The 115343-nt window shown below is 39.2% G+C and carries 119 protein-coding genes, 5 tRNA genes and 1 riboswitch (2 of these 125 running past the window's edge); of the genes, 19 read left to right on the plus strand and 105 right to left on the minus strand.

The features are described from left to right. A protein-coding gene (locus NST66_RS21315; RefSeq protein ID WP_028411559.1) for an iron-sulfur cluster biosynthesis family protein crosses the window boundary here: on the minus strand, positions 1-104 show its beginning. 235 nt of this gene lie to the left of the window's left edge; only the first 104 of its 339 coding nucleotides appear in the window; its start codon is at positions 102-104; the stop codon falls past the left edge of the window. A 130-nt stretch (positions 105-234) separates the two neighbouring features. Here NST66_RS21315 and NST66_RS21320 point away from each other — a divergent pair, with 130 nt between their 5' ends. Next, positions 235-450 carry a CDGSH iron-sulfur domain-containing protein gene (locus tag NST66_RS21320; protein ID WP_028410691.1) on the plus strand — a complete coding sequence of 72 codons (216 nt, stop codon included), beginning with the start codon at positions 235-237 and terminating at the stop codon, positions 448-450. A gap of 73 nt (positions 451-523) precedes the next feature. Here the strand turns inward: NST66_RS21320 and NST66_RS21325 are convergent, their stop codons facing one another. Continuing rightward, the gene (locus NST66_RS21325; protein WP_047749858.1) at positions 524-1318 is read right to left on the minus strand and encodes an SDR family NAD(P)-dependent oxidoreductase; all 795 of its coding nucleotides are present in this window, start codon (positions 1316-1318) and stop codon (positions 524-526) included. A 23-nt stretch (positions 1319-1341) separates the two neighbouring features. Continuing rightward, a complete protein-coding gene (locus tag NST66_RS21330; protein WP_028411561.1) occupies positions 1342-2298 on the minus strand; it encodes an MBL fold metallo-hydrolase in 957 nt (318 codons plus the stop codon). 268 nt (positions 2299-2566) lie between these two features. Here NST66_RS21330 and proI point away from each other — a divergent pair, with 268 nt between their 5' ends. Together proI and namA are read left to right on the plus strand one after the other, a co-directional pair. Further along, entirely contained in the window at positions 2567-3415 is an 849-nt protein-coding gene (gene proI / locus NST66_RS21335) for a pyrroline-5-carboxylate reductase ProI (protein WP_340843687.1), read from the plus strand. A 137-nt stretch (positions 3416-3552) separates the two neighbouring features. Continuing rightward, positions 3553-4569, plus strand: a complete 1017-nt coding sequence (gene namA / locus NST66_RS21340) for an NADPH dehydrogenase NamA (protein WP_028411563.1) — start codon at positions 3553-3555, stop codon at positions 4567-4569. A 28-nt stretch (positions 4570-4597) separates the two neighbouring features. On the opposite strand, the gene rnz is transcribed toward namA, so the two are convergent. From rnz to mce, 12 genes are all read right to left on the minus strand, one after another. After that, positions 4598-5527 (minus strand): ribonuclease Z, encoded by a 930-nt coding sequence (rnz, locus tag NST66_RS21345; protein ID WP_165635156.1) that lies wholly within the window; start codon positions 5525-5527, stop codon positions 4598-4600. A gap of 68 nt (positions 5528-5595) precedes the next feature. Then, positions 5596-6954, minus strand: a complete 1359-nt coding sequence (locus NST66_RS21350; RefSeq protein WP_165635155.1) for an aspartate aminotransferase family protein — start codon at positions 6952-6954, stop codon at positions 5596-5598. 93 nt (positions 6955-7047) lie between these two features. After that, on the minus strand, positions 7048-8517 hold the full coding sequence (locus NST66_RS21355) for a CoA-acylating methylmalonate-semialdehyde dehydrogenase (protein ID WP_028411566.1): 1470 nt from the start codon (positions 8515-8517) through the stop codon (positions 7048-7050). A gap of 206 nt (positions 8518-8723) precedes the next feature. Further along, positions 8724-10355 carry a PucR family transcriptional regulator gene (locus NST66_RS21360; protein ID WP_033579724.1) on the minus strand — a complete coding sequence of 544 codons (1632 nt, stop codon included), beginning with the start codon at positions 10353-10355 and terminating at the stop codon, positions 8724-8726. Between the two features lie 139 nt (positions 10356-10494). Beyond that, positions 10495-10686 carry a hypothetical protein gene (locus NST66_RS21365; protein WP_013059103.1) on the minus strand — a complete coding sequence of 64 codons (192 nt, stop codon included), beginning with the start codon at positions 10684-10686 and terminating at the stop codon, positions 10495-10497. Between the two features lie 395 nt (positions 10687-11081). Further along, positions 11082-11294, minus strand: coding sequence for a hypothetical protein (locus NST66_RS21370; RefSeq protein ID WP_049166188.1), 213 nt, complete (start codon positions 11292-11294; stop codon positions 11082-11084). A 33-nt stretch (positions 11295-11327) separates the two neighbouring features. Beyond that, the gene (gene hydA / locus NST66_RS21375) at positions 11328-12746 is read right to left on the minus strand and encodes a dihydropyrimidinase (protein ID WP_033579723.1); all 1419 of its coding nucleotides are present in this window, start codon (positions 12744-12746) and stop codon (positions 11328-11330) included. 19 nt (positions 12747-12765) lie between these two features. Then, positions 12766-14046 carry an NAD-dependent dihydropyrimidine dehydrogenase subunit PreA gene (gene preA / locus NST66_RS21380; RefSeq protein WP_028411570.1) on the minus strand — a complete coding sequence of 427 codons (1281 nt, stop codon included), beginning with the start codon at positions 14044-14046 and terminating at the stop codon, positions 12766-12768. A 21-nt stretch (positions 14047-14067) separates the two neighbouring features. Beyond that, a complete protein-coding gene (locus tag NST66_RS21385; protein ID WP_034270985.1) occupies positions 14068-15429 on the minus strand; it encodes an NAD(P)-dependent oxidoreductase in 1362 nt (453 codons plus the stop codon). 224 nt (positions 15430-15653) lie between these two features. Continuing rightward, positions 15654-16772 (minus strand): tripeptidase T, encoded by a 1119-nt coding sequence (locus NST66_RS21390; protein ID WP_013084962.1) that lies wholly within the window; start codon positions 16770-16772, stop codon positions 15654-15656. Positions 16773-16797: 25 nt separating this feature from the next. Then, the gene (locus tag NST66_RS21395; protein ID WP_033579719.1) at positions 16798-18348 is read right to left on the minus strand and encodes an acyl-CoA carboxylase subunit beta; all 1551 of its coding nucleotides are present in this window, start codon (positions 18346-18348) and stop codon (positions 16798-16800) included. Continuing rightward, complete coding sequence (gene mce / locus NST66_RS21400) at positions 18341-18766, minus strand: methylmalonyl-CoA epimerase (RefSeq protein ID WP_080754463.1); 426 nt, start codon at positions 18764-18766, stop codon at positions 18341-18343. Before mce ends, NST66_RS21395 begins: the two co-directional genes overlap by 8 nt. A 149-nt stretch (positions 18767-18915) precedes the next feature. Between mce and prli42 the strand changes: the two genes are divergently transcribed. Next, entirely contained in the window at positions 18916-19011 is a 96-nt protein-coding gene (prli42, locus tag NST66_RS21405) for a stressosome-associated protein Prli42 (protein WP_149917156.1), read from the plus strand. 75 nt (positions 19012-19086) lie between these two features. On the opposite strand, the gene NST66_RS21410 is transcribed toward prli42, so the two are convergent. From NST66_RS21410 to NST66_RS21490, 17 genes are all read right to left on the minus strand, one after another. After that, complete coding sequence (locus tag NST66_RS21410; RefSeq protein WP_014458269.1) at positions 19087-19611, minus strand: L,D-transpeptidase; 525 nt, start codon at positions 19609-19611, stop codon at positions 19087-19089. A 98-nt stretch (positions 19612-19709) separates the two neighbouring features. Then, on the minus strand, positions 19710-20660 hold the full coding sequence (locus NST66_RS21415; protein ID WP_013059112.1) for an aromatic acid exporter family protein: 951 nt from the start codon (positions 20658-20660) through the stop codon (positions 19710-19712). A 160-nt stretch (positions 20661-20820) separates the two neighbouring features. After that, complete coding sequence (locus tag NST66_RS21420; RefSeq protein ID WP_028411574.1) at positions 20821-21543, minus strand: amino acid ABC transporter ATP-binding protein; 723 nt, start codon at positions 21541-21543, stop codon at positions 20821-20823. Continuing rightward, complete coding sequence (locus NST66_RS21425; protein WP_013059114.1) at positions 21536-22195, minus strand: amino acid ABC transporter permease; 660 nt, start codon at positions 22193-22195, stop codon at positions 21536-21538. Before NST66_RS21425 ends, NST66_RS21420 begins: the two co-directional genes overlap by 8 nt. Before the next feature lie 31 nt (positions 22196-22226). Continuing rightward, positions 22227-23030, minus strand: a complete 804-nt coding sequence (locus NST66_RS21430) for a transporter substrate-binding domain-containing protein (protein ID WP_026106695.1) — start codon at positions 23028-23030, stop codon at positions 22227-22229. Positions 23031-23311: 281 nt separating this feature from the next. Next, positions 23312-23749 (minus strand): BrxA/BrxB family bacilliredoxin, encoded by a 438-nt coding sequence (locus tag NST66_RS21435; RefSeq protein WP_028411575.1) that lies wholly within the window; start codon positions 23747-23749, stop codon positions 23312-23314. 193 nt (positions 23750-23942) lie between these two features. Then, a complete protein-coding gene (gene meaB / locus NST66_RS21440; protein WP_033579718.1) occupies positions 23943-24938 on the minus strand; it encodes a methylmalonyl Co-A mutase-associated GTPase MeaB in 996 nt (331 codons plus the stop codon). 16 nt (positions 24939-24954) lie between these two features. Beyond that, on the minus strand, positions 24955-27105 hold the full coding sequence (gene scpA, locus NST66_RS21445; protein WP_028411577.1) for a methylmalonyl-CoA mutase: 2151 nt from the start codon (positions 27103-27105) through the stop codon (positions 24955-24957). Next, positions 27098-29134 carry a methylmalonyl-CoA mutase family protein gene (locus NST66_RS21450; RefSeq protein WP_033579717.1) on the minus strand — a complete coding sequence of 679 codons (2037 nt, stop codon included), beginning with the start codon at positions 29132-29134 and terminating at the stop codon, positions 27098-27100. The genes scpA and NST66_RS21450 overlap by 8 nt, the downstream gene beginning before the upstream one ends. Before the next feature lie 157 nt (positions 29135-29291). Further along, complete coding sequence (locus NST66_RS21455) at positions 29292-30551, minus strand: dihydrolipoamide acetyltransferase family protein (RefSeq protein ID WP_340843688.1); 1260 nt, start codon at positions 30549-30551, stop codon at positions 29292-29294. 15 nt (positions 30552-30566) lie between these two features. After that, positions 30567-31550: an alpha-ketoacid dehydrogenase subunit beta gene (locus NST66_RS21460; protein ID WP_013084975.1), complete on the minus strand. Its 984-nt coding sequence runs from the start codon at positions 31548-31550 to the stop codon at positions 30567-30569. A 12-nt stretch (positions 31551-31562) separates the two neighbouring features. Beyond that, positions 31563-32555 carry a thiamine pyrophosphate-dependent dehydrogenase E1 component subunit alpha gene (locus NST66_RS21465; protein WP_013084976.1) on the minus strand — a complete coding sequence of 331 codons (993 nt, stop codon included), beginning with the start codon at positions 32553-32555 and terminating at the stop codon, positions 31563-31565. Positions 32556-32575: 20 nt separating this feature from the next. After that, positions 32576-33997, minus strand: a complete 1422-nt coding sequence (lpdA, locus tag NST66_RS21470) for a dihydrolipoyl dehydrogenase (protein WP_028411580.1) — start codon at positions 33995-33997, stop codon at positions 32576-32578. A gap of 28 nt (positions 33998-34025) precedes the next feature. Then, positions 34026-35105, minus strand: a complete 1080-nt coding sequence (gene buk, locus NST66_RS21475; protein WP_372492011.1) for a butyrate kinase — start codon at positions 35103-35105, stop codon at positions 34026-34028. A 96-nt stretch (positions 35106-35201) separates the two neighbouring features. Then, positions 35202-36305, minus strand: coding sequence for a branched-chain amino acid dehydrogenase (gene bcd / locus NST66_RS21480; RefSeq protein ID WP_340843689.1), 1104 nt, complete (start codon positions 36303-36305; stop codon positions 35202-35204). 12 nt (positions 36306-36317) lie between these two features. Beyond that, positions 36318-37229 carry a phosphate butyryltransferase gene (gene yqiS / locus NST66_RS21485; RefSeq protein ID WP_028411582.1) on the minus strand — a complete coding sequence of 304 codons (912 nt, stop codon included), beginning with the start codon at positions 37227-37229 and terminating at the stop codon, positions 36318-36320. 238 nt (positions 37230-37467) lie between these two features. After that, positions 37468-39537 (minus strand): sigma-54 interaction domain-containing protein, encoded by a 2070-nt coding sequence (locus tag NST66_RS21490; RefSeq protein WP_034271001.1) that lies wholly within the window; start codon positions 39535-39537, stop codon positions 37468-37470. A 175-nt stretch (positions 39538-39712) separates the two neighbouring features. Here NST66_RS21490 and NST66_RS21495 point away from each other — a divergent pair, with 175 nt between their 5' ends. Continuing rightward, positions 39713-39964 carry a DUF2627 domain-containing protein gene (locus NST66_RS21495; protein ID WP_028411584.1) on the plus strand — a complete coding sequence of 84 codons (252 nt, stop codon included), beginning with the start codon at positions 39713-39715 and terminating at the stop codon, positions 39962-39964. A gap of 12 nt (positions 39965-39976) precedes the next feature. On the opposite strand, the gene NST66_RS21500 is transcribed toward NST66_RS21495, so the two are convergent. Beyond that, positions 39977-40705 carry a glycerophosphodiester phosphodiesterase gene (locus NST66_RS21500; protein ID WP_014458256.1) on the minus strand — a complete coding sequence of 243 codons (729 nt, stop codon included), beginning with the start codon at positions 40703-40705 and terminating at the stop codon, positions 39977-39979. 124 nt (positions 40706-40829) lie between these two features. Between NST66_RS21500 and NST66_RS21505 the strand changes: the two genes are divergently transcribed. Both NST66_RS21505 and NST66_RS21510 read left to right on the plus strand, forming a co-directional pair. Further along, the gene (locus NST66_RS21505) at positions 40830-40982 is read left to right on the plus strand and encodes a YycC family protein (protein WP_064504589.1); all 153 of its coding nucleotides are present in this window, start codon (positions 40830-40832) and stop codon (positions 40980-40982) included. A gap of 313 nt (positions 40983-41295) precedes the next feature. Next, positions 41296-42627: a peptide MFS transporter gene (locus tag NST66_RS21510; RefSeq protein WP_033579713.1), complete on the plus strand. Its 1332-nt coding sequence runs from the start codon at positions 41296-41298 to the stop codon at positions 42625-42627. Positions 42628-42997: 370 nt separating this feature from the next. On the opposite strand, the gene spo0A is transcribed toward NST66_RS21510, so the two are convergent. The 26 genes from spo0A to NST66_RS21640 form a co-directional block, all read right to left on the minus strand. Further along, entirely contained in the window at positions 42998-43786 is a 789-nt protein-coding gene (spo0A, locus tag NST66_RS21515) for a sporulation transcription factor Spo0A (protein WP_013084985.1), read from the minus strand. Between the two features lie 227 nt (positions 43787-44013). Next, entirely contained in the window at positions 44014-45294 is a 1281-nt protein-coding gene (gene spoIVB / locus NST66_RS21520; RefSeq protein WP_340843690.1) for a SpoIVB peptidase, read from the minus strand. Between the two features lie 182 nt (positions 45295-45476). Next, complete coding sequence (gene recN / locus NST66_RS21525; protein ID WP_028411588.1) at positions 45477-47204, minus strand: DNA repair protein RecN; 1728 nt, start codon at positions 47202-47204, stop codon at positions 45477-45479. Positions 47205-47220: 16 nt separating this feature from the next. Further along, complete coding sequence (gene ahrC / locus NST66_RS21530) at positions 47221-47670, minus strand: transcriptional regulator AhrC/ArgR (protein WP_013059136.1); 450 nt, start codon at positions 47668-47670, stop codon at positions 47221-47223. A 161-nt stretch (positions 47671-47831) separates the two neighbouring features. Continuing rightward, positions 47832-48659, minus strand: coding sequence for a TlyA family RNA methyltransferase (locus tag NST66_RS21535; RefSeq protein ID WP_028411589.1), 828 nt, complete (start codon positions 48657-48659; stop codon positions 47832-47834). After that, positions 48656-50557: a 1-deoxy-D-xylulose-5-phosphate synthase gene (dxs, locus tag NST66_RS21540; RefSeq protein ID WP_033579712.1), complete on the minus strand. Its 1902-nt coding sequence runs from the start codon at positions 50555-50557 to the stop codon at positions 48656-48658. The genes NST66_RS21535 and dxs overlap by 4 nt, the downstream gene beginning before the upstream one ends. A 320-nt stretch (positions 50558-50877) precedes the next feature. After that, positions 50878-51774, minus strand: a complete 897-nt coding sequence (locus NST66_RS21545) for a polyprenyl synthetase family protein (protein ID WP_033579711.1) — start codon at positions 51772-51774, stop codon at positions 50878-50880. Beyond that, positions 51774-52007, minus strand: coding sequence for an exodeoxyribonuclease VII small subunit (locus tag NST66_RS21550; protein ID WP_013059140.1), 234 nt, complete (start codon positions 52005-52007; stop codon positions 51774-51776). The genes NST66_RS21545 and NST66_RS21550 overlap by 1 nt, the downstream gene beginning before the upstream one ends. A 3-nt stretch (positions 52008-52010) precedes the next feature. Then, positions 52011-53351, minus strand: a complete 1341-nt coding sequence (xseA, locus tag NST66_RS21555; protein WP_034271010.1) for an exodeoxyribonuclease VII large subunit — start codon at positions 53349-53351, stop codon at positions 52011-52013. Positions 53352-53435: 84 nt separating this feature from the next. Beyond that, positions 53436-53828, minus strand: coding sequence for a transcription antitermination factor NusB (gene nusB / locus NST66_RS21560; protein WP_013059142.1), 393 nt, complete (start codon positions 53826-53828; stop codon positions 53436-53438). A 221-nt stretch (positions 53829-54049) separates the two neighbouring features. Continuing rightward, positions 54050-54451: an Asp23/Gls24 family envelope stress response protein gene (locus NST66_RS21565; protein ID WP_013059143.1), complete on the minus strand. Its 402-nt coding sequence runs from the start codon at positions 54449-54451 to the stop codon at positions 54050-54052. 29 nt (positions 54452-54480) lie between these two features. After that, positions 54481-55833 (minus strand): acetyl-CoA carboxylase biotin carboxylase subunit, encoded by a 1353-nt coding sequence (accC, locus tag NST66_RS21570; protein ID WP_028411593.1) that lies wholly within the window; start codon positions 55831-55833, stop codon positions 54481-54483. 12 nt (positions 55834-55845) lie between these two features. Next, positions 55846-56352: an acetyl-CoA carboxylase biotin carboxyl carrier protein gene (accB, locus tag NST66_RS21575; RefSeq protein ID WP_013059145.1), complete on the minus strand. Its 507-nt coding sequence runs from the start codon at positions 56350-56352 to the stop codon at positions 55846-55848. 352 nt (positions 56353-56704) lie between these two features. Continuing rightward, complete coding sequence (locus tag NST66_RS21580; RefSeq protein ID WP_223268967.1) at positions 56705-57355, minus strand: SpoIIIAH-like family protein; 651 nt, start codon at positions 57353-57355, stop codon at positions 56705-56707. Between the two features lie 7 nt (positions 57356-57362). Next, positions 57363-58025 (minus strand): stage III sporulation protein AG, encoded by a 663-nt coding sequence (spoIIIAG, locus tag NST66_RS21585; protein ID WP_028411595.1) that lies wholly within the window; start codon positions 58023-58025, stop codon positions 57363-57365. Continuing rightward, on the minus strand, positions 58022-58651 hold the full coding sequence (spoIIIAF, locus tag NST66_RS21590; RefSeq protein WP_224980536.1) for a stage III sporulation protein AF: 630 nt from the start codon (positions 58649-58651) through the stop codon (positions 58022-58024). Before spoIIIAF ends, spoIIIAG begins: the two co-directional genes overlap by 4 nt. Continuing rightward, positions 58648-59832, minus strand: coding sequence for a stage III sporulation protein AE (spoIIIAE, locus tag NST66_RS21595; RefSeq protein ID WP_013059149.1), 1185 nt, complete (start codon positions 59830-59832; stop codon positions 58648-58650). Before spoIIIAE ends, spoIIIAF begins: the two co-directional genes overlap by 4 nt. A gap of 24 nt (positions 59833-59856) precedes the next feature. After that, positions 59857-60240: a stage III sporulation protein AD gene (gene spoIIIAD / locus NST66_RS21600; RefSeq protein WP_013059150.1), complete on the minus strand. Its 384-nt coding sequence runs from the start codon at positions 60238-60240 to the stop codon at positions 59857-59859. 20 nt (positions 60241-60260) lie between these two features. Further along, complete coding sequence (spoIIIAC, locus tag NST66_RS21605) at positions 60261-60467, minus strand: stage III sporulation protein AC (protein WP_013059151.1); 207 nt, start codon at positions 60465-60467, stop codon at positions 60261-60263. Between the two features lie 19 nt (positions 60468-60486). After that, a complete protein-coding gene (gene spoIIIAB, locus NST66_RS21610) occupies positions 60487-60999 on the minus strand; it encodes a stage III sporulation protein SpoIIIAB (protein ID WP_028411597.1) in 513 nt (170 codons plus the stop codon). Positions 61000-61005: 6 nt separating this feature from the next. Then, positions 61006-61953 carry a stage III sporulation protein AA gene (spoIIIAA, locus tag NST66_RS21615; protein ID WP_028411598.1) on the minus strand — a complete coding sequence of 316 codons (948 nt, stop codon included), beginning with the start codon at positions 61951-61953 and terminating at the stop codon, positions 61006-61008. A gap of 65 nt (positions 61954-62018) precedes the next feature. Then, positions 62019-62300: a YqhV family protein gene (locus NST66_RS21620; RefSeq protein ID WP_028411599.1), complete on the minus strand. Its 282-nt coding sequence runs from the start codon at positions 62298-62300 to the stop codon at positions 62019-62021. 138 nt (positions 62301-62438) lie between these two features. Next, a complete protein-coding gene (gene efp / locus NST66_RS21625) occupies positions 62439-62996 on the minus strand; it encodes an elongation factor P (RefSeq protein ID WP_013059155.1) in 558 nt (185 codons plus the stop codon). Positions 62997-63015: 19 nt separating this feature from the next. Next, positions 63016-64074, minus strand: a complete 1059-nt coding sequence (locus tag NST66_RS21630; protein WP_033579709.1) for a M24 family metallopeptidase — start codon at positions 64072-64074, stop codon at positions 63016-63018. A gap of 1 nt (position 64075) precedes the next feature. Beyond that, the gene (gene aroQ, locus NST66_RS21635) at positions 64076-64513 is read right to left on the minus strand and encodes a type II 3-dehydroquinate dehydratase (protein WP_340843691.1); all 438 of its coding nucleotides are present in this window, start codon (positions 64511-64513) and stop codon (positions 64076-64078) included. Positions 64514-64634: 121 nt separating this feature from the next. Next, complete coding sequence (locus tag NST66_RS21640; RefSeq protein WP_033579707.1) at positions 64635-65171, minus strand: YqhR family membrane protein; 537 nt, start codon at positions 65169-65171, stop codon at positions 64635-64637. Positions 65172-65484: 313 nt separating this feature from the next. Between NST66_RS21640 and NST66_RS21645 the strand changes: the two genes are divergently transcribed. Beyond that, positions 65485-66441, plus strand: a complete 957-nt coding sequence (locus NST66_RS21645; RefSeq protein ID WP_014458240.1) for a DUF1385 domain-containing protein — start codon at positions 65485-65487, stop codon at positions 66439-66441. Between the two features lie 48 nt (positions 66442-66489). Further along, a complete protein-coding gene (locus NST66_RS21650) occupies positions 66490-66888 on the plus strand; it encodes an SA1362 family protein (protein WP_013059160.1) in 399 nt (132 codons plus the stop codon). Positions 66889-66918: 30 nt separating this feature from the next. On the opposite strand, the gene NST66_RS21655 is transcribed toward NST66_RS21650, so the two are convergent. The 4 genes from NST66_RS21655 to NST66_RS21670 all read right to left on the minus strand — a co-directional run bounded on the left by NST66_RS21655 (position 66919) and on the right by NST66_RS21670 (position 72324). After that, positions 66919-67800: a patatin-like phospholipase family protein gene (locus NST66_RS21655; protein WP_028411603.1), complete on the minus strand. Its 882-nt coding sequence runs from the start codon at positions 67798-67800 to the stop codon at positions 66919-66921. Positions 67801-67902: 102 nt separating this feature from the next. Continuing rightward, positions 67903-68334 (minus strand): transcriptional regulator MntR, encoded by a 432-nt coding sequence (mntR, locus tag NST66_RS21660; protein ID WP_013085004.1) that lies wholly within the window; start codon positions 68332-68334, stop codon positions 67903-67905. 285 nt (positions 68335-68619) lie between these two features. Beyond that, the gene (locus NST66_RS21665) at positions 68620-71178 is read right to left on the minus strand and encodes a vitamin B12-dependent ribonucleotide reductase (RefSeq protein WP_221778860.1); all 2559 of its coding nucleotides are present in this window, start codon (positions 71176-71178) and stop codon (positions 68620-68622) included. Between the two features lie 312 nt (positions 71179-71490). After that, complete coding sequence (locus NST66_RS21670; RefSeq protein ID WP_013085005.1) at positions 71491-72324, minus strand: lipoate--protein ligase family protein; 834 nt, start codon at positions 72322-72324, stop codon at positions 71491-71493. Positions 72325-72554: 230 nt separating this feature from the next. Between NST66_RS21670 and NST66_RS21675 the strand changes: the two genes are divergently transcribed. Further along, entirely contained in the window at positions 72555-72938 is a 384-nt protein-coding gene (locus NST66_RS21675) for a rhodanese-like domain-containing protein (protein WP_221817805.1), read from the plus strand. A 44-nt stretch (positions 72939-72982) separates the two neighbouring features. Here the strand turns inward: NST66_RS21675 and gcvPB are convergent, their stop codons facing one another. The 3 genes from gcvPB to gcvT are packed head-to-tail and all read right to left on the minus strand — an operon-like array spanning position 72983 to position 76921. After that, a complete protein-coding gene (gcvPB, locus tag NST66_RS21680) occupies positions 72983-74461 on the minus strand; it encodes an aminomethyl-transferring glycine dehydrogenase subunit GcvPB (protein ID WP_028411605.1) in 1479 nt (492 codons plus the stop codon). After that, positions 74454-75800: an aminomethyl-transferring glycine dehydrogenase subunit GcvPA gene (gene gcvPA / locus NST66_RS21685; protein WP_033579704.1), complete on the minus strand. Its 1347-nt coding sequence runs from the start codon at positions 75798-75800 to the stop codon at positions 74454-74456. Before gcvPA ends, gcvPB begins: the two co-directional genes overlap by 8 nt. A 20-nt stretch (positions 75801-75820) precedes the next feature. Continuing rightward, a complete protein-coding gene (gene gcvT, locus NST66_RS21690; protein WP_098626961.1) occupies positions 75821-76921 on the minus strand; it encodes a glycine cleavage system aminomethyltransferase GcvT in 1101 nt (366 codons plus the stop codon). Positions 76922-77133: 212 nt separating this feature from the next. Then, positions 77134-77226, minus strand: a riboswitch (glycine riboswitch). 180 nt (positions 77227-77406) lie between these two features. Here gcvT and NST66_RS21695 point away from each other — a divergent pair. Next, the gene (locus tag NST66_RS21695; protein ID WP_034271042.1) at positions 77407-79080 is read left to right on the plus strand and encodes a DEAD/DEAH box helicase; all 1674 of its coding nucleotides are present in this window, start codon (positions 77407-77409) and stop codon (positions 79078-79080) included. Then, complete coding sequence (locus NST66_RS21700; RefSeq protein WP_034271046.1) at positions 79067-79891, plus strand: YqhG family protein; 825 nt, start codon at positions 79067-79069, stop codon at positions 79889-79891. Before NST66_RS21695 ends, NST66_RS21700 begins: the two co-directional genes overlap by 14 nt. 23 nt (positions 79892-79914) lie before the next feature. Here NST66_RS21700 and NST66_RS21705 read toward each other — a convergent pair whose 3' ends face one another. The 9 genes from NST66_RS21705 to NST66_RS21745 form a co-directional block, all read right to left on the minus strand. After that, on the minus strand, positions 79915-80100 hold the full coding sequence (locus tag NST66_RS21705; protein ID WP_013059170.1) for a YqzE family protein: 186 nt from the start codon (positions 80098-80100) through the stop codon (positions 79915-79917). A 43-nt stretch (positions 80101-80143) separates the two neighbouring features. Beyond that, a complete protein-coding gene (gene comGG / locus NST66_RS21710; protein ID WP_033579700.1) occupies positions 80144-80518 on the minus strand; it encodes a competence type IV pilus minor pilin ComGG in 375 nt (124 codons plus the stop codon). Further along, positions 80508-80945: a competence type IV pilus minor pilin ComGF gene (gene comGF, locus NST66_RS21715; protein WP_033579699.1), complete on the minus strand. Its 438-nt coding sequence runs from the start codon at positions 80943-80945 to the stop codon at positions 80508-80510. Before comGF ends, comGG begins: the two co-directional genes overlap by 11 nt. Beyond that, on the minus strand, positions 80942-81280 hold the full coding sequence (locus NST66_RS21720) for a type II secretion system protein (RefSeq protein WP_033579698.1): 339 nt from the start codon (positions 81278-81280) through the stop codon (positions 80942-80944). The genes comGF and NST66_RS21720 overlap by 4 nt, the downstream gene beginning before the upstream one ends. Next, entirely contained in the window at positions 81264-81701 is a 438-nt protein-coding gene (gene comGD, locus NST66_RS21725; protein ID WP_221817848.1) for a competence type IV pilus minor pilin ComGD, read from the minus strand. The genes NST66_RS21720 and comGD overlap by 17 nt, the downstream gene beginning before the upstream one ends. Next, on the minus strand, positions 81688-81999 hold the full coding sequence (gene comGC / locus NST66_RS21730; RefSeq protein WP_016765560.1) for a competence type IV pilus major pilin ComGC: 312 nt from the start codon (positions 81997-81999) through the stop codon (positions 81688-81690). Before comGC ends, comGD begins: the two co-directional genes overlap by 14 nt. A gap of 14 nt (positions 82000-82013) precedes the next feature. Further along, on the minus strand, positions 82014-83060 hold the full coding sequence (gene comGB, locus NST66_RS21735; RefSeq protein ID WP_033579696.1) for a competence type IV pilus assembly protein ComGB: 1047 nt from the start codon (positions 83058-83060) through the stop codon (positions 82014-82016). Continuing rightward, a complete protein-coding gene (comGA, locus tag NST66_RS21740; RefSeq protein WP_028411611.1) occupies positions 83051-84103 on the minus strand; it encodes a competence type IV pilus ATPase ComGA in 1053 nt (350 codons plus the stop codon). Before comGA ends, comGB begins: the two co-directional genes overlap by 10 nt. A gap of 270 nt (positions 84104-84373) precedes the next feature. Continuing rightward, positions 84374-84757, minus strand: coding sequence for a Spx/MgsR family RNA polymerase-binding regulatory protein (locus NST66_RS21745; protein WP_028411612.1), 384 nt, complete (start codon positions 84755-84757; stop codon positions 84374-84376). Positions 84758-85018: 261 nt separating this feature from the next. Here NST66_RS21745 and NST66_RS21750 point away from each other — a divergent pair, with 261 nt between their 5' ends. Beyond that, positions 85019-85255: a DUF2626 domain-containing protein gene (locus NST66_RS21750; RefSeq protein WP_013059179.1), complete on the plus strand. Its 237-nt coding sequence runs from the start codon at positions 85019-85021 to the stop codon at positions 85253-85255. A gap of 37 nt (positions 85256-85292) precedes the next feature. Here the strand turns inward: NST66_RS21750 and NST66_RS21755 are convergent, their stop codons facing one another. Continuing rightward, positions 85293-85925, minus strand: a complete 633-nt coding sequence (locus NST66_RS21755; RefSeq protein ID WP_028411613.1) for an MBL fold metallo-hydrolase — start codon at positions 85923-85925, stop codon at positions 85293-85295. A gap of 209 nt (positions 85926-86134) precedes the next feature. On the opposite strand from NST66_RS21755, the gene NST66_RS21760 reads away from it, so the two are divergent. Continuing rightward, positions 86135-86311, plus strand: coding sequence for a DUF2759 domain-containing protein (locus tag NST66_RS21760; protein WP_028411614.1), 177 nt, complete (start codon positions 86135-86137; stop codon positions 86309-86311). 35 nt (positions 86312-86346) lie between these two features. Here the strand turns inward: NST66_RS21760 and NST66_RS21765 are convergent, their stop codons facing one another. The 22 genes from NST66_RS21765 to NST66_RS21870 form a co-directional block, all read right to left on the minus strand. Further along, positions 86347-87249, minus strand: a complete 903-nt coding sequence (locus tag NST66_RS21765; RefSeq protein ID WP_028411615.1) for a M14 family metallopeptidase — start codon at positions 87247-87249, stop codon at positions 86347-86349. 111 nt (positions 87250-87360) lie between these two features. Then, positions 87361-88329 carry an ROK family glucokinase gene (locus NST66_RS21770; RefSeq protein WP_013059183.1) on the minus strand — a complete coding sequence of 323 codons (969 nt, stop codon included), beginning with the start codon at positions 88327-88329 and terminating at the stop codon, positions 87361-87363. Between the two features lie 2 nt (positions 88330-88331). Continuing rightward, positions 88332-88538, minus strand: coding sequence for a YqgQ family protein (locus NST66_RS21775; protein ID WP_028411617.1), 207 nt, complete (start codon positions 88536-88538; stop codon positions 88332-88334). Positions 88539-88719: 181 nt separating this feature from the next. Continuing rightward, complete coding sequence (locus tag NST66_RS21780) at positions 88720-90240, minus strand: rhomboid family intramembrane serine protease (RefSeq protein WP_328170671.1); 1521 nt, start codon at positions 90238-90240, stop codon at positions 88720-88722. 134 nt (positions 90241-90374) lie between these two features. Then, the gene (locus tag NST66_RS21785) at positions 90375-90551 is read right to left on the minus strand and encodes a hypothetical protein (RefSeq protein ID WP_013059186.1); all 177 of its coding nucleotides are present in this window, start codon (positions 90549-90551) and stop codon (positions 90375-90377) included. 51 nt (positions 90552-90602) lie between these two features. Continuing rightward, entirely contained in the window at positions 90603-91400 is a 798-nt protein-coding gene (locus NST66_RS21790) for a DUF92 domain-containing protein (protein ID WP_047749836.1), read from the minus strand. Beyond that, a complete protein-coding gene (locus tag NST66_RS21795; RefSeq protein ID WP_328170670.1) occupies positions 91387-91953 on the minus strand; it encodes a 5-formyltetrahydrofolate cyclo-ligase in 567 nt (188 codons plus the stop codon). Before NST66_RS21795 ends, NST66_RS21790 begins: the two co-directional genes overlap by 14 nt. A gap of 48 nt (positions 91954-92001) precedes the next feature. Then, entirely contained in the window at positions 92002-92151 is a 150-nt protein-coding gene (rpmG, locus tag NST66_RS21800) for a 50S ribosomal protein L33 (protein ID WP_013059189.1), read from the minus strand. A gap of 242 nt (positions 92152-92393) precedes the next feature. Then, positions 92394-94673, minus strand: a complete 2280-nt coding sequence (locus tag NST66_RS21805; protein ID WP_049166203.1) for a sugar phosphate nucleotidyltransferase — start codon at positions 94671-94673, stop codon at positions 92394-92396. Then, complete coding sequence (locus tag NST66_RS21810) at positions 94670-96988, minus strand: glycosyltransferase (protein ID WP_049166204.1); 2319 nt, start codon at positions 96986-96988, stop codon at positions 94670-94672. Before NST66_RS21810 ends, NST66_RS21805 begins: the two co-directional genes overlap by 4 nt. Next, positions 96981-97475 carry a DUF4912 domain-containing protein gene (locus NST66_RS21815; RefSeq protein WP_034271122.1) on the minus strand — a complete coding sequence of 165 codons (495 nt, stop codon included), beginning with the start codon at positions 97473-97475 and terminating at the stop codon, positions 96981-96983. The genes NST66_RS21810 and NST66_RS21815 overlap by 8 nt, the downstream gene beginning before the upstream one ends. 393 nt (positions 97476-97868) lie before the next feature. Next, on the minus strand, positions 97869-98528 hold the full coding sequence (gene phoU / locus NST66_RS21820; protein WP_013059193.1) for a phosphate signaling complex protein PhoU: 660 nt from the start codon (positions 98526-98528) through the stop codon (positions 97869-97871). Positions 98529-98550: 22 nt separating this feature from the next. Beyond that, positions 98551-99348 (minus strand): phosphate ABC transporter ATP-binding protein PstB, encoded by a 798-nt coding sequence (gene pstB / locus NST66_RS21825; RefSeq protein WP_370506071.1) that lies wholly within the window; start codon positions 99346-99348, stop codon positions 98551-98553. 646 nt (positions 99349-99994) lie between these two features. Further along, entirely contained in the window at positions 99995-102172 is a 2178-nt protein-coding gene (locus NST66_RS21830) for a peptidoglycan D,D-transpeptidase FtsI family protein (RefSeq protein ID WP_033579690.1), read from the minus strand. Positions 102173-102333: 161 nt separating this feature from the next. Next, complete coding sequence (locus tag NST66_RS21835) at positions 102334-103611, minus strand: MFS transporter (protein ID WP_047749833.1); 1278 nt, start codon at positions 103609-103611, stop codon at positions 102334-102336. Positions 103612-103740: 129 nt separating this feature from the next. Beyond that, the gene (gene sodA, locus NST66_RS21840) at positions 103741-104349 is read right to left on the minus strand and encodes a superoxide dismutase SodA (RefSeq protein WP_013059198.1); all 609 of its coding nucleotides are present in this window, start codon (positions 104347-104349) and stop codon (positions 103741-103743) included. A 197-nt stretch (positions 104350-104546) separates the two neighbouring features. Then, positions 104547-104639, minus strand: a tRNA-Ser gene (locus tag NST66_RS21845). Positions 104640-104650: 11 nt separating this feature from the next. Further along, a tRNA-Ile gene (locus tag NST66_RS21850) sits at positions 104651-104727 on the minus strand. 3 nt (positions 104728-104730) lie between these two features. Beyond that, positions 104731-104805, minus strand: a tRNA-Asn gene (locus NST66_RS21855). Between the two features lie 40 nt (positions 104806-104845). After that, positions 104846-104919, minus strand: a tRNA-Met gene (locus tag NST66_RS21860). A gap of 1 nt (position 104920) precedes the next feature. Continuing rightward, positions 104921-104995, minus strand: a tRNA-Asn gene (locus NST66_RS21865). Positions 104996-105057: 62 nt separating this feature from the next. Further along, positions 105058-105543, minus strand: coding sequence for a DUF456 domain-containing protein (locus NST66_RS21870; RefSeq protein WP_028411626.1), 486 nt, complete (start codon positions 105541-105543; stop codon positions 105058-105060). 343 nt (positions 105544-105886) lie between these two features. Between NST66_RS21870 and NST66_RS21875 the strand changes: the two genes are divergently transcribed. Continuing rightward, the gene (locus NST66_RS21875; RefSeq protein ID WP_328170669.1) at positions 105887-106669 is read left to right on the plus strand and encodes a DUF1189 domain-containing protein; all 783 of its coding nucleotides are present in this window, start codon (positions 105887-105889) and stop codon (positions 106667-106669) included. A 151-nt stretch (positions 106670-106820) separates the two neighbouring features. On the opposite strand, the gene NST66_RS21880 is transcribed toward NST66_RS21875, so the two are convergent. After that, complete coding sequence (locus tag NST66_RS21880) at positions 106821-108032, minus strand: MFS transporter (protein WP_028411629.1); 1212 nt, start codon at positions 108030-108032, stop codon at positions 106821-106823. 76 nt (positions 108033-108108) lie between these two features. On the opposite strand from NST66_RS21880, the gene NST66_RS21885 reads away from it, so the two are divergent. Both NST66_RS21885 and ispG read left to right on the plus strand, forming a co-directional pair. After that, on the plus strand, positions 108109-108441 hold the full coding sequence (locus NST66_RS21885; RefSeq protein ID WP_028411630.1) for a hypothetical protein: 333 nt from the start codon (positions 108109-108111) through the stop codon (positions 108439-108441). Between the two features lie 151 nt (positions 108442-108592). Next, entirely contained in the window at positions 108593-109696 is a 1104-nt protein-coding gene (gene ispG / locus NST66_RS21890) for a flavodoxin-dependent (E)-4-hydroxy-3-methylbut-2-enyl-diphosphate synthase (protein ID WP_201763664.1), read from the plus strand. A gap of 36 nt (positions 109697-109732) precedes the next feature. On the opposite strand, the gene NST66_RS21895 is transcribed toward ispG, so the two are convergent. After that, complete coding sequence (locus tag NST66_RS21895) at positions 109733-110098, minus strand: hypothetical protein (RefSeq protein WP_013059205.1); 366 nt, start codon at positions 110096-110098, stop codon at positions 109733-109735. Between the two features lie 259 nt (positions 110099-110357). Here NST66_RS21895 and NST66_RS21900 point away from each other — a divergent pair, with 259 nt between their 5' ends. Then, a complete protein-coding gene (locus NST66_RS21900) occupies positions 110358-110933 on the plus strand; it encodes a 5' nucleotidase, NT5C type (RefSeq protein ID WP_311264982.1) in 576 nt (191 codons plus the stop codon). A 30-nt stretch (positions 110934-110963) separates the two neighbouring features. Here the strand turns inward: NST66_RS21900 and NST66_RS21905 are convergent, their stop codons facing one another. From NST66_RS21905 to NST66_RS21915, 3 genes are read right to left on the minus strand one after another with little or no spacing between them, the layout of a single operon-like run. Further along, the gene (locus NST66_RS21905; RefSeq protein ID WP_013059207.1) at positions 110964-111377 is read right to left on the minus strand and encodes a Fur family transcriptional regulator; all 414 of its coding nucleotides are present in this window, start codon (positions 111375-111377) and stop codon (positions 110964-110966) included. Continuing rightward, on the minus strand, positions 111374-112216 hold the full coding sequence (locus tag NST66_RS21910) for a metal ABC transporter permease (protein WP_028411633.1): 843 nt from the start codon (positions 112214-112216) through the stop codon (positions 111374-111376). The genes NST66_RS21905 and NST66_RS21910 overlap by 4 nt, the downstream gene beginning before the upstream one ends. Continuing rightward, positions 112213-112992, minus strand: a complete 780-nt coding sequence (locus NST66_RS21915; protein ID WP_028411634.1) for a metal ABC transporter ATP-binding protein — start codon at positions 112990-112992, stop codon at positions 112213-112215. The genes NST66_RS21910 and NST66_RS21915 overlap by 4 nt, the downstream gene beginning before the upstream one ends. Positions 112993-113265: 273 nt before the next feature. On the opposite strand from NST66_RS21915, the gene NST66_RS21920 reads away from it, so the two are divergent. Further along, entirely contained in the window at positions 113266-113517 is a 252-nt protein-coding gene (locus NST66_RS21920; RefSeq protein WP_013059210.1) for a DUF2624 domain-containing protein, read from the plus strand. 49 nt (positions 113518-113566) lie between these two features. On the opposite strand, the gene NST66_RS21925 is transcribed toward NST66_RS21920, so the two are convergent. Both NST66_RS21925 and NST66_RS21930 read right to left on the minus strand, forming a co-directional pair. Further along, a complete protein-coding gene (locus NST66_RS21925; protein WP_340843692.1) occupies positions 113567-114454 on the minus strand; it encodes a deoxyribonuclease IV in 888 nt (295 codons plus the stop codon). 28 nt (positions 114455-114482) lie between these two features. Then, positions 114483-115343 carry the 3' portion of a DEAD/DEAH box helicase gene (locus NST66_RS21930; protein WP_013059212.1) on the minus strand. The gene runs 459 nt beyond the window's last position, so only the last 861 of its 1320 coding nucleotides appear in the window; its start codon lies off the right edge, out of view; it ends in the stop codon at positions 114483-114485.

Below are 115343 nucleotides of genomic sequence, written 5' to 3' on the forward strand. Positions count from 1 at the left end.
CCGCATCCATCCGTATCGTATTTCAATTTTAAATATAGTGAAGAATCTTTTCCGTACTTTTCTTGTATTTTTGTTATCGCTTTATCTGTAAAGGTAATATTCATTTTCCTTTAACTCCTTTTAAACTAATTGTATAAACAAACGAAAATTGCTTATATAATGAGTATAATACACATCTTGCTTTCATTAAACTCTGGCGCTTCATATAGGTGTGTACAAAAAGGAGGTTTTTCTATGTCAAAAGTACAAATTAAAGTAATGGATAACGGTTCTTTCCGTGTCACTGGAGACGTTGAATTAATTGATGCAGACGGCAATAAATTTGAAACAAAGCCGACATTTTCACTATGCCGATGTGGCCAGTCGCAAAAGATGCCCTTTTGCGACGGAAATCATAAAGGAAAATTCGACTCTTGTGTGCGCGCTGCAAAAGTTTTAGACGAGCAGTAGATTCATAGAAATACAGCTTTACTGAACGAAAGCATTAACGAAAAACATTGATAACCTGTGATTAAAGCACAGGTTATTTTCTATTAAACGCATCCCCTGCCAATTTTTCTACGAGCCCCGGGGCAAGCTGATACACCTTCGAACCCATGTTCATCCACTTAGGCAAGTTGACTTCTCGTTTTGGTTTCCCAATAATATTGACCGTTTTTTCAGCTACGTATTGAGGTGTTAACATAAACTTTTCTACACTTTTTTCATAGTTTCCTGACTGATCCGCTATTGAAAAAAAGTTGGTTTGAATAGGACCTGGATTCACTGCGGTTACATAGATATCCGTTTTTGCTAATTCCATTCGCAGGCTGTTGGTAAACCCTAGCACGGCATGTTTAGAAGCTGAATAGCCACTGGATTTAGGCGTTGCCAGTTTGCCTGCTTGAGAAGCAATGTTAATAATATGTCCTTTGTTTTCTTTTAGCATATAAGCTAAAATTTCTTGTGTACATGCAATTAATCCAATAACATTGACTTGAAACATTGATGCAATTGTCGAAATGGATGCTTCTTTCACTTCTTCAAATACACCAAAGCCTGCATTATTAATCAGCACATCAACACGCTTAATTTCACTTATCATTTTCTGAACAACACTTCTGACTTCCTCTACGTTCGCTACGTCAGCTTTATATATGTAAGAGGTAATCCCATACTTTTGATTAATTTGCTCAGCTACTCGCTGCAGCTTTTCTTCTGTACGTGCAAGTAAAACGGGGACGCCCCCTCTTTTGGCCACTTCATAAGCTAAATGTTCTCCAAGACCTCCTGAAGCGCCTGTAATCACGACATGTTGGTTCTTTAACGAGGATTTCAAATATAACACACCTTTTTTGTAAGTTAAGAGCACACAGAATAAATAAGCGTACTTTCCTTTTCATGTGTACTGATTTTATTTGCATCTTCTAAAAAATCGAGCTGACCAATTGTTTCAGAAAGAGTTAGCCCTAGTTCTTTTTCATAAATAGTAGGAAATAGCTGTTTGCAAATATCAAACGCTGTTTGAGGGCGTTCTTTTATCATGCTAAGCACTTTATCCGCTCGGTCGCTTTGCTTTTGTAACCTCTCTTGTACAAGTTCACGGACATGTAATACTTCATCTCCATGACCTGTATAGATACAGCTTATCTCTAAGTCAAGCAGACGTCTTAACGAATGATTATATTGAAGAAGCGTTTTAGGCCGCTCGCCGCTTGGTTTCATAGGAGGTTCAATAAGCGGATTAGATGAAATATGCTTTAACAGCAAATCTCCTCCAATCATAACCGCTGTTTTTTCATTGTATAATGCAATATGGCTTTGAGCATGACCGGGCACTTCAAGCACTTTCCAACTCTCTAGGCCCGGAATGTAATCTCCTTCCTGCACAGAGGTCGTAAGAGAACGGTGACATGAATACTTCATTGATGCTTTTAAACGTTTTAAATAGGGGCGAAATCTTTCATCTACGCCCGCTTTCATAAAGTGATCTTCAAAAAACGCATCGTACCACTCAAAAAAATCCGGATTCTGAGAGATCCAAGGCTGATTTTTCGCATGACCGACTATGGCGATATCTTTATCAAAAAAATCAAGCATTCCTACGTGATCAGGATGGTGATGAGTTAGGACAACTTGTTTAATATCATCTGGTTTTAATCCTATTTCATTAAGCTTTTCTTTAAATACAGACCACGCTGCCTCCGTTTTAATACCAGCATCGATTAGCGTAACGGTCTGACCTTTTATAACAAAAACATTCACATCTCCTACCGCAAAAGGAGTAGGCAGCACAATTTTATACAATTGCTCATTCATCTGTATTTTTGCTCCTTTACCATCGCATTTTCTTTTAAGTTTACACGATTTTTCCCCTTATTTATACAATTGCTTTCGTTTTCTGAAAATTACATTGACATCCCTCTCTTTTTCATTGCATAATGACAGAAATATAGTGAAGTTTTATTCATATCTTTAGATAACTATGCATTTTATAAAGAAGAGATACACAAACACAAACCTTTAACAGATACTGAAATTTCAGTATCTGTTTTCATTGGATAGCAAATGACTGGAGGAAATTTTAATGAAAACGGATTTAAACATCGCCTTTATTGGAGCTGGATCAATGGCTGAAGCCATGATCTCAGGGCTGCTGTCAGATAAAAAGCTTCGCCCCAATCAAATCACCGTAACAAATCATAGCAGCGATAAAAGACTTCACGAACTTCGAAACGCCTATGGAATTAACATTACGCGTAATCATGCCTTGTTAACAGAAAAAAGCGATATCGTCGTGCTTGCTATTAAACCAAAAGACGTAGCCGAAAGCATCAATACGATTAAGTCCTATATTCGTCCCCATCACCTCGTTCTCTCTGTTTTAGCGGGTGTATCGACTGCCACAATTGTAAACTTGTTTGACCAAGAAGTAGCGGTTGTAAGAGCTATGCCAAATACATCTGCTTCTATTGGATTATCGGCTACAGCCATTGCACCCGGGAAGTTTGCTACAGCGGAGCATATGAACGTTACTACTGCTTTATTTGAAACGATTGGTACGGTTACAACTGTAGATGAAGAGCAGCTTCACGCTGTAACAGGACTATCTGGAAGCGGCCCAGCGTATGTCTATTATCTAGTAGAAGCAATGGAAAAAGCAGCTGAAAAACAAGGCTTGGATACGTCAGTGTCAAATGAACTAATTCTTCAAACGCTTATCGGTGCTGCAGAAATGCTGAAACAGTCACCTAAAACACCGGCCGTACTTCGAAAAGAAGTTATGAGTCCTGGCGGTACAACAGAAGCAGGAATCGAACAGCTTATTTCTCATAACTTCCAAGAAGCGATGATGCAGTGTATTGAACAAGCTACCATTCGCTCTAAATATTTAGGAGATACGATTGACGAAAAAATCTCGAGTAAACGTTCGTAAAGGTTCACCTCTTTCTAAAAAAAGAAAGAGGTTTTTTTATGATTAAAAATGGATAAGCAGATTATGTGAAAGATATTTCAATGCGGTGATATAATAACTTTTGTTTAGAGTATCGAAATAATTGGAGGTTAAACCGAATGACAACAAAACTATTTTCACCTTATACAGTGAAAGACGTAACATTAAAAAACCGAATTGTAATGTCACCAATGTGCATGTATTCATGCGAAAAAGAAGACGGAGTAGTAACCGACTTTCATATGGTTCACTACACAACTCGCGCGGTTGGACAAGTAGGTCTCATTATGGTTGAAGCCTCAGCTGTCGTCCCACAAGGTCGTATTTCAGCTCAAGACTTAGGGATTTGGAATGATGAGCAAAGAGATGGATTAACAAAACTTGTGACACAGCTAAAAGAAAACGGTGCAAAAACGGCCATTCAACTTGCACACGCAGGACGTAAAGCAACTGTTGAAGGCGATATTTATGCTCCTTCTGCGATTGCTTTTGATGATAAAAGTAAAAAGCCTGTGGAAATGACCACAGAACAAATTCATGAAACGATTTCTGCCTTTAAAGAAAGCGCTCGACGCTCAAAGGAAGCTGGATTTGATATTATCGAGCTTCACGCGGCACACGGTTATTTAGTACATCAATTCCTATCACCGCTAAGCAATAAACGCAGCGACGAATATGGCGGCAGCGCAGAAAACCGCTATCGTTTCTTAAAGGAAATTATTGACGCTGTGAAAACAGAGTGGGACGGTCCTTTATTTGTCCGTGTTTCTGCTTCTGACTATACAGAAGGCGGATTAACAGTCGATGATCACGTTGTATTTGCAAAATGGATGAAAGAACAAGGCGTCGACTTAATTGACGTTAGTTCTGGTGCTCTTGTACATGCTCCAATTAACGTATACCCTGGCTATCAAGTTCCGTTTGCAGATAAAATTAAGCAGCAGGCAAATATTGATACAGGCGCAGTTGGATTAATTACAACTGGACGACAAGCTGAAGAGGTTTTACAAAGCGAACGCGCTGATTTAATTTTTGTTGCGCGCGAACTTCTGCGCGATCCGTACTTCCCGCGCACGGCGGCAAAAGAATTAAATGAAACACTTTCAGCACCCGTTCAGTACGAACGCGGATGGTAAAAAAAGACGAGGATATCCTCGTCTTTTTTTATGAAATCGTAAACCTTTTTAAGTCTTCTGCTATATCGGTATTCGGAAAAATTTCTTTTGCTCCTTCTGCTAACTGGCTGACTGCGTCTCCTTGGTAACGCGAACTGATATGAGATAAAATAAGACGCTCGGCCGATGCTGTTTTAGCAATTTCAGCGGCTTCTTTTGCAGTAGAATGAAAATAGTTGTAAGCAAGCTCCTCGTCTCCCGCTGCAAACGTAGCTTCATGGATTAACACATTCGCATGCATAGCAAGCTGAACACTTTGCGTGCACCTTCTTGTATCTCCTAAAACCGTGATGACCTTCCCTTTTTTAGGTTCTCCTACAAACTCTTGTCCATTGATTAGACGCCCATCTTTTAATACTACTTCTTTCCCTTCTTTTAACTGCTGATAATGAGGCCCTGGGGGAATATTCATTTCTCTTAAACGCTGAACGTCCAGTGACCCTGGCAAATCTTTTTCGACAACGCGATATCCATAAGATAAAATGCCATGTTCAAGTTTGCCAAACTCCACTGAAAAAGTTTCATCTTCAAAAATCGTTCCACTTTCACTTTCATCTTCTATTTCAACAACCTCTAGAGGATATTGCAGATGAGTTTGACTTACAGCAAGCGTGACTTCAATAAATTCTTTAATTCCTTTTGGCCCGTATACAGTAAGCAGCGATTCTCCGCCTTGAAACGAACGGCTTCCAAGGAGTCCAGGTAAGCCATAAATATGATCACCGTGAAGGTGCGTAATAAAAATTTTCTCAATTCGTCTCGGTTTAACGGTTGTATGTAAAATTTGATGCTGCGTTGCTTCTCCGCAATCAAAAAGCCACACCGCCCCTCTTTCTTGCAAAAGTTCGAGCGCAAGAGATGAAACATTCCGCTGTTTTGCTGGTACTCCTGCACCCGTTCCTAAAAATAACAATTCCATTTTCTACTTCCTCCTTCACACGCACAAAAAGCCTGTAAGTATATTATACAGGCTTTTTGCAAACTTACCTATTTGATGCTGTCAAGCGCATACGTAATAGTAGCTAATAACAGCTCAATATCACTTTCCTCAATGTTGAGCGGCGGCGAGAGCGTGAGAACATTATTATAGCCGGCTACCGTTGCTCCATTTTTCCCAATAATGACTCCTTTGCTTTTACATTTAGCAATCACTTCATTTACAAGATTAACGTCTAGCGGTTCCTTCGTTTGCTTATCAGCTACAAGTTCAATTCCGATTAAAAGCCCTTTACCTCTTACATCTCCAACGTATGGGTGGCTATCAATAAGCGACGTTAGCTCACTTAATACGTAAGCCCCGAGCTGTTTAGAACGATCAAACAGATTTTCTCTTTCCATAATTTCTAAATTCTTTAATGCCAGTGCACACGCAGCCGGGCTTCCTCCAAATGTATTAACGTGGCGAAAATACTCGTACTGATCGCTATCTTTGAACGCTTCATAGATTTCTTTTTTAACAGCAGTTGCCGAGAGCGGAAGATATGCGCTTGTAATTCCTTTTGCCATGGTAATGATATCTGGTTTTACATCATAGTTCATAAAACCAAAGGCTTCTCCTGTACGTCCAAAGCCGCAAATAACTTCATCTACAATTAGAAGTGCACCGTGTTTTTCACACGTTTCTTTTACGCCTTTCATATAATTTTGAGGCGGTAAAAGAATTCCTCCACCTGTAATAATTGGCTCCATAATAACAGCGGCAATCGTTTCGCTTAGCTCCCACGTCATGACATTGTCAATATCTTTTACAGATTGAAGCTCTTCTTTTGGCGCATGGTAGTCATCTTGCCCTCGGTATGAATCAGGCGGAGCAACGTGAATAAAGCCAGGAGCAAGCGGTTCATATTTATATTTACGCTGAGCTTGGCCCGTTGCTGCTAGTGCGCCCATTGAATTCCCGTGATACCCTCGGTAACGCGAAATAAATTTGTAGCGAGAATGCTCTCCTTTTTGCTGATGGTATTGACGCACAATTTTAAAAGCCGTTTCATTTGCTTCAGATCCGCTATTTGAAAAGAAGATAACATAATCATCACCTAGCATTTCATTTAGCTTCTCTGCTAGTTTGATAGCAGGTACGTGAGATTGAGTGAGCGGAAAATAAGCCAGTTCTTTTAGCTGCTCGTAAGCTGCAAGCGCTAACTCATCCCGTCCATACCCGGTATTTACACACCAAAGCCCTGCCATTGCATCTAAATAGCGATTTCCTTGTTCATCTGTAATCCAAGCACCTTTTGCTTTTGTAGCTACCATCGTTGCATCCGGACTGTATGGTTTCATTCCATGCCATACATACTGCTCATCTTTTGCACGCAGATCTTTTTCATTTTGACTGACCTGTACCATCTTATCCACTCCCAAATCGCTAGCGCGGTATTTTTTTCTGTATGAAAAGACTTCGACAAAATGCCGAAGCCACTTGCTATATTCATCTATATGTTAAAAGTCAAAGCGTGATGTAACCATCTTTTTACGTGTAAAGAAGTTCAAACCGTCTTTGCCGTTTACATGCAAATCTCCGTAAAAAGAGTCTTTCCAGCCGGAGAATGGGAAGAAGGCCATCGTAGCAGGTACTCCTACGTTAATGCCGAGCATACCCGCATCTGCTTCTTCTCTAAATTGACGCACCGCTTTTGCATCTTTTGTATAAATCGTTGCTCCATTTCCAAAACGAGATTTTTCCATATAGCGAAGTGCTTCATCTAATGTGTCAGCGCGAAGCAAGCTTAGTACAGGTGCAAAAATCTCTTCTTTAGCAATGGTCATATCAGGAGTTACGCGGTCAAAAATGGTTGCTCCTAAGAAATTTCCTTCTGCATGTTCATCCATTTCTTTACGTCCGTCACGAATGAGTTCCGCCCCTTCTTTCATGCCAAGTTCAATATAATCCAGCACCTTATCACGGTGCTCTTTTCGAATCACAGGCGTTAGAAGCACTTCATCATCAAATCCGCTTCCCATAATTAATTCATCTGCTTTTTGCTTTAATTTTGCGACGAATTCATCTCCTTTTTCACCAACTACGACCACGGCGCTGCAAGCCATGCATCGCTGGCCGGCACTTCCATAAGCCGAGCTGATAATATGGGATACCGCTTTATCCATATCGCAGTCTGGCATCACAACATGATGGTTTTTAGCTCCGGATAAAGCCTGAACTCGTTTCCCTTGAGCTGCAGCTTGTTCATAAACATACTTTGCTACCGGCTGCGATCCGACGAATGAAATCGCTTTAACTTTTTCGTGCTCTATTAATCCATTCACGACATCATGTGCCCCGTGTACAATATTTAATAATCCATCCGGTGCTCCTGCTTCTGTAAAAAGTTCAGCAAGTCGCGTTGCTAAAAGCGGCGTTCGCTCAGACGGTTTTAATACAAACGTATTTCCACATACAATGGCAAGAGGGAACATCCAAAGAGGTACCATCATCGGAAAATTAAAAGGTGTGATGCCTCCGACAACACCAAGTGGGAAACGGAACATTTCAGAATCAATTTCTTCCGCTATGTTATTTAATGATTCTCCCATTAATAAAGTAGGAGCACCCGCAGCAAACTCCACGCATTCAATACCGCGCTGTACCTCACCGTAAGCTTCTTTAAAAGCCTTGCCGTTTTCTTGTACAACTAATTTCGCTAACTCTTCGTGATGCTTAACTAGTAAATGCTGAAACGCAAACATTAATCTTGCTCGTTTTGGAGCAGGAACGTTACGCCATGTTTCAAATGTTTTTTGCGCTGTTTCCACCGCATTGGCTACGTCTTCTTTTGTAGAAAGCGGTACTTTTGCAATTACTTCGCCCGTCGATGGATTAATTACCTCTCCAAATTTTTGCCCTGCCGTATCAACCCATTTTCCGCCCACGTAATTTTTTAAAACTTGCGTATCATTATTCACAACTGACATATCGCTTGGCCTCCTCGAAAAATAAGAAATGACAAATCTACCTTTATTATTGAATAAATAAATGATGGTTGCATTAGACAAAATGTGAAACAACTCCAGATTCTCGTTTCACATTTTGCGCAGTGAACTCGGAGAAAGCATGAACTAAAATGAACATATAGTAAAATCATCCTCAACATAAAAAACAGCTGTTTCCAGCTGCTTACTTATCCGTTTATAAATTCCGCACGCGACTTTTTCATCATAAACAAATATTCATATGCCATAATCATAAATTCAATCGCCAATCGTTTTTCCGGCTCCATAAAATCTTCACCCAGCAGCTTTTCTAGTTTTTCAATGCGGTGATACAGCGTTTGCCGCACAATGTATAAACGCTTAGCCGTCTCTTGTTTAGATCCGTTGCATGCTAAATAAATTTTTAATGTTTCCATGAGTTTTGCATTGTACGTTTCATCATATGTAATAACGGGCTGCAGATATTCAAACACCACTTCCTGTAAGTCTTCATGCTGATGTAAAAGCGAAATAATTCGGTACATATGCAAATCATCATAAAAATGAATAATGGTTTGTTTTTGCAGCATTTCTTGAATCGAAATCGTTTCTTTAGCCGTTTCATAGCTTTTATGCATACAGTCAAGCTGTTCACAGTATTGGCCAATTCCGATAAAGCTAATAGCGTTCCGCTTTGAGTTTTCATCCGATTCGTATTGATTCATCCAGCGGTGAAGGCTGCTTTCTAATCTCTCTCTCCACGTGCTAACCATTCGTTTGTTCAAAAGAATAAATAACACTTCGCGATTTCGCTCGGAGACTAATAAGTGAAAGCCTTCTTGTTCAAAGATGCTTCGTAAGATCAGCTTAAAATACGTTCGATCAAACTTTTCCCGTCTTTGCCACTTACAGCAAACAACGATACCCCCGCGAATAGGAGAATCTGAACACACCTCGTGCATAGAATCTTTTATTTGTTCAAGAGTTAGCTCTCCGTTCATCCATTTCGTCATCCATTCAGTTTCATCTACTCTTTTTTTCTCTTCGACATACAAGTCCTTCAAAAAATGCTGAGCAAGTGCAGTTGCCGTCCGGTCAACGGTGAGCACTTCAAGTTCTGTTAACGCTTCATTTATAGAGGCGACATACAGCTGAGCATAATCTTGTCCTAATAAATGAATAGGCTGCTCAGTAAAATGCGGACTCTCATTTTCCCTGCTTATATAATGAAGTAGAAGCTGCTGTTTGAGTAAGTCCATCTCCGGAGCAAAGGTAAATAATTCATTTGAAACTTTAAGGCCGACAAGAAGCCCCGTAGATTCATATAAACACTGTAAGATAACGGCCGGGTCATTAACTGTTAACAGCAGCTGATTTAGCCGATGAGAATACTGTTCTAAATCGGAAATCATTTGATAATGCTGATTAATTAAAAGTGAGTGAACATCTTGCGTAATTTCAACGAACGGAACTTCTTCGTGAAATAAAATAATCGGAAAATCACATTCGTTCGCTTTATCAATGACAATTTGCGGAATCTTAGAAGTATAAGTGCCAAGTTCAATACACAGTCCTGATGCCTTACAAGAAATTAATTGCTGAAGAAATGATAAACAAGATTGAGGATCTTCTCCCCAGCCTACCCCTGTTGATAAAATGAGCTCGTTTCCTTTTAGCAGCTCATTAATGCGCGTCACTTCCATCACGTGCACCCACTTCACAGAATTAGTAAGCCCTTTCTCTCCAGCTATTACTTCACAGTTTACAAAATGTTTCCTTGTTAAAATCTCTGTTACTGTTAAATATGATTTCAAGTCAACACCGCCCCTAGCGAATTTCACATCATGTCTCCTGGATCATTAACGCGTATTTCGCATATGTGTAGAACAAAAGCTATATCTTCTTACATTATATTAAATATTTAGAAGAAATAAAATATTTAATAAAAGAAACGAAAAAAGCTGTAACGATAATGGATCGTTACAGCTTCTGAGCCGTTTGCTGTAATTTATTAAAAAAACCGTGGCGCTTAACCGCTTGTTCTTTAATTCGGTGAATTTCTTTTTTATAAAAACGCAAATCTTGTAGTGACACTGCATTTAACATTTCCATTTTTAATTTATCAATAATTTTTGTTTCTTCTTGTGTCATACACTGCGTAGCTTGATCCATCCGTGTCACACCCTTTTTATATTTAATAGATTTATTGTGAAAACGTTCTACTATAATATTTACTACAATTTACTAGATAACTAAACCTTTTCTCTTTCGATGTAAACGAAATGTAACAACTGTAATACAGTCAATGGATAATATCTAGTTATTTTGTTTCACATCCAAAACGAAAAAAACACAAAAACGGATCACTTTTGTCAGCCAATATAGTAAAAAACTTATAGGTCTTAGTAAACAAAGAAAGGGATTGAGACATAACTAAATTACTTCCATCAACATCTAGGAGCTCCTGCATACGTGAAACCTACGTTCACCCTACCAATAAAAAAATCCGAACGATTCATCGTTCGGATCTTCCTTCAGCTAAAATAATTTTGTCTCAGCCTTCGTTTTTATACTTGTTGAATCAGTAAGGATGAAAAATACTTTCTAGCATCCGCCGTCAATATATGAAGCGTTTCTTGTTCGGTTTGATTCTTTTCGATGTGTTCAAACGTCACAAACGCCCCGCTTAGATTCTCTGTTACAGCCGTTATTTTAAATCCTTTTTGCAGCAAAAAATCAATCTTTTCCCGCTCTGCCATATATTCATGGTAACTTGACATTCCCCTGCCTCCAATCTATTTTGGCATCTGTTTTTATAACGTTAATTTTTCAGCTTCGTTAGCCGTGTTTAACTCATTAAACTTTGCTCTTTTTGTATACTGTCCATAGCCTTTTTGACCGACAAACTGCTTATCTTTTACGACAAATTCTCCTCGGCAAAGCACTGAAACCGGCTCACCTGTAACTTTCATTCCCTCAAATGCGCTATAATCAACTGCCATATGATGCGTTTTAGCTGAAATCGCACGTTCAACAGAAGGGTCAAATATAAGCAGATCCGCGTCTGCACCAACTGCTATCGTTCCTTTTTTCGGATACAGTCCGAACAGCTTCGCGATTTTTGTTGACGTTATATCCACAAACTGATTGATATTAATTCGGTTTTTCACTACTCCTTCTGAAAATAAAAGGCTCATGCGATCCTCGATAATAGGTCCTCCGTTTGGAATCTTTGTAAAATCTCCTTTTCCTAGGTCTTTTTGACCGTTAAAATCAAACGAGCACTGATCTGATCCAATCGTTTGCAAGTCGCCATTACGCAGGGCATTCCACAAAACATCTTGGTTCCATTTTTCACGTAAAGGCGGCGACCATACGTATTTTGCTCCTTCAAAATCCGGTTTCTCTAAATAGGTTTGGTCAAGCGTCAAATACTGCGGACACGTTTCGCCCCAGATATTTACGCCTTTTTCCCTTGCTTCAGCAATCTTTTTAACTGCTTCAGCGCAAGATACGTGAACAACATAGAGCTGTGAGTCAGCAAGCTCGGTTAGCACTGCGGCTCTTCCCGTAGCTTCTCCTTCTATTTCCGGAGGACGAGTGAGTGCATGATAGATAGGATCAGTTTGTCCTTGCTCCAGCGCTTTTGCCGTTAAATACTCAATAACATCTCCATTTTCAGCATGTACCATCACAAGCGCCCCTAGTTTTTTAGCTTGCACTAGCGTTTGGTAAAGGGTAGCATCGTCTGCTTGAAAAACATTTTTATAGGCCATGAACACTTTAAAAGAAGTAATTCCTTCTTTTTCAATAATCGTAGGAAGCTCATTTAATACATCTTCCGTGATTTCTCCAATCATTAGATGAAAGCTGTAATCGATAGCCGCTTTTCCTTTTGATTTTTCATGCCATGTGCCGATCGCTTTTTGGAGCGGTTCGCCTTTATTGGTTAAGCAAAAATCAATAACAGTTGTCGTACCTCCAAAAGCTGCTGCTCTTGTACCTGTTTCAAAGTCGTCTTTTGTAACGGTCCCTCCAAACGGCATATCCAAATGAGTATGGGGATCGATGCCTCCTGGGAATACATAGTTGCCTTTTGCATCAATCACTTCGCATCCCTGTTCTTCAAAAGCTGAGCCAATTGCCGAAATCACTCCATTTTCAATTAAAATATCGGCTTTATACGTATCTGTTGCTGTGACTATGACACCATTTTTAACGATTTTCTTCATTTCTTCATCCCCTTTGTATTTATACGTCCAATCGCTGTGCAGCCGTCGCTTGTAAAGCAGCTTGGCGTTCATTCCACGTCATTGGCGGTTGTTCATTTGGTAATTCAACCATAGATATAGCTCCGTCCACAGGACATACAATCGAACATAAATTACAGCCTACACAATCTTCTTCTCGTACTTTTAAATAAGGTTTCCCTGAAGGATCTTTCAACATATCAATACATTGGTGAGAAGTATCTTCACAAGAAATATGACACTTATTGCAGTTAATACACGTATCAGGGTCGATGCGAGCCACTACTTTATAATTGAGATCTAAGTTGCCCCAGTCGGAATATTTTGAAACGGCTTTCCCTACAATATCGCTTACTTTTTCGATTCCTCTTTCATCCAAGTAATAGTTGAGACCTTGAATCATATCCTCTACAATGCGGAATCCGTGATGCATAGCAGCTGTACATACTTGCACACCTGTAGCACCCATGAGCATAAATTCCACTGCTTCTTGCCAGTTCGAAACGCCTCCCATACCAGATATTGGAACGTTAATAAACGGACTTCTTGCACATTCAGCAACCATGTTTAATGCAATCGGCTTAACAGCCGGGCCGCAATAGCCTCCGTGAGCGCCTTTTCCCGCTACGTGTGGAATTGTATTCCATGAATGAATGTCTACTCCTGCTAAACTATTAATGGTGTTAATCATACTAACAGCGTCGGCACCACCTCGAACCGCTGCTTCTGCTGTAACGGTAATATCTGTGATATTTGGGGTTAGCTTAACAATGACCGGCGTTTGGGCTACTTCTTTAGCCCAATACGTTTGTTTTTCAACTAAATCAGGGACTTGCCCAGAGGCAGCACCCATCCCTCGTTCTGCCATTCCATGCGGACAGCCAAAGTTCAGCTCTAATCCATCTACTCCTACATCTTCTACTTTTTTGACAATCTCATGCCATTTTTCTTGCTGAGGCTCTACCATAAGAGAGGCAATAATTGCGTGGTTAGGAAACTTCTTTTTCGTTTCATAGATTTCCTTCAAATTAACTTCAAGCGGACGATCGGTGATTAGCTCAATATTGTTAAAGCCGGCTACGCGCTGACCGTTGAAGCCAACGGCAGCAAATCGAGAGGAAACATTTAAAATCGGATCACCAAGCGTTTTCCAAACTGCGCCTCCCCATCCTGCTTCAAATGCACGCTGCACTTGATAACCTGAATTGGTTGGCGGTGCGGATGCCAGCCAAAACGGATTTGGTGATTGAATACCTGCTAAATTTGTTGTTAAATCTGCCATAGATTTCTCCTCCTCCTGATTTTAAGCTGTTTCCATTGTTTCTTTTGTTAACTGCATATGAATATTTAACGCCGTTTGTTTTCCTTGCTGAGCAGCGGTCACAACCATTGCTTCTCCTTGTCCTTTACCAAAAATAACGTCTCCACAAGCAAATACTTTTGGATTTGATGTTTGGAACGTCTCTTGATTGATTAAGACAACTCCGTCTTCATGGTTCAGCTGGAATTGTTGAATCAAAGACAGGTAACGTTCTTGACCAATTGCTTTAACAACAGCATCGACTGGAATCGTAAACGTTGAACCTTCAACAGGAACAGGCTTCCTGCGGCCGTCTGCATCTGGATCTGTTAGGGTCATTTTTACACATTCAATCCCGCTCACCTTACCATTTTCATCTCCAATAATTCGTATAGGAGCCGTTAACCAGCGGAATTCAACACCATCTTGTTTCGCAAATTCAAATTCAAAATCATAAGCCGTCATTTCTTCTCGTGTACGACGGTATAAAATTTGAACATTTTCAGCCCCCAAGCGCACGGAACACGTAGCACCATCAATCGCAGTATTTCCCGCTCCAATGACGGCTACACGCTTACCAACAAATTCTGTTGATAGCGCTTTTGACTTCGTTTTTTTCACAAAATCAATCGCATCATACACACCGTCTAGCTCTTCACCTTCAACATGTAGAGAAGGCACCTTACTCATACCAATAGCTAATACAACCGCGTCATATGACTGCAGTAATTCGCTTGGAAGAATATCTTCTCCAATTCTTACGTTTGTTTTAATTTTTACATCTAAGCTTTTTACTTGTTCAACTTCCCAGAATGAAATCGCTTGAGGAAGACGGAACGACACGATTCCATATGTATTTAACCCTCCTGCTTGTTTTTCCGCTTCAAAAATGGTTACGTCGTACCCGAATCGGGCCAGTTCTCTTGCTGCAGAGAGACCAGCCGGACCTCCCCCAACAATCGCTACCTTTTTGCCGTTGGCTTTTCCTTTCTCAAACAGCACCTGTTCATTTTGAATAGCCCAATCCGTTGCGTAGCGCTGCAAATCTCCAATCATAATTGGTTTGGTTGAATGGTTTAGCACACACGCTCCTTCACATAGTTCATCGGTTGGACAGACTCTCGAACAGCTTGCTCCTACTGGATTCGAAGACATAATCGTTTCGGCAGAGCCCTTTAAATTGCCCGATGCAATTTTTTTAATAAACGTCGGGATGTCAATTCCTGTAGGGCATGCCTGAATACAGGGTGCATCATAACAGTACAAACATCGATTAGATTCTTCGACTGCTTCTCTATTGGACAACCCTTTTTCTACTTCATTAAAGTTTTGAATGATGGACTGCAAACTTTCCGGTGATCGCATTGCATCAACCTCCCAAGAATATCTGTTGATAAAACTTAAATTGAAAGCGCTTACATATTTTTTATATACGTTATTTTCAACTTCTACTTTGTAAAATGTATTACTAACTTTATTGTACAAAACGACCGTCTTTTCTTCATTATACATTATGTTAAAAAATTCAGACTATTTACTATTCACTATGTAAAAAGCCTTGCTTTTATATAAAAGCAAGGCTTCAACTATTATTTTGCTACTTCTTTAATAATCGACACTACTAGTTCAGATGTCTTCACCAGTTCTTCTACCGGAATTTTTTCATTGGTTGTATGAATGTCTTCATAACCAACTGCTAAATTTACTGTTGGGATATCAAAGCCTGCGATTACATTTGCATCGCTTCCGCCTCCGCTTTGAAGCAGGCGTGAAGGACGATCGATATTAGCCACGGCTTTTTTAGCAACTTCGACAACATGATCTCCATCGCCAAATTTAAAGCCTGGATACATCACTTTAATATCAACTTCTGCACGTCCGCCCATTTCTTGTGCAGCTGTTTCAAACGCTTCTTTCATTTTCGCTACTTGTGCTTCCATTTTTTCTGGAATTAATGAACGAGCTTCTGCTAAAATATCGACGCGGTCACACACGATATTCGTTTGCGTTCCACCTTCAAAACGTCCAATATTCGCTGTAGTCTCTTCATCAATACGTCCAAGCGGCATTTTAGAAATGGCTCTTGAAGCAATCGTAATAGCAGAAACGCCTCGTTCAGGAGCTACACCCGCATGAGCTGTTTTTCCATAAATTGTTGCATTTACTTTTGCTTGCGTCGGCGCAGCAACAATAATGTCTCCCACTTTGCCATCGCTATCTAAAGCATAGCCGAATTTTGCCGTTACGAGACTAGAATCAAGAGCTTTAGCACCCACTAAGCCAGATTCTTCTCCTACTGTAATAATAAATTCAATTTTGCCGTGCGCGATGTTTTCTTCTTTTAATACGGTGATTGCTTCTAGCATTGCTGCTAAGCCTGCTTTATCATCCGCTCCAAGAATTGTCGTGCCGTCACTTTTAATATAGCCATCTTCAATAGATGGTTTAATACCATTTCCAGGTACGACTGTATCCATATGAGAAGTAAAGTAGATTGTGTCTACGCCTTCTTTTGTAGCTGGCAGTGTGCAGATTAAGTTGTTGGCTCCGTGGCCTGTTTTTTCTTTGGCATCATCTTCTACTACTTCGACGCCTAATGCGGTAAATTTTTCTTTTAGTACAACAGCGATTTTTTCTTCATGCTTTGTTTCTGAGTCTACTTGTACTAATTCAATAAATAAATCAACGATTCGTTGTTCATTAATCATAATATGTAATCCCTCCAAAAATAACCTACAATGGTATGTTACCATGTTTCTTTGCTGGACGCTCTTCCTTTTTATTGTGCAACATTTCAAGCGCTTGTATTAATTTTATTCGTGTTTCCCGAGGATCAATCACATCATCGACCATTCCAGCGCTTGCCGCTACGTAAGGATTAGCAAATTTCTCGCGATACTGCTCAATTTTTTCGTGTCTTGTTTCATCTGGGTTTTCGCTACCTCGAATGTCGTTTGCAAAGATAATATTTGCAGCACCTTGAGGACCCATAACAGCAATTTCTGCATTCGGCCACGAATACACAAGGTCGGCTCCAATCGATTTACTATTTAAAGCTACATACGCACCTCCGTACGCCTTTCGCAAGATCACCGTGATTTTCGGAACGGTAGCTTCGGAGTATGCATATAAAATTTTAGCACCATGTCGTATAATTCCGCCATGTTCCTGCTTGATACCTGGGAAAAAACCTGTAACATCTTCAAATGTAATAAGTGGGATATTAAATGAATCGCAAAACCGAATAAACCTTGCTGCTTTATCTGAGGAGTTAATATCTAAACTGCCTGCCATTACTTTAGGCTGGTTACACACAAGTCCGACAACTTTTCCATCTATGCGGGCAAAACCAATGACAATATTTCTGGCAAAGTCTTTTTGCACTTCAAAAAAGGAGTGCTCGTCCACTACTTGGTGAATGACTTGACGCACATCGTAAGGACGCACGGCATCAAACGGGACAACGTCTAATAAATCCGGACGGTAATGATCACTCTGTGCCTCTGAAGCTAAAGGAGGCTGCTCTTGACTAGACTGCGGAAGATAGCTTAAGAGCGTTCGTACTTGTTCTAGTACCTCTTGTTCTGTTGAACCTCTGAAATGGGCGTTACCGCTAATTTCGTTATGAACAGCTGCTCCTCCAAGATTTTCAGAGGAAATGCTTTCCCCCGTTACGGTTTCAATTACTTTTGGTCCGGTAATGAACATTTGACTTGTTTCTTCTACCATAAAAACAAAGTCCGTAATCGCCGGTGAGTACACGGCTCCGCCTGCACAAGGACCCATAATAACAGATATTTGAGGCATAACACCTGAATAAATGGCGTTTCGATAAAAAATATGACCGTATCCATCAAGAGACATGACGCCCTCTTGAATACGAGCCCCGCCTGAGTCATTTAAACCAATAAACGGCACGCCTGTTTTAGCCGCTAAATCCATTACGTGCGCAATTTTTTTAGCATGCATCTCACCTAACGCGCCTCCAAATACCGTAAAATCTTGCGAAAACAAATAGACTGAGCGACCGTTTATCTTGCCGTAGCCTGTTACTACCCCGTCTCCTGGTCCTACTTGATTATTCATACTGAAGTCAGCACACCGATGCTCAATAAACGGATTTAACTCGACAAATGTATGTTCATCCAAAAGAATTTCGATTCGTTCACGTGCCGTTAGCTTCCCTTTATGGTGCTGTTTTTCAATTTTTTCGTCTCCACCGCCTAACTCGATTTTCCGGCGCTTATCGTACAATTCATTTAATTTATCATAAATGTCAACCATGCTTCTTCTCCTCCTCTAGTGTTTTTTCACAGAGCTCATAAAGAACACCGTTTGCTGACTTAGGATGCAAAAAAGCAATGGATGCTTCCCCTGCGCCTTTTCGCGGAACATCGTCAATCATTTGTACACCTTTTTCTTTTAACTCGTTAATCCGTTCTTCAATCGTACGTACACCTAAAGCAACATGGTGAAGACCTTCACCTCTCTTTTTGATGAACGCACCGACTGCACTGTCTTCAAAGAGCGGCTCTAATAATTCAATTTTTACGTTGCCGCACTGAATAAAAGCCACTTTTACTCCTTGTTCTTCTACTTTTTCTACTTTTAATAGAGACAGTCCTAATACCTTTTCGTAAAAAGGGAGGCTGCCTTCAATTGATTTTACAGCTACTCCTATGTGATCAATTCCTTTTATCACTTTCTCACCTCTTTAAAAAAGCGTTTTCATTTACACATATTCTTGAAAACAAAAGAAATCTCCTGCTCGCGTATGTACAGAAAGTTGCTTGTCTAAGCAGCGGAAGACATGTAAAATAAGAAAAAAACGTGTAGGAGGACTTTGGTTGTATGTCTAATAAGAAAATCCAAAAAACCATTGTGTTTTTAATGCTTCTTGTCATGTTAATATCTACGCTTCTAGCGGGACTTGCGATGTGGTTTTAATCGAGACTGATGACTAAAAACATAGATGCACTGCTGTTTCTTTGTGCAATGCAAACATATAAAAAAGACTGGTGACTAGTCACCAGTCTTTTGCTGTATATTCACAATGCCTTTTTGAGCGGCTAACTCTTCAAAAGATTGATCTGTAGATACAATCCATACTTTTGTACCTAACGGGACTTGATCGTATAAATGGCTTACTTCACGATTTTCTACGCGAATACAGCCATTCGATACATATTTACCGATGGAATCCGGCTGATTTGTACCGTGAATGCCATAAATACGTCCGTCAGTCTCTCTTGCATCAAACCCAATCCACCTTACACCTAGAGGATTTTGAGGAGCGCCTCCTTCAATGTTACTTCTCCGATAATAAGGATTAACAGCTTTTACTGTTACCGTGAACTCCCCTTCGGGCGTCAGATTAACTGTTTTCCCCGTTGCTACTTTAATAATTTGTTTAATTTCTTTATTTTGAATGTAAGCAAGCTCATTGCTTTGTTTATTAATAATAATATAAGGATCATTTGGCAACGGATTTTCTCCTAATGGCCAAACCGGAGATAGTAGTAAAAGGATAAAAGCAAACACATGCACGTAATCCACCACCTTACGTTAGTCCTAAGTAAAAGACAAGAGAGACATCTCTTGTCTTATTTAGTGTTCGTAAGCAAGATACACAACATGCATGCTGTTTAACTTATTTTTAAGGTTTGTTTAATAACCAAATATTGTTCAATTTCTTTGACTACGTGCAGTAAATCGGCACGCGCTTCAAACTCTTCCCGCGTTTTGGGAAGCGGCATCTCTGCAAACGCTTCTCGTAAATGCTGAAGTTTGGCTAAAAATAATTTTGCTGTATTACCGGGGTGGATGGATAGACTTAATTCTTCAATGAAATCGGCAATCATGTAGCGCTGTTCTACCACCAAATCAATAGCGGTAATGAGAGGAAGCGTACGCTCAATAATTTCAAGCTGTTTTTCACGAATTTTAAAATAGCGGTAATAATAATTTTCCCCACGTACAAAATGATTTTCTACATCACGAAACGCAAGGCTTTTTGCTTTTTCTAAAATTTTTACCGTATCTGCAATTTCCTTACCGTCCCAGCTGCTGTCATTGGTTCTGAGATACAGGGCAATTTCCTTTAACATCGATCGGAAATTTTCTTCAATTTCTTGCTGATACGTGCGAAGCTCTTGATCTAAACTTGGCATATATAAATTCACAAGCAGGGCAACCCCTATCCCAATTACAATTAAGCCAAGTTCATTAAAGACGATTCCCCACGTCATATTGCCTTTGGAGTAAATATGAAGCAAAATAACGGAGCTTGTAACAATGCCTGCATTAACTTTGAATATAACCGTAACCGGAATAAACAAAAGCAGCATCAGTCCTATAACAAGTGGATGATAAGCAATCCCTTCAAAGAATATAAACGAAAACAGAATGGATAAAGAACAAGCAATAAAACGATCGCTTGCGCTTCGCAGCGATTTTTTCTTTGAATTTTGAATGCACAAAATGGTGATAATTCCAGCTGATACAAAAAACTCGAGGTGAAAGAACTGAGCTATAATAATAGCCAGTGATGTACCGACGGCTGTTTTAATTGTCCGGTACCCAATTTTAAATTTCATTTTCTAGACTCCTACATGTTGGTTTCTTTTTAGTGTGATAAAATACTCTATTCTTTATTAACACGAATAGAAAAATAACACAACCTTAAATCTTGCTGTACTTTATAAATTTCAATAAAAAAAGTGCAGAAAAGATCGTACTCTTCCTGCACTTTTTTTATTATAAAATCTTTTCTAAGAAATCTTTAGCACGCTTGCTTTTAGGGGCTGAGAAAAATTCGGCCGGAGGCGCATCTTCAACAAGCACACCGCCGTCTAAAAACAGCACACGATCCGCTACTTCTCGTGCAAATCCCATTTCATGCGTTACAATGACCATCGTCATTCCTGTTTCTGTTAGCGACTTCATTACATCTAGCACTTCTTTTACCATCTCTGGATCCAATGCTGATGTTGGTTCGTCAAACAGCATTACTTTCGGCTCCATTGCCAATGCTCTTGCAATAGCTACACGCTGCTTTTGACCGCCCGATAAGCGACTTGGAAACTCGTTGGCTTTTTGAGCAAGTCCAACTTTTTGGAGTAATTCTTTGCCTTTAGCAACAGCCGTTTCTCTTGACACGCCTTTTACCGTCATCGGAGCATACGTCAAATTTTCAAGCACTGTCATATGTGGAAACAAGTGAAAATGCTGAAATACCATTCCTACATTTTCACGCACACGCATAATGTTTGTTTTTTTATCTGTAATCACTTGACCGTTAATGGAAACTAATCCGCTCGTCGGTTCTTCAAGCAGGTTCATACAGCGTAAAAAAGTAGATTTACCAGAACCAGAAGGGCCAATAACAGCTACGACTTCTTTTTCCTTAATCGTAGTTGAAATACCTTTTAAAACGTCATTCTTACCAAATGATTTGTGTAAATTTTCAACGTTAATCACCTTTTCTCATTCTCCTCTCGACTGCTTTACCAAGGAGCGTTAAGCCCATTACCATTACATAATAAATCAACCCTGCAAAAATTAACGGTTCAAGGTAGGCGAATTTTTCTCCCCCTACAATGTAAGCACGGCGCATAATGTCGAGTGCTCCAATAACTGTAACGATAGCTGATTCCTTTGTTAATGTAATGAACTCATTCATTAAAGCAGGTAAAATATTTTTAAGTGCCTGTGGCAAAATAATTTGTCCCATCATGCGGCGATAAGGAATTCCTAACGCTAATGCCGCTTCACGCTGTCCTTTATCAACAGCTAAAATACCAGCGCGAATAATTTCAGATATATATGCTGCAGAGTTTAGCCCGAACGCAGCAACGGCCGCTGGAAACGGGGCAATATCAAACCCGAGCAGCTGAGGTAATCCAAAGTATATTAATAATAATTGCAGTACAAGCGGTGTTCCGCGAAACACGGACGTATATGCATCCGCAAACCATTGAAGAGGTTTATTGCGGCTGATTTTACATAAAGATAAAATAACTCCCAGCACAAACCCTAAAATTGCTGAAGCTAGGACTATCTGTATCGTTACCCCTATCCCTTTTAAAATATAAGGCATAGAAGGCACGATTTGCGAAAAATCCAAATTCATGCCTAGTTCCATTCCTCTCTAACTATCATTCTTATTTTTGGTCGTCAAACCACTTAACGATTAATTTATCCAATTCACCGTTTTCTTTCATTTTCTTTAATTCACGGTTAAAGTCATTCGTTAGCTTGCTGTCTTTAGGAAATGCGATTGCTGATCCTTTACTTGAATCGGGACGTCCTGTATCAGACATTTGCAAGCTTTTGTCTTTGTTCACATACCCTTTAGCTACTGTATCTTCAATAATCGCTGCATCGATACGATTTGATTTCATTTCTTGAATTAGTTCTGGAATACGGTCACGCGTTGTTACATTTACTCCGTCAACTTCTTTTGCAATTTCTTTTGCTTCGTCTGCTTGAATAGAAGAAGTTTGTACACCGACTGTTTTTCCTTTTAGTTCTTCTGCGTTTTTAATTGGCGCATCTTTCTTCGATACAATCATGTTTTTTGCTTCATAGTATACGTCTGAGAAGTCCACGTTCTTTTTACGCTTTTCAGTTGGCGTCATACCGGCTAAAACTAAATCGACTTTATTAGATTGTAAAGCTGGAATTAATCCGCCAAATTCCATATCCTTTACCTGCACGTCATAGCCTAACTTTTTACCGATTGTTTTTGCTAAATCTACGTCAAATCCGATTGCTTCACTATCACCTTTTGCCGTATCAATATATTCAAAGGGTGGGTAATCTGCTGATGTTCCCATTACAAGTACTTTTTTATCTTTGTCGTCGCTGCTTGCTCCGCCATTAGACGTTCCTTCTCCTGCTCCGCATGCAGCTAAAACGCCTGCTGTTAAAAGACCAATTGCCGTTACCGATAACCACTTTTTCAATTTCATCTTCGTTCCCCCTAGTTTATTCCTTACATTATTTTTTAAAAATTAATAATATTATGAAATAAGTTTTTTACTATTGCAAGTAAATGTCGAAATTTAAATATATATTCATATAAATGTATTTTAACACAACATTATAAATATGCAATATCTTTTTTAAATATAAGTTTCACTATTTGAAAATACCTTTTCTCAACATTTTCCACTCATTAGAAAGCCTGCATACAGACGGATAAAAAAATGCATAAAAAAAGAAGCCGTTCAAAACGGCTTCTCTCTTACACTTCTTCACAGTTCTGTTCGAACGCTTCTTGCAGCTTCATCACAACTGACATTGGCTCATGGCCTTCAATTTCGTGACGCTCTACCATTGTGATAATTTTTCCGTCTTTTAATAAAGCGAAAGATGGAGATGAAGGCGGATAACCTTCAAAGTATTCGCGTGCACGCGCAGTTGCTTCTTTATCTTGCCCAGCAAATACTGTAACCAAGTTTGTTGGACGTTTATCATAATGTACAGCGTGCGCTGCAGCAGGTCTTGCAATACCTCCTGCACAACCGCAAACTGAATTCACCATTACAAGCGTTGTGCCAGGCTGTTTAAACGTTTCATCTACCGCTTCAGCCGTCGTTAATTCTGTATAACCAGCAGCTGTAATTTCTTTACGGGCCTGACGAACAACGTCGTTCATAAACAAGTTAAAATCGATATTCATTTTCATACCTCCCTTTTGCTATCTATCCTTTATCATAGCAAACGAAAACTAAAAAGGCGATTGCTTTGACTCATTTTTTCTTGGTAATCAAGATTAAACAAGAAAAGAAATGGTGATACTGTTTTTACAGCTAGAAAACCATACTCTTAACTCCCTAGTGTAGAAGGATCCGCATAAAATGCAGGATCCTTTTTTACATTTCTTTCATCGCCTGCTGATAGATTTTAATCAAGTGTTGGAGAGCTTCAGCCATTGTGGCATCTCCGGTCATCATTTGTTTTTCAACATCCCCTAATGTTTGCTTAACTAAAGGATGTTCATAAAATGATTCTTGTAAATATTCATTAACACTTGCTTGTAACCATGCCTTCATTTGCTTTTGTCTTACTGCATAAAACAGATCTTTTTTATTCATCCATTCCTTATAGTCACAAATTATCTGCCATAAATGTTGAAACGACGCTTCTTCATAAGCAGAAGTTGTGATGACCTGTGGTTTCCACCCTCCGGAATGACCGTGAAGAAAACCGATGACACTTTTGTATTCTTTTGCAGTCACTTCTGCTTTTAGCCGGTTATCCCCGTCTGCTTTATTTACACAAATTAAATTAACCCATTCAAGCAGCCCTTTTTTAATTCCTTGCAAATCATCTCCTGCTCCGGTTAAAGCAAGCAAAACAAAGAAGTCTACCATCTCTTTTACAATCATTTCACCTTGGCCAACACCCATCGTTTCGACAAATATGATGTTATACCCAGCCGCTTCACAAAGAAAAATGGCTTCTCTCGTTTTAAGATGAACACCTCCAAGCGTTCCTTGAGAAGGTGAAGGACGGACAAAAGCGTTCTCTTGTTTGGCAAGCAGCTCCATTCTGGTTTTATCTCCTAAAATACTTCCTCCAGACAAGGTACTGCTTGGATCGACTGCTAAAACTGCAACGGAATGGCCATTTTTGCATAGATACGATCCAAATTTGTCAATCAGCGTACTTTTTCCTGCTCCTGGTACGCCAGTAAAACCAATGCGCACTGAATGCCCCGTATGGGGATAGATTTCTTTAATCAGCTGTTGTGCTATTGCTTTATGCTTCGGCGCTTTACTTTCAATTAAAGTAATGGCTTGAGCTAACGCTGTTCTTTTCCCTTCAAGCAGCCCTTGTTTATAATCTTGTACCGTTTTTAATTTCACCAATTGTCTTCACCAACTATTCTTCTAACCGTTTCTTTATTTCATGTAAGACGGAAACGGCCGCTTTTGGGATTACTGTTCCAGGTCCAAAGATTGCAGAAGCGCCGTGCTCTAAAAGAAATGAGTAGTCTTGTTTAGGAATAACGCCTCCGACAATAACAACGATATCGTCGCGCTCTAATTTCTTTAACTCATCAACAAGCTGCGGCAGTAACGTTTTATGCCCGGCTGCCAAAGAGCTTATCCCAATCACATGTACGTCGTTTTCTACAGCTTGCCTTGCTGTCTCTTCAGGCGTTTGAAATAAAGGGCCAATATCCACATCAAATCCAAGGTCAGCAAAGGCTGTTGAAATCACTTTTGATCCTCTGTCATGACCGTCTTGCCCCATTTTCGCCACTAAAATCCTTGGGCGTCTTCCTTCTTCCTCTAAAAATTCAGCCGTGAGCTTTCGAACTTCTTCGATTTGATCTCGATGCGCAAACTCCGCACTGTATACCCCGCTGACTGACTTAGAAGTAGCCTGATGTCTTCCAGCCACTTTCTCAATCGCTTCTGAAATTTCACCTAGTGTAGCTCTAGCTCTTGCAGCTTCAACCGCAAAAGCAAGGAGATTCCCTTCGCCTGTTTTGGCACAAGTGGTCAGTCGATTAAGCGCTTCAAGTACCGCTTGTTCGTTACGTTCACTGCGTATTTTCTTTAGCTTTTCCAGCTGCTTCATTCGAACTGCTGTGTTATCAATATCAAGAATATCAAGCGGTTCTTCTTGCTCCGGCTGAAACTGATTCACACCTACAATAATTTCTACCTGCGAGTCTATTCTTGCTTGTCTGCGCGCAGCAGCTTCTTCTATCTTCATTTTAGGTACGCCTGCTTCTATTGCTTTTGTCATTCCGCCGAGCTGTTCTATTTCTTCAAGGTGCTTCCACGCTTTTATCATTAATTCATTCGTTAATGATTCCACATAATAAGAGCCTCCCCAAGGGTCAATGACGGAACAAATCTCCGTTTCATTTTGCAAATAAAGCTGCGTATTTCGAGCAATTCTAGCTGAAAAATCAGTCGGAAGAGCAATCGCTTCATCCAGTGCGTTTGTATGAAGCGATTGCGTATGTCCTGACACTGCAGCCAGAGCTTCGACGCATGTTCTAATAACATTATTAAATGGATCCTGCTCGGTTAAGCTCCATCCGGACGTTTGAGAATGCGTTCTAAGAGCGAGTGATTTAGGGTTGTCCGGCTCAAACTGTTTCATGAGTTTTGCCCACAGCAGCCTCCCCGCTCTCATTTTCGCTACTTCCATAAAGTAGTTCATTCCAATTGCCCAGAAAAAGGATAGTCTCGGTGCAAACGCGTCAATTGAAATTCCTGCTTTCAAGCCGGTTCGTACATATTCAAGTCCATCTGCAAGCGTATAAGCAAGCTCTAAGTCTGCTGGAGCGCCTGCTTCTTGCATATGATAGCCTGATATACTAATACTGTTAAATTTCGGCATATGCTCCGCTGTATATTTAAAAATATCCGCAATGATTCGCATGGACATTTCAGGAGGATAAATATACGTATTGCGCACCATATATTCTTTTAAAATATCGTTTTGAATCGTTCCAGCCAGCTTTTCTTTTTTCACTCCTTGTTCTTCAGCTGTTACGATGTAGAAAGCTAAAATAGGAAGAACCGCCCCGTTCATCGTCATCGACACGGACATTTGATCAAGCGGAATCCCTTCAAACAGCTGCTTCATATCAATCATTGAATCAATTGCCACTCCTGCTTTCCCTACATCTCCAACAACTCTTGGATGATCAGAGTCATAGCCGCGGTGGGTAGCTAGGTCAAAAGCAACAGACAGCCCTTTCTGTCCAGCAGCTAGGTTTCGGCGGTAAAAGGCATTGCTTTCCTCCGCCGTTGAGTATCCTGCATACTGTCTAATCGTCCAAGGCCGATTCACATACATCGTTGCATACGGTCCTCTCACAAACGGTGGAATACCAGGTGCAAAGTGAATAAAGTCGAGGTCATCTCTGTCTTTTTTTGTATATAATGATTTTAATTCAATTTGTTCATTTGTTTGAAAAGCAGTGAATGAACTTTGAGTCACGTCATCTTCCCTTTGCTGCTTTGAAAATGATAATGGAATATTAGAAAAAGAAGGCTTTTTATACATGAACTTCTACCTCCAAAGCACATAATAACTTCTTAACGCATTGAATAACATTTGTCTTAGGATGTATGACGCTCATTACACCTTTTTGCTGCCACTGCGTTTTGCGTGATACGTGTTCTTCCCCTACTACGTACACATAAACGGAATCTTCCTCAAAATAAGTCATCGCTTTTGTTAAGAGCTTTTCCACGAGTTCATCACTTCCACAGATTACATATGCTTCGTGCTTTTGTTCATTCATCCAATCTGCTATCTCGACGTAGGAATCTATGTTTTTAATTGTTTCACACGCAAAGCCTGCGCTTTCAAATAAAGACCGGGCAATCTCAGCTTTTTTATGACTGCTAGGATCGGCGAGCTCCATAATGCCAATGCTCATTCCCTTTGTATAAACCCGTATTTTTTCAAACTTCTCTGCTGCTCTCCACTTAGTGAGCGGCACAACACTGTCTGGCTGTGACTGCTTCGCCATTTGTTTTAGCATCCACCCTGCTGTTACCCCTTTAGATGCTAGCTTTGTATAGTCCTCTAGCGAAAGATTTGATAAAAATTCCGAAGTGTTCTGGTCACTGTATTTATTCATTTTTCTTTCTTCTTTTTTAGACAGAGTGCTTTTTATCTCTTCAGATGCAGCGTGTTGCTTAGGAGCATAGTGTGTGACTCCGATCAAGCGCTCAATTCGGCACTCTATATCTCCTTGTCTTTTTACTCTCATTTGTTCAACTTCATCTTGAATTCGCCCTTGTTTTAAAGCTTCTTCCATTCCGCCGTGGTCTTCAATGTTGCCAAATAACTCCCAAGCTTTTGTCATTAATTCATGTGTGTAAGCTTCAACGTACCAAGAGCCTCCGGCAGGATCCATTACTTTTGATATATGTGTTTCGTGCTGCAAAATTAAGTGAGTATTACGGGAAAGGCGATGAGCGAACTGAGAAGATGAGGATGTAACGGAATCATATGGTTCAATATGCAGACTATCCGCTCCTCCTACAATAGAAGCAAACGCTTGAACCGTGCTCCTTAATGCATTTGTATACATATCTTCTTTAGACTGTGTAAGACGTGACGTTTCCGTATGAATAAACGGCACTGAAACGGCCGTGTCATCAAAAGCACGAACCACATTTGCCCAAAGCATGCGAAAAGCACGAAGTTTTGATATTTCCATAAATAAATGTGAGCTAACTGAAAAAGAAAAGGTCATGTGAGGTAAAACTTGATGTAAGGACAGACCGCGTTTCATGCATTCATCAATATACTGCACTCCTGTAGCAAGCATATAAGCTAGTTCTTGAACAGCGTTTGCACCGCTGTTATGGTAAGGAATGCTTGATACAATGATCGTTTTGAGCTCTGGAACATTACTGTGAGCCAAACGCGTTGCGTAAGCTAAATGATCGTATAAATCTCGAGTGGAAAGTGGAACTCTCCCGTATTCAGCAAGAGTGCCGAGCGGATCCATTCCAACCGTACCTGTTAGCTGTCTCATATCAAAGTTATGATCAACACAGTATGCTTTTAGAAACGAAAGAAGTGGAACGGATGTACATCCCGTATTTAAAAATAAAGGCACAGCTTCAAGAGCTACATGCTGAAACAAATGAGCAACATCCTCTAAAGTAGAAATTGTAGCGCCTGAGGCTACTTCAGCTTCAGTTGCTTCATCAACGTCTTTTCCTTGCCTCATTGCTTCACTGCACGTAAAAGCGGCCGTATTTTGTCCATTTCTCAAACTGTGTAAAAGAAGTTTATTGCTTTCTTTAATAGAAGGTAAGTCGATTTTTTGGGTGATTTCCCATTCCCCTAGTATGTATGATTCTTTACCGGCTCCTCTTAAACAATCTATTCCCGCCGGACTCTGCTGCAAGTAGTCTAAATGTGCCGTATCACTTTCAAAATAAAGCGGTTTCAAAAAGATGTTTTCTAACGTTTCTTTTGAGCGGAGCGCGGTGTTTTTGCTAACTTCCTGTGCCCAATCTTCTTTAGGTGTACGTGTAAATTCATGAAATGATAATGTATTTGTTTTCATTTCCATGCCCCTTTACAGTTAATAGCTGCCTGCTAGACCTAGATGATTACACTTTGAAGTTTGATGATTCTTCTTTTATTTTAATACATCTTTTACAAATTGTTCAATCATTGCTTCAAAATAAAAAAGCAAATGGAGAAAGCTCCATTTGCTTTTTTTAATAGACGGACGTATTCTCTTTAGACGTAGATTCTAAAATCTCTTTAACTCTTGCCAAGAACCTGCCGCACACCAAGCCGTCCAACACGCGGTGATCAAGTGATAAACATAAGTTAACCATATCTCGAACAGCAATCATGTTATCAATAATAACCGGACGTTTTACAATAGATTCTACTTGTAAAATAGCCGCTTGCGGGTAATTAATAATCCCCATTGATTGCACGGAACCAAATGAGCCTGTGTTGTTAACAGTAAACGTTCCGCCCTGCATGTCTTCAGACTTCAATGAACCCGTACGAACTTTTTGCGCAAGCTCTGTAATTTCACGCGCAATGCCTTTGATTGTCTTTTCATCGGCTTGTTTAATAACCGGCACAAATAAAGCATCGTCTGTTGCAACAGCAATAGATACATTAATATCTTTTTTCTGAACAATACGGTCTCCTGCCCACATTGAATTCATTTGAGGGAATTCTTTTAAAGCCTGAGCCACTGCTTTTACGAAGAACGCAAAATAAGTTAAGTTAAAACCTTCTTTTTGTTTGAACTCCGTCTTTAATGCATCACGATAAGAAACTAAGTTCGTTACATCAACTTCAACCATTGTCCATGCATGCGGAATTTCGTTTTTACTGCGAAGCATATTTGCTGCAATAGCTTTACGCACGCCTGAAACAGGGATTTCTTGATCTCCGGCTGCAGACACAACCGGCGCGGGTTGCTTCGTTTTTGGAGCAGCTGCCGCTACGGGTGCTTCTGGCTGAACTGTTGATGCAGGTGTTTCTTTCACTTCAGCAGCTCCGCCTTTTTCGATAACAGCTAAAATATCTTTTCTCGTAATGCGGCCGCCCGCTCCTGTTCCTGTCACGGTATCTAAATTAATATTATGTTCTTGTGACAGACGCATAACAGCTGGAGAGTATCGGCTTTTATTGGATTGACTGTCCGCTGTTTTTGGCGCTGATTCTTCTACAGTCTTATCAGACGTTTTCTGTTCTTTTTGAGATACAGTTCCTTCTACTTCAATTAAACAAATCACTTCTCCCACGGGTAAAGTATCATCTTCACCTGCAATTAACTCTTTAATTGTTCCACTAAAAGAAGAAGGCACTTCAGCATTTACTTTATCCGTCATGACTTCAGCTAACGGGTCGTACTTATTTACGTGATCTCCAACAGAAACGAGCCATTTGCTAATTGTACCTTCTGTTACACTTTCACCGAGCTGCGGCATCGTAATTTTTTCAATAGCCAATTGATACAACTCCTTTTAAAATTGAGCTAATTCTCTCATTGCTTTTTCTACTTTATCTGGATTCACCATAAAATATTTTTCCATTGTTGGTGCATACGGCATAGCTGGAACATCGGGGCCAGCAAGGCGCTGAATTGGCGCATCTAAATCAAATAAGCAGTGTTCAGCAATAATAGCTGCTACTTCGCTCATAATGCTGCCTTCTTTGTTGTCTTCCGTTAAAAGCAGGACCTTACCTGTTTTAGATGCTGCTTCTATAATAGCTTCTTTATCAAGCGGATAGACCGTTCTTAAATCTAAGATGTGTGCTGAAATACCGTCTGCTTCTAGCTTTTCAGCAGCTTGAAGAGCAAAGTGTACACAAAGACCATATGTAATAACCGTGATGTCGTCTCCTTCTCTCTTTACATCTGCTTTGCCAATCGGAAGTACATAATCATCTTCAGGGACTTCTCCTTTAATCAAACGGTACGCACGCTTATGCTCAAAGAAAAGAACTGGATCATCATCACGAATAGCTGCTTTTAATAATCCTTTTACGTCATAAGGCGTAGAAGGCATCACAATCTTTAACCCTGGCGTATTGGCAAACAGTGCTTCAACAGATTGAGAATGATAAAGAGCACCGTGAACTCCACCGCCGTACGGAGCTCGAATTGTAATTGGACAACTCCAATCATTATTAGAACGATAGCGAATTTTCGCTGCTTCTGACACGATTTGATTGACTGCAGGCATAATAAAATCAGCAAATTGCATTTCCGCAATCGGACGCATGCCGTACATTGCCGCTCCGATTCCTACGCCTGCAATAGCAGATTCTGCAAGAGGTGTGTCAATAACTCTTTCTTCCCCGAACTGTTCGTACAGTCCGTTGGTTGCTTTAAATACGCCGCCTTTTTTTCCTACGTCTTCTCCTAATACAAACACGCGGGAATCTCTTTCCATTTCTTCACGAATGGCCATTGTTACTGCATCAATATATGAAATAACCGGCATATGTTCTCCTCCTTACTCACCGTACACGTATTTTAAAGCCGATTCCGCTTCTGCATAAGGAGCGTTTTCAGCATAATCTGTTGCATCATTAACGATGTTCATAATATCATCAAGCATTTGTTTTTCTCGTTCATCGGTTAACACGTTAACCTCTTTTAAATAAGTCGCAAAGTACGCAAGCGGATCACTCTTTTTAGCTTCAGACAATTCTTCTGCGCCGCGATATGCACGATCATCGTCATCACTTGAATGGGCAGTCAAACGCTCTGAAACAGTTTCAATAAGAGTAGGCCCTTCTCCTCTGGATGCACGATCTCTTGCTTCTTTTACCACTCGATATACTTCAAGGACATCGTTTCCATCAATTGTGTAGCCTGGCATACCATATCCAATCGCACGATCAGATACTTTTGCGCACCCTAGCTGCTTTTCAACCGGAACAGAAATCGCATACTTGTTATTTTCACACATAAAGATAACAGGAAGCTTATGAACACCTGCAAAGTTCGCGCCTTCGTGGAAGTCTCCTTGGTTAGAAGATCCTTCTCCAAACGTAACAAACGTGACTAAGTCTTTTTTCTCCAATCGTCCTGCTAAAGCGATTCCTACTGCATGAGGCACCTGTGTTGTAACTGGAGAAGATCCTGTTACAATTCGCTTTTCCTTATGGCCAAAGTGACCTGGCATTTGACGACCTCCTGAGTTTGGATCTTCTGCTTTAGCAAACCCAGAAAGCATTAAATCGCGCGCAGTCATTCCAAATGCCAGCACAACACCCAGATCGCGGTAATAAGGTAATATGTAATCATTCTCTCTGTTTAAGGCAAAAGCTGCGCCAACTTGAGCGGCTTCTTGACCTTGACATGAAATAACAAAAGGCACCTTCCCTGCACGGTTTAATAGCCACATACGCTCATCAATTTTTCGTGCAAGCAGCATAGTGCGGTACATTTCAAGTACTTGTTCATCAGTTAATCCTAATGATTCATGACGGTTTTTTGTCATGTTTAAACCTCCTTTAATCATCAAAAATGAATCGCTTTTCCATCTACAGCTAATGAAGCTTCTCCCATCGCTTCTGAAAGGCTAGGATGAGGATGAATGGTATGAGCAATTTCCCATGGTGTAGCATCCAATACCTTTGCAAGACCCGCTTCAGAAATCATATCCGTCACGTGAGGTCCAATCATATGCACACCAAGAACATCATTTGTGTCGGCATCGGCAATAATTTTAACAAATCCCTCTGCCTCTCCATATACAAGAGCTTTTCCAACGGCCTTAAACGGAAACTTTCCAACCTTCAGCTGAAATCCTTGCTGTTTTGCTTCTTGTTCTGTTAATCCTACACTTGCTGCCTCCGGGCTGCTGTATACGCATTTAGAAATTGTTGTGTAATCAATCTTCAAAGGCTTGTCACCGTGTAAATGCTCAACAGCTACGATTCCTTCGTGAGAAGCTACATGTGCAAGCTGCAGTCCGCCAATCACATCTCCAATTGCGTAGATATGAGATTCTTTCGTTTGATAAAAATCATTTGTGGCAATCACACCGTTTTCTACTACAATATCGGTATTCTCGAGACCAATTCCTTCGACATTCGCTTGACGCCCTACAGATACAAGCAGCTTTTCTGCTTCATATTCTTGCATATCGTCTCCTACTTGAGCAGAAATTTTCACCTGACCACCAACAGACAGTGTATCAGCCATTACTTTAGCAGAAGTAATAATGGTAACTCCTTTTGCTTTTAAAAGCTTCGTCATTTCACGGGAGATATCTTGATCTTCTGTTGGTAAAATTCGATCGCTGTATTCAACAACCGTTACATCAACATCAAAATCTGTGAGCATTGACGCCCATTCAATTCCAATGACGCCGCCTCCCACAATAATAATAGAAGCAGGAAGTGTTTCCATCTTTAATGCTTCATCTGAAGTGATTACTTTCTCTCCATCGATTGTTAAACCAGGTAATGTTCTAGGGCGAGACCCTGTTGCGACAATTACATTCTTTGGAATAAGCATTTCGTTTTCTTCACCGCTTTTTAATTCAACGGAGATGGTTCCTGGCATAGGAGAAAAAATAGAAGGTCCTAAAATACGTCCAATTCCTTCATATACGTCAATTTTACCTTTTTTCATTAGCTGTTTGACACCATTATGTAACTGTGAAACAATTTCTGACTTTCGTTCTTGTACACGAGCATAGTTCAATAGTACATTGGACGTTTCTACGCCAAATTCACTGCTTTTCTTAGCCGTTTGATAGACTTCTGCACTTCTTAGTAAAGCTTTGCTTGGGATACACCCTGCGTGCAGGCATGTGCCGCCTAACTTATTTTTTTCCACAACCGCTACCGATAGACCTAACTGAGAGGCACGAATAGCTGCTACGTACCCTCCGGTTCCACCGCCGAGAATGACCAAATCATATTCTTTTGCCACACTGCTTCACACCTTTCTGCAAACGCTATTAAGCGCCTTTATATTCCTTTACTTCTTCTTCACCTGTAAGCACTCGGAGAGCCCCTTCAGCTAGCGCTTGAAGCTCATTTTCTCCAGGGTAAACAATGACATCTGCAATCCACTTTACATGATTAATAATCAGCTCAACAAACGCTTTTGAATAAGCAATGCCTCCCGTTAGAATAATGGCATCTACTTTTCCATGCAATACCGTACTGGCAGCTCCAATTTCCTTCGAAATTTGATAAGCCATTGCTTCGTAGATAAGCTTAGCTTTTTCGTTTCCATTTTTCACTAGCGCTTCGACTTTCTGCACGTCAGATGTGCCCAAATAACCGACAAGTCCGCCTTTTCCTACAAGCATTTTCATAATCTCCTCGCGGTAATACTGACCTGAAAAGCAAAGACGAACTAATTCACCAACCGGTACACCGCCAGCGCGCTCTGGACTAAAAGGACCGTCGCCGTGCAGGCCATTGTTCACATCAATTACTTTTCCGCACTTGTGAACTCCAACCGTAATGCCCCCGCCCATATGGGTAACAATAACGTTCATTTGTTCGTATGTGCTATTCATTTCTTTGGCCACTTTTCGAGCCACCGATTTTTGATTCAGCGCGTGAAAGATGCTTTTCCTTTCCATAAAAGGAGTTCCTGAGATACGAGCGATGTCACTTAGCTCATCTACCACCACTGGATCAACAATGTATGCTGGAATATTTAATCCAGATGCAATCTCAAACGCTAAAATCCCGCCTAAATTTGAAGCATGATGGCCGGCATAACCGTCTTTTAAATCTTTGAGCATGGCTTGATTTACTTCGTATGTGCCGCCTTCAATCGGGCGTAAAAGCCCTCCTCTTCCACATACTGCACTTAATTTAGATAAATTAATCCCTTCTTCATCAAGTGCCTCTAAAATCGAGTTTTTACGGAACTCATACTGTGCATATATCGTCTCAAACTGATTCATTTGTTGTGAATCGTAGCGGATTGTTCGATCAAAAATTGGTTTATCGTTGTGAAACACGCCAATTTTTGTGGACGTTGAACCCGGATTTATTATCAGCATTCGATATTCGTGCATATCCAACACATGTCCTCCTACCTTATCATTCTCATAAACGAAGGCTAGGTCGAAAGGATTTCATTTATTCCTTTTGCCTAGCCTTCAGCTCAAACATTAGCGCGTATGACGTCTACTTAAAATATGCTGTCCATTTTGTAAAAATTGACTGCGTGAACGACGCAGCTTTTCAATTCTTTCTTCAGCTAAGCGATCTGCTGCTAGATAGGTTGGAATGCCATCTCGCTTTGAGATTTCAACTACCTTTTCAATATTATCATAAATACCTTCAACTTTTTTCAGCGCACGCTCACGGTTATATCCAACTAGCTCATCAGCTACGTTAATAACGCCTCCTGCATTAATAACATAGTCCGGTGCATATACAATGCCTAATTCATGAATTAAATCACCATGACGCGTTTCTTTCAATTGATTATTAGCTGCCCCTGCAATAACTTTTGCTTTTATTTGAGGGATCGTTTCATCGTTAATCGTTGCTCCGAGTGCACAAGGAGCATAGATATCACATTCTACACCATAAATATCATTTGGGTCTACTGCTTGCGCACCAAATTCTTCTACCGCACGCTGAACAGCTTCTTTATTAATATCCGTTACAATAAGTTTTGCCCCTTCTTCGTGAAGGTGGCGGCATAAATTATATGCTACGTTTCCTACACCTTGGACAGCTACTACTTTTCCTTCAAGCATATCTGTTCCAAATGCTTCTTTTGCTGCTGCTTTAATTCCTCGGTATACGCCGTAGGCTGTGACTGGTGATGGATTGCCTGATGAACCGAAGGCAGGAGATACACCCGTTACATAATCCGTTTCCTCATATACAATATCCATATCCTCTACCGTTGTGCCCACATCTTCTGCTGTAATATATCGACCATTTAACCCTTGAATAAAGCGGCCAAATGCACGGAACATCGCTTCATTTTTGTCTTTGCGAGGATCTCCGATAATAACCGTTTTTCCTCCTCCTAAATTCAAGCCTGCTGCTGCATTTTTATAAGTCATTCCGCGTGATAAACGAAGCGCATCTTCAGTTGCAGCCTCTTCTGATTCATATGTCCACATTCTCGTACCGCCTAGAGCTGGTCCAATTGTTGTATCATGAATCGCAATAATGGCTTTTAAGCCTGAATCTTTATCTTGGCAAAATAATAACTGCTCATAATCGTATGTTTCCATATAGTCAAAAATTTTCATTGTTAGTGCCTCCTAAGAATTCTGTTGAGCGACGCTGATAGCAAGCGCCAGTGAGTATAATTTACTTTCTGATGAATCTGCTCTGGATGTTAAGACGACCGGAGCTTTTGCCCCCGCTAGAATAGCTCCAACTTTTGCTTTAGCAAAATAAATAAGGGATTTATATAAGACGTTCCCTGTTTCAATTGCTGGAACGAGTAATATATCTGCTTGACCGGCAACTTCACTTTGAATGCCTTTTTGCTTGGCTGCTTCTATGTTAATGGCATTGTCGAGTGCTAAAGGTCCATCAATAACGCAGCCTTTAATTTGTCCTCTGCGGTTCATCTGTGTAAGAAGTGCAGCCTCTACTGTGGCAGGCATCAAAGGGTTCACAACTTCAACCGCTGCAACAGGAGCTACCTTTGGCACCTCTATCCCAATCGAGTGAGCAACGTTCACCGCGTTTTGAATGATTTGAACTTTCTCTTCCAGAGATGGCGTAATATTCATAGCTGCATCTGTTACAAGAATAGGGCGGTCATAGTGAGGAACATCAAACACAGCTACGTGTGATAAAACATTTCCCGTACGCAAACCATGCTCTTTATTTAACACAGCTTTTAAAATAAGCGATGTGGATAAATTCCCTTTCATTACGATATGAGCTTGACCTTGCTGAACTGAACGCACAGCCAATTGAGCCGCTTCTAAAACGGACTCCGTATGTACGACCGTCACAGCCTTATGAGTGAGTAAGGATGGGCGGTACTGCCTGAATAATTCATTAATTGTTGTTTCGTTGCCAAACAAAATAAATTCAGAAACTTCCCTTGACACAGCTTCATACACTGCCTCAATTGTTTCTAAGTCTTCAGCTGCAGCAACAGCAACAGTCAAAGAAGACTGCTTAGCAACCCGAGATAAGATGGTAGCAAGAGTCATGGAATGTTCGACCTCTCCTTTTTCATTCTTTCTTTTGCCCCTTTTTAAAGAGCATACTGCGCGTTTATGCAGTCACTTAAAATATATGCAAGATTTGTGCCACACTCTGCATATATTACATAATATAGCTGCTTATATCCGTTTCTACGCACAAAAAAATTTTTTTATTGATTCTAACGACAAACAGAAAAAAAGAATACCTCTCTATTTATATGCAATAACTTGCACACCATGCATTTTATTGCATGCTGTTATTTGCAAGATTGTATTTTTCCAACTTATAATACAGAGAACGCAGGGAAATATTGAGCTGTTTTGCTGTTTTCGTTCGGTTATACTTGTTTGCAATCAGCACTTTTTGAATAAGTTCAGCTTCATAATTTTCCATCATGTGCGCTAAAGTCTTCCCTTCGAATACTACCTCTTCATTCGCCTGATTTTTTTCTTTTTTGCCCTTGCCTTCAAGTGAAGGGAGATGAACAGAATCAATCATTGTTTCCGTATAGTGCATATAAATAATAGCTCTTCCTAATATGTTTTCAAGCTCTCTGACGTTTCCTGGCCAGTCGTATGATCTCAATGATTGTAAGGCCCGATCTGTTACCCCTTCAACATGTCGGCCGTAATCTTGATTAATTTTTGTAATTAAGTGTGTAACAAGCGCTCCAATATCCTCTTTTCTCTTCCGAAGAGGAGGTATGTGAATCGGAATTTTGTTTAGCCGATAATACAAGTCCTGTCTAATGCTTCCATCAGCCATTCCTTTTTCTAAATTCACATTCGTAGCTGCAATCACGCGAACATTCACCGGAATGGGGGTCGTGCCTCCAACGCGAATAAGCTCTTTTTCTTGAAGCACTCGAAGCAGCTTAGCCTGCATATGAGCTGAAAGCTCCCCGATTTCATCCAAAAAGATGCTACCGTTATTGGCTTCTTCAAAAACACCTCGTTTTCCGCCTCGTTTTGCCCCGGAAAAAGCTCCTTCTTCATACCCAAAAAGTTCACTTTCAAGCAAAGACTCAGAAAGTGCAGCACAGTTGATCCGAACAAATTTATTAAACTTTCGGCTGCTCGCATTATGAATCGCATGTGCAAACAGCTCCTTACCCGTCCCAGATTCACCTCTAAGCAAAACAGTAGCTGGTGTTTTAGCAGCAAGTCTAGCCTGCTCAATTGCTAACTGAAATTCTTCAGACTGACCAATGATATCAGCAAATGAATATTTCGCTTCAAGCGTTCGGATAATTTGACGCGCTCTTTTGAGTTCATTTGTAAGCTCTTGAATTTCAGACATATCATGAATAACGCCAACGCTGCCTTTTAATTTTCCATCGACAATAACAGGGGCAACATTCACAACTACGTCTCTTTTACTCGGACCAAGCCTCATTCTTACACCTCGAACAGGACGTCTTGTTTGCAGCACCTTCATGTGCATACTGTCTCCTTCAGAGATATCGGCAGTCGCGGGCTGACCAATAATATCCGTCTTTTTTAAACCCGTAATTCTCGTATAAGCAGGATTAATTAAAATCCCTCTTCCTTCTTCATCGACAACCGAAATAGCTTCTTCAGAAGATTGAATAATAGCTTGAAGCATAGTTTGTACTTCTTTTAAGTTCGTAACTTCTTCTGCCAATCCGACAACGTCCGTAATATCTTTAAAAATCGAAAAGGCACCAAACAGCTCTCTATTCTCGTCGAGTATTGGTATTCTAGTCGTAATGACCTTCCGTCCGCTATCTAACACAAATTCACTATTTTGATCAATCGTTTTTGTATGAAGAACATCAACAAGTTTACTATTTGGAATAACTTCATGAAGATGCTTACCAATTACATCTCTGTGTGAAAAGTTCGTCAAACGCTCGGCACTTTGATTAAATAGCGTAATATATCCATTCCTATCAATCACGACCATCGCATCATGAGCCGCGTTAAAAATAAGATCATATTTATACGATTCTTGCTTTAACCGCTGAATTAACTCTTCTTTTTCCTCCATCAGATTGGCCATAATTTCAGCAACCAATCCCGGAACTACCAGTGCATCAGCAGGTTTGCTTCTCTGCAATTGTTGAAAAACACCTTGTTTACCTGTTGTTTCAACAATGACATCGAGCTGCTTTGTCATATAAGGCTCCCAATTCATTCCGGTTGAAATATCTTGTTCTTTCGCATGCAAAACAGCCGGCGCGTCAGCTCGTACGTCTACTACACCAATCACTTTCATAAATTCGGTTTCCAACAAGATTTTCAGAATAGCTAATCCGCCTTTTCCTCCTCCAACGATCAACACATTTTGCATATTTTTTCACCTTTTCTACTTAATATGTACATGTTCCGTGCAAAATATTGCATATACCTATCATATAAAAAAAGAAACGCTCTTGACAATTTATTTAGTTCTTTTATGATTCAAGTATAACGGTTTTATAATGTAAACGCATTCATTTTAAAAAAGAGAAGCGAAAGGAGAAGCTATGGTTCGAATTATTGCCCTGCTAATCTTACTTATTCCTGGTATACTCGCTGGATATGGCATTAAACTTATGAGAGATATGATTTTTGGCATCCTGCAATCCCCGTTTCCTTCTTTATTTTTGCAATTTTCAGTCGGCCTTCTGTTATTTGTAATCGGCCTTGGATTTGTTGCTGGCTTTATTCTGCACAGAGACCGCAAGCGAAACAAAGTTCAAAACAGATTTCAAAAAGATAAAAAAACATCGCATTAATGCGATGTTTTTTTACGAAAAGCGTCCCCCAAATTGCTTCACCATTTTTTCAGGATAATCAGTAATAATGGATTCACATCCATATTTCCGAAGCTGCTCAGCTACTTTTACATCATTTACTGTGTAAGGTCGCACTGGAATTTGACAATCTTTTGAAGCGGCTACATTTACTTCATTCACGGTACGCTGATTAGGGTGAAGAGCTTTTGCGCCAAGATGCTGCGCATATACCCAAGGCTCATACATCGGATAAGAATATAAAATAGCTGTTTCAATCGTAGAATCCAAAGAACCAATTCGGGCTAAGCTGTTATGATTAAAAGATGAAATCATCGTTCGATCCTTCATCTTGTATAAATAAATTAAATCTAAAACTTTCATTTCTAAGTATGGATAGTCAAATATATTGTTTTTCAACTCAATATTTACACTAATTCCTTCACTTGAAGCCCACTCCATTACTTCATTTAACATGGGAATTTTACATACTCCGTACTTTTTTTTGAACTTATAGCTCGCATCTAATTTTTGTAAATCTTGATACGTAAAATCTTTTACATACCCTTTTCCATTCGTCGTTCGATCTACTTTTTCATCATGAATTACAGCAAGTTCTCCATCCTTTGTCATATGCACATCAAGTTCAATTCCGTGTGCTCCGACTCTCGCTGCTTCTTTGAAGGAAATCATCGTATTTTCAGGAAACGTTCCAGCTGCGCCGCGATGACCTATTACAAACATACTTGCTCAACTCCTCTATTATCACTTATTATTAACTTTAGCATTACTTAATAGTGAAAGCACGAATTTACTGTTTATACTTCTTCACTTTCATTACTTTATATGCAAAAGGAGGTCGTTGTGTATGAGACCACTGCAAATTTCTCCGGATACAGCCGTAAAATTAGCAGAACAATTAAATATCCCCCTCGAGCAATTGATGCATATGCCTCAGCATATTTTGCTGCAGAAGCTTGCTGAATTAAATGCGGGCGAAGATAAAAAAGGATCTGAATAACAGATCCTTTTTTCTTTCGAATTTTCGTTTCCAAAAATAGTATTACTTTCTTACTTCATTTTCCATAACATATATTAGAATATTTAATAATATAAATGTATTTTTAAAAATGCTTTTAAATAAGTAATTTAATACTTTTTTGTGTATATTTAATTATTTTTTGATTTTTCCATATAATTTCATTGACGAAATTATTGTTTTTCTACTAAAATAAAAATACATTATGTTTATTCCAGTACTTATATTCTGATTTTTTGATCAATTCAAATAAAAGAATTAAATAGTATGAGAGAAATTTTAGGGGGACTTCATTATGCAAGCAGCTGTACAACACGAAAATCAGCAGCCAAATGAGTCTAGGAAAAAACACCCTCCTGGACTGTACTTATTATTCGCGACTGAGGCATGGGAAAGATTTAGTTATTATGGAATGAGAGCCATTCTTGTTCTTTATTTAACTGCTACCGCTGCTCAAGGTGGACTCGGGGTAGATAAAGCAACTGCACTGAGCTTATATGGAACATTCACTAGTGCTGTTTACATTACGCCGATGATTGGCGGATATTTAACAGACCGCTTCCTCGGAAGAAGGCTAGCCATCACAATCGGTGGTGTGATTATGGCACTCGGGAATTTTTCCATCTTCATTCATCAAAGCGTAGCCGCTTTGTATATCGGACTTGCTTTATTAATTATCGGAAACGGATTTTTCAAACCAAATATCTCCACATTGGTCGGAGATCTTTATGCAGAAAATGATCCTCGCCGTGACGGTGCTTTTACCATTTTTTATATGGGTATTAACTTTGGTGCATTTTTCGCCCCATTAGTTGTTGGATTAATGAGTTATAAATACGGATTTTTAACAGCAGCTATCGGAATGGTTGTTGGACAAATTTTATTTAACCTACTGGCTAATCGCTATTTAGGTGATATTGGGAAAGAGCCTACAGGAAAAGTTCATGCAGCAGCATCTCAAACATCAACTGCTCCGCTGACAGCACGAGAAAAGAAAAGAACGGTTGCTATCGTTATTCTAGCTTTCGTTGTTATTGCTTTCTGGACAGCTTTTGAACAGGCTGGAAGTTCTTTAACGCTATATGCTCAAGATCAAATTGATCGTCAAATCGGTAGTTTTACGGTTCCAACAGAGTGGTTCCAATCATTGAATCCACTGTTTATCATGATTTTAGCACCAATTATGTCACTTGTTTGGTACAAGCTAGGAAATTCAAAACGCGGTGATTTTAAAACACCAACAAAAATGGGTATGGGACTTGTAACAGTCGGATTAGGATTCTTAATTTTAATTCCAGCCGTTATGTATACTGGTAATGACCCAGCTTTAAAAGTAAATATCCTATTTATGATTTTCACTTACTTCCTGCACACGCTGGCTGAGCTTATGATTTCGCCAGTAGGGTTGTCTATGGTAAGTAGACTGGCTCCATTAAAGCTTGCTTCTCTTTTAATGGGCGTATGGATGGCAAGCTCTGCTGTTGCTAATAAGCTAGCGGGTGTTCTTGCATCTTATACACAGTCGTTAGGTTATTTCGACATCTTCAGCTTAATCGGAGCTGTAACAATTGTACTTGGAATTATTGTTTTGTTCCTTTCAAAACCGATTGCTAAATTAATGGATTAAAAAAAGCAGCCTTTTCTGAAGGCTGCTTTTTTTATCATTTACTTATCCATATATGTAGATGAATTTTTTAACACATCTTCTAAATCTTCTTTCAAACACAAAGCCCTCATAACAATTAAATAAATTATTTCAATAAAATACACTACTATGGATCACAAGATGTACATTCCCTTAACCTCCCTATTTCCAACTCTTAAAACAAAATGAAAGGACCCATGAATGATTAAAATTCATCGGCCCTGCAGTAAAAAGTTTATTGGTTTTCAGTTTAATATCTAGTGTAAATTCCAAAAGTTTATCGGCATGTACTCTGTATTACAAAAGGTATCAGCTCACTCAAAACCCCGTAATTCCAGCAGTCCTATCCCTTTCAACTCGCTTTATGTTCAAGGCGTAATTTATCCGCAACCATGGCGATAAATTCACTATTTGTCGGCTTTGCTTTTGACATGCTGACAGTATATCCGAATAATGAAGAAATAGAATCAATGTTCCCTCGGCTCCATGCTACTTCAATGGCATGACGAATGGCGCGCTCAACGCGGCTTGCTGTTGTATTGTATTTTTTTGCAATGTCAGGATACAGCACTTTTGTAATCGACCCAAGCAGCTCAATATCCTTATATACCATTGAAATGGCTTCTCTCAAATATAAATAGCCTTTAATATGAGCAGGTACACCAATTTCGTGAATGATGCTCGTAATGCTTGCATCTAAATTTGCTGGTTTGCTGTCGCGATGCGAACGCATGGAAGAAGATGAACGTTGCATAAATGAAGATGTTTGTCCGCTAACTTGACGAATATGATTCACTAAGTTTTCCATATCAAACGGCTTTAGAATAAAATAAGCAGCTCCTAAATCAACCGCTTTTTTCGTTACGTCTTCTTGCCCAAATGCTGTTAGCATGATGACATTTGGATAATTTTCTTTTTTCATTTCTTTTAACTGACCTAAAACTGCTAATCCATCTAGATGCGGCATAATAATGTCTAATACAAGAACATCCGGATCTTTATCTTTTAAAATGGATAAACACTCTTGTCCATTGTAAGCTACTCCGATTACTTCCATGTCTTCTTGCTCTGAAATATAATCTTCAAGCAAACCAATTAGTTCCCGATTATCATCAACCAAGCATACTTTAATTTTTTTCAATGCAGCTTCCTCCTCAGTCCTTTATGTTATACGTCGTTTCCTACGTGTCTCTATTCTTTATTCTAAAGGACAAATTCGACAATGCAACATTATTTCCTTTATTTTTTTAGAAAAAAGTCTTTTAAATGGAATTTATTCGATTTTCTCTTATTTTCTTTGTTTTTCGACGTTTTTCTCGTACATTTACGACAATAATTTTTATCAAAAAAAGCGAACTAATGACAACATTAGCTCGCTTTTTTTCGATTATTTTTATAAATATCGATTCCTGCTTCGTTAAGCATCCATTCAATATGGACACCGTAACCGGAGGTAGGATCATTTACAAAAACATGGGTAACCGCTCCAACGACTTTACCGTTTTGAATAATCGGACTCCCGCTCATTCCTTGAACAATTCCACCTGTTTTCTTTAACAATTTAGGATCTGTAATTTTAATAACCATTCCTTTAGTAGCCGGAAACTTTTGAGGTATAGTACTCATAATTTCAATATCAAATTCTTCCACTTGATCATCATCTACTACCGTTAGAATTTTAGCAGGTCCTTCTTTTACTTGATGAGATAGAGCAATTGGCATTGCTTTATCCATTATTCCGTTTTCCATCGTTGAAGACAATTTTCCAAAAATACCGAAAGGACTATTTCGTGTAATATTCCCAATGATTTGTCTATCTTCAGAAAACCTCGCTAGCTTTTCGCCGGGAACGCCGTTCGAACCTTTCTCAATTGATGTAACGGTCGAACGGACAATTTGTCCATCTTCTACTACGATTGGCTTTTTTGTATCCATATCCGAAATAACATGGCCTAAAGCGCCGTATTTTTTAGATTTTGGATCATAAAAAGTCATTGTGCCAATTCCTGCAGCTGAATCACGGATGTATAAACCGATTCTGTACGCATAATCTTGCTTATCTTTTAACGGATACAGCTTCGTGTCAAACTGCTTTTTTTCTCTTAAAATATGCAGATTTAATGGTTCACCCGTTTTCCCTGCCTGCTGAATAAACGGTGTAATATCACTCATTTTTTCAATGGTTTTACCATTAATCTTCGTAATCATATCTCCAACTTGAATACCCGCAATTTCGCCAGGAGATTTTTTACCTTGTGCTGTATCTACCTGATGATAGCCTACAACAAGAACACCTTTTGAATTTAATTTCACACCGATTGATTGTCCACCAGGAATGACTTTAAAATCAGATAATACCTGCACGTCTACACGCTTTACAGGAATACCGGCCAAATGAAGCATCAACTCTTCTTTGCCTACCTGTTTGCCTGCTACGGTCAGCTTCGCCTTGTTACTTGTTACATCGTAAACAGGTGATGAAGCTTCTACGCTAAGCGGTAATGTCGTATTAATTTTTTCTTTTTGCTGTTCAAATAAGACGATTTGTTTTGGAATGTGTATATATTGTTGCACAACTGGAATAAATCCTACAAAAATGAACGAAACAAGGAGAATCGCACCAATTATATGTCTGTATCGATTTTGCATGTTTTCACTCTCCTCGCTTCCTCGCCTAAATGGCTACACATTTAATTTAGCCTTCTTAGAGCGCATTTATAACAGAAGTTCAGAGAAAAATGAAAAGAAGTGCAAGGAAACATTTTCAGTTCCTCCATTTTGTATAAAAAAACACCTTTAACACATACTGTTACGTGTTAAAAGGTGTTTTGTTAAATGGTCTGCTTCATCTTATCCGCTAAATCTAAAAGCTCTTTGGCATGCTCCTTCGTTAAGCTTGTAATTTCAGCTCCTGCAATCATTCGACCAATTTCTTTTACTTTTTCATCAAGAGTTAATGGAAGAACAGATGTCGTTGTACGATCACCTTTTATCTCTTTAGCAATAAAGAGATGAGTATCTGCCATAGCTGCTACCTGCGGCAAATGAGATATGCAAAGAACCTGCGAATCAACGGAAATGGCATGTATTTTTTCACCGATCGATTGAGCTACTCTTCCACTTACGCCTGTATCAACTTCATCAAAGATAATGGACGTCACGCCTTGATGCTTAGAGAAGATGCTCTTTAACGCCAGCATGATCCTTGACAGTTCTCCGCCTGATGCTACTTTCGCAAGAGGCTTTAACGGTTCACCAGGGTTGGTAGAAATATAAAACTCTACGTTGTCAATGCCGTCTTTGGTGAATTTTATTCTTTCGCCATTTACTTCAACGTCATTTTTACCTGCATTTACGACAGAGAATTTAATTTGAAATACGGTTTTAGCCATATAGAGTTCTTGAAGCTCATGATGGATGCTGTCCGTTAACTCCTGAGCAAGTTTTTTTCGAATAGCTGAAACGTTGTTAGCTTCTACTAATAAATCCTGTGCTACGCTGTTTAACTGTTCTTTGATCTTGCTCACGTGCGTATCTCGATTTTCAATACGATCAATTTCATCTTCAATTTGCGCTGCATATTCTAGAATTTCATCTACACTTTGACCGTATTTACGCTTTAAATGATTAATTTCATTTAAACGCGCTTCAATAAAGTCTAAGCGTTTCGGATCAAATTCTAATAAATCTAGCTGCTGACGAATTTTATAAGATGCGTCTTCTAACTGATAGAAGCTCGATGAAATAATCTCCGAAATTTCGGCATAGTTTTTTTCCAGTGACGAAATATCCTCCGTATGATTCATTGCTACGCCTACCCAATCCAGACCTTGATGTTCACCGTGCAGCGCATTGTACGCATCGTTTAGCGACGTATAGATCTTTTCAAAGTTGGAAATCTTCAAACGCTCTTCATTTAGTTCCTCGTCTTCATTGAGCTGCAAATTTGCGGCTTTGATTTCATCTAATTGAAATTGAATAAGATCGAGGCGATGTGCCATCTGCTGCTCATTTTCAGTTAATTGATCCAACTGCTTTTTTAGCGACGTATACCTCGAAAATACCTCTCGATACTCCGTCAAAGCCTCTTCTACTTTTTCTCCTCCATATTGATCAAGAAGAGTTAAGTGACGATCTTGATTCATTAAATCTTGGTGCTCGTGCTGTCCATGTATATCAATTAACGTCTGTCCGACTTCACGTAGGATAGCTAACGTTACGAGCTTCCCATTGATACGGCAAATACTTTTCCCATTTGTAGTGATATCTCGGCGAAGCACAATCATTCCATCTTCCACTTCCAAACCGACTTGTTTGGCTTTTTCGTGACTCGGATGCTGTTCTTCATCAAATAAGAAAAGCCCTTCAATTTCGGCTCTGTCTGTTCCATGGCGGACAAACTCCGAAGAGCCTCTTCCACCTACTAACAATGAAATGGCATCAATAATAATCGACTTTCCCGCTCCTGTTTCGCCTGTTAATACCGTTAAGCCTTTTTCAAATGAAACAGAAAGTTCATCAATAATCGCAAAGTTTTTAATGGATAATTCAGCTAACAACCTGCTTCACTCACCTTTATAACATTTCTAAGAATCGGTCTGATATAATTTGCGTATCTTCAGGAGTACGGCAAATAATCAAACATGTATCGTCTCCACAAATTGTTCCTAATATTTCATCCCAGTCCAAATGATCAATTAATGCGCCAATCGCATTTGCGTTTCCCGGCAATGTTTTCATCACCAGCATATGCCCGGCTGAATCAATTTTTACAAATGCGTCCATAAGAGAGCGCTTTAACTTTTGTAAGGGATTAAAACGCTGATCTGCAGGCAAGCTGTATTTGTATCGTCCGTCCATCAAAGGCACTTTGACTAAGTGCAGTTCTTTAATATCACGAGAGATTGTTGCCTGTGTTACATTAAAACCTTGGTTTTTTAAAATATCTACCAATTCATCCTGTGTTTCAATATCATTATTCGTGATAATGTCACGAATTTTAATATGTCTTTGCCCTTTATTCATGTTGGCACCTCACATTAATATGTAATCTTCTTTTTGTTTTGTTGTTTATAAGTCTTTCACTAATTAAGTATCATAATGTGTTCAACTTGATTATGCACCTTTTGTATAAAGAGTCATAATCAAATCGCCAATGCTAAGTTTTTGCTTAACATTGGCCATTATTACTTTTTCTCTTTTAACGTCTTATGTGCTTCTTCGACCACTTCACGCACAGTAAGCGGAGCTTGATTTTCACCAAGTTCACGCTCGCCTTTCCAGCTCAGATGAAGAAGAAATTCGATATTTCCATCTCCTCCTGTTATCGGTGAATACGACATGTTATATACATCGTATCCTTGACGAAGGGAGAAATCCACCATTCCTTGAAGGACTTCTTCATGCACTTTTGAGTCACGCACGATTCCTTTTTTCCCAACTTGCTCTCTTCCAGCCTCAAACTGTGGCTTAACAAGTGCAACAACATCGCTGTATGGAACAAGAAGTGTTTTTAACACAGGGAGAATGAGTCTTAAGGAAATAAACGATACATCAATAGAAGCGAATTCAGGCAAGCCTCTTGATAAATCAGCTGGTGTCACATAACGGAAATTTGTTCGTTCCATTACTTCTACTCGCTCATCTTGACGAAGCTTCCAAGCTAGCTGATTATAGCCTACGTCTAGCGCATAGGACATCTTCGCTCCATTTTGAAGCGCACAATCGGTAAAGCCTCCAGTAGAAGAACCAATATCAATCATGATTTTATCCGCTACATGGACATTAAATTCTTTAATCGCTTTTTCAAGCTTAAAGCCGCCTCTGCTGACGTAAGGCATCACTGCACCTTTAATTGTCAGCGGCGTATCGCGTTCAATTTTCTCTCCCGGCTTATCCAAACGGACTTCATTCGCATAAACAAGTCCTGCCATCACTGTACGCTTTGCTTTTTCTCTTGTTTCAATCAAACCTCGTTCTACTAATAATACATCTACTCGTTCTTTTTTTGTCACTTAACTTCAAGCCTCTTTTGTGTTGGTGTTACGAGTTTTTTAACTCGATTTATAATCTCTTCTTTGGTTAAGCCAATTTCTTCTAAAAGTTTTGTTACGCTGCCGTGCTCGATAAAGCGATCTGGAATACCCATACGTTCAACGCGAGTATCATAATAGCCGTGCTCTGATGCAAACTCTAACACCGCACTTCCAAAACCGCCTTGAAGTACCGCTTCTTCCACCGTAATCACAGGCTTATTCGTTTGGAAAATCTCGTGAAGCATTTTTTCATCCAGCGGTTTAATAAAACGAGCATTGACCACTTTGACGCTGATTCCTTGCTTCTCAAGTTCTGCTGCTGCATCCATCGCCATTGAAATCGTTGTACCAAACGTTAAAATGGTTGTATCCGAACCTTCTTTTAATACGTCCCATGTACCGATCGGAATGTTTTTCAGTTCTGAATCTAGTTCAACACCTAATCCGTTTCCTCTCGCATAGCGCATCGCAATCGGACCTTCTTCATAAGTCAAAGCAGTGTGAACCATGTGCTGACCTTCATTCTCGTCTTTTGGCATCATAATAACAAGGTTAGGCAAATGACGTAAAAACGCAATGTCAAATACACCTTGGTGCGTTTCACCATCAGCACCTACTAGTCCAGCTCGATCAATCCCAATAAATACATTTAGCTTCTGACGGCAAATATCATGAACCACTTGATCGTATGCACGCTGTAAAAACGTCGAATAAATAGCTAAAAAGGGCTTCATATTTTGAGTTGCAAGACCAGCGGCCATTGTTGTTGCATGCTGCTCTGCAATCCCAACATCAAACATGCGATGCGGAAACTCTTTTTGAAACGCTTCAAGTTTTGAACCTACAGGCATTGCTGGCGTTACTGCTACGATACGCTCATCTTCTCTAGCCATTTTCAATACCGTATCACTTACTAATTTACTCCAAGCAATCGGAACATTTTTGTCTTTAATAAAGTCACCGGACTCAATTTTGTAAGGGCCTGTACCATGCCACGCTCCGCTTTTATCGCTTTCCGCTGGCAAGTACCCTTTCCCTTTTTTCGTAATCACATGAATAAGTACCGGTCCTTTTGTTTTCTTTGCATATTGTAACGTTTCCAATAAATCGTCATAGCTATGGCCGTCAACCGGTCCTAAATACGTAAAGCCAAGATCTTCAAAGAACATGCCTGACACAACCATGTACTTTAGGCCATCTTTTACACGTTCTGCCGTTGCCGCGAGCTTACCGCCTACCGCAGGCACTTTTTTCAGTAGAACTTCAAGCTCATCTTTTACCCAGTTGTATTTGCCCGCCGTGCGCAAACGCCCCAGAATGCTGTGTACAGCCCCGACGTTAGGAGCGATAGACATTTCATTGTCATTTAAAATAACGGTCATATCCGTTTGCTCGTGCCCGATGTGGTTAAGCGCTTCAAGAGCCATACCACCTGTTAAAGCTCCGTCACCAATGATAGGAACAATGTGAGCTTTTGTTTTTTGCAAATCTCTTGCAGCAGCCATTCCCATTGCGGCTGAAAGAGATGTAGAACTATGTCCCGTTTCCCATACATCATGCTCACTTTCATCTCGCTTTGGAAAACCGCATAATCCTTTATATTGACGGATTGTATCAAACTCTCCCGCTCGTCCTGTTAAAATTTTATGGACATACGACTGATGCCCGACGTCCCATAAAAATTTATCTTTTGGACTGTCGAACACTTTATGGAGTGCAAGCGTTAACTCAACAACCCCTAAATTTGGCCCTATATGACCACCAGTTGCAGAAAGCTTTGTAATTAAAAAACGACGAATCTCTTCACTTAGTTCTTCTAATTGTGTTACTGACATTTTCTTTAAAAACTCAGGATTTTTTATCGTTGTAAGATCCAAGGTGGATCACTCACTTTCGTACTTGTTATAAAGTTACCTTAATACATTGTCTATTGTTTTATACGTATAGTCAATTTTTAGTATTTCCTTATTACTTACAATACCTTTGATATTCTATCAGTAAACCAGTGATATTCAAAGGAAAATAGTGAAAAAATAGCCGCTAACACAAATGTGATAACGGCCACCAAGATATTGTATATGTCTTTCAAACCTATGCACTACGCTTTTATACAGTAGTAAAATCATTATAGCATAGCCCCTATTGGGACTCAATCTTATTTTACTGTATCACTCAAAAAACCTGACAGAAATCGTCATTAACTATCACGTTTTGCTATATATAAACAAATTTCTTCTAGTAATCCGTGCTTAATTTGAGCTTGACGTAACGAGAGAAGTGCTTGTTCAACATGATACTGTAACTTTTCTTTGGCCGCTTCCATACCTAATAAAGAAGGATATGTCGTTTTTTCATTTTCTGTATCACTGCCAATTGGCTTTCCTAACTTTTCTTCAGACCCTTCCACATCCAAGATATCATCTTGAATTTGAAACGCTAACCCTACATGCTTACTGAATTCTTCTAATAATTCTTGCTGTAGAGGCGTAGCTTTTGCAAGAATTGCTCCTGCTTTTACACAGAATCCTAGCAGCTTCCCCGTTTTATGAAGATGAATATATTCAAGCTCATCTAGCGTGAGCTGCTTTTTTTCACCTTCCATATCTGCAACCTGTCCGCTGATCATACCTTCTGTTCCGCTTGCTTTTACCAGTTCTGTAATGAGCTGAAGTTTCATATGTGATGTAATTTCAGGATGTACCGCTTCAGAAATGAGCTGAAAGCTATTTGTTAAAAGAGCATCTCCAGCTAATATAGCCGTTGCTTCGCCGTACACCTTGTGATTTGTCGGTTTACCTCTTCTTAAGTCGTCATCATCCATACTAGGTAAATCATCATGAATGAGCGAATATGTATGAATCATTTCCACTGCACAGGCTGTTTCTAATCCCATGCTTTCGTCTTTTCCAAATGCATGTAGCGTTGCAAACAACAGCACTGGGCGAAGTCGCTTTCCTCCTGCCGTAAGCGAGTAAAGCATGGATTCCTTTAAGTTAACCGGAGCATGTAATGCCTTTACCACTTCAGGCAAGCGTGTTTCTACTCGATCTTTTGTAAAAGAAATATACTCTTTTAAATTCATTTCATTCACCATCACTCTTCCTCCTGTACCGAGAATGGCTCAAGCGTTCCGTCTTCACGTAAAATAGTTTCCATTTGCTTTTCAATATGCTGAAGACGATCGTGACAGAATTTTGAAAGAGTCATTCCTTCTTGGAATTGTTGAATTGCTTCTTCTAAAGGCACGTCGCCTTCTTCTAGCTTGTTTACGATGGTTTCTAACTGCTCCATCGCCTCTTCAAACGTATACTCTTTATTTGTCGCCATTTTTCATCGCTCCTCTATTTTCGAAACTTCACACTGCAACTGTCCATCGGTCAAACGAACGTTTACCACATCACCTTTGGATACTTGTTTGGTTGATTTAATTAACTCTTTTTCTTTATCGTATACTAAGCTGTAGCCTCTTTCCATTGTTTTTAATGGACTAAGCGTATGTAATTTTGACGTTGCCGTGGCAAATAAAAGCTGTTTTTGCTTTAGCAGCTGCTGCATCTCTTTTGTTAGCATTTTCGTCAGCTGCTGTTGACGGTCTGCCGCTTTCGTTAACTGATGCTCGGGGTGATTGCGCAACAAAGCGGCTGTTAGCTGCTCGTAGTTCGTCCGTTTATGCTCAATGTACCTTCTACCTTCACGATAAAAACGCTCCATCAGCTGATCTAACTGCTGCTCTTTTTGCTCGACCAACTTTTGAGGGTAACGAAAAGCATATGATTTCTGAGATCGTTCAAGCCTGCGGCTACTAGACTGAAGCATCTCTTTCATCGAACGAAGAAGACGGATATTTCGCTGAGTCAATCTTTCTGTAATTTCACTGATATGAGGTACTGCCAGCTCCGCAGCACCCGTTGGAGTAGGGGCTCGCAAATCTGCTACAAAGTCTGCAATTGTAAAATCGGTTTCATGTCCAACCGCTGAAATAACGGGAATAGTAGAAGTGAAAATTGCACGAGCTACGCTTTCTTCGTTAAACGCCCAAAGCTCTTCAATTGACCCGCCGCCGCGGCCGACAATTAATACGTCTGCTTCTTTACGACGGTTTGCTTCTTCAATTGCCTTGATGATAGACGGTGCCGCATTCACTCCTTGAACAAGAGCGGGCATAACAATAATGTTCGCGTTATATCTGCGCTTTAATGTCGTAATAATATCACGTACGGCGGCTCCAGTAGGAGATGTAATCACACCTATTGTTGTTGGATACTTCGGAAGTTTTCGTTTTCTAGCATGATCAAACAAGCCTTCTTTTTCCAGCTTTTTTTTCAGCTGTTCGTAGGCCAAGTATAAGTTTCCAACGCCGTCAGGCTGCATTTCTTTTACGTACATTTGATAATTTCCGCTTGGTTCATAAACCGAAATTTCAGCTCGAATCAGTACATTCATTCCTTCTTCAGGCTGAAAATTAAGCTGACGGTTATGCCCAGCAAACATAACGGCTGCGATACGAGCATTTTGATCTTTTAAGGTGAAATACATATGTCCTCGACTATGACGTTTAAAGTTAGAAATTTCTCCTTTAATCCATACATCTTGCATGTGAGGGTCTACGTCAAACTTGCGCTTGATGTATCGTGTAAGAGCCGTAACGGTTAGATAACGCACTTCACTCATCATTTTGCCTCCTTTGCAGTCACCCTCTCCCCTTTATATAAAGGAGAGAAGCATTTTAGTCACTTGATTTGGCAAGATGAACGTTTATTTAGATAAAGTTGTTAACACTTTAGACAATACGCCGTTGATAAACTTGCTTGATTGATCATCGCCAAATGTTTTTGCTAATTCAATCGCTTCATTTAACGTAACGCTCGTAGGAATTTCTTCTTCATACTTCATTTCGTATACGGCAATACGCAGGATTACGCGGTCTACAGTAGCTACGCGGTCTAACGTCCATTTTTCTAAATGATTGCGTAAAAGTTCATCAATTTCTTGCTGATGCTCAACTACACCTAGCACAAGACTTTCTAAAAATTGATCAGACTTTTCGTTTTGTACAACATTTCCGATTGCCTCCATTGGCTCGGTTTGCCCTAAATCATGCTGAAATAGTGCTTGTAATGCTTTTTGGCGTGCTGTATGTCTTTTCATTATTTTTGCTCCTTTATTTATCTTCTTCAACTAGTATACCTAGATAATAGCATAGTTTATGAAACGATACTTGATTGTTCTTATACGAAGTTTGTAGAACACGAAAAAGACCGTCTTTATGACGAGACAGTCTTTTTCACTTTACCATAGCTTGTGTTGAAAAGGAACAAGTAATCATACGTTATTCCATTTTAGCAACAGCCGTTAGGTAAACGTTTGTTTTATTCAACTTCTTCAATATCAGTTTTTTGCGTATCAAACTGAATCCCTACGATATGAATGTTTACTTCATCGAGATCAATAGCTGTCATATTTTTAAGGGCTTGACGAATGTTATCTTGTACTTGCTGCGCTACGTTTGGAATAGACACACCAAACTTCATCATACAAAACACGTCTACTTTTATCCCGTTTTCTGTTAAGTCCACTTTTACACCTTTACCGTGGTTTTTCTTTCCTAGTTTCTCCACAACGCCAGCTGCAAAATTTCCTCTCATTGCAGAAACGCCTTCTACTTCAGAAGCAGCAATACCCGCAATGACTTCAATAACCTCAGGAGCAATTTCTACTTTGCCAAGAGAATTTGGGTGTTCTTCCATTTCTAATACATGATTTTCATTCATGTACAGCACCTCCTATAGTTTATATTATACTAAGAATTCATTACGTCATATAGCTCAAGAAACTTCGTGTTGAATTCACCGCTAACAAATTTTTCATGATTTAATAGCTTTTGGTGAAAAGGAATAGTGGTCGCAACGCCATCGATAACAAATTCATCTAACGCGCGCTTCATTCGTTCAATAGCTTCCTCACGAGTTGGCGCATGAACAATCAATTTAGCCACCATTGAATCATAGTAAGGTGGGATTGCATAGCCCGGGTATGCAGCAGAGTCTACGCGCACTCCGTAGCCACCTGGCGGCAAGTACATTTGAATCGTACCTGGTGATGGCATAAAGTTTTTCTCTGGGTTTTCTGCGTTGATTCGGCACTCAATTGCCCATCCGTTAAACGTCACTTCTTCTTGCGTAAACGGTAAAGTTTCACCATTTGCCACGTTGATTTGTTCTTTAATTAAGTCAACTCCTGTCACCATCTCTGTAACAGGATGTTCTACTTGGATACGCGTATTCATTTCCATGAAGTAAAATTTGTTTTCACGATAATCATAAATGAATTCCACGGTTCCGGCTCCTGTGTAATTAACGGCTTGAGCGGCTTTAACAGCAGCGTCGCCCATTAATTCACGCGTTTTTTCGTCCAACGCTGGAGAAGGCGTTTCTTCAATTAATTTTTGAAGACGGCGTTGAATCGAGCAATCACGCTCTCCTAAATGTACAGTATTCCCATGAGAATCAGCCAACACTTGGATCTCAACGTGACGGAAATCCTCAATGAACTTTTCAATGTACACACCAGGGTTACCGAAAGCTGTAGCAGCTTCTTGCTGCGTAATTGTAATACCTTTAATAAGCTCTTGTTCATTTTTCGCAACGCGGATTCCTTTTCCTCCGCCTCCTGCCGTTGCTTTAATAATAACAGGATAGCCAATATCATTAGCGATTGACATACCGTCTTCCACTGACTCTACAATTCCAGTGGAACCAGGAACAATTGGGACACCGGCTTCACGCATCGTTTCCCTCGCTACGTCTTTTGTTCCCATTTTGTTAATGGCTTCCGGACTTGGTCCTACAAATGTAACGTTACACTCTCTGCATAGCTCTGCAAAATCAGCGTTTTCAGCTAAAAAGCCGTATCCAGGGTGAATGGCGTCACAGCCCGTTAGCATCGCAACGCTCATAATATTTGTAAAGTTTAAATAGCTGTCTTTAGATGACGTTGGTCCAATACAATACGCTTCGTCTGCTAATTGTACATGCAAAGAGTCGCGATCAGCTTGAGAATGAACAGCTACTGATTCTACACCTAACTCTTTACACGCTCGAATAATTCGAACCGCAATTTCTCCTCGATTCGCAATTAATAGCTTTTTAATCATATTTACCGCTCCTTATTCAGGCTTTACTAAGAAAAGAGGTTGACCGTATTCTACAAGTTGTCCATTTTCAACTAATACGTCAACGATTTCACCTTTAACTTCTGCTTCGATTTCATTAAATAATTTCATTGCTTCTACGATACATACAACCGAATCTTTTTGTACTTTATCTCCAGGCGTTACGTATACATCTGATTCTGGCGATGATGACGCATAGAATGTGCCTACCATCGGAGATGTAATTTTATGTAAGCTTTCATCAACCGCTGGGGCCGCTTGTTCTTCTTTTGGTTGAGCAGACTGTGCTGCTGGGGCTGGCGCTGGAGCCGCTGCTGCCTGCGGTGCAGGTGCTGCTGCTTGTTCAGGTGCCGAAACCACTACTTGCTGCGCTTGTTTGGAAACAATTGCGTCTTTTTTCTTCATCTTGATTTTGGAGCCTTCGTGCTCATAGGTGAACTCCTCGATTGATGATTGATCAACTAGTTTAATGATCTCACGGATCTCTTGAATTTTTAACATATTGAACACTCCTACCTCATGAAAATAGAATTCTCTACAATGTTAATAATACGATAAATGGCTACAGCCATTCAATTCGTTTGGCAAACATTAAAAAGAAGTTCCACTTACTCTATAATAACTTTTTAGCGTTATTGTTTTATAAATGGAAACATAGCTTTACAGATGACAATACTTATGAAAACATTTGTCACCTAGTACTAATATAAGATTATGAAACCTATTATAACCGAAGTAAAAAAAGAAAGCCATGTTAAAATTTTTCCCGTCTCGCTTAGATTTTAGTCATTTCATAAAAAAAGAAGTGTAAACAACCCCAATTTGCGGCTGTTTTACACTTCTTTTATTCCCTTTATTTAGTTGGCTGAAACTCTACCGCTACTTCTTTTGGACCCATTTCTTTTTTGACTAGCTGAATGATTTGATTGGCTTTTGTTTTTGAGTGTTTTTCTGTCTTAACGGTAATTTGCACTTGTTTTCCATCTGCTCTTACTAGCGCGTCGCTGTATCCTTTTGCTTTAATTAATGTTTCCAGCGTTGCTTCTTTTTCCCCGAGCTTTGATAATTCATCGATTTTATCCATCGCTTTGCTTACTTCTGCAGGCGTTACATTTTTTGATGCCGCTACTTCCTGATACTCTTCTTTCAGCTGACTTCTTTCATCATTTAATTCCAAGCGGAGCGCCGTAAATAGCTCGTCGCTATCTGTGCTTGATACAACCGCTGATTCTTTTGCATTTTTAGCCGTTTCCTTTTTTACATCTTCTGCTGAGCCTTCGGTTTTTGAATCTTCTTTTGTTCCTGATTTCTCATCTGCCTGTTGTTTTGTATCTTCTGCAGGAGCCTTGTCATCAGCCTGTTTTTCGCTTTGTTTTTCATTGTCTACTAGCGCAACATTACTCTGAGGATTTTCTGGCGTTGTCATATAGTACACCGATAACACAACAACTAAACTTAACATTGTTAATAACCAAACCGTTTGCTTTTTTAATAACATATTCATTTCCCCCTCATCCTTTTTTCGCTAATACTGCTACTCTATGACTTGGTATATCGAGCGCTCTTGTCACGGCTTCAATAATAGATTTCTTTACCTCGATATTATCAGCTCCTTTAGCGACAACTAACACACCTCTGACTTTTGGCTTTTCGGTTTTGACTACAACAGGCTTTTCTTGTTCTCCACTTCTTACAATGACCAGCTGTTCATCTGTTGAGGAATCTTCAACTTTACGAGTCCCTCCTTCACGGTCCGTCTCGTTGGTCGTTTGCGATTTTGTCACACTGTTTTTTTCATATATTTTGGATTCTGTTGCATCTAGGTTCACAATTACTTTTACCTTACTTACGCCTCTAACTTGATCTAAAATATCTTTCAATTCTTCCTCATACCGCTCTTCATAACCTGTCATCGTTGTTGTCTTTTTGGAGCTAAAAGCGGGAATATCTTGTGATACGGGTGGTGCGCTGGTTTCTTTGCTTGCACTCTTTAATAATCCGCCTGAATTCATAGATGTTGTGAGTGAGTTGCTAAATACCATAAAGATAACGCCTGCAGCTAGTAAAATACCTATATACATTAACTTTGAAGGTTTCTTCGTAGTTGATGACTGTTTAAGTGAAAAGAACCGCTGAAAAAATGATGGGTCACCTTTTTCTGGCTTTTGACTCATTTCGTGTCTCCCTCCTCCATATTCACAACAACTTGGCCTTGTTTTACATCCCATTTTGCTGCTAAATAGTTGGATAATTTCTTGGATTCTGTTGGTTTGTTTGTTTCGATCGGTGTGGAGGTATCAATAGAAATAACTTTCACAGCTGAAACAACCTCGGAATCACCCGATGCTTTTTTACTTACGGCAACTGAAATGGATTTAATATTATCAGCGGTAGGTTCGTCGTTCGGCTTTTTTGTTTCAATGTGAATTCGATCAATTGCTACACCATACTGATCCATCAACTCCTCTTTTACATCTGCCTCCATTTGGACAGCCATTTGTTCTAAAATATATGCACGTTGTGAAGCTTGTATTTCTTTTTTCTGATTTTCTATTGAATTTTCTACCTGTTGATCGGATCGAATAGATGATAAGCTAAGTGATTTCAGCATTTGATTAACATCCACTTTAAAAATTTGAAAAACGGGTGTAATAATAATCAGCATCAAAAGAAGTCCAACCACCAGCTTCGTATACTTTTGAAAACTAGAATTGGGCAACAGTAAATTAATAATGGTAGCTAATAAGATAAAAAGAACGATATTCGTAATCCACGTCGTTAAGGCCTGCAATTTCTTCACCTCACCATCATTGTGACGTTGCTCGCTGTAATGATGACCGTTAAACATAAGAAAAACATAAGCGAGACAACAGCAAGCGCCGCAAAAATATAGATGACGCTTTTGCTGATAATGCTCAAGCAGGAAATAACCGGTCCTCCTCCAATGGGTTGAAGAAGAGCTGCTGCTAGCTTATAGATAAAAGCGAGCGTTAACACTTTAATAGCCGGAAATGCGACGATTAACAGTAAGACTGCTACTCCAGCAATCCCTACTGAATTCTTTAATAGAAGCGAGGCACTGATGACTGTATCAGCCGCATCTGTGAACACACGTCCTACAACAGGTATAAAGTTCCCTGTGACGAACTTTGCCGTTCGAATCGTAATACCGTCAGCAACAGCTGATGTGGCACCTTGGACGGATAGCACACCTAAAAAAACAGTTAGGAATATTCCAAGCACGCCAATGCTTATATTTCTCAACAGCTGAGCAAGCTGTGTAACCTTATGCTCATCTGAAATCGTACTCACAATGCTAAGCAGTGCTGAAAGAAAAAGCAGCGGCATCACTACGTATTGAATAAGCAAACCGCTGGTGTTCATTAAAAACAAAATCATCGGATGAAAAAAGGCTGCCGATACAACTCCTCCTGATGATGCCATTAAGGCAAGCAGCAGCGGCACCAGAGCTAAAATGAATTTGGTCATGGTCTCGATCGCTCCTGTTGCATAAGAAATAGCAATTTGAAAACTATTAAGAGCAATGATGATCAAAACCATATATACAAGCGCATACGCTACTTTACTTACGGTTTGCTGATTAAACGCACTTTGGAGCGTTTGCAAAAACACGCTAAAAACCGTTAGCATAATGAGTGTACCGAGGAGCTTTCCATTCGCTAATACTTCGTGAAATAAAAACTTTACAAGACCTCCTAGCCATTCTTTAAGAGAGAACTCTTTTTCTCCTTTTAAAAAATCGACTAAACTTCCCTTCTGACTCTCGGGTAAAAAGCCGCCGTATTGGGTAATAATATCGTCCCAAAACTGTTTGACTTCATCGATACCGAGCTTATCAATTTGTTCATTGACAAGTTCTTGCTGCTTCGGGGGTTCGGAAGCTTGTACATTTTCTGGAAAGAAAAAAAAGAGGAACAAAAGAAGAGCGAGTATATTCACTTTAAACGTCCACCGCTTCATTTCGTCACCTCATATTAAGTAAAATTAATTGGGCAGCATTGAAATAATCGTTTCAATAATGACCGTCAAAATAGGAATTGCCATGGAGAGAATCAGCACTTTTCCACCTAATTCAATTTTAGAAGCAATGGCACCTTGTCCTGCATCTTTCGTAATTTGAGCACCAAATTCGGCGATATAGGCAATACCAATGATTTTCAAAATGGTTTCCACATAAATCATGTTAACGTGAGCATTGATCGACAGCCGCTCGACCATCTTAATAATCTCGTAGATTTGATCAATTAAAAAAAGAAAGATCACGGATCCCACGAATACGACAAGTAAAAAAGCAATAGGTGATTTATGTTCTTTTAAAATGAGTGCCAAAAATGTCGCTACTAATCCTAAGCCCACAATTTGAAGCATTTCAATGGCAAATCACCCCTCTACCCTTGAAATAAAAAAACCGATTTGATTTTTTGAAATAAGTCCTCCACAATCGAAGCAACCATAAATAAAATATAAATAAAACCGATGAGGGTAACCCAATTCGCGTAATCTTTTTTTCCCATCTGTTCGAGTACGGTGACTAAAAAAGCTACGACGATACCAATCCCAGCAATCTGAAAAATGGTGTTCATATCAATTCCCACATTCAATCCTCCTCCATCGCTACATCAATAGGATGACCAGTAGCAATCCAGATAGAAAGCCTAAACTTTTAACCATTTTTTCATAGCGATTCTGCTTATCAACTGCATCTTGTTCTTCGCGTTCGAGATGGTTCAGCGTCAGCAAAATATGCTTTTGCTGCGAATAACGATCATGCTGACCAAGCGTTTCACCAAATTGTTTTAAGATTTCCAGTTCTCCTGTTTTAAGTGCGGTTTGTTTCCAAAATTGGTCCAACGTCTTTTCCCAAGCTTCCTTGACACTTTCAGTACCTTCTTTTAATTTCATTGAAAACTCACTAAATAAAGAAGCTAAAGGGTTAGGAAGCTGTAGAGATAACAAATGAGCAACTTCTTGAAGAGGCCGGTTGCTATACATAATTTCCGCTTCTAACGACCGAAGAGCCGTTTTTAATTGCCTGAGCTGCCTAGGTCTTTCGCTAAGCTGCTTTGCAAACTCAAATCCAGTGTAAGTGGAAGCAAATAAGATAAAGATGGCACCAAACAGTTTCATACACCATCACCCTTTACTATTTTCAATAAGCGACTTTTCAGCGGTCAATTTCATGGAATTATAATGCTCATCATAGATAGCCTGAAGTGTTCCAGGACCTCGGCTGTTCGATAGCACAACATACTTTTTAAATACGTGAAGTTTCATTAAAGCTTGCAAAGTGGGACGCTTCATTAAATCGTCAATGTCATACCCATGAACAGTCATAATGACACGAACACCAGCATTAACGGCTTCAAGTACGGCCTTACAATCTTCTTCACTTCCAACTTCATCCACGATCAGTACATCGGGACTCATGGAGCGAATCATCATCATCATGCCTTCAGCTTTCGGACAGCTATCTAATAAATCCATTCTAGATCCGAATGTATGCTGAGGAACCCCTTTAACAGCCCCAGCAATTTCTGATCGTTCATCTACAATCCCTACTTTAAACGGAGGAATCTTAGAGCGCTCTATGCCAGTGCTTATTACTCTGGCTAAATCACGAATCATGGTTGTTTTTCCTGTTTGAGGAGGTCCTATAATGACCGTACTTTGCCAATAGCGATTGTATAAAAAAGGAATAAGCTGATTCGAAATGCCAATCTTTTGTTTAGCAATCCGGATATTAAAGGATGATACATCACGAATCACACGAACCTGTCCATTTTCCGTTACAACTTTTCCCGCTAGTCCAACCCGGTGTCCGCCTTCAATGGTGACATATCCTTTTTTTAATTCTTCTTCAATCATATAAATCGAAAACTGGCTTAGTTTATTTAAGATAAATAAAGCATCTTCTGCACTTGGAAGATACGATTCGAAATAAGGCTGATTGTTGATTGTAAATTCGACAGGTCTTCCTATGCGCACTCGAATTTCTTCTAGCACATGAGAATGGTTTGTGACATAAAATTCAACAGTCTTTTTTAAATTAGGCGGAAAAATTGCAAGTATTTCGTTTAACATATTCATCCCCTCATATTTGAACTCACTTCAATGTATTATGAGCTTGACCATTTTATGCCTACCTTTTATTTAAAAACACCGATTAAAATGAAGAGCACTCCTATTACAATCATGATTAATTTTCCAAAAGATAATTGATCTGCTACGGACACTAAACCAATGGTGAAAGAACTCACCATTACAATCGGACCAACAAGCGCTAGCATTCCATTAATCATTAACGCTTTTTTCACATCATTGTTTGTGACAATTAAAATAGCGGCAATAAACTCAATAAATGAAGAAATAAATCGAAGGCACGCCATCGTTAATACCGTACCGTTTAAATGATCCAACCACTGCTTCATAAGCCCCTCCTATATCTCTGCGTTGTTTAGTACAACCTATGCAAAATAAGGAAGGGTTAGCACAAAAAAACACACAAAAAAGGCAGAGAATCATTCTCTGCCTTTTTCGTGTGTTTGCAGCTTGCTTACACGACCGAATTACGCGCGTGATACGTAGCTGCTGTCTGTTGTGTTAATAATTAATACGTCGCCTTCATTTACGAAGAAAGGAACGTTTACTGTTAAACCAGTTTCAACAGTTGCTGGTTTTGTACCGCCAGAAGCTGTGTCACCTTTAATACCAGGTTCAGTTTCTGTTACTTTAAGCTCAACTGTGTTTGGAAGTTCAACACCTAATGTCTCACCTTGATACATCATAATTGCGACTTCCATATTTTCTTTTAAGAATTTTAGCTCATATTCAATTGCACTCGCCGGAAGCTCTAATTGCTCATAAGACTGGTTGTCCATGAATACGTGCTGATCGCCGCTTGCATATAGATATTGCATTTTACGATTATCAATTTGAGCTTTTCCTACCTTTTCACCTGCACGGAACGTTTTTTCTTGCACAGCTCCTGTACGAAGGTTACGTAGTTTTGAGCGAACGAATGCAGCGCCTTTACCAGGCTTTACGTGTTGGAAATCCATTACACGCCAAATACCCCCGTCTACTTCTACTGTCAAACCTGTACGAAAATCATTTACTGAAATCATGAAGAAATCCTCCTACATTTTATAAAATAATGAACTCTTTTGATGAGTGCGATAATGCCTCATTACCTTCTGCTGTGACGACCGTATCATCTTCAATACGAACGCCCCCTAAGTCTGGTATGTAAATACCTGGTTCAACGGTTACAATCATACCTGGCTGCAGTACATCTGTAGATTTCACAGAAAGCGATGGGCCTTCGTGTACTTCTAACCCTACGCCGTGACCGGTCGAATGTCCAAAATACTGGCCGTATCCGTGTTCTGTAATATAATCACGCGTTAGCGCATCTGCTTCTTTACCCGTCATACCTGCTTTGATACCGTTCATTCCGTTAAGCTCTGCTTGCAGTACGACATTATAAATTTCTTTTAGCTTATCACTTACTTCACCGACGGCAAATGTTCGTGTGATATCTGAACAGTAACCATTATAGTATGCGCCAAAATCAAGCGTTACAAGTTCGCCTTTTTCAATTACTTTGTCAGAAGCAACACCATGCGGTAAAGCCCCGCGATGCCCTGAAGCAACAATTGTATCAAAAGATGAAGATGTTGCGCCTTGTTTTCTCATAAAGAACTCCAGTTCATTCGATACTTGAAGCTCTGTTAAACCAGGACGAACAAAGGTTAAAATATGTTCATATGCTGCATCTGCTATTTTTGCAGCTTCCTTTAATATCTTAATCTCTGAGTCACTCTTTATCAAGCGTAAGTTTTCGATTGCGTGCGAGATTGGAACAAGTTCCGCGCCGATATGCTTATCAAATAATTGATGCTGTCCATATGTAACATAATTCTGTTCAAAACCAAGCTTTTTAATTCCAAATTGTTTCACTACATTCGCTACTTCTTCTACAATAGGACCCTTGTGCTGAACGATATCAAAACCTTCTGTTTGACTAGTTGCTTGTTCAACATAACGAAAATCTGTTACAAATGCCGCTTTGTCTTCAGAAATGATAACGACACCAGCAGATCCTGTAAAATTGGTCATATAGCGTCTGTTATATTCACTTGTAACGACAACACCGTCTACATTCAACTTTGAAAACTGTTCGCGTAGTTTTTCGATTTTCATTTTATTTCCCCCTTAATTGTAAAAGTGCCTGCAGAGCAAGCTCGTATCCGTATAAACCTAACCCGACAATTTGACCATGCGTAACAGGTGCCGTCACCGAATGGTGGCGAAACTCTTCACGCTTATGTACGTTCGAAATATGCACTTCAATAACAGGAACAGATATACTGGCAATCGCATCTCGAATGGCATAACTGTAGTGAGTAAAAGCACCAGGATTGATCATAATCCCATCAAACTTCTCATCCGCTTCGTGAATCCAGTCGATAATTACACCTTCGTGATTAGACTGTACGCACTCAACTTCTACCCCATAGTCTCTGCCTGCTCGCTGAAGCTTCTCTTCAAGATTTTGAAGATTATCTGTCCCATATACCGCTGGTTCGCGTACGCCTAAACGGTTTAAATTAGGACCGTTTATTACTAAAATCTTATTCATCTTATTTCAACACTCTCCCCTACTACGCACCCTTTATGCAGCTCACTTGTGTGAATTTACACTTTATTTTTCTTTTTAAATCATTATATAGAATATATTAGCATACGTTGGAACATTCACACTACTTATTCGCCGTTTGAAAATCTGTAGATTCATCTTTTGTTTGAAGCTCTGCCGCTTCAAAAGAAATGGAATATCCGATGAATACACCATATAAAATATAAATACAGAGGGATGAAATAATTGTGTTAGCTGGAAGCTCTCCAATTGTTTTCAAGTTAGGAAAGAGCGGATTCAAAACAACGAATACGATTGCCCACCATAATAAGCCGTAAGCAAAACCTATCCAAATTGTTTTAAACTTCTTTAATAGGACGTAGTATAACAACCCGACAACAATAGATAATACCCCTATGAGAAAAATACTGACGATAACACCTATTCCTTTATCCTTCCAATTACCTAATGCCCATGGATCTAAAAGCATATTTGGATTGATAACACTAAAGCTAAACAGATAATTTAAATAGCCAATAAAGCTCCAGAAAACCCCTCCAAAAAAGGAAATAAAGATGGCTTTAAATAAAAAAGATATTTCCTGTTTATGCGTAGGTTGGTTATCCTGTTTTTTTTCATGCTGTTCTTTAGGTTCTGACATATTAATCACCTCTTGATGTAGTATGAACTTTTTTCTCATTTCCTACCGACTCAGTTCTAAGTTTTTACGTTTATTACTCTTCCTATACGCAAGAAGGGCGCCTGATATCGCAGAGACATTTTAAAACTACTTCGCACAGAGTTTCATAAACAAATTTTATAAATGAAAGGAAAAAAATTCATATGAAGGGTGTGGAGATGAAAAATATTGGCTAAACTAGATAACATGCATCCGCCTAGAGGTTTATTTGATTTTGCTGTAGAATATAAAATACTAAGAAGTCTAGTCTAGTTAAGTTAGGTTGGTGCCTGAAATGTCTAAATTACAAAAACCTGCGTATGGTGGTCAAGCCGTTATAGAAGGTGTCATGTTCGGTGGCAAACGTATGATGGTGACGGCTATTCGCCGCAAAGATCAATCTATTGATTATTTTCATTCAAAAAGAAAATCAAATTCCGTACTCACTGCTTTAAAAAAAATTCCTTTTTTACGAGGAATTGCTGCTATTGTTGAAGCCAGTGCAAACGGTACGCAGCACTTGAACTTTTCCTCTGAACGCTATGACGTGAATCCAGAAGATGATGCTCAAGTAGCAGCAGAACAACAAAAAGAGAAAAAAGAATCAAAACTATCTTTAATATTTGGCGTTGCAACTATTGGTGTAATATCCTTTCTTTTCGGGAAAGTACTATTTACATTGATTCCTGTGTTTTTAGCACAATTGACACGTCCTGTTTTCACTTCAAGTGTAGCTCAAGTTTTTATTGAAGGAGTATTTAAACTATTATTGCTCCTTGGCTATATTTATGTGATTTCACAAACGCCACTTATTAAACGGGTGTTTCAATATCATGGAGCAGAACACAAGGTCATTAATGCATATGAAAACAATGCTGAACTTACGGTAGAAGCCGTTCAAGCACAATCTCGACTTCATTATCGCTGCGGAAGTAGCTTTATCCTCTTTACCGTAGTTGTAGGAATGTTTGTCTACCTACTAGTTCCAACGGATCCTCTTTGGTTACGAATTGTGGATCGCCTTGCATTAATTCCAGTTGTCCTTGGTTTATCATTTGAAGTGTTACAGTTAACCAATAAAGTTCGTCATGTCCCTCTTCTTCGCTTTTTAGGTTATCCCGGTTTATGGCTTCAGCTTTTAACAACCAAAGAACCAAAAGATGATCAAGTTGAAGTTGCGATTGCTTCATTTAAAGAACTTTTACGCGTTGAAAATGAACTTTCTTCTACCACTGACGAACAAGTTGTCTAATCCACACCGTTTTGCTTTCTTTTTTTACTATTTTAGGAGGTGAACAAAATGAGACGTCCATTCGTGAAACCACTTGTATATGGTCTAATCGGGTTAGGAGTCATTGGCTTTGCATTTACGTTGATTACAGATCCAGCTGTTTTATTACGTCAAGCAGGTTATATTTTTCTGTTTATCATTTTGTTTTACTTAGTTTATCGGTTTATTCTCCGCCCTTCTCAGACAAAAGGTCAAGATAGAGGCTATGTGCGCGCAGTAAAGCAATCGAAACTGCGTCAAAAAGAAAAAGAGCGAGGAAGCAACAAAGTTGATATGCATACGTACCGAAGCTCAAATAAGCGCCCGGTATCCAAATCAACGAAACCGCTAAAGAAAAAGAAAAACAACTCACACTTGACCGTCATCGAAGGTAAAAAAGGAAAAAAGAAAAATAGAGCATTCTTTTAAAAAAACAAGGAGAAAAGCCTCCTTGTTTTTTTAATAGCACCATTTTTTCAAAAATGCCCTTGTACGCTTTTTGCCAAACGCAATCAGCTCTTCCTTCCGTTCTTCTGTGAGGGTAAATTCTGTCGCAAAAACTTGATTAACAGGTAAAAAGATAATATTTTTTTCGTGACGTTTTGAAATATGTCTTGCATCGTGCGCATCTTTCATCGTCTCAAAAAGCGCACTGAATAAACCAACGGCATTTTTAATTTTATTCCGTTCTCTCTCTTCGTCCTTCGGACTCAGCTTCACACCAATTACCGGTCGTTTCTTCAAACTTTTATCATCATCAAATAAAAAAATTGGAAAGTTGCTTAACACTCCCCCGTCGACTATTAAACTGCTTGGAGTAGATTTTAATTTAACCGGCTCAAAAAAATATGGAATGCTGCAGCTCATCCGAACGGCTCTTGCTACAGAAAAACGATTCGGATCAATGTGATATTTAGGCAAATCATCTGGAAGAACAAGCATCGTACTGTTGGTCAAATCTGACGCAATAATACGCAGCGACTGATCAGGCAAATCAGCAAATGTACGAATTCCTCTGCTCCGCAACTTCTCAGCAATCCACTTTTCAAGCCTTTCTCCTTTATATAATCCCATTTTCCAATATAAAAACAGCCATTTTGTCAAGCTCGATGGTAAAAAGGACATTCTTTGATCTAGGAAAGAAGATAACTCAATTTCATTCATCATTTCAACGATTTCTTCACTTGTATAACCAGCTGCTACAAATGCACAAATAATGGAACCCGCACTCGTTCCCGCTAACCGCCGAAAAATAAAGCCTTTTTCTTCTAGAGCTTGTAACGCACCAATCAGTGCAAGCCCTTTAATACCGCCACCTGAAAATACTCCGTCGACGTACACAGCCTCTCCTCCAAACTACCTACTCTACATTTGTAGTCGACTCAGCAACAAGTTATGATAAAAAGAAAAAAAGCAGTGACGCTATTGGCCGCTGCTTTTTCCTTATAATTTTTGCTCTTCTTCATTTCGTTTCTGTACATTGCGAAGATCTTGAATACGGTTATGATTTTCTTCAAAGTATTGAACCAAGTCCCCAATTCGATCAATGGAATTCCAGCTTAAATGATGTTCAATTCCTTCTACGTCATCATAAATATTCTTCTCATCCACGCCAATGATTCGCAATAGCTGCTCTAAGAGCTCGTGGCGATAAACAAGACGTTTTCCAATCTTCTGTCCCTTAGCTGTTAAAACAAGGCCTCGATATTTTTCATAAATTAAGTACTCATCTTTGTCTAGTTTTTGAACCATCTTTGTTACAGATGAGGGGTGAACCGCCAATGCATCAGCAATATCAGACACTCGAGCGTATCCTTTATCTTCAATTAGCATATATATTTGTTCAATATAATCTTCCATACTCGGTGTAGGCATGAAATCTCCCCCAATTAATATTATGTATTGCTAATAATAAGTCATAAATGTCTGTTTCTTATAGTGATATCGTGTTCATGTTTGGTAATCTATGTGAAAAAAACGTGTAAATAAAGCGATGTCATAAGATAAAACTGGATAAAAGACATTCAATTAAAATCATACTACAATGCTTATTCAAATACAAGAACCGTTCTCTCCCGCTTCTTATTTATGCCCCATTTTCATACATAATAAAAGCCGACTCACTTGAGTCAGCTTTTACTAGTCAATCATGATTAAAAATTAAAGGCCGCATTTCAGCTGTGCACCACAGTTTGTACATGTGTTGCATCCGCCCATTTCCTCTACCGTTCCTTGACGACAAACCGGACACGTATTACCTACTTCAGAACCGATTGTTACATCAGTTGAACGAATTTCATTAATTGTATCAACTAACACAACGTGTGGTTTTGTTTCTTCTTTTGGCGCTTCAATTTCTTCATCAAACGTATTTTCTTCTGCTTTTAGCGTTAAGACTTGTGCATCACGGCTTCCGTCTACGTACACCGTACCGCCTTTTGCTCCGCCTTTATACAGACGCTCGTACACTTTTTGAACTTGCTCTACCGTGTAACCACGAGGAGCGTTTACTGTTTTACTAATTGAGCTATCAATCCAGCGCTGAATCACACATTGCACGTCCGCGTGAGCTTGTGGTGCAAGTTCCATAGCTGAAATGAACCATTCAGGAAGATTGTTTGGATCTGCTTCTGGATGCTGATCTAAATACTCTTGAACGATATCAGCTTTCACTTCAATAAACTTACCTAAACGACCGCTTCGGAAGTATGAGAATGAGAAATAAGGTTCAAGACCCGTTGATACTCCAACCATCGTTCCAGTACTGCCTGTTGGCGCTACTGTTAATAAATGAGAGTTTCGGATACCGTGCTCTTTAATGTTTTCACGAATATCTTCAGGCATTTTTTTCATGAAGCCTGTATTTGTGAATGCTTCACGTAAAGAAGCCGTTTCAGCATCTGTTTCGCCCACTAAGAACGGGAAGCTTCCTTTTTCTTTTCCAAGCTCTACAGACGCGCGGTAAGCCGTCGTGGCAATTGTTTCAAACACTTTATCTACTAACTCATTGCCTTTGTCAGAGCCGTATTCTGTTTCACAATAAATAAGAAGATCGTGAAGACCCATTACACCAAGACCAACGCGGCGTTCGCCAAGCGCTTGCTTTTGGTTCTCTTCTAAGAAATAAGGAGTTGCATCAATAACGTTATCTTGCATTCTAACGCCCGTTTCAACCGTTTGACGTAGCTTTTCAAAGTTAACTGTTTTTGTTTCTTTATCTGCCATTTGCGCTAAGTTAACAGCAGCTAAGTTACAAACAGAGAATGGTGCAAGTGGTTGTTCACCACATGGATTCGTTGCAACAACGTGCTGACCATATGCTTGAGCATTTGTCATGTCATTAGCATTGTCAAAGAAGAAAATGCCTGGTTCAGCTGAGTACGTTGCACAAATATTAATTAAGTTCCATAGCTCTTTTGCACGAATAGTACGGTACGTACGAACTTTGTTTCCTTGTTTTGCCCACTCGCGCACATCGCCTACTTCGTGCCAGTTTTCATTGTAGTTAGCCATTTCTTCTTTTGAATAGCTTTCTACGTCTGGGAAGCGAAGTTCGTATTCACCGTCGTTTTCAACAGCATCCATAAAATCTTTTGTTAAGCATACAGAAATGTTTGCTCCTGTTAAAAACTCTGAGTTATGAACGCTGTACGTTCCGCCTGTTTGCAGCTTTTCTTCTGCATCTTTAATGATTTTTTCACTGAACCCACCAAGACCAGGAATTTGTTTATAGTTAATGATTCCTTGGTACATCGCTTCTTCAGACTCTGTTAGCGGCGTGAACTTCAATTTATCTTGAGCGTGCTTTTTAATCATTTCGTCATTTGTGTTTTCAATTAAGAAACGTAAAATGCGAGGGTTTTGCATTTTAGAAATAATAAACTCTACAATGTCAGGATGCCAGTCGGCAAGCATGATCATTTGAGCCCCACGACGTGACCCACCTTGCTCAACAAGATGCGTCAGTTTAGCAATATCATCTAACCATGAAACCGAACCAGATGATTTGCCGTTTACACCGCGAGCCAGCGTGTTGCGCGGGCGAAGAGTTGAACCATTCGTTCCAACACCGCCTCCACGGCTCATGATTTCCATTACTTGTTTGCGGTGTTCTGAAATACCTTCACGTGAATCTTTCACATAAGGCATTACGTAACAGTTAAAGTAAGTTACGTCCGTGTCAGCACCTGCACCGTAAAGAACGCGACCAGCGGGTACAAAGTTTAGCTGAACAAGCTCTTGATAGAACTTTTCAAACCACTCTTTGCGCTTTTCTTCTGTTTTTTCCACAGAAGCTAAGCCTGTTGCATTACGTTTTGCAATTTGCTCGTAGAAGACTTCTAGAGGCTTTTCAATGACATCTAGCGAACGAGTAATTAACCCGTTTTCTGCTTCTTCAGGCGATAAAGCACCTCTAAACTCATCTTCTACCTTGACAACAGCGGTCTTTTGCTCAAAATTAATGCTTTCCACATAGCCAAGTCCTCGTGCTGGAAATTTTGGGTCTTCCTTTACAGTTAGAACAACAAAATCTCCTTCTGATAACGTTAATTTTTCCGTATCTTTAAACGCATAGCGGTCTAACATTACCAATCTTGAAACACCTTTATGAGTTAACTTCATATCCGGTGTAATCGGATGTACTTGCGGAAAGCGTTCAATATCTGAATTGAGCTTTTCAACATTCATATTCACTTTTTGATTTAACAAAACAGTCATTCTCACAACTCCTTACCTATCGAACATCTATAAATTTATTAACTCTATTTCCTTTTAAAGGAAATAGAGTTTTTCAATCAACTATCAATAACTTACCACACGGCTTGGACGAATTCAATATATAGTATTTGACACTTCTCCAAACATCTACATATAGAAGGGTGTCAAGTGAAATATTTTTTTTTTCGTAAAAAAAGTGTTTGACTTTTCTTCCCTATGTATTCTATTAGCCAAGCATTGTTTCTAAAAATCCCAATAAAAAGTGCAACTTATAAGAAGTTGCACTTTTATCTATTTACCATCCGCATTCGTTTAGCGCTTAAAGTTCCATTCATCCGATCCGTACTTTGTGCGCGCTAGTTCTTCTACATATGCTTCCTCTTCTTCAGACAGTGTATACGGTTCTAAATCGATATCAAGAGCAGAAGCAAATCCTTTATAAAACGCTTCTTTTGCTTCTTCGATAGAAATTTTGCGGCCCGCAATTGCATTGATCGCTACCGCTTTAGAACGAAATGCGCGCTGCATTCTTTCTTTCACGCGGTCATTTGGATAATTAAACACGCTGAATAATTTATCTTCATCAATCTCTAACAGAATAGAGCCGTGCTGTAGAATAACTCCTTTTTGTCTAGTTTGGGCACTTCCAGCAATTTTGCGGCCCTCTACAACAAGTTCATACCAAGAAGGAGCATCAAAGCACACGGACGAACGAGGGTTTTTTAAGCTATTTTTTTCTTCTTCTGAACGAGGAATAGCAAAATAAGCCTCGAGCCCTAACGAACGAAATCCTTCCAGTAAACCTTCTGAGATCACGCGATATGCCTCTGTAACTGTCTTAGGCATATTAGGATACTCTTCAGATACAATAACGCTGTAAGTAAGCTCTTCATCATGAAGCACGCCCCTGCCGCCCGTTGGACGTCTCACAAAGCCTAATCCTAATTCTTTTACTTTATCAAAGTTAATTTCTTTTTCAGCTTTTTGAAAATAACCGATTGACAGCGTTGGAGGGTTCCATCCGTAAAAACGAATCGTAGGTGGAATTTCCCCTTTACTATGCCATTCTAATAACGCTTCATCTAACGCCATATTGTAATAAGGCGAACGGTTGTTGGAATCAATAAATCTCCACTTTGCTTTCATCTACCTCATCCTCAGCTATATGTAATATAAAAAATAAATCCGTTTTTTAGTCTACCAAAAGATTGAGCTAAGGAAAAGCAAAGAGCAACATAAAACTGCGAATTCAAATGTGGTAGTTTTTTCATTTTCGGGAAGAAATCCGCTAGATTCAAGGCAAAATCGCTTTACTTCTAATTTCATTCACTTATATAATAAGAGTATGGATTTTGTCGAAGAAAGGAAGAATCAGCATGTCAGCAATTACAGCAGTACTCATTTTACTTGGAGTAATCATCATATACTCTGTCGTTATGTTCTTTGTCCAACGTCGCATTATGAAAACGTTAACTGAAGAAGAATTCCGCAGCGGCTACCGCAAGGCACAGCTAGTTGATATTCGTGAACCGAATGAATTCGAAAACGGACATATTTTAGGCGCACGAAATATTCCTCTGTCACAGTTCCGTATGCGCATTAAAGAATTTCGTTCAGATCAGCCTGTCTACATCTATTGTCAAAGCGGAATGCGCACAGGACGTGCAGCACAAATGCTTCGTCGCCACGGTGTTCAAGAAATCTATGATTTAAAAGGCGGCTTCAAAATGTGGAACGGTAAAGTAAAAAAGAAAAAATAATGGTATGTATATAGAAAAACCTCGCCTTTGGGCGAGGTTTTTTGTTAGACGTTTTGAACAGCCTGTTCTTTCTGATAGCGAAGCACTGGCTTTCTAGCTGCCAGCGTTTCGTCAAGGCGCTTCACAACCGTTGTATGCGGAGCTTCCTGTACGAGTTCAGGCGTCTCTTCTGCTTCTTTTGCAATTTGAATCATCGCATCGATAAACGCATCTAGCGTTTCTTTCGACTCTGTTTCCGTTGGTTCGATCATCATGCACTCTTCTACGATAAGAGGGAAGTAGATCGTCGGCGGATGATAGCCAAAATCAAGCAGTCGTTTCGCGATATCCAATGTGCGCACACCAAGCTTTTTCTGACGTTTTCCTGATAAAACAAATTCGTGCTTACAGTGACGGTCAAACGGCAGCTCATAGTGCTCTGCTAAACGACGCATCATATAGTTGGCATTTAACACAGCATTTTCTGTTACGGCTTTTAAGCCGTCTGGACCCATTGAACGAATATACGTATAAGCGCGAACGTTGATGCCGAAGTTTCCGTAAAACGGCTTTACGCGTCCAATTGACTGAGGACGGTTATAGTCAAAGTGATAGCCTTGTTCTGTTTTCACAAGCACTGGTTTAGGCAAATAAGGAATTAAATCTGCTTTTACCCCTACCGGACCAGAACCAGGACCGCCTCCTCCATGAGGGCCTGTAAACGTTTTATGAAGGTTTAAATGAACCACGTCAAACCCCATATCTCCAGGACGAGCTTTACTTAATACTGCGTTTAAATTTGCACCGTCATAATAAAGCTTTCCACCTGCTGCGTGAACAATTTCAGCCATTTCTAAAATATCTTCTTCAAATAACCCCAGCGTATTTGGATTTGTTAACATTAAAGCGGCTGTATCTTCTCCTACTACGCGGCGTAAATCCTCTAAGTCCACTAAACCATGTTCGTTTGATTTTACCGTTACCGTTTCAAATCCCGCAACTGTTGCCGAAGCCGGGTTCGTTCCGTGAGCTGAGTCTGGAACAATGACTTTTGTTCGCTGCGTCTCACCATTTGCTTCATGATAGGCACGAATCATCATAAGCCCGGTCCACTCGCCATGAGCACCCGCTGCTGGCTGAAGTGTTACTTCATCCATTCCCGTAATTTCTGTTAAATGCTCTTGTAAATCATATAAAAGTTCGAGAGCACCTTGAACCGTTTGCTCATCTTGAAGCGGATGAATATGCGCTAACCCAGCAATGCGTGCTGCTTGTTCATTCACTTTTGGATTATATTTCATCGTACATGAACCAAGCGGATAAAACCCTGAGTCCACTCCGTGATTTCGTTTTGAAAGCGCGGTGTAATGACGCATAATATCGAGTTCTGATACTTCAGGAAGCTCAGGAGCTTCGGTACGGACATACGCTTTTCCAAGCAGCTCTTCAGCATTTACTTGCGGAACATCTAACTCCGGCAATGAATAGCCGATTCGCCCTTCTTTACTGCTTTCAAAAATAAGTGATTGATTTTGATTAAGCATGAAGATCCCCCAATTCATTTACAAGTTGGTCAATTTCCTCTTTTGTACGGAGTTCTGTAAAAGCAAGCAGCATGTGATTTTCAAGCGCTTGGTTATCACGGCTAAGATCATAACCGCCAATTATTTTTGATGCTAATAAATGATTGTTTGCTTCTGTTACCGAAACAGGAAGCTTCACGACTAATTCGTTAAAAAACGGTCCTTCAAATGCTACATTTACTCCTTTTGCCTTTAACGCTTCATATGCATAATGCGTTTTTGATAAGTTTTGCAGCGCCATTTCTTTTACACCTTGCTTGCCTAAAGCTGTCATGGCAACTGATGCCGCTAAAGCATTTAACGCTTGATTTGAACAAATGTTAGACGTCGCTTTATCACGGCGTATATGCTGCTCACGAGCTTGAAGGGTTAAAACAAACCCTCGCTTACCGTTTTCATCCACCGTTTGCCCTACTAATCGTCCTGGAATTTTCCGCATAAGCTTAGACGTAGTTGCAAAGTATCCGCAGTGCGGGCCTCCAAATTGACTTGGAATACCAAATGGCTGTGCATCTCCAATGACAATATCAGCTCCAAATTCTCCAGGAGGCGTAAGTAAACCTAATGATAAAGGATTGCTTGAAACCACAAACATACATTTTTCTTGATGAGTAATTTCTTCAATTTCTTTTAACGGCTCGATTTGTCCGTAGAAATTTGGATACTGGACAATAACAGCTGCCACGTCACTTCCCATCTCTTTTTCTAATGCAATCATATCTGTTACGCCGTCTGCTGCAGGGATTTCTACCACTTCAATATATTGACCCTTCGCATACGTTTTTAACACATCTTTTGACTCAGGGTGAACGGCCGCAGAGACAAGTACTTTTTTCTTTTTCGTTTGACCCGCACTGAGCATAGCGGCTTCTGCTAAAGCAGTTCCTCCGTCATACATAGAAGAATTGGCCACGTCCATCCCCGTTAACTCACAAATCATTGTTTGAAATTCAAAGATGGCCTGAAGTTCTCCTTGAGAAATTTCTGGCTGATACGGAGTATAGGCAGTATAAAATTCCGAACGAGAAATAACATGGTCAACAATAACCGGCATGTAATGATCATAAACTCCCGCTCCTAAAAAAGAAGAATATTCTTTCAAATGAGCATTTTTTGCAGCCATATTATTTAATTCTTTTAACAGCTGAGGCTCTGAAGCCGCTTTTTTAATATTGTATTCTCCTTGAAAACGAACGCGCTGCGGAATATCTGAAAATAAATCATCAACGGATGAAACACCAATTGCTGCTAACATTTGCTGCTGATCTTGTTCTGTCATTGGTAAATAGCGATGTAACATGTTAAATTCCTCCCCAAAGCTTACTTTGAACGTTTATAAAAAGGTGTTGAAACCACTTTTGCTTTTAAGCGTTTTTTCCGAACCTGCACTTCCACTTCTTGACCAAGCTCTGTATACTCTGCTGATAATAGCGCTAAACCGATGTTTTTCTTTAATGTCGGTGACTGTGTACCTGTTGTCACAAATCCAATTTGTTCTTCATCTGCAAATACTTCGTAACCGTGTCTTGGTATACCTTTATCAATCATTTCAATTCCTACCAGCTTACGAGGTGCCCCGCTTTCACGCTGTTCTTTTAACACTTCTTTTCCAATAAAGCTGTCTTTGTTCGTCTTTACTGCAAATCCAATTCGAGCTTCAATGGGCGTAATATCTTTTGAAAGCTCTTGGCCATATAAAGCCAAAGTAGCTTCAAAACGAAGCGTATCGCGAGCTCCTAGTCCGCAAGGCAACACACCGTCCTCACTTCCTGCTTCTAAAATAGCCGTCCACAAGTGAGAGGCGTCAGCTGAAGAACAATAAATTTCAAAACCATCTTCTCCGGTATATCCAGTACGTGAAACGAGAGCATTTACATTCGCTACTTCTACATCATCAGCAAATGTAAATGGCTTTAATGAAGCTAAATTTTCATTCGTTAACGTTTGTAAAACTTTTTCTGCTAAAGGACCTTGTAATGCTAGCTGCGCAGTTTCATCAGATTGATTAACGAGCGTTACATCTTTTTGCTTGTGAGACACAAGCCACTCATAGTCTTTTTGAATATTAGCAGCGTTTACGACCAGCAAATACTCTTGATCTGCTTTTTTGTAAATCAGCAAATCATCTACCGTGCCTCCGTCTTCATAACACATAGCCGTATACTGCGCTTTTCCATCTACAAGGGTAGAAACGTCATTTGTCATCGTATGCTGAAGAAAAGCTAAGCTATCAGCTCCTGTCACAAGAATTTCTCCCATATGAGAGACATCAAAAAGACCTGCCTTTGTACGTACAGCTTCATGCTCTTCTTTAATAGAAGAAAATTGAACGGGAAGAGCCCATCCTCCAAAATCAATTGTTTTGGCACCATATCTTTGATAGGTATCATAAAGCGGCGTTTTGTGTAATTCTGTTGTCATATTTATGTCCTCCTCTTTTTCACGTGAAACTTTTCATAACGGGGAGTTTTCAAATAGTGTGGGGATCACTATGTATCCAAACAAAAAAGGACAGAAAACCCCCTACTGTATTTAGTAGGAAGTCTCTGTCCTTTTCACCTGAAAGTTTACCTATAAACGAATAGGTTTGCCTCGTGGGTGGTCTATAAACGCATAGACACTCTCCAGAGCTGCGTCAAACAAGAGTCTTTTTGCCTGAGAGATTCACAATTTTATTGCTTGCTCCTTCGGCGCTACATTCAAGTAGTCTCTCCCCGTGTCGTCATTCGCTTCTATAAAGTTGGTAAAGTTGGGCATACTACTGAAAGATGTATCTATCTTTATTCACACAATCATTTGTAAAGTGCTAATCTATTTTCTTTTTCAAATTTTCTAAATATATTTTTATCCTACCTGATTCTTATCATTTGTTCAATAAAAATTTTTTACAAAGGAGCATTTTTATCATGAAAGTGAAATTAAACATCGATGAAACATGGGAAGCAGCCTTCTCAACTAAATTGGAGCAAGACGGCCCTTGGTCTGCATGGGATTTGTATAAACTTGCCTATGAAATAGAAGACCAAACGCTTATCTCAGAATTTGAAGGGCTACAAAGCCCAACACATCTAGCCGATTTAACGCCGCTTCCTCATCAGCTCGAAGTAGCCAAACAAGTAGTCGAAACAATGAATGGGAAAGCCATTTTAGCAGATGAAGTAGGACTAGGGAAAACGATTGAAGCAGGGTTAATTTTGAAGGAATATATGATTCGCGGGCTTGTTAAAAAAGTTCTCATTTTAGTTCCAGCTTCGCTTGTTTCACAGTGGGCTATGGAATTGAATCAAAAATTTTATATTCCCGCGGTCCCTCAAAGAAAATCATATGTGTGGGATCAGTGTGACATCGTTGTATCTTCAATTGATACAGCAAAACGTTCCCCTCATCGAGAAATTGTGCTAGAACAAGACTACGACCTCATCATCATTGATGAAGCTCATAAACTTAAAAACAACAAAACAAAAAACTATGAATTTGTTCAAAGCCTGAAAAAGAAATTTTGTCTGTTGCTAACCGCAACACCGATTCAAAATCGAATTGAAGAAATTTTCAACTTAGTCTCTCTTTTAAAGCCTGGCCATCTCGGCAATAAAGACTATTTCGAAGAATTATTTTCTGCTAAAAAACGATCTTTGCAAAACGATGAGCACTTAAAAGAGCTTGTTAACAAAGTTATGATTCGAAATCGCCGCCATGATACTGGTATCGAATGGACGAAGCGAATTGTTCAAACCATTCCTGTTGAATTTTCACCGAAAGAACGCGAGCTATACGATGCGATTACGTCTTTTAAAGGAAACGGACTGCACCCTTCAAGTGCTTTTTCAATTTTAACCCTGCAGCGAGAGGCCTGCAGCAGCCGTGAAGCGGTGTATATGACATTAAAAAACATGCTGGAACGTCAGGAAGATCAAAACAGCGCATTAACGGAACATATGATTACTCCGTTAATGCAACTACTTCAGCAAGTGCCGCAAAATGCAAAAGCAGAAAAAGTTCTGGAACTCGTTCAAAAAATTGATGACAAAGTTATTATTTTCACTGAGTACAGAGCAACTCAACTGTACTTACAGTGGTATTTAAAACAGCATGGAATTACCTCTGTACCGTTTAGAGGAGGATTTAAGCGAGGTAAAAAAGACTGGATGAAGCAGCTTTTTGAAAGCCACGCGCAAGTATTTATTGCCACTGAAGCGGGCGGAGAAGGAATCAACCTTCAGTTTTGTCATCATATTATTAACTATGATCTACCGTGGAATCCAATGCGTCTAGAACAGCGAATTGGAAGGGTACATCGTTTAGGTCAAAAACATGATGTTCACATTTACAATTTAGCGATTCAACATACGGTCGAAGAACATATTTTAAAATTGTTATACGAAAAAATAAACCTTTTTGAACGAGTTGTTGGAGAGTTAGATGATATTTTAACAAAGCTTGATTTAAAAAATATCGAAGAGCATATTCAAGATATTTTATTTCATTCACGGAGTGAAGGAGAAATAAAAATCAAAATGGAGAACTTGACGTCTATTATTCAATACGAAGACAGCGAGGAGGATCAGCATGCAGCAAACTGATATTCATCAATTTTTAAAGCGTTACTTTCTAGCTAATAATTGTTCTATTGTCACAGAAACACCATCTTATCTAAAGGTTCAATTAACAATCGAACTTGACAAAGAGTTGATGAATCGTCCATTTTATTGGCATTATGTTGAAAAGACAGGCGGAGAAGCAAATCCTGCTTCACTCACTTTCATTACAGATCCCGCGTTTGAAGACGATTCTGTTCAAGGAGAACGAATTCATTTTGGCTCACCTAGGCTGCATCAAATTTTCGCTTCTACTCAAAAGCTAGGCGGGTTTATTCATCTGTATGAACAAGTTTCATCAGCTCAACCAACAAATCAGCCTTTACACCCTTGGCTTGCGTTAAATATTAAAGTCTCATACAAATGCGACCGTAAAAAGGATGAGCTCTTGTCGCTTGGCATTAATTTAATTAACGGACAAATCGTTGAATCATTTCATGAATCAATCATTAATCAAAATTTATCATCTAAAATCTCGGACTATTGCTTTACTCTTTCACCTTTTATTAAGCCGAAAAGTGCGATTGCACGACTCACATCATACGTGACTGACTACGTTAAAACTCAACCGACTGAATGGGCAGAAAAAGCGCAGGAAAGATGGTACGAAGACTTAGCACTGCTTGATCATTTTTACGAAACAGCAGAAGAGCTGCCAGAAATATATATGACCGAAAAAACAGCGCTTCAAGAGCTGTACGAACCGACCATCTTATTTAAGTTTATAAACGGTGGCTTATTTTACATATCGCCCGAAACGATGTCACGTCAATTTAATAAAACACAAGTCGGTTAAAAAAAGATGAGCATATGATATGCTCATCTTTCTTTTTTCTTTCGGTACCACAGCATAAACGACAGCGGAATCATTCCAAACCATCTGTTCGCAAAAGGTGCTCGCTCTTCTTTTTTTTGAATCTTTTTCGTTTTCCTCTCTTCTTTTGGCTGATCCATATATTGTACAAATTGCTGAGTCATATATTTTACATAATCATTCGTTTTCATATAATCATCTCCTCAGCACTATTATATCCGGAGAGAAAGAGACTTAATCCGTCCACTTCACAATGTGCTGATCCTTTTTTTGAATATATGCGGTTTCTGTCAATGCTCTTCCTTGCAGTGTTTGACACTTTATTTTTAGGATAATCATCTGTTCATCTTCACTTACTACGTCGTATGAAACCGTACCCGTTTCTAACACTAAGGGTGCAGATGGAGATTTATTATGTTCTTTTATTTCTTTTTTTACATGTACAACCGCGTTTTCTAAAAGATGCTGCAGACGATTTTTCTGCTCTACTTCTTGATAAAATGAACTTTTCGTCACAAAATAAGTAGTTTGCTGAGCTACTAACAGAAGAAAAAGCGCACAAAATGCCAACACAACCGGGAGAATAAACCCTTGCTCATTATGTTTCATAAGCAAGCATCAAAAACGTCGTAATGGTTTCTTCTCTAACTTTGTTAACACCGTCTGTTGAACGAATCAGCAGCCTTTCTTTTTGCTGTTCATACATGATATTCTTAATATGCTGCAGCACAACTTCATGACCGCTTTCATCCACTCGTCTTCTTATCTTGTCTTCGTATCGTTCATAAGTGATGATCTGATTATTTTCCATTTTCAACGTAAGCGTAGTCGCATGAATTCTCACTTCTTTTGCTTCTCGATATTCCATAGCAAGTTGATTCACAAAAATTTCCCACTCCATTTCATTCATACTAAAGTCTGGATTATATGTTTGCTTAGCTAGCGGAATGATAATGGGGAAAAATGAAACAATGATCAAAAAAAGAGCAAAACTGACTAACATCTCTACAAGCGTAAAGCCTTTTTCACTTTTCACTTCAACATCACATCACACTTCTTTTTCATTTTATCAGCCGAATCTGTCCATTCTACACAAAGCTTTTGAGCACTTTCTCCGTTCCACTTCAGATAAAACACAACGTTTTCTTTTACGATTTTTTCTCGCCGTTTATATCCTGTTTCATATTTATATTTCAATAGTTCTTCGTGTAAGATAGCATCAGCTTGATACGAAACATATTGCTTCTTTTCTTCTTCCTTCATCTGAACATACAAAGGAATAATTGTACCGGTTAGGAGTAAAAGCATGCTAAATGAAACAAGCATTTCTAACAAGGTATAGCCCTGCTGACCCTTACATCTTGTCCACATAAAAACGCCCTCTACCTATTTGAAAAGTAACTTTGTATTTAAACTTTTGACTGCTGATAAAAATGGTCTTTGCTTGAGAAATATTGCCGTTTTTGTTGTATTGTATCGTGGAATTGCCGCTTCCAAACGTGATATGAATGGTGGAGTCATAGACGCGCTTATAAAGAACGGCACGAGAATCAGAAACAATATATTCTGTTCCCTTCGGTGCGAAGTTAATTTTAATTGGAGATTCTCGGTTCATGGCTGTCTGCTGCACATAAAACGTGTCGCTTTGCAGCTGTCGCAAGAATAATGTGATTTTGTAATATTCCACAAGCGGCCGAATGGTTACGATAATGGAAAACATCATCACTTGCACAATAAATAAAACCATCAGCATCTCAATGAGGGTAAATCCTCTTTGCTTAAGAAGAACCACTAGCCGTAACCTTTCCGGTACCGTCAATTTGAATAGCTTGACCATTTGGACACACGGTGCCTTCTTTTAAGTAGCCTCCTGCTTCAAGCTCTTCTAGACTTGGTTTTTCGCCGTTTTCAAGCTCATATACTTGTACCTCAGCCTCTACGGTTTTGACAAGAGCTGAGCAGCCTTTGTTATTAATAACCGTATTATGCTTTAATACATTTGGAATCATAATGAGCAAAAGCACGGTAATAACGAGCATAACGATTAACATTTCAATAAGGGTAAACCCTTTATTACCTTTTAGAATCATATTCTTTCACCCTTCTACAAGCTCGACATCACTTCTAACATCGGAAGCATAACGGACATATACATAAGCAGAATGACCATTCCGATGAACAAAAATGTAAGCGGCTGTACATATTTTAAAATACGAAAAATAAATTGTTCCATTCTTTCCATCATAAATAGACTGTAATCATACAGCTCTTGAGAAAGCTCACCGTTCTGCTGGCCATGCACAATAACATGAGCCAAGTCTTTTTCATAATGAGATTTAGCTGAAACGATATGATCTAATCGCATTCCTGAGGAAAGTTGATCTGTAAAAGCAAAAGCTTCCACTTGAAAGAACGGATGATGCTCCTGCTTTTGAAAAAGAGCAAAACATTCATAAATAGATAAACCACCGTTTAATAAATTGCTCATATGAACAGAAAAAAAGTAGGAGTTAAATAGTCGTGTGAACGTTCGGATAACGGGAACTCTCATAAAAAGCTGCATTTGAACTACTGGAGGCAATTTTTTAATGTAAATTACATAAAACAAATAAAGGATGATTGGCATACTGATGACTGCAGGTAACACAAAAGGAAAGAACGACATCGCCTGCATAAATAAGAGGATAAACGAAGACTGCTTGTTTCCAAAGGATAAGTACAGAGCTTCAAACTGCGGAAGTAAAACCGTACTTAAAACAAATAAAATGGAAAGAATAAACAGAAGTAGCAATACGGGATATTGAACAAGCTTTTGAAATTTTTTACGATGCCTTACTTTTTCTTCAATCATTGAGCTACTTTCTTTTAAAGCAAATTGAAGGTTTCCATGCTGTTCCGCAAAATATAAATAGCTTAAAATATCACGGTGAAACTGAAGTTTAACAAAAGCATCGTGCAAAGATTCTCCTCGTTTTAACTGCTCAAGACATTTTTCAATATCCGTTTTTTCTTTGTTAGATACTTGAAACGTCAAAAATGAAAGAGCTTGAGAAAGAGTGTAGCCTTTTTCTAAGAGCTTGGAGACCTGCTTAAGAATTTTTGCTTGCTGAGCTAGAGACCACCTTTTTTGTCTATTTGTCTTTACCCCCATCCGTCTAGCGAATGCGGATATAAATAGCCTAGCGCGATTCCTTTTAGAATAACATCTCGGAGCGTCTTATAATCATAATCCGCATTTTCTCCTTTCACTTCTCTCATCACTGCGCTAAGCTCCTTGCCATAAAGCAATTCGTATATGCTGGACTGACGATGCTTCCTCATTTTTTTACAAGCAGGGTGGCATTTTCCCGAACACAGCGGACAGCGAATTTCTACAAGACGCTGTGCAGCTACTGCTACAAGAGTCTGCTCCATTTCTTGAAAGCTAACGCCAAACTCAAGCAGCCTGTACAAAGATCCTTTTGTATCTTTAGTATGCATCGTTGTCAAAACCAAGTGTCCGGTAAGCGCTGCTCTCACAGCAATTTTGGCGGTCTCACTATCTCTTATTTCTCCCACCATGATAATGTCTGGATCATGGCGCAATATAGCTTTTAAACCAGTCGTATACGTAATCCCTGCGCGTTCATTTACCTGCACTTGAAGCACGGTTTCACTCGGTTTTTCAATAGGATCTTCTAGTGTAATAACATTTCGATTAAAAAGGTGCTTTACTTCGTGTAAAAGAGTATATAGAGTAGTGGTTTTACCTGATCCTGTAGGACCGGTAAAAATAATTAATCCATGAGAGAATTTCAAGAGAGAAATAAGCTTTTTAGTATGTTCAGGAAAAAGAGATAAATGTTTGAGAGAGGTAGATTGTTGATGAGGCAAAAGCCGAATAACAAGACTTTCATCATGAGAAGTAGGAAGAGTTGATAAACGCAAATTTACTTGATAGTGATCAACGGAAGTGGTCAATGCACCATTTTGAGGTTTTCTGCGCTCCCCAATATCCATTCCCCCTAAAAATTTAAAATGCGAAATGAGCCGTTCAGACATTTCCTTTGAAATAACCCTCTTTAAAATAAGCTCCTGGTCAATTCGCAGCTGAATCACAGCATCTTTCTTTCGGGGCACAATATGCACATCAGAACTTCGACACTCACATGCATCTCGTATAACGTAAGTAGCAAACTGTTCAATTTCGGTCAAACGATCATCACTCCTTTATTTGTAATGAAGATGATTCTTAAAACACCTAGAAACAGTAATTTCGACCTTTTTCGAGATTTCCCTCCTTCTTTTTTCATTTTTTATAATTTTTTTCGTATACGCTTCTTTTCTTCGCTTCAGTCCTTGTACACGATGTACAACTTCTGTACACCTCTAAACGATTACATAAAAAAAAGACAACGTGATGTAAAACTCTACGCTGTCGTTTTATTCGTTATTTACTGAATTGAGCTTCTTCATCATGTATGCTTACACAACTAGAGACGCAAGACTTGTTTTTTTCTTGACCAAATTTTTAAGTGCAGATTCGTTATAACCTACTACAAGCTTTTTGCCATCCGTTAAAATGGGGCGGCGAAGCAAACGAGGATGTTCAATTAATAGATTAACTACTTGTGATAACGTCATGCTGTCCACATCAACATTTAACTTTTTATATTCCTGACTTCTTTTAGCAAGAAGTTCATCCATCCCTTCTGTTGTCATAGAAAGAAGTTCAAGCATTTCTTTATGAGTAGGTGTTTCTCTAAATAAATGACGCTCTTTAAAATTTACATCTTCCTTCACTAGCCACTTTTTCGTTTTACGACATGATGTACAGCTCGGGTACGTATAAAATTTAATTTCTTCCATATGAAACCCTCCCGTTTTTTAGTTATAGATTGTTTATATACATTGTACACGTTTTGTATAACCTTTGTATAGTATTTTGCATATGTTTTGTATAACTTTTTTTCTTCTGTCGTATTTCAAGGAAAAGATAGCGTTTTCAGGAAAGAAAGGATGTATTATAATGGAAAAGTATCGATATAGTTTCATAAGTGCTTTCTAGTGCTTACACAGCGATGACATTCATCATGACACTAACTAAGTTTGATAAAGGAGGAAATGGACGTGGAACGAATGTACCGTGTAATGGGGTTCTGGACAGCAATTTTCACTGTAATGTTTTACCTCGGTCACATGCATAAGACTTCTTTACTCTTTTTAGCTCAAACAGGCTTTTTTGTAATTCTTAGTTATTTAAAGCTGTCTGAAAGAATGTACATTTACGTTTTTGGAGCATATTTGACCGTCTTTTTTGTGGGGTTCACGTACTGGTCAACTTTTATGATGACACCAGGACAGTAAAGAGAAAAGCGATGGGCTTCCATCGCTTTTTGTATTCTTAAAACCCATTTAGAAAAGGATTTTGATCCATTTCGTGTCCCACAGTTGTTTCAGGTCCGTGACCGCTTAGTACAAGCGTATCTTCTGGAAGGGACAGCAATTTCGATTCGATGCTTTCTAACAGCTGAGCTTGATTACCTCCAGGTAAATCTGTGCGCCCGATGCCGCCTGCAAAAAGCGCGTCACCAGATACTACAAAGTTACCCGGTTTGAAATAATATGAAACGCTGCCAGGAGAATGACCAGGCGTTTCATACACCTCAAATTGGAATGAACCGATTGTTAAATTGCCTTCTGATGAAATAATATCGGTTGCATCTGGAGCTGTAATTTCTCCTAGGTCAAAAAATTTCGACCCGTTTAAGTCACTATTATGAAGCCATTCTTTTTCGTTTTTATGTACATAAAGCGGGATAGAGTAGTGATTCATCACCTCATCTACTCCTCCAATGTGATCGAAATGAGCGTGTGTCAGCAAAATAGCTAATGGTTTATACGTTTGTTTTTCGAGAAATTCAACGAGCTGTTTTCCCTGAGCTCCCGGATCAAAAATTAAACATTCTTTTTTTTCGTTAGCAACGACATAACAATTCGTTTGAATAGGTCCTAGCGGTATACGATGATAGTTCATAATGTGTCCTCCTTGTGTAAATTTATTTCCGTTATATGCATTATCATACACACATCATCTTATAAATGAAAGTAAGGACCTTTCTAAGCCAAAGAAGCAAAAGAAAGATTGGTTTTCATCTCGACAAACGGTTAGAAAAGTTTTACAATTGAAGGGATAAGCTAATGATAGCGCTTTAATTTTAAGTTACCTAAAGGAGGTTTCTTCGAGTGGGTCTTATGATTATTTTTGCACTAACAACATTGCTAGGCGTATTTGCAGCTATTTCATCTTTGAGAAATAAAAACATATTAGGCATTGGTTTTTCGGTACTAACATTCGGTGTATTCGGATGGTTTACCGTGATGACCATCATACATCACGGCTATCCGGCGGTACATCATTAAAAAAGCCATGCAAAGCATATGCTTTGCATGGCTTTTTAAATAGACAGATAATCCATTGCCGCAACTAAAATAGCTTTAGTCGGATTATATACGCGCGATATTTGAGATAAAGGCAGCGGATTAATCCCTTTTCCCAATTCTAGGGTGAACCCCAGCTTTTTCTTTTCTAAAATAAACCAATCCTTAAATCCCGCGTGACTATCAATCGTTTTGACAGCTTTATAACCGCTTACCCTTTCAAAATAGCTTGCTATTTCCTCTGCTTCCTCAGGCTCTTCATTCATATACCCCCAATAAAATTCTTCTCCTTGGGTATGTAAAGCAATCACACAATCAAAATCATGACGCTCAACGAGTTTTACCATTGCCTGAGCTTCAGGTTCAGAGAGAGATTCATAGCCTGGAAAATCTCGATAATGCGGCGCTTTAGGTTCTTTACGCTTTTTTTCGATTTCCCAATAAGCCGGAAACTGATTGTTTAAGTCCACCCCTCGGATATTTGCTTTCCAGCTTTGAAAATCCGGAAAATCTCTCCCTATTTTAGAAAGAAAAGACGCATAAGGTTCGCCTACACCAGGACCTTTTAAGACCAGATCTACTCCGTCTGGGTTAACAATTGGAACTGCAGAAAGCGTAATTTGATTAAAAAGAGCTCTTGAATCTTGCCCGTTCAACGCCTGATCATAATGAAGAGCAGCTAAATAATCTTCCATAAACTGTAGAAGAACATTTGTCGTAATCCATTCATTAGCATGAAACGACGCATTGATATGAACCTTTCTCTTTCCGTTTCCAATTAAAATATGAGGAATCGGCTTTCCAAGCACGCTGCACCCTATCCATTCAAGAGAACCATAGGGATAATAAGTCAAAAGTGTTTGTATGTCTTTTATGGTTCGCTTGTAATCGTAAGGCTTTTGGATATCTATAATTCGCATAATCTTCACTCCTTTACACTATGTATATGTAAAGATTGAAAAGATGCATGATAAAAAAGCGCTTTGACATTTAGTCAAAGCGCTTTTTTATCTCAGTTAGATTCATGCTTATTATTCAAAATAAGATTTAACTAACCAAGCTCCTCCAATAATTCCCGCATCGTTTCCTAAAGTAGCGATTGCTAGCTCAGCACCTTGCGCTACGCGAGGAAATGCAAAACGTTTGAAATAATCTCTTACCGGTGCAAGTAATACCTCGCCTGCACGAGACACACCGCCACCTAGAACGATTTTCTCAGGGTTTAATGCATTAGCAGAGTTTGCTAGTGCTAGGCCTAAATGAAAGGCAACTTTATCTACAACATGCATAGCTAACTCGTCTTTTGAACGAGCTGCATCAAATACATCTTTAGATGTAACTTGTCCGTTTTGTTCTAACACTGTGCGAAGCTCACTTGGTTTGTCCGTTTCCGTTAACTCTTCCATCGTTAAACGTACAATCCCAGTTGCTGAAGCAATTGTTTCTAAACAGCCGGTTTTGCCGCAGTTACACGGTGCCCCGCCTTCAGGAATAGATGTGATGTGGCCAATCTCACCAGCTGCTCCATTTACGCCTTGTACAATTTCACCGTTGGCAATGACACCGCCGCCAACACCTGTACCAAGCGTAACGCACAGCAAATCTTTTGCTCCGTCTCCAGCACCTTTCCACATTTCTCCAATGGCTGCAATATTTGCATCATTGTCTACTACAACAGGAAGAGAAGTTTCTACTTCCAAGATATCTTTGATAGGGAATTTTTCCCAACCTAAATTGACAGCTACTTCAATCGAACCGTTTGCAAAGTTGACAGGCCCCGGTGCACCAATACCAATTCCCACCAACCTTGACTTTACTTCTCCAAGATCGTTTAACTTTTTATCAATTGCTTTTGCAATATCTGTTGGAATTTTACGGCCTTGCTCGCTCACATCCGTATTAATTTCCCACTTGTGAATGATTTCTCCATAATGATTAATAAAGGCCATTTTTATTGTTGTACCGCCTAAATCAACTCCAACTAACCATTTGTCATCCATGTTCATTCATCCTTTTTCTCTTTTTGTTGTTTTAACTCTCGACGAAGCAAAAGAATTGCCATTTGGTAATCACGTACATCAATCAAATTAGACTGATATAATTCTTTTACTTCCGCTTCCATCAGCTCTAAATCAGCAGTACGATCGCCTACGTATATAAAAATGCCGAAGGACTTTAATAATTGTTGTACATCATATAACGTATTCATTCTGTCACCTTTATCCTATTTTCTAGGTGATATGATTCATTTATTTTGAGATAACTCAACAGTCATTCAGTCATAAACAGCGGCCGTATTTAACGCCCACTGCTAGGTCTACATATTAATATTCTAGTAAACGTTCTCACAATAGTAAAGTATAAAATATTAAATTCGTCATTCAACAGTTTTAATTTTCTAGCTGTCGCTTCAGCTTTTCATATTTTTTACTTTGTGGTTCAAGCGCAATTGCTTTGTCGATATTTTGTGTGGCCGCTGTAATATCATTCAGTTTTATATTCACCAAAGCTAAATTGTAATACGCCTCATGAAAAGTTGAATCATACTTTACAGCCTGATTCAATTGCTGTTTAGCTTCTTTATAATTTTCAAGATAAAATTCTGCGCTAGCACTGATAAAATATATGTCACTATTGCTTGTCCCTTTTTCAATAAAAAGCTTGATGGCGTCTTTTGCTTCTTCATACTGCTTCTGCTGAAGATACGTAGCCGCTACGCTGAGTGCATATGGCTCATCTTGATAAACAGAACGCTCATGATATCCATAAAAAAGCAGACTTCCTACTAATAAAAGCGTGCAAATGAAAGCCGGAATCTGAATATACAGCTTTTTTTGTTTCGGTAAACTGACGATGCTTGCAGCTAAAAATCCGCCAACCAAACCGCCAATATGCCCTGCATTATCGACGTTCGGCGCAACAAATCCAAAAATCAAGTTAATCACAATGATGATAATGAAACTCGATCCCATTGTTCGAAAAAAGAAGCGTGGATTTGTTCTTGCTAAAAACAGTAAAGCTCCAAAGCAACCGAAAATGGCCCCTGAGGCTCCTGCGGAAATAGACGTATTCCATATAAAACTTCCTAGAGATCCTGCAAACCCGGCAAATATATAAATAAAGACAAAACGCCCGCTGCCATATATCCTCTCTACAAGCGTTCCTAAATAATACAGGGCTACACTATTCATAAGCAAATGCAGAAGTCCTATATGCAAAATTATAGGTGTAAAAAAACGCCACCATTCGCCTTCTATAATTAAGGGGTTATATTTAGCTCCGTATTGAATCAGAGTGAGCGTATTTTGCGTACTGCTTTTCCACTCCAGAAATAGAAACATTAAGATTTGCATCGCTAAAAATATATATGTAAAAATAGGCTTTCCGTATCCAGCTATTTGCTGTTCTTCGCTTTGTTTTTTCTGCACAAAAAGCACAATTTTATGTTTCCACTGTTCTATCCGCTGAGCTTCTTCTTCGGAAGAGAAATTGTCTGCGCTTTCTAATGTAAGACCCAGCCGTTCGAATAGAGGTTCATAAGCGCTTGCTTTCTCTGCCGTTAGTTGTTCAACATAACTGTTCACTTTAGAGGGACTCGGCGCACTTTCTAAGGACTGCTCTGTATAAAAAGGATCAAAATCAGCAAAGTAAATTGTGTTAAGAGTAAGCGTTGATTTACCGCTCTGCTTTCGCACATTCTCAGCTCTTTGTAATGCATACAATACATCTTTTTGCTGCTCAACGACTGATTTGAAATTACGGCGGACTATGCGGATTATTGACTTATCTTTGCGATAGTGAGATTGAAACCATAGCTCTGAAGCATCAGCTTTCATCGAAATCAGCTCATATGAAGAATGGCCAAGCAATTGCTGTGCCACCTGCAAATAATAAAAATCTTGCCTAGACAAATAGTCACCTCCTCACACTCTCTATATGTAAAGATGGCAGAAAGCCAGGAAAAAAGCAACGATTTTCCCTTTTTCTTTTTCTACGAAAAAACACCTTACATGTCTGTAAGGTGTTTTTTATGTATCTTTCGCTCTTAGCGGAAGACCTGCTTCATTAAACGATCCCGAACAAACGGCAAATTAAAAAATGAACGAACAGCTAGACTGCGGATAAATGAATTTCCAAACAGCGAATTTAAAACACGGTATCTCATTTGGTAGCCCAGCGTTCCAACAACTAAAAGCGTAAGTACTAATACAATATGTCTCATTTTCAAGCCTCCTTACGTTTACTTTGCTCCTATGACGAACATTTTATGCTCTTATATAGGTAAAAGCAGGATAAGGATTCCGCCTGTAAAAGCAGCAAGCAAAATAGCGGCAAGATTCACAACATCATTGTTAAAGAACGTTATTCCTTTTTCTTTTACGGTTGGCTTGCCGCAATGATCTTTCCGTTCCGTTTCAATACCGCAGCTTTGACAGCGAAAGCGAACTTGCACACTTGCTCCAAGAAGAGTGTCTATAGCGTTTCCAATAAAACCAAAGCACCCAACTAGCAATATACTACTCAGCGATACGGATGGAAAAGCAAAATAACAAGCGGCAGCAATAAGAAAAGCTCCGGCTGCTCCGGCTGCTGTACCTAAAAGTGAAACGGCTCCTGAAGTACCCGCTTCTACTCTCTTTAACGTCCAAATGTAAAACGGCGGCTTCTTACTAAGAGACCCTATTTCAGATGCCCATGTGTCAGCATTAGCAGCTGAGATACTAATCATAAACATCCACATGTAAACAGGCAAAGCTGTTGCAGCATATAACAAACCGCAAGCAGCAGCTACACCTCCATTAGCAAGGACTTGAATGTAATCTCGCCTGTCGTGCTTCTCTAGCTTTTCTTCTAATGCGCGTTTTTTTTCTTTTTTATACTTACTACACAACGTAGAAGTGCTAAAAAATAAGAGTAAGAGTAAAAAACCTTGAAGCGAAAAACCGATATAAACGCTCGCTCCTACGATGAAAGACATGCAGGCTCCCGATACTGTCAGTGCTTTTGCTATGTAGCCCGCTCCTGCCATGAGTAATATCACGATTATCATGACAGCATCAAACGGATTCACAGCAAATAAGCTCCTTCTCTGTCAAAATATATTCAACGGGAATATCATGAGATTCATATGGAACCTCTGAAACGACTTGACAATCAAACGCAAGGCTTAGCTTCTGTCCGGTATAATCTGTTAAATAACGATCGTAATAGCCGCCTCCATAGCCGATACGATATCCATTCTTGCTATATACCACGCCAGGCACAAGGAGTAAATCAATTGAAGATTTTGAAATGGGAACCGCTTCTTCAACAATTGGTTCGGCTAACCCGTAGTACACTGTTTCAAGCTGTGAAAAATTCGTAATCTCGTAGAAAACCATTTGAGATGTTGTGGGGTTGCATTTTGGAACAGCTACTTTCTTTCCATCTTTCCAAGCCCGTTCAATGATGGCTTTCGTATTAACTTCTTTATTTCTTGAAACCGTAGCTGCAATGACTCTAGCCTCTTTCCATAAACAAGTTTCATACAGTGCATTTGCTATGCTCGTTGAATGTGCCTCGTGCTGCTCTTCAGAAATTAAATTAAGAACGCGCTTCATCTCTTTGCGCAGATGAGATTTCATTTTAATTCCCCCCTATAAAAAAAAACAGCAGGATTGTACTCCTACTGCTTACTTTGTTTCACGATGAAGTGTAACTTTTTTAAGTCTTGGGCTGTATTTTTTTAACTCAAGACGATCTGGGTTATTACGCTTGTTTTTAGTTGTAATGTAATTACGGTCACCAGTTTCAGTGCAAGCTAATGTAACGTTTACGCGCATCTATTTTCCCTCCAAACATTATAAACATAAATCAGACTTTAATATAATATCATTTTTCGAAAGGAAATGCCAGTCTGTTTTTTTGAAGAAAGTCATTTAATTTCATTTCTTCACTTTTTCTTTCCTCTTAGAGTCCTGAGCTCCTTCTCTGCTACGCCTTATATATAGATGAAGTTTCTTAAAATAGGCGGAACTCTTTTTATGAGAGGCGTACTTCCTTTCTTTTAAATAAAATCCATTATTTACACTCTTTGATATTCTTGTATTTTTTCTACAAAATATGCCGACAGCTTCTTGGCAGTCTGAGTATTTAACGCCTCTGAATAAATATTTAATACAGGCAAGTGACCATCGGGCAAAATAAGCGTCCATTCATGAGGATCATGGTAAATTTTTAAACCATCAATGACATACACTTGTTTACCGATTGCTTCTTCTAATAACTTCTTCATCACTTGTTCTTGAATTTCTAGCGGACATGAAATATAGCGCCAGTTCATATAAGCGTGGGGGACATATTGAATCATTTCAGAAATTTTCCGCTGCTGCACCATAATTAATTCGATCAGCTGACATAAAGCGTACATGGCATCTAACTGAAATTGAACAGGCCCCAAAAGACTAAGCAAATCACGTTTTTTTGCTTTTGTCCTCATAAATGATTGATTGAGAGATTGAGCAAATGTTTCTAATGTGGATGAATAGTGTATAGGAATAGGAACGAATGCTACTTTTTTTGTCATGTATACGCTATAAATATAAAGCGACATAATTTCTGAGTCATTTACGCTGCAGCCTTTTTCATCATATAGAGCAAATGTTTCTCCATCTTCTTTAATCTGAATACAAAAAGACAGCTTATTTCGTTTAATTATTCGTTTGGTTTCTTCTGTTTTCTCCCACTTGTTTAAAAATAACACATGGATACGAAGACGCTTACATAATAATTCGACAACTTCCTGTATAAACGGTGAACAAATCACACCAATCCGCGTACTGTCTTCTAATAAAACATGCTGATTAATTGATTTTACTAAAGCATCACAATATTCTTCCCTGATATTTCCTATGCTTGTTTCTTTAAGTGAAACAGAAGTCGTTATGTTTGCTTTTTTAGCTTGAAGATACATCCGCTCAATCTTTTTTTCAATAAGCTGATTAACTAATTGTCCTTTATTATCATATATTTCTAAAAACAGACCGCTGTTTTTGCTATCCACACCAATATAAATACCAATGCTCGCTTGTGAAGTCATCATGTAATATCGAAATACCGGAAGAGCTTCTTTTTTAATATCATACACAGCTGAATGATTACTCCGTAAAAAAGAAAAGCATTCTTTGCGAAGTTGAGTGGCTTCTCCTTCATCATCGCTTGCTAGACAGAACGATCCTTGATGTTTGCATACAAGTAATAACGCATTGTATAGTCTTTCTCGATCAACAGATGAATGTACATACAGGCGACCGTTTTTGAAGATAGAAACATCTGGCTTTACAGAAAGTTGAGGTAGCACTTGATTTTCAGCTACTGTATCTTGGACATACGTAGTCATTGCTTGAACATTTACATACGGACCTATCGTAGCGTTGTATAAAAACGATTCTGCCCCCACCGTTACGTTTTGAAGCAAAATCGTTTTATCGATTGCAGCATGTGCTTCTATGATACTATTGGTTCCGATAATCGTGTAAGGACCAATTGAAGCACCTTTTCTAATCACCACATTTTCTCCTACGTAAACCGGATCGTAAACAGTCACCCCTTCTTCTATAAGCGCGTCATCTGAGACAATACTTTCCTGTCTATCGCCAAACCACTTGCTCCACAGATCATAGTGTGCTTGACGATAATGGTGGATTTGCCCAATATCAATCCAATAATCCTCTGTTACAAAACTGCACACAGTATGATTATATTCCAAAAGAAGCGGGATAATGTCAAAGCTAAAATCTGTAGGACCATAAGAATTCACGTAATCAAGAACGGATTTTTTGATCACATACACTCCCGTATTAATCAATCGGCTATTGGCCTGTTCGTAGGTCGGTTTCTCTACAAATCCCGTGACTCGATTCCCTTCATCTATCGTCACCACTCCATAACCCCGCACGTCGTTTACTTCTTTTGTAACAATGGTCATTTCGCTTTTTTGTTCATAATGAAAATGAATAACGTCTTGAAGATTAATTTCTGTTAAGGCATCTCCACTAATAATAATACAGTCTTCCTCAATAAAGGCCTCTGCTCGCTTAATTCCGCCCGCTGTTCCAAGAGGCTCTTTTTCGATAAAATAAGTAAGCGTCACTCCCCACTGAGAGCCATCCCCAAAGTATTCAATAATTTGTTCATGCCTATACTGCAGCGTAATCCCAATCTCTGTAATTCCATGTTTCTTAAGCAGTTCAATGCTATATTCCATCACAGGTTTATCGTAAAGCGGCAGCATAGGCTTTGGAATCGTATAGGTCAAGGGCTGCAGTCTTGTTCCTTTACCGCCAGCAAGTATAATGGCTTTCAATTTTTTGCCTCCCTCCTTTTTTTATCCTGGCAAATGTGATGTTGAAACAGCTTACTTGTATCAATAGCGATTTTCTCCCAGCTAAACATCGTTGTTGCTTTTCTATACCCATTTTCGCTGATTTTCGCAGCTATTTTTTCATTTTTTAACAAAAATTCAATACAGTTGATTAATTCGAGCGTATCTCCTCTGGCAAACGTCAGGCCCGTGTCGAAATGTGAAACAATATCGCTTAGACCTCCTGTATCCGCAACGATGGTTGGCTTCTTGGCTACCATCCCCTCTAAAGCCACAATTCCAAAAGGTTCATATAGACTTGGAAAAACAACCATTTTACAAGCTTGAAGAAGCTGATTTCGTTCGTTATCGGTAATGTATCCAATAAAATACACGTATTTGTCTAATTGCTTTTCACTTACCTGTGTTCGAAACTCATGAAGTAAAGGCCCTTTTCCCGCCACAACAAATTGAACATCTATTTGTTTTTTCTTAAATAGTTCCGCTGCTTCAATAAATAGCTGAAATCCTTTTTCATATACAATTCGTCCAATTGAAAAAATAATAGGGGCCTTTCTAAAATTATATTTCTTTTGTAAACTTTCTTTTAACCGCTCATTTACTGCGTCGACTACCAGCTGCTTGTCAATTCCATTTGGAAATATAGCAATTTTATCCTGTTCTACGTGAAATAAAGTGATTAATTCTTTCTTCATATAGTCGCTGCAGACAATGATTGAGCTTGATTGTCGAATCAGCTCCTCTTCTTGCAAGTGAATTTTCTGCTGCATGTCATTATGAATACCATTATTGCGCCCATGTTCTGTCGCATGAATGGTCGTAATTAGCGGCCTATCCGTTTTATCTGCTAAACATTTTGCTGCGGATGCAACAAGCCAGTCATGAGCATGAATAACGTCAAAAGACAGCTTGTAGCCTAACTGCAGTCCTCTAAGAGCCATAGCCACGTTCAAACTGTTTACCCATGTCAAAAAATCCGGATGATGAGGCTGCAGGCTTTTAACTCTGTAAACGTGAACACCGTATAAACGTTCATATTCCGGCAGCCCCTCTACATAGGTCGTTAATACACTAACGTGATGGCCCGCTCTAGCTAACGCTCTGGATAAATCAAATACATGTCGTGCAAGTCCTCCGATAACTAGAGGAGGGAATTCCCATGCAAGCATTAAAATGGAGAGACCGCCTTTATATTGATTTACTGATAAAGCCGACGGCTCTATCTCTTTTACAGGGTATAAAAAAGAACTTCCTGAAAGAAAACTGTTTTCACTATCCATCCTTGGATTCTCTTCGTGACAGAGAAAATCAAACAGCTTTATTTGCCTTTCGTATTCACCTCTGACTTTTTCAAAAGTATAAAGCCAATCGCTGCTACTTAAAAGGAGCCACTGTCGGTAGATAGCATTCACCACGCTAGGATGTTTAAAATCGATCACACCTAGCATCGCCTCTGACTTCTGTACGGTTGAAATAAACAATTGATTGTTCTCACTGACAAATTCGGCGCTTTTTGTTGCACCGTAGAGTGCAAGAGTTTCATTTTGATAAAACTCTATATCCCTCGCGTAATCTAAAGGATATTGAAATGTACCGCTTGCTGCTTGCATTCGCTGAAAGCCAAGCGTGTCCTTCGCTTTCAAATCTAAAACAGCGCTCGCTTTATTCATTGTTCCTTCCTCAACTTGTTTTCCTTGCTTAGGATATGGAAACAAGATAATACCAGCAGGGGACTTTTTTAGTTCATCTGTTGATGACTTCACAAAGGTATAGCGCATTTCATGAGATTTCAGGAGCATATCTACTTGATGAGTATACTCTCCTTGCTGTATAAAAAAACCGACGGGCTTTTTTTCAAAAAACTGTTGAAAAACACGTATTGCTTCTGTAATTTGGAGATTTAATGTTTGTTCTGTTTTAAGGATGGAAACGAACGCGTTCGTTACGGTAGTAGGAATACATTCCATCATGTCATGCTGAAAGAAATATTTGCAGGCTGAGAACAAGCTCCCGTCCCACTTTTTTAAAAAAGTGAGTGCTCTCTGATGCTGCCGGCTTGAAAACTGGTGTAAATACTGAGCGTAACGAGTATTAAACTCCTCGTCGTTTAATACGTTCAAAAATACACAAGACATCACAGCTGTTGCACCTATCAATTTTTCAGACTCAATTTGATCTAAAAAAGGGATGAATTCGTTCGTTACTTGTTCAAACAGCGGATACTCACTCTCTGCTTGAAGTACATGTAGCAACGGATAATGCATATAAGTTAAAAGAATACAGTCATCACTATTCATATTGCTTCTTCACCTGCTCCAAGTCATTTGAATATAAGGAATATGTGCTAAATTCATTTTGAACACCCTGGTGAACTTTTACAGGTTCGTACATCCAGCTCAACGACGTTACATTCACTTGTTCATGCTGTTCTTTCATCAAATAAACCGGATTCGAACGAAGAAGGGAAAAAAAACTTCCTTCTTTATCTTGAATACCAATATCTATTACATACGTGCGCTCACTTTCCAAGCTATTCATAAATATGAAGTCTTGCTTAGGAGTAAGACCCTTCATATAATAGCGGTTTGATTCATGGCCGTTAAAATGAAGGCCTGTTATATCATACGTACACATAGCTAGATTCAATTCTTCCCATCGTGTCGAAAACATACTTTCTACCATTTCTCGAATATGCTCTGAAAACGACCAGTGAACATAAATACGAGATGAGTCAAGCTGAGTAGCTATACATACATTTAAGTTTTGAATAAGATTAGGAGCCACTGTTTTATCACTTCGTTTCTTAGATTGTTTTTTCTACATATAAATGCCGTATAAACTTATTAACATCTTACCATTCAGAAAAAGTTGCCACAATAAACGCAATTTGTCGATTTGTGTTAAAAAATCCAGGCCAGCAAATTGGATGCATGGGCCCGTATGAATCGTTTGTTACACCGCTGTTGATTTCCGTGCAAAATGTCGCTTTCCGAGGGCGGCGATGAGCCTCCTCGTCGCTTCCGCTTTTCCTGCAGGAGTCTTTGCCCTTCCCTCTCATTAACAGCTAGAAGCAGCTACATTAAACCTACGTTTCTCGATACAATGAAAAAAATCCGAACGATTCATCGTTCGGATCTTCCTTCAACTAAAACACTTTTGTCCCAGCCTCTTTTTCCACTATTCATTTAAATCGTAGCGTTTGCCTTTTACAAGGTAAAATACGCTTTCTGCTACGTTAGTGGTATGATCAGCCATACGCTCTAAATAACGGGCTACAAATAAAAGCTGTGTAATTTGGTTCATAGCCTCCTGCTTTTCTTTAGCAAGACTTAAAAGTTCTTTAATTGTTATTCCGTAAAGCTCATCCACTTGATCGTCCATTTCCGCTACTTTTTTAGCCAACACAAGATCTTCTTCGTGATAAGCTTTTAACGAAAGGCTCAGCATTTCAATCGAAATATCGTGCATTTTCTTTACATGTTCTAACGGCTTAATTAATTCTTCGTTTCCAATTCGTATAGCTGATTTTGCTACATTAACGGCAAAATCTGCCATACGCTCAACATCCGAAGCAATTTTAATTGCCACAATAATACGTCTTAAATCAATAGCCACGGGCTGCTGCTTTGCAATCAGTAGGATAGCTAGGTCATTAATTTCTTCTTCTAAGTCATCCACGTATGAATCACCGTCGATAATTTCTAGCGCCAGCTCAACGTTACTTGTTTGCAACGCTTCAATTGATTTTGATAACGCCTCATGCGTTAAGCGCCCTATTTCTAATAATTTTTCACGTAATATCTTTAAATCACCATGAAACTTTTCGCGTACAACCACTCATCCCATCTCCTTGTATGTCTTAACCGAAACGACCTGTAATATAATCTTCTGTGCGTTTATCAGATGGCATTGAGAAGATTTTATCTGTTTCTGCGTACTCTACCACTTCTCCATTTAAGAAAAATGCTGTTTTATCTGAAATACGTGCCGCTTGCTGCATATTATGTGTAACAATAATAATGCTGAAGTCTTTCTTTAATTCTTGTACTAACTCTTCTACTTTTAATGTCGAAATTGGATCGAGTGCAGAAGTAGGCTCATCCATTAAAATAACGTCGGGTTCAATAGCCAAGCAGCGCGCAATACAGATACGCTGCTGTTGTCCACCTGACAACCCATTCGCATTTTGATTCAAACGATCTTTAACTTCGTCCCAAATAGCTGCTCCTCGTAAACTTTTTTCAACAATTTCATCTAGTTTTTTCTTGTTGCGAACGCCATGAATTCTTGGACCGTACGCGATATTATCATAAATAGATTTTGGGAACGGATTTGGTTTTTGGAAAACCATTCCTACTTGCGTGCGCAGCTCTTCCACATGGTACGATTTATCAAAAATATTTTTTCCTCTATACTCAATTTCACCTGATGTACGGACAATTGGCGTCATTTCTACCATACGATTTAACGTTTTAATATATGTTGATTTTCCGCAGCCCGATGGACCGATGATCGCGGTAACTTCGTTAGCATGAATGTCTAAATCAATATTTTTTAAGGCATGTGTGTTGCCATACCATAAATTCAAACCTTTTGTTTTATATACAATTTCTTTTGTTTGCGGAGTATTTACTTTTTCTTTGTTAGTCAATTCCATTGTTATTGCCATTGGATAATCCTCCTTCATCGTCTTTAACCGTTTTGAGCACAATAAAAGTCTCTCTATGTCTATTTAATATCTATTGTTTACTATTAGTGTAAATACATACGAGAAGCCGAACGCTTCCCCTTATTTTGATCATTTCTATTAATCCTTACACTTACAGAATAATAGCCGACTATTAATTGTGTTTTAACTCAATGTAAAGCTTTTGTAAATGAAGGCCTATCTGCGTGTTTTTTAGGTAAAAAACTAGTTCTTACGACCCTTAAATTCAATAAAAAACCATATATGTAAAGATTTCTAACAAAAAAGAAGAGGTTGAGACATAACTAAATTAATTTGATATAAAGATAAGTAAATTAGATAAATAAGCCAGTACGAATCACTTCTTCTGACACCACTGTTGATTTCCGTGCAAGCAGGCGGCCGGTGAGCCTCGTTGTCGCTTCCGCTCCTGCGGGGTCTCACTTCTTCCGCTTTTCCGGCAGAAGTCTTCGCCCTGCCCTCCAATCAACCGCTTAAAGCACCTACTTACATGAAATCTACGTTCACCCTCTCAATAAAAAAATCCGAACAGCGTTAATTCTTAATCAACGTCGTTCGGATCTTACTTCAACTAATATGCTTTTTCCCAGCCTCTTTAATTGGCGTCGTTTGCAATGACAGCCTGTTGATTCTCTTCTTGATCTTTTACTTCTTGTTCACCTTTTTTCTTTAAATCAAAATACGTATCGAGCGCAGAACGAGCAAGCTCTTTTGTAATGGTATTTGGTGCACTTGGCACAAATGCCGATGGTACCACGACAGCTACTGCAATTTCAGGATCATTTGCCGGAGCAAAGGCCACAAAGTTTGAGTTATTAACTTTAATCGGATCCCCTCCGCTTGGGTTTTTCTCATAGGCTTGTGCCGTTCCAGATTTACCAGCAGGATTATAGTTCGCTGTATGGAAAGCTGCGTACCCTGTACCGCCTTGTTCCTGCGTAACCCGCTTAAAGCCATTTTGAACATCTTTAATGTATTCTTCTTTCATCGTGATACGATTTAACACATCAGGTTCAAATGAATGCTGCGTACCGCCAATTTCATCAGTTTTTATCGTTGGCTTTCGGATTTCTTTTACTAGCTGCGGCTTGATGCGATACCCTCCATTAGCTATTGCAGAAGTATATTGAACAAGCTGCAGCGGCGTGTACGTATCATACTGGCCAATTCCTAAATCAAGCGCTGTACCTGGAACATTGCTTCCGCCTTGTACACCTGTTGATTCGTTATCGAGGTTTATGCCTGTTGATACGCCTAAGCCGAACTGACTGTAGTACGAACGCAGTTCGCTGAATGTGTCAGGTTTAATCGGTAAAGTCATGTTCTTGTGGTACTGTAATCCAGCCATCGCCATTACCGTTTTAAACATAAATACGTTGGATGAATATTTTAACGCGGATGAATACGTTAAGGGTCCTAACCCCTCAGCCTCAGCTGATTTCTTAATTGGTGTTCCTTTAATTTTTAACGGTTCATCAACGAACACTGTGTTTGGCTTAATAGCTCCTGAATCTAAGCCAGCTAGAACCGTTGCCCCTTTTACAACAGAGCCCATTGTATAAGATGTTGAAATATTCCCTAATGCAAAATCTTCTATTTTAGGTACCCCAGTCTTCTTATCAATGGTGTATTTTTTACCTGCCATTGTTAAGATTTCTCCTGTGTGAGGATCCATCATAATCACAAAAGCACGGTCTAAAAACTGCGTTCCTTTCATTTTCTTTTTGGCTAAAAGCTGGTCCGTAATTTGTTTTTCTACCGCTTTTTGAAGCTCCATATCAATAGTTAAAACTAAATCACTGCCGCGTTCGCCTTTCGACACTTGAATTGTATCAAGGAGATTTCCTTTATCATCTGTTACATACTGGACTTTTTCTTTTTGACCGCTGAGCTGAGCTTCGTATTGCTTCTCTAAATAGCTCGTCCCAACTTGGTCATTTCGACTATAGCCTCTTGATAAGTAATACTGTACTTTATCTTTGGGCAGACCCTCGTTGGCAGAGGATACATTTCCAAGCAAAGTACGGAGAGTGCTGTTTTCTGGGTATGAGCGATCCCAATACGTTGTTGTATCAACACCCGGAAGTTCATCTAAATGCTCACTTACAACGGCATACTCTTCATTTGTCACACCGCTTTTAACAATTTGCGGGGTGTTAGAATAACCTGCCTCCATTTGGCGCTTAATAGCTAGAACTTCTAAATCACTCTTTAAACTTTCTAAATCTTTTTTAGAAATGCGGTCTAACTGACGTTGATACAGTTCGTCATCAGTCATTTCACCATCTTGAACTTTTTTACGATCAGCTTTCGTAATTTTCTGCTCCGCTTCTTTAGGGTGAAGCATAATCCAATAATCCTTCATGTCGCGTTCTGTAATTTTTACCACGTTTTTAGCATCTTTATTCTTTCTATTTTCTGGAATATCAATCACATTTGTGGTGTAAGGAACATCGATCATAGTGGCTAACTTTTTAGCGATGCGCAGCCTTTCTTCAGCTGTATTTCCTTGAAAACGAGTATATGTAATCGTATTTAAAGAGGTATTATCTACAATTACGCGGTTATACCGATCGTACATTTTCCCTCGAGGAACAGGCGTACTGACTGTAACGTCCTGTGTTTTTTCGACTTCTCGTTCGTAATTCTCACCGTACACAATTTGAACAAGTCCCAACCGCAAAATTAATACGGAAAATAGGGCAAATACGGTCAAGAAAAGTAAGTTCACACGAAAAGGCACGTGACTTTTTCTTCTTTTTTTCTTTTTCATACCAACACCTACACTTTATAAAACATATATACCATAACACCATAAAATCAGACATTTAGCAAATAAATAGACACCTGGCAGGTGCCTATTTACACAACGTATTTATTCTAAAAGAAAAGCGAGGCATTTTCCATAGTACAAATGAAGGAGCTGATAATACTCTAAGCTGGAGACTCTCCGTCTCCTTCATTTAATACTGGAGGAGTAACAGTCGTTTCTTTTTTGTGCAGAGGCTGTGAGATATGTCTTACACAAAAATAAATGATCGTATGCCCTGCTCCAACAATAGCTAATAAAATGGGAATACTTTTTGCTTCATCAAAAAATAGTACGGCTATTAAAAATAAAGATATGGAAACAACGCGCCCAATATTCAGAAATACTTCTCTGACAACAATGTATTCGATTCTTTTTGAAACAACGTCCTTTGCTCGTCCAATCACATCGTACGTTAGAGAAATGAATGGAACCAACAAAATAGGATAGGCAATGGCAATACAAACAGCATATATAATTAACTTTGGATACGATAAGTTAAAGATAAGCAAAAAGACTGCTCCATAGAGAAGGAGGCCCCCGGTGAAAATAAATCGAAGGCGATTTTTTTGCTTAATAAATCTTGAGGCTACATAGTATCCTACAAACGCCACCGCTGAATTCACCAGTCCATAAGTTCCTAAAGCTAATTCACTTCCCGTCGTAATAAATACCATGACGGATACGACAAAAATGAACGTACCTTCACGCAATCCTTGAAAGAAATGAGCCTGTAATATTCGATTCCAGTCTTTGTTGACTTTTCGTTCAGCCCACACTTCTTTAAATTTGTATACTCCTTCAGCTGCGCGTCTTGTAATAAAAAAACTAAGCACAACGGCACCGACAAACAATAGCAGAGATACACCAAACACAATTTTATACCCAAGTGATTCATACAAAGCGGAAATAACAAAGCCCGCTCCTAAAGGACCAATCATCCCTGCAAAAGAGTTTAAGATCCCTAAAAATCCGTTAAAAAAGTCTCTTGTATCAGGTTCTGTAATTTCAAAGGTTAGCACATTAAAAGCTAGCCAATAAAAGCCATATCCTATACCCAGCAGTCCACCAAGCAATACTAAATACTCGGCTGCGTTAGCTCCACTGACTAATACAGCGATATAAAAAACAGCTAAAAAAGATACGCCTAACCTTAAAACCACAACCCGGTCAATTCGTTTGGCCCATTTACCTGCTAAAATAAACGTAAGCGGCTGAAGCACCACTACCGCTAAATTATAAATAGCGAGATCCGAAAATTCGCCTGATTGTTTCCACAGATAAATGTTAACAAACGAATTGGAAATTGAAATAGCCAAGGCATAAAGACCGCCTATAATTAAAAGCAAAAGTAAATCTTTACTAACTTCTACATCTCCAACTACTTTTTTTAATAAAGGCATATCAAAAAACTCCTTTTCTCTTCTACACCTAGTGTGTGAAAAAGAAAAGGAGATATGTAAAAGAATTGGAAAACAAAAAAGCCAGTAAAGGTAATAATTACTTTACTGGCTCTTAAATACGTCTTCAGCTTATTTTGCAGCGTCGTAACGCTTAGCAACTTCGTCCCATTTTACAACATTAAAGAATGCTGAAATGTAATCTGGACGGCGGTTTTGATAATTTAAGTAGTAAGCGTGCTCCCAAACGTCTAGACCAAGAATTGGCGTTTTGCCTTCCATTAATGGGCTATCTTGGTTTGGTGTGCTTGTTACTTCTAATTCGCCGTTGTTTACAACTAACCAAGCCCAGCCAGAACCGAAGCGAGTTTTAGCTGCATTTGCAAATTCTTCTTTGAATTGATCAAAGCTGCCGAATTTGCTAGCGATAGCGTCTGCTAATTCACCAGTTGGAGCACCGCCGCCGTTAGGGCAAAGGATTGTCCAAAATAATGAGTGGTTCGCATGACCGCCACCGTTATTGCGTACTGCTGTACGGATATCTTCAGGAACAGCATCTAAGTTTGAAATTAACTCTTCAATACTTTTGCTTTCTAAATCCGCTTTGCCTTCAACAGCAGCGTTTAGGTTTGTAACATATGTGTTGTGATGTTTTGTGTGGTGAATATTCATTGTTTCTTTGTCGATATGTGGTTCCAGTGCATCGTATGCATAAGGTAGTTCTGGTAATTTGTAAGCCATGAATAATTCCTCCTTCAAAATATGTAAGCATTTTGGCGCAAAAGCACCATATACGTTTAGATTAGCAAATTTACCCTACTCTTTCAAATAAAAAGTACCTAATCCATGATTTATATTTACCTAATTCCCATTCGCTATTCTTTTAAACATAAAAAAAGCTTCTTTTTCTCAAAAGAAGCTTTGAATAGACAATAGTATGGCGGAGGAAGAGGGATTCGAACCCCCGCGGGCTTTAACACCCCTGTCGGTTTTCAAGACCGATCCCTTCAGCCGGACTTGGGTATTCCTCCAACCCTATAAATGGTGGACCCTGCAGGACTCGAACCTGCGACCGGACGGTTATGAGCCGTCTGCTCTAACCAGCTGAGCTAAGGGTCCACATGGCTCCACAGGTAGGACTCGAACCTACGACCGATCGGTTAACAGCCGATAGCTCTACCACTGAGCTACTGTGGAACAATATGAATTATGTATGTCACAAACGTAAATTGGAAAATAGCGGCGGAGGGGATCGAACCCCCGACCTCACGGGTATGAACCGTACGCTCTAGCCAGCTGAGCTACACCGCCATGGCTCCACAGGTAGGACTCGAACCTACGACCGATCGGTTAACAGCCGATAGCTCTACCACTGAGCTACTGTGGAACAATATAACATTTACTAGCGACATTAAAAATTTAACATGTTTCTGGCCTAAAGTCAATATATTATTTTAAAACAGCGTATAAAAAATAGGCAATCATCAACAGTTGAATAAATCCTTTTGAGATAGCGCCACTAAAAAAGCCAATAACCGAACCTACTCCAATTTTTACTGCGTTGCTAATTGTGGTCCGATGAACAATCAGTTCTCCTACAATCGCTCCGATAAACGGCCCTAAAATAATTCCAAATCCCGGAATAACAAACGGACCCACAAGCAATCCAACTGTACTTCCCCAAACGCCTGCTTTAGTGCCTCCGAATTTTTTCACACCAATAATATTAGCGATATAGTCTGCTAAAAAAAGTGCGACAACTAACAATCCTTGTATCACCCAAAATAACCAGCTATAGGAGCTAAAATCATAAAATAAACCGTATATGACAAATCCTAGCGCTACAAATAGCACGCTTGGGATGATGGGATAAACCAACCCAACAAACGATACAACAAAGCTAATGATAACTAATGCCCAACATAAAATAGCCATGCCCGCACCTATCCTTTTTATTATTAATATTTATCATACAATAACCACTCCTATAAAGAAAGACCTTGCACCACGAGACCTTCCTTTATTTTACTTTCGAATATATCTTCAGATAACGATTTTCGAGTGTACCACTGCACTATTAACAGCACAGTCCTCAAACTGCCCGTAATAACCCCCAAAAACAATGACAGCAAAATCTGTACATATAAAGAAATGCTTTTGACAAAACGCTCCATCGCACCATTGTAATTGGTAACGTTTTCTAAAATCTATTGTAAACCTTAAATTTCCGCTATAAAATAAGGTATAATCAGAATTTTCAATAATAGGAGGCTTTACAATGAGCATGCTGAAAAAGATAGCATGGAGTTTTACTTCCTTCAAAAAAATAAAGTCGCTTCGCTTTGAGCATACGAATAAAACAATTGGCTTTGTGCTGTTTTTAACATTCATTTCTTTGCTGCCTACATTTTTCTTTATGACGTTGACAATTGTAAACGGCTATCACATTGCTACAACAGAGCTTCCGAAATCGGTTTCTTCTTTTTCTATTTCAAATTCACAGCTTACGTCAAGCCAACCTTTCACAAAAAAAGTAAACGGTACCGCTTTTATCTTAGACCCCTCACAGTCTATTGAACGGTTTCATTCCCCTGCTCATGCAATTGGTTTTTTAAAGGATGGAATTTACATCACGACTAATTCACAAACACAAACGTATTCATATGAGTTGCTAAACTGGCATCATAAAGATAAAAATGAACTGTTAAACTTGCTGCACGAACAAAAATTTTCTTTATACATACTTGTCCCTATCGCTATGCTTTTACTGTACGTATTAACATCTGGACTAAACTTCCTTTCTATTACCTGCCTTGCTTATCTTGGAAAACTGATTGGACTCATCACTAAGAAGCAGCTTCCTTTCAAACAGCTATGGGCACTGAGCGCTTATAGTACGGTAGCCTTCACGCTGCTTTATACGCTTTTTGAAGCTTTTTCTTTGTCTCTAGCAACACATAGCTCTCTTTACTGGATAGGAACGTTCTTCATTTACTTATTGCTCGTCACAAGGGTTCCTATGAGAAAAAAGGTAAAACCTACTAAAGCGATTGAAACATAACGAAATGAATCCAATCAACGGCTAGAAGCACCTACATACATAAAATCTATGTTTACCCTGCCAATGAAAAGCTCCGAACGAATTTAATTCTTGATCAAGAATCAAATTTGTTCGGAGCTTCTTCAACTAACATACTTTTGTCCCAGCCTCTTTATTTCTGTACAACTTTTCTTCTCCCCATTGCAGAAGAAAAAATTTTCAACTGATACAAAACCCACAAACCTCCTGCTGCGAGCAAACTAAAGCTATAAATAAACATCAGCCTTTCAGTATGCATCCACACTTCAAAAACAACGGGTCCCAACGCTACTCCTAAAAATCTCACCGTTCCATAAATGGATACAATAAATCCTCTTTCTTCGTCTGAAGCCGCTGAAGTAATCATCATATTAATACAAGGAAGAACAAATCCTAAGCCGCCAAAGGCGACTGTCAAACAAAACATCAGCACAGGAAGCGTATAAATCACCGTTAATACTCCAAACATTACGAATAAAAGAATCATTCCTACTATCATCAATTTTTTCATGAGCACTACATCTGTTTTGATTCGCTGACCGGTCCAATAAGAAACGAGCGTCATCGCGCCAAGAGGAAATAAAAAAGCGGTTCCTTTGAAAAAACCGTCTATATGATACGTTTCCTCTATTAAAAAAGATAAGTAATATAAAATGCCAAATAATAAAAACAACCCCAGTCCCCCCACAAAGAATAAAGGAAAAAGCGATTTTCTTTTATCATAGACGATCCCAATGGCTCTCTTTAAATACTCTCCAACAGATACTGAATCTGAACCTGTTTTCGCTTCTCTCACATACATGGCTATACCTACTAAAGCAGCACCTGCAGCTAAAGGATACACAAAAAATGCGGCATACCATACAACGAGTGCCGCCGTTGCTCCAATTATAGGTGCAACCACTTTTCCAGCTCCATTATATACTTCTAAAATCCCAAGGACTTTTGCTCTTTTTTCCCCTGTAAATACATCTCCAGTTAATGCCATTGCCAACGTTGTAGTACCAGCAGCGCCAATCCCTTGAATCACTCTTCCAGCCATCAACACAGCAAAGCTTCCAGAAGAGACCAAAGCGCTACTAGCAGCGACAAGGCTACCGATTATCATCACGATGAGGGAATACATAATTAATTTTTTACGTCCATATCGATCTGATAGAATTCCTACCGCAGGAATACACAATGCAGCCGGAATCGAAAATACACTCAGTATCAAACTGGTTTGGACTCCACTTAAGTGAAGTGACTTTTGAATGCTTGGCAGCAGAGGAATGAGCATGGAATTTCCCAGCACCATGATTAAAGGCAATAAGCCTAATGAAACAATCATTAATTTTTCTTTCAAATTTCGTTCTCCAATCATATTTAAGTAAGACAAGCATAGGCTTTACACATAAGCAAAAGAATGAAGGAGGAGCATAATGAAAAAGCTATGTGCATTAGCCGCTTTCGCTTTTATCGGATATATTTGTCACTACGACATTAAATACGGGACCATTCCTACTGCGACTGAAGCAGTTCAAGTCAGCAAAGCGCAGCCTGCAGAAACAAAAGCCGCCAGCTCTTCTTCCACCTATACAAAAATAAAAATTAAGCCAGGCGATACAGTTTTGTCCGTCATTGAAGAGCTTACAAAAAAATCGATACCGGTTTCTATGAACCAAATGATTAAAGACTTTAAGAAGTTAAATAACGGTACAGCGCCTGAAGATATTCAAATTGGAAAAACGTATAAGTTCCCTATTTACAAGTAATGACAGCATTCTTCTTGTCAAGATGGGATAGTCATTGTTAAAATAGCTAAGGTAGTACTTTCTACTAGTTATTTTGTTCATAAAGAGTTATTCTATTAATGAATTTAAATTCTTGATTTCATTTTGAAGGAGAGATTATCACGTGAGTGAAATTATACATCGTACAAAAACACGCCCCGTTAAAGTTGGAGATTTAACAATTGGGGGCAGTAACGAATTAGTTATTCAAAGTATGACAACCACTAAAACACATGATGTTGAAGCAACGGTTGCAGAAATTAAACGTTTAGAAGAAGCAGGATGCCAAGTTGTTCGTGTTGCTTGTCCAGATGAGCGCGCAGCAGATGCAATCCCTGAAATTAAAAAACGCATTAACATTCCATTAGTTGTAGATATTCATTTTGACTATCGCTTAGCGTTAAAAGCAATTGAAGGCGGAGCGGATAAAATCCGTATCAACCCAGGTAATATTGGACGCCGTGAAAAAGTGGAAGCTGTTGTAAATGCTGCAAAAGCTAAAAATATTCCAATTCGTATTGGAGTTAACGCCGGTTCACTGGAAAAACGTATTTTAGATAAATACGGCTATCCGACAGCAGATGGCATGGTAGAGAGTGCACTTCATCACATTAAAATTTTAGAAGACCTTGATTTCCATGACATCATCGTTTCAATGAAAGCATCCGATGTTAACTTGGCAATTGAAGCATATGAAAAAGCTGCTCAAGCTTTTGACTACCCTCTTCACTTAGGAATTACAGAATCGGGTACATTATTTGCGGGAACTGTAAAAAGTGCAGCAGGTCTTGGCGCTATTTTGTCTAAAGGAATCGGAAATACATTACGTATTTCTTTAAGTGCGGATCCTGTAGAAGAAGTAAAAGTTGCACGCGAGTTGCTAAAATCATTCGGTTTAGCTTCCAATGCTGCAACGCTTATTTCTTGCCCAACTTGCGGACGTATTGAAATTGATTTAATTAGCATTGCTAATGAAGTTGAAGAGTATATTTCAACTGTAAAAGCACCGATTAAAGTAGCAGTACTTGGCTGCGCTGTAAACGGTCCTGGCGAAGCTCGTGAAGCTGATATCGGGATTGCAGGAGCACGCGGTGAAGGTCTTCTATTCCGCAAAGGTGAAATCGTACGCAAAGTTCCGGAAGAAACAATGGTTGAGGAACTAAAAAAAGAAATTGATAAAATTGCTGCTGAATATCACGCAAAGCAAGAAGCTGAAAAAGCTGCAGCTAAATCATAACCAAAAAAAGCGAGGCGCATATGCGCCTCGCTTTTTTTATGAAAAGAACGGTAATATAAACGTACCGACAATAATCGATACAACTCCGATCCCTATTGCCCATGCTCCTAGCGTAAGTGCTCCTTTTCTGCGTGCGATAAACCCTAGAATAATCCCAGCGGCACCAAGAATAATTGGTAAAAAGAATAGTGAAAGAATCGAAAGCACGAGTGCGAAACGACCGTATCCCGTTCCTTCTCCTCGTCCAGCGACTTCATGATTGCGATTGCGGTCAATATCTATAACTTCACGCTCTGCATGTGGCTCTCCTACTCGGTAAGGAACGCCCACTTCAGCTGCAGTTTCTTCCATGAAATCAGCTTCATATACATCTTTTCTACGCCTTTGTTCTTCATTCTCCATGCTTAATCCCTCGCTTTCGTAAGTAAGGAGCATTTATAGTATCTGAATGCGAGAAAAAATTATAAGTGTTAATCTTATACAGCTGCTCATTTTCTTGCAAAAATAGATACCTGCACGATTCCCACACCGTATAATCATCCTTATCTTTTTTCTTAAGGAGTATAAAAAGTATTACTGTTTCTCTTTAGGCTTTATGTTACACTAGACAAGAATAATCAAGCACCTAAGTAGAATAAACGTATTAAAGGAGTGCACGTAGTTGACAAAAAAGTTTGGAATTGACATTGATGGAACTGTTACCTCTCCTGAAACTTTTGTTCCTCATTTAAATAAAGCCTTTAACTTAAATTTAACACTTGAAGATATTACAGAATATGATTTCAGCCCTTTTGTAAATGTATCACCTGCAGAACTCGGGAAATGGTTTAAAGCAAATGAACGCTCTATTTACGAAACCTCTCCACTTGCAGACGATGCAAGAACGGTTTTGCAAAAGTGGCATCAAAAGCACGAATTATTCTTTATTAGTGCAAGGCACGATCAGCTATTGGACGTCACGGAAGAATGGTTTCAAAAAAATGAGCTATCGTTTCATCACATTGAGTTAGTCGGCTCTCATTTTAAAGTTGAGACAGCAAAACGATACGATGTTGATATCTTTTTTGAAGACAAACATGATAATGCTTGTGAAATCAGTGAAGAATGCAATATTCCCGTTATCTTATTTGATACTCCTTATAATCGCTTACCTGTTCCAAAAGGAGTGGTTCGCGTATATAACTGGCTAGAAGCAGATCAGTGGGTAGCCGACTGGTTAAAAGAACAGCAAAAATAAAAAAGAGAGGTGCATAGCACCCTCTCTTTTTTATTGATTACATTCTATACATTGACCGTAAATTTCGAATTTATGGCCTGTAATATTATACCCTCGCAAATCCTCGTCTACATACTCCATCGGACAAGCTTCAATTTCTTTTGTTTTTCCACAATCTAAACAAATGAAGTGGTGATGATGATGAGCAGTTGCACATTTAAATCGAAAGTGCTTTTCGCTCGAAAGCTCCGTCATTTCAAGTACGCCTAACTCCACAAATAATGATAAATTACGGTAGATTGTATCAAAACTTAGACCAGGATAATCAGGCTTCATATATTCTAATACATCTTTTGCCGTTAAGTACTTATTTGATTTTGAAAACAAGGCAAGCATTTCTTCACGTTTTCCTGTATGTTTATATCCTTGATCTTTTAATAAATGAATGGCTTCAGTTAAATTCATTTTTGTTTCCCCTTCCGTCCTTTATTAATCATAATAGATATGATTAAAATAACAACAGCAATGACAACAATTGTACCGCCTGGTGCTAAATCCAAGTAGTACGCTGAAAATAATCCGCCTAAAACAGATATTTCACCAAAAATCACCGAAAGCAGAATCGTTTGTTTAAAGCCTCTAGCTAAGCGAATGCTTGCTGCTACAGGAAGAGTCATAAGCGATGACACCAATAGAATACCGACGATACGCATCGATACAGCAATGACAAGAGCAACCATCACGATAAATAAAAAGTGCATCCACTTCGATTTAATTCCAGAAGCAGAAGCATGCTCCTCGTCAAAAGATAAAATAAATAATTCTTTATATAAGAAAAAGACAATAGCTATTACAAATACGGCTATGACAACAACTGTCCAAAGATCCGAACGACTAACTGCACTCACGCTTCCAAACAAATAATTCATTAAATCATTATTAAAACCGTCTGCCAGCGAGATACAAATTGCACTAATACCAATTCCGCCCGATAAAATAATCGGAATGGCCAGCTCTTGATAGTGCTTGTAGACCCCTCGAAGCTTCTCGATAAAAAGAGCCCCTGTAACGGAAGACACCATTCCTAAATAGACGGGGTTCACTCCTTGCATAAACCCTATTTTCTGACTAAGAAGCAAGCTCGCAGAAATTCCGGCTAGCGTCACGTGACTTAACGCGTCTGCAATTAAAGAAAGACGTCTTACTACGATGAACGTGCCCAATAAAGGAGCTAAGACGCCAATAATCATACCTGTTAAAAATGCATTTCGCAAAAACTCAAATTGAAATAAACTGCTTATCATACGTGCTGCCCTCCATGATGATGATCATGGGTTAACACATGAACATTATGACCATAAAACATAGATACGTCATGTTCACAAAGCTGTTCGAATTCTTTGGCATTCCCATGAAAGTGTAAAAATTTATTTAAACAAGCAACGTGGGTTACTTTTTCCGAGACAGTTCCAATATCGTGAGTAACAAGCACAAGCGTAATTCCTTTTTCTTTATTTAACTTTTCAAGAAGCTCATAAAAAGTGTATACATTTTGTGCATCCACTCCGACCGTAGGCTCATCTAAAATTAACAGCTCGGGCTCACTTACAAGCGCGCGTGCAATAAAAATTCGCTGCTGCTGACCACCGGATAGCTCTCCTATGTTTCGATTTAAAAATTCGCTCATCCCCACTGCTTCTACCGCTTCTTTTACCTTTTGTTTATGAGAGGCATTCATAAAGCGAAACAAACCTAGTTTTGAAGTAAGGCCCGTGGAAACCACTTCAAAAACGGTAGCAGGAAAGCCGCTGTTGAAACTATTCGCTTTTTGCGATACATATCCAATTTTACTTCGTTCTTTAAACCTTCTCTGATCTTTTCCAAATAAACGAATTGAACCTTGAGATGGTTTTTGCAAACCAAGCAAACATTTGATTAGCGTTGATTTCCCAGAACCATTTGGACCAACGAGCCCCAAAAAAGCTCCTTTTGGAATTGAAAAACTTATATCTTCTAATACATTCACTCCATCATATTGAAATGATAAATGATCAATTTCAATGATATCAGGTGTATTCATATGCGCCTCACCATTCTTTTTTTATATTTCTCCATACAAAAGAGGGCACGGTTTCTATCGTATACTCCGTTACCCATTTACTTTCTCAGAATCATTACGATTTAGTCATTAATGTAGTATACAGGATTGTCTTTTATTTGTAAACTAAGCCGTTTCACTCTTTCGCTTTCTTACCCCCGTAGGTTCATCCGACTCAAAATGTTGTTTTATTACACAATATAGTCACATCTTTCTTTTTTATTCATAAACTGTATATGACGAGGAGGTAATCATATGAAAATTGTACAGCAGATTGTCAATAAGAAAGTAAACAATATTACCCCGAAAGAGCTTTTAAAGTATAGCAAACAATACAACATCCCCATTACAGATCAGCAGGCACACACCCTTGTATCTGTCATTAGACAGCAGCCCGTAAATATTTATAACCTTGAAGAGCGCCGAAATTTAATCAAACAAATTGCTCAAGTAACAGATCGTGAAACTGCCAGACGCGTGAACGAATTATTTCAGCAGTTAATGTAAAAGAAGAGGTCATGTCTGTAGACATGACCTCTTTCAATCACATATGAAATTACATAAGCTTTTGTTTTAACTCTGAATCAAAGCTTTGTGCGCGAATCATATCAATTTCCAATTGATATGGCGCTTTTTTATTTTTCTTATCTTCTCCTACATAAGGAGTTTCTAGAATTTTAGGAACTTCTTTAAACGCTGGGTGATGAACAATATAATTCAGTGCACCAAATCCGATTTCACCAAACCCAATGTTTTCATGACGGTCTTTTCGAGCACCGCATACATTTTTACTATCATTGATGTGAAGCACTTTAATTCGCTGTATTCCTACGGTTTTGTCAAATTCATTTAATACACCGTCAAAGTCTTGAACGATATCGTAACCAGCATCATGTACGTGACATGTGTCAAAACAAACAGAGAGCTTTTCATTGTGCGTCACACCATCAATAATTTGGGCAATTTCTTCAAAGCTTCTTCCACACTCTGTTCCTTTTCCAGCCATTGTCTCAAGCGCAATTTGAACTTCTTGATCAGCTGTCAACACTTCGTTTAGACCGTTGATAATTTGCTGAATACCAGCATCTGCTCCGGCCCCCACATGAGCCCCTGGATGAAGAACAATTTGCTTTGCGCCAAGAGCATGGGTGCGCTGAATTTCAGACGTTAAGAAATCTACTCCAAGCTCAAATGTTTCGGGCTTTGTTGTATTCCCTAAATTAATGATATAAGGAGCATGTACAACAATATCTTTCATTCCATGCTCTTTCATATGCAAAAAACCAGCTTCAATATTAAGCTCTTCAATCTTTTTGCGACGAGTATTTTGTGGAGCGCCTGTATAGATCATAAACGTATTTGCTCCATAAGAAGCTGCCTCTTCACTTGCTCCTAAAAGCATCTTTTTGCCGCTCATCGATACGTGAGAACCAATTTTCAACATTCTTTTTTACACCTCTAACCTATTGCGATTAACGATTGTTGCGTCTTTCACTACGCTTTTTCTTTTGCACGTACTTTGTAATTTCACGAGCACGTTTTTTCTTATAGCCAGGCTTTACTTTCTTAGGCTTTTGAATAAAGCGATGTGCCTCTTCTCCCACTTCATCCGCTTTCTTCACACGCTTTTTACGGCGGTTACGGTCATCAATAGAAACCCATTCTTGCTTTTGAAGATCTTTGTTTACAAACTCGATTCCCATTTTCTCTAGCTTATTTACTGCATCTTCATCTTCCACATCGAAGATTGTAGCAGCAATTCCAGAATGACCAGCACGAGCTGTACGGCCTACGCGGTGAATGTAGAAATCTAGATCTGAAGGAAGCTCAAAGTTAATAACGTGTGAAATCCCTTCAATATCAATACCGCGAGCTGCTAAATCTGTCGCTACTACGTATTGAAATTCTAAATTATTAATTTGCTTCATCATTTTCTTACGGTCACGAGGAGATAAGTCTCCGTGAATTCTTCCTACTTTTAAGCCTTTAGACAGTAGGTCATCTGCTACTTCGTCCGCCATTTTCTTTGTATTTGTAAAGACGATAGCTAAATAAGGATTATACGAAATAAGCATATCGTGCAGCAGCTTAAACTTGTTACGATGACGTAGTGGAACTAATACATGCTCTAATTTAGCCGCTGCTGCTTGCTTCGGCGAAACATGCGTAAATTTTGGATTTTCCATGTATTTTTTTAAGAATGGCTTTAATTTTTCAGGAATCGTTGCTGAAAAAACAAGCATCTGTAATTTTTCAGGCATGTTGCTTGCCAAACGGTCCACATCTTCTAAAAATCCCATATCAAGCATTAAATCAGCTTCGTCTACTACTAA

The sequence above is a fragment of the Priestia sp. FSL W8-0524 genome (assembly GCF_038005965.1).
GTDB lineage: Bacteria > Bacillota > Bacilli > Bacillales > Bacillaceae_H > Priestia > Priestia zanthoxyli.

Bases quoted from the DNA above. Each gene is read 5' to 3' on its own strand.
- NST66_RS21320 (WP_028410691.1), top strand. From the start codon at position 235: ATGTCAAAAGTACAAATTAAAGTAATGGATAACGGTTCTTTCCGTGTC.
- NST66_RS21330 (WP_028411561.1), bottom strand. From the start codon at position 2,298: ATGAATGAGCAATTGTATAAAATTGTGCTGCCTACTCCTTTTGCGGTA.
- proI (WP_340843687.1), top strand. From the start codon at position 2,567: ATGAAAACGGATTTAAACATCGCCTTTATTGGAGCTGGATCAATGGCT.
- namA (WP_028411563.1), top strand. From the start codon at position 3,553: ATGACAACAAAACTATTTTCACCTTATACAGTGAAAGACGTAACATTA.
- rnz (WP_165635156.1), bottom strand. From the start codon at position 5,527: ATGGAATTGTTATTTTTAGGAACGGGTGCAGGAGTACCAGCAAAACAG.
- NST66_RS21350 (WP_165635155.1), bottom strand. From the start codon at position 6,954: ATGGTACAGGTCAGTCAAAATGAAAAAGATCTGCGTGCAAAAGATGAG.
- NST66_RS21355 (WP_028411566.1), bottom strand. From the start codon at position 8,517: ATGTCAGTTGTGAATAATGATACGCAAGTTTTAAAAAATTACGTGGGC.
- NST66_RS21365 (WP_013059103.1), bottom strand. From the start codon at position 10,686: ATGGATCAAGCTACGCAGTGTATGACACAAGAAGAAACAAAAATTATT.
- NST66_RS21370 (WP_049166188.1), bottom strand. From the start codon at position 11,294: ATGTCAAGTTACCATGAATATATGGCAGAGCGGGAAAAGATTGATTTT.
- hydA (WP_033579723.1), bottom strand. From the start codon at position 12,746: ATGAAGAAAATCGTTAAAAATGGTGTCATAGTCACAGCAACAGATACG.
- preA (WP_028411570.1), bottom strand. From the start codon at position 14,046: ATGGCAGATTTAACAACAAATTTAGCAGGTATTCAATCACCAAATCCG.
- NST66_RS21385 (WP_034270985.1), bottom strand. From the start codon at position 15,429: ATGCGATCACCGGAAAGTTTGCAGTCCATCATTCAAAACTTTAATGAA.
- NST66_RS21390 (WP_013084962.1), bottom strand. From the start codon at position 16,772: ATGATTAATGAACAACGAATCGTTGATTTATTTATTGAATTAGTACAA.
- NST66_RS21395 (WP_033579719.1), bottom strand. From the start codon at position 18,348: ATGGTTGACATTTATGATAAATTAAATGAATTGTACGATAAGCGCCGG.
- prli42 (WP_149917156.1), top strand. From the start codon at position 18,916: ATGTCTAATAAGAAAATCCAAAAAACCATTGTGTTTTTAATGCTTCTT.
- NST66_RS21415 (WP_013059112.1), bottom strand. From the start codon at position 20,660: ATGAAATTTAAAATTGGGTACCGGACAATTAAAACAGCCGTCGGTACA.
- NST66_RS21425 (WP_013059114.1), bottom strand. From the start codon at position 22,195: ATGAATTTGGATTTTTCGCAAATCGTGCCTTCTATGCCTTATATTTTA.
- NST66_RS21435 (WP_028411575.1), bottom strand. From the start codon at position 23,749: ATGAATATCGATTTTAACTTGTTTATGAACGACGTTGTTCGTCAGGCC.
- scpA (WP_028411577.1), bottom strand. From the start codon at position 27,105: ATGTATAAAAAGCCTTCTTTTTCTAATATTCCATTATCATTTTCAAAG.
- NST66_RS21450 (WP_033579717.1), bottom strand. From the start codon at position 29,134: ATGAAAACAAATACATTATCATTTCATGAATTTACACGTACACCTAAA.
- NST66_RS21460 (WP_013084975.1), bottom strand. From the start codon at position 31,550: ATGCCGGTTATTTCATATATTGATGCAGTAACAATGGCCATTCGTGAA.
- NST66_RS21465 (WP_013084976.1), bottom strand. From the start codon at position 32,555: ATGACAAAAAACCGTCATGAATCATTAGGATTAACTGATGAACAAGTA.
- buk (WP_372492011.1), bottom strand. From the start codon at position 35,105: ATGCACGAATATCGAATGCTGATAATAAATCCGGGTTCAACGTCCACA.
- bcd (WP_340843689.1), bottom strand. From the start codon at position 36,305: ATGAAAATTTTTGACTATATGGAAACATACGATTATGAGCAGTTATTA.
- yqiS (WP_028411582.1), bottom strand. From the start codon at position 37,229: ATGACTCTTGCTACCATCTTATCTCGGGTTGCTAAGCAGTCTTCTTTG.
- NST66_RS21490 (WP_034271001.1), bottom strand. From the start codon at position 39,537: ATGCAAAATGTGTTGATCGTTGGAGGAGGAAAAGGCGGATTAGCTATT.
- NST66_RS21495 (WP_028411584.1), top strand. From the start codon at position 39,713: ATGGTTCGAATTATTGCCCTGCTAATCTTACTTATTCCTGGTATACTC.
- NST66_RS21500 (WP_014458256.1), bottom strand. From the start codon at position 40,705: ATGTTTGTAATAGGTCATCGCGGCGCAGCTGGAACGTTTCCTGAAAAT.
- NST66_RS21505 (WP_064504589.1), top strand. From the start codon at position 40,830: ATGAGACCACTGCAAATTTCTCCGGATACAGCCGTAAAATTAGCAGAA.
- NST66_RS21510 (WP_033579713.1), top strand. From the start codon at position 41,296: ATGCAAGCAGCTGTACAACACGAAAATCAGCAGCCAAATGAGTCTAGG.
- spoIVB (WP_340843690.1), bottom strand. From the start codon at position 45,294: ATGCAAAATCGATACAGACATATAATTGGTGCGATTCTCCTTGTTTCG.
- ahrC (WP_013059136.1), bottom strand. From the start codon at position 47,670: ATGAATAAAGGGCAAAGACATATTAAAATTCGTGACATTATCACGAAT.
- NST66_RS21545 (WP_033579711.1), bottom strand. From the start codon at position 51,774: ATGGTGAATGAAATGAATTTAAAAGAGTATATTTCTTTTACAAAAGAT.
- NST66_RS21550 (WP_013059140.1), bottom strand. From the start codon at position 52,007: ATGGCGACAAATAAAGAGTATACGTTTGAAGAGGCGATGGAGCAGTTA.
- xseA (WP_034271010.1), bottom strand. From the start codon at position 53,351: ATGAGTGAAGTGCGTTATCTAACCGTTACGGCTCTTACACGATACATC.
- nusB (WP_013059142.1), bottom strand. From the start codon at position 53,828: ATGAAAAGACATACAGCACGCCAAAAAGCATTACAAGCACTATTTCAG.
- NST66_RS21565 (WP_013059143.1), bottom strand. From the start codon at position 54,451: ATGAATGAAAATCATGTATTAGAAATGGAAGAACACCCAAATTCTCTT.
- accC (WP_028411593.1), bottom strand. From the start codon at position 55,833: ATGATTAAAAAGCTATTAATTGCGAATCGAGGAGAAATTGCGGTTCGA.
- accB (WP_013059145.1), bottom strand. From the start codon at position 56,352: ATGTTAAAAATTCAAGAGATCCGTGAGATCATTAAACTAGTTGATCAA.
- NST66_RS21580 (WP_223268967.1), bottom strand. From the start codon at position 57,355: ATGAATATGTTATTAAAAAAGCAAACGGTTTGGTTATTAACAATGTTA.
- spoIIIAG (WP_028411595.1), bottom strand. From the start codon at position 58,025: ATGAGTCAAAAGCCAGAAAAAGGTGACCCATCATTTTTTCAGCGGTTC.
- spoIIIAE (WP_013059149.1), bottom strand. From the start codon at position 59,832: ATGAAGCGGTGGACGTTTAAAGTGAATATACTCGCTCTTCTTTTGTTC.
- spoIIIAD (WP_013059150.1), bottom strand. From the start codon at position 60,240: ATGCTTCAAATTGTGGGCTTAGGATTAGTAGCGACATTTTTGGCACTC.
- spoIIIAB (WP_028411597.1), bottom strand. From the start codon at position 60,999: ATGAAACTGTTTGGTGCCATCTTTATCTTATTTGCTTCCACTTACACT.
- spoIIIAA (WP_028411598.1), bottom strand. From the start codon at position 61,953: ATGTTAAACGAAATACTTGCAATTTTTCCGCCTAATTTAAAAAAGACT.
- NST66_RS21620 (WP_028411599.1), bottom strand. From the start codon at position 62,300: ATGAAGCAGTGGTTGGATCATTTAAACGGTACGGTATTAACGATGGCG.
- efp (WP_013059155.1), bottom strand. From the start codon at position 62,996: ATGATTTCAGTAAATGATTTTCGTACAGGTTTGACAGTAGAAGTAGAC.
- NST66_RS21630 (WP_033579709.1), bottom strand. From the start codon at position 64,074: ATGAAAATCGAAAAACTACGCGAACAGTTTTCAAAGTTGAATGTAGAC.
- aroQ (WP_340843691.1), bottom strand. From the start codon at position 64,513: ATGAATAAGATTTTAGTAATAAACGGTCCTAATTTAAACCGTTTAGGC.
- NST66_RS21640 (WP_033579707.1), bottom strand. From the start codon at position 65,171: ATGTCAGAACCTAAAGAACAGCATGAAAAAAAACAGGATAACCAACCT.
- NST66_RS21645 (WP_014458240.1), top strand. From the start codon at position 65,485: ATGTCTAAATTACAAAAACCTGCGTATGGTGGTCAAGCCGTTATAGAA.
- NST66_RS21650 (WP_013059160.1), top strand. From the start codon at position 66,490: ATGAGACGTCCATTCGTGAAACCACTTGTATATGGTCTAATCGGGTTA.
- mntR (WP_013085004.1), bottom strand. From the start codon at position 68,334: ATGCCTACACCGAGTATGGAAGATTATATTGAACAAATATATATGCTA.
- NST66_RS21665 (WP_221778860.1), bottom strand. From the start codon at position 71,178: ATGACTGTTTTGTTAAATCAAAAAGTGAATATGAATGTTGAAAAGCTC.
- NST66_RS21670 (WP_013085005.1), bottom strand. From the start codon at position 72,324: ATGAAAGCAAAGTGGAGATTTATTGATTCCAACAACCGTTCGCCTTAT.
- NST66_RS21675 (WP_221817805.1), top strand. From the start codon at position 72,555: ATGTCAGCAATTACAGCAGTACTCATTTTACTTGGAGTAATCATCATA.
- gcvPB (WP_028411605.1), bottom strand. From the start codon at position 74,461: ATGCTTAATCAAAATCAATCACTTATTTTTGAAAGCAGTAAAGAAGGG.
- gcvPA (WP_033579704.1), bottom strand. From the start codon at position 75,800: ATGTTACATCGCTATTTACCAATGACAGAACAAGATCAGCAGCAAATG.
- gcvT (WP_098626961.1), bottom strand. From the start codon at position 76,921: ATGACAACAGAATTACACAAAACGCCGCTTTATGATACCTATCAAAGA.
- NST66_RS21695 (WP_034271042.1), top strand. From the start codon at position 77,407: ATGAAAGTGAAATTAAACATCGATGAAACATGGGAAGCAGCCTTCTCA.
- NST66_RS21700 (WP_034271046.1), top strand. From the start codon at position 79,067: ATGCAGCAAACTGATATTCATCAATTTTTAAAGCGTTACTTTCTAGCT.
- NST66_RS21705 (WP_013059170.1), bottom strand. From the start codon at position 80,100: ATGAAAACGAATGATTATGTAAAATATATGACTCAGCAATTTGTACAA.
- comGG (WP_033579700.1), bottom strand. From the start codon at position 80,518: ATGAAACATAATGAGCAAGGGTTTATTCTCCCGGTTGTGTTGGCATTT.
- NST66_RS21720 (WP_033579698.1), bottom strand. From the start codon at position 81,280: ATGTGGACAAGATGTAAGGGTCAGCAGGGCTATACCTTGTTAGAAATG.
- comGC (WP_016765560.1), bottom strand. From the start codon at position 81,999: ATGATTCTAAAAGGTAATAAAGGGTTTACCCTTATTGAAATGTTAATC.
- comGB (WP_033579696.1), bottom strand. From the start codon at position 83,060: ATGGGGGTAAAGACAAATAGACAAAAAAGGTGGTCTCTAGCTCAGCAA.
- NST66_RS21745 (WP_028411612.1), bottom strand. From the start codon at position 84,757: ATGGAAGAAATTAAATTTTATACGTACCCGAGCTGTACATCATGTCGT.
- NST66_RS21755 (WP_028411613.1), bottom strand. From the start codon at position 85,925: ATGAACTATCATCGTATACCGCTAGGACCTATTCAAACGAATTGTTAT.
- NST66_RS21765 (WP_028411615.1), bottom strand. From the start codon at position 87,249: ATGCGAATTATAGATATCCAAAAGCCTTACGATTACAAGCGAACCATA.
- NST66_RS21770 (WP_013059183.1), bottom strand. From the start codon at position 88,329: ATGGATGACAAATGGTTAGTTGGAGTTGATTTAGGCGGTACAACAATA.
- NST66_RS21775 (WP_028411617.1), bottom strand. From the start codon at position 88,538: ATGAATACGTTATATGATGTACAACAATTATTAAAGTCCTTCGGCATT.
- NST66_RS21785 (WP_013059186.1), bottom strand. From the start codon at position 90,551: ATGAGACATATTGTATTAGTACTTACGCTTTTAGTTGTTGGAACGCTG.
- NST66_RS21795 (WP_328170670.1), bottom strand. From the start codon at position 91,953: ATGAAATCTCATCTGCGCAAAGAGATGAAGCGCGTTCTTAATTTAATT.
- rpmG (WP_013059189.1), bottom strand. From the start codon at position 92,151: ATGCGCGTAAACGTTACATTAGCTTGCACTGAAACTGGTGACCGTAAT.
- NST66_RS21810 (WP_049166204.1), bottom strand. From the start codon at position 96,988: ATGAATAGTGATGACTGTATTCTTTTAACTTATATGCATTATCCGTTG.
- pstB (WP_370506071.1), bottom strand. From the start codon at position 99,348: ATGGAATTGACTAACAAAGAAAAAGTAAATACTCCGCAAACAAAAGAA.
- NST66_RS21830 (WP_033579690.1), bottom strand. From the start codon at position 102,172: ATGAAAAAGAAAAAAAGAAGAAAAAGTCACGTGCCTTTTCGTGTGAAC.
- NST66_RS21835 (WP_047749833.1), bottom strand. From the start codon at position 103,611: ATGCCTTTATTAAAAAAAGTAGTTGGAGATGTAGAAGTTAGTAAAGAT.
- sodA (WP_013059198.1), bottom strand. From the start codon at position 104,349: ATGGCTTACAAATTACCAGAACTACCTTATGCATACGATGCACTGGAA.
- NST66_RS21870 (WP_028411626.1), bottom strand. From the start codon at position 105,543: ATGGCTATTTTATGTTGGGCATTAGTTATCATTAGCTTTGTTGTATCG.
- NST66_RS21875 (WP_328170669.1), top strand. From the start codon at position 105,887: ATGAGCATGCTGAAAAAGATAGCATGGAGTTTTACTTCCTTCAAAAAA.
- NST66_RS21885 (WP_028411630.1), top strand. From the start codon at position 108,109: ATGAAAAAGCTATGTGCATTAGCCGCTTTCGCTTTTATCGGATATATT.
- NST66_RS21895 (WP_013059205.1), bottom strand. From the start codon at position 110,098: ATGGAGAATGAAGAACAAAGGCGTAGAAAAGATGTATATGAAGCTGAT.
- NST66_RS21905 (WP_013059207.1), bottom strand. From the start codon at position 111,377: ATGAATTTAACTGAAGCCATTCATTTATTAAAAGATCAAGGATATAAA.
- NST66_RS21910 (WP_028411633.1), bottom strand. From the start codon at position 112,216: ATGATAAGCAGTTTATTTCAATTTGAGTTTTTGCGAAATGCATTTTTA.
- NST66_RS21915 (WP_028411634.1), bottom strand. From the start codon at position 112,992: ATGAATACACCTGATATCATTGAAATTGATCATTTATCATTTCAATAT.
- NST66_RS21920 (WP_013059210.1), top strand. From the start codon at position 113,266: ATGAAAATTGTACAGCAGATTGTCAATAAGAAAGTAAACAATATTACC.
- NST66_RS21925 (WP_340843692.1), bottom strand. From the start codon at position 114,454: ATGTTGAAAATTGGTTCTCACGTATCGATGAGCGGCAAAAAGATGCTT.